Below are 96,865 nucleotides of genomic sequence, written 5' to 3'. Positions count from 1 at the left end.
CTGACGCCGCTGGCTGTGTGCCATTACAGCTGTTGCTTCGTTGAGGCTGATGCCGCTGCTTGCATGCGGGGCCGCTGTCGCTCCGTTGGGGCTGACGCCGCTGGCTGTGTGCCATTACAGCTGTTGCTTCGTTGAGGCTGATGCCGCTGCTTGCATGCGGGGCCGCTGTCGCTCCGTTGGGGCTGACGCCGCTGGCTGTGTGCCATTACAGCTGTTGCCCTGTTGACTGGTCATGCAATACACAGCATAATGTTGAACGTACCCAAAATATCAAAATTCGTTTTGCCCTGTTTTCACTCAAAGACGGTGCGATATCGGATGTACCTGAGATCCGGTTTTAACAACTGGATCTGGTTTTACGAGCTGTAATAACTCTTTGCGCTATTTCATGAGGGGACCCTGCGTTGCAGGCTTTCCGGCCACATATACATATATGAGCCCTGTGCGCATCGAATCTGCTTTTAAAGTACTGACTTTTGCTTTATAAAGCTTTTGGATCCATATAAGTAAATGATGTCAGTAATGAGCATTACACCATGCCCAATCAGGGGATGGCTATGCATGAGCCTGATCTCAGATCTCAAGTCTGATCTCAGAGCTGCAAATAAGCAGATATTTGAGCATGTCCTTACCCGGGGATGGTAAGTCTTTACTTACTGTTATGGCATGCATTCATTATTCACAGGCACATGGTAAGGCTTATCTGTCTTACTGTTGAGTATCTCTTCACAGGATACTTTTGTGCCTGCCTGCAGCTACGTTACAGGGGGATAATGATATCCTCCACCTGCCCAGGTCTTAAGACCAGGCAGCAGGGCCTGCGCGGTTGCCCAACCGTGCCGGTCGGACGGAAAGCAATGATAAATGCTCTTGACGTATCGATAATACGTATCCGTCCGGGTCAGTTAAGGCTTGTCCATGATCTGCACACTCTTTTCAGAATGTTCAGATCTCTATGCTGTTTCATTTTGCAGCATGTATTTTCTCAGCGACAGAAGTGCTGCAATGATATGCCTTATCACGCAAGGCCAAGGTATGTCATTCCACACTGTCCAGAGCCAGGCAGGTTCAACACAGAGAGTCCTGCCAGCTCCAGCAGGCCTTAACTGTCACGGTCAGCTGATACTCTGCTGTTTACAGTAATGGCAGAACAGTCCCGGAACATTATTTTATTATCCGGCCTCAACTTCGAGGCCAGCTGCAGTACCTGCCTGTCAGGACCACTGCAACATGTGCCGTCCTGATTGATTTCAGGACGGCTTTTTGCCTTTATCCCTTCAATTCTTTATCAGCAAGTGGGCAAGATATGAGCTCACTGCCCGCCCTCCCACAGCTGACTGCATTCTGTATTTGCCCGCACCCGACATCTGAATGCATCTTCACCTGACCTTATCTATGTCAACGACACACCGTCATCTCTCGTACTGCCAGCTGCCGCTCCATCTACAGCATCGGCATTGGCATTGGCATCGGCATTGGCATCGGCAACAGTACTTGTGCATTCTTATGCATATCCGTAAGCCTGGGCAGCATTACAGGCATGCGCCCGCTTTTTCAGGTTGAAGCTCTCCCTGCAGTCATTAACTGCGTGTGATGGTACTGGACCGTAATGCATGTCTGCATAGCTGACTTTTGTTAAGTGCTTCAGGGACAAATGATATGCTTTCTAAAGCTGTAAATAGTGAATAAATGGATACAGGCAGCTGGCAGCAGCTGCTCTTTGAGCTGCCTGCCACGCAACCCATTATGATGAAGACGGCTTGAGCATTTGCAGTCTTATGGCGGACATGATGTTGCCGCAGATGCTGACAGAGCCAGGCCAGGATCCTGGACAGTAAGGGATTGGACTGGACTGGACTGGATTGTATTGGCTGGTGGTTATGAGGCAGAAAAGATGATGTGAGTTTAGATGCGAGAGGATGAGGCTGGCAGAGTCTGTATGAGCGCGGACAGCTGCCGGGCAGGGAGCGGGGCTAATATTGACGTTCAGGGCGAAAAAAAAAGGCCTCCGGCACTTGCCGGAGGCCTTCTTTATTATGCAGGTCCTGAATCGATCTCAGGCTGCCTTGTGGGCTGAGCCCCGGCTCCCGGGGCACTGGTGAGCCAGTGCGCCGGGAGCCGGGGCGCCTTATCAGGCGGTGAAGAGCGGAATCAGACCGTAGATGAAAATAGTAATGATGATTACCGGAATGATATAGCGCACGTAGTGGAACCAGGCATTGTAGAGCACGCCCTTGAGCTCATGCTGATTGGTAAGCTCGTTGATGGAGTGCTCCTTTAACTGCCAGCCCACGAAAACAGTGGCACCCAGAGCGGTGATAACAAAGCAGATATTGCCTGAGAAGAAGTCATAAGCGTCGAATATGGACTTGTTTAAAATGGTGATATCAGACAGCGGTCCATTGGACAGGATGCAAGGAATGTTGCCCAGAACAAAAATGCTCAGCAGAGTAATGTTAATGGCACCCTTATAACGGATATGGAACTTCTCGTAGAGGACGGAAATGATTACCTGATAGATAGTCAGTGAGGTGGTCAGTGCAGCAATTACCAGCAGCATGAAGAATACAATGGCAAAGAAATTACCAAAGGCCATATTAGAGAAGGCAATAGGCAGGGTCTTGAACACCAGGGAAGGTCCGGCATCAGGGCTCAGACCGGCACTGAACAGTGAAGGGAAAATCATAAAGCCGGCCAGCACAGCAATGGCGGTATTGATAAGACCGGTAATCACAGCGGTACGGGCCATATTCTCGTGACGGTTCAGGTGTGAAGACAGGGTAATCATGACACCAAAACCAAGAGAAAGAGCAAAGAATACCTGACCTAAAACATCAAGGAGCAGCTTGCCACTGAGCTTGGAGAAATCAGGGGTAAGATAGAATTTTACGCCCTCAAGTGCGCCATCAAGGGTAAGATTACGGCCCACCATGATAATCAGGCAGATAAAGAGCATAGGCATGAGGAACTTAACGGAGCGCTCAATGCCGGCAATAATGCCTTTGCCCAGGATAAACCAGTTGGCCACCACAAAAAGACCGGTACAGACAGTGATGGTCAGAGGGGAGTTTTCAATCTGTTCGGTATAGAAAGCACTGGTCAGCTCTTTGGATACAGGGGCTGACAGATCAAGGCCGCCTGCTACACCCATCATGCCAAGGAAGACATGGTAAATATAGGAAATTACCCAGCCGCCAATAGGCATGTAATAGGACAGAATACCAAAGGATCCCAGCAGACCCATATAGCCAAAGAATTTCCAGGCAGGATTGTGAGTGGCGCCGGCCGGGAAGAAAGCGTCAACACTGTTAGTCTGGGCACGACGGCCAATGACATTCTCTACCAGAATGATAGGAATGCCCACCAGGAGCATAACCAGAATAAACATCAAAACATAAGCGCCGCCGCCATTCTCGCCTACCAGGTAGGGAAAGCGCCAGGTGGCACCAAATCCGATTGTAGCGCCGGCTACTGTCAGAATGTAGGTAAGTCGGCTGCTCCAGGTCTGTCTGGACATTGTAATTCCTCAAAAATTAAAACCGCATTGCTCTCAATGGCTACCAGATCCTGATCTGCATGACCTTGCCTCTGGGGCCTGCAGTGCATGCACACTGCACCTGTGTCCTGCCTGTGGCTGACTGGCTCAGGCAGCTGCATCATGATGCCAGCCTCAGGCGCCAGCCTGATGATCACTGCCTCAGGCAGCCTCAGGCAGCCTCAGGCAGTGCGTGGCCCGGCAATTGAGCTCAGAGTGCAGGGCTGAGCCTGACAGGCATGACTGCATCTGCCGTAACCTGTTGCCAGGCCGGCTCACTGACAGACAGAGCAAAGCCCTGTAAAGGTCTTCCTGTCTGACTCTCATGCACCATTGACATCATGATGTCAGCTGGAGCCGGCATCACCGGCCTTACGTACTGTGTCAGCCTGGCGCCGCTGCCCGGAGATCAAAGTCCTCAGGGAGCTGCACTGTCGGAGCTTATCTGAACGCTCAGCAGAACTGCTGTTGCGCTGGCCACTGGTAATAGCGGACTGGTAATAACGGTGCATGGGCCCCTGGGAAGAGAGCCTTGCGCACTGGGAGCACTGTGCAGCCTTAAGGCATAAAGCAGCGCTTCCAAAAGGCAATGCGTACTGTCTGCACGTCCGAAAAGGGAGCGGGCAAGTAAACTACCAGCCCTGCTGTCCGGACATATGCTGACAGCAATTAACTGTCCTGAACTTCTGAGGAAAAATAGCGCTAACGCTCAGCCCACCATGTGCGGGGCGCTTGCGCTATGTTTCAGCGCAGATCACCCGGGAGACTGTAACTGCAGTGCAGTTTCAGCCCCTGACAATGATCTCAGCAAGTCAGGCAGCATCATAATAAAAACCTGCCCTTACCATGTCCCTGGATCCAGACCACGTCCATCACCAGACCTGATAAACAGGCACGCCGTGCGCCATTGTAAACGATATAACCACTCATTACAAAATTCCCGGAGCACACACCCGCCCCATGCTCCGCTCTGACGCATGGGCATGCATAACAATGCGTTTTTTCAACAGCAACGCTTAACTTCCATGCCCCTGCCACACCTCCATCCACATCACATACCCCTCCCCCAACGGCTGCGCCCCTGCCTTGCTGCAGCTGAGCTGTGATGAACTGCAAATTACCCGGCCAGCCAGCCCCGGCATCATGAGCAGCTCAGCCCTGCAGACAGGGCAATTAAACTGTACTCCGCCATGCCGCAATCACCGCATGCTGCCCCACAGTGGTCACACCTCCGGGAACAGGGGCAGGCTTGAGCTGGTGCCTTGCAGTTTGCAGCTGGTGCGTCACCTGCGCCATACCGGCTTTTTGCTGCCATGCGCGGACCACCGCGTGCAGCCAGCCGTGCGCGGGCTGGCTGGGGGATGCCGCGCTCGGGCAGGCTGGGGGATGCCGCGCCGGTGTCACACATCAAAATACTAACCATGACCAGGCCCACGTACCGGACAGTTGCGTCATACTTGCGATACAGTCAGGACAGACATTCCAGACAGAAAGTACCGACGCGCCCGACAGTAGCGACAGCAGTGCCCAGGCGCCAGGTATGGCCAGGAATATCTGCCATGGCAGGCGGTGCTGGTAAGGCGGCGCCGTTTGCCGGGCTGAATTGTACGTCCTGGCTGCTGCCGGGACTAATTTGGTGATGGTGCTGTACCGTGTTGTGGTGTACTGTGCTGAATTTTGCACAGGCGGGCGTGATTTTTGCCTGTATCCTGTATACTGCCAGGCCCTGCCAGGTTCTTCCATGAGAGCACAGCCACAGCACAAAGCGCTGTGCTTTGGGGCCGGGGCGGCATTTCAGCTATAATGAAAAAGTTATTGTGTATAGGCAAAAGCCCGTTTGGCCGGGAGGGGGACTGTTTCCTCTCTGTTTTTTACGTCCGGGGCGATACATTTGAGATTGAGCAATGTCAAAGCAAATCAAAATAAACCTTGATGATAAAGTCTTTGAAGCGCTGGCTGCCCTGTCGTCACAACAGGGACAGAGCCTGCAGGAACGCCTGAGCAGTGCCTTAAACAGCCTGCTTGATCCGGCAGCACCTGCTCCAGCAGCTGACAGCTCCTCTCAAAATACACCTGGCAACTCCCGCCGCAGCCCGGATAAGGCAGCCGGTCAGGCAGGCGCAGCTCAAAATGCAGCTCGCCCTGCCCCCGGCGCAGCTGATGACGATGCCGCTGCAGCCCCGCCCCCAAGACGCAGAGGACGGCCACCCAAGGCCGCTACTCTGGCCGCACGTGCCGCTGCAGCCATGAATACTGCAGCATCAGCTCACAGTCCAGCCCCAGCCACCCGCGCAGCAGCTCCAGCAGCTGCACCTGCCGCCGCCGCCAGGGCTGCACTGGCTGGTGCTCCTTCAGCGGCCGCCTCAGCAAACGGCGCGCCGGTCAAGCGTGGTCGTGGACGTCCACGCAAGTATCCTCTGCCTGAATCTGCAGATCAGAGAGCATCCGGCGCCCGCGCAGCTCAGAGTGCGGCAGCTGCCGCAAAGGCTGCACGCCCGGCTGCTCCATCAGCTGCCCCGGCAGCGGCTGCAGGTGCTGCGGCTGCAGGTTCTGCTCCTGCTGCTCAGGCCGGCGCAGCGGCACCTGTGCGCAAGTCACGCGCTCCAAGAAATCGCTCTACTCCGGGTTACCGCCGTGGCCCTGAGAGTATTGCTCTTGCCATTGCCAATGGTCACCCTCACCCTTACTGGCGTGAAGGTGCCCAGCCAGGCCAGTACCGTTTTATCGATCTCTTTGCCGGTATTGGCGGTATGCACCTGGCCTTTGAAACTGCCGGTGCCTTCTGCGCCTATGCCAATGAGTGGAACAAGTACAGCCGTACTACCTACTTTGCCAACTTTGGCATGGAACCCCAGGACGATATCACCATGGTCCCGGTAAGCGATATTCCTCAGCATGACATTCTGGTAGCAGGTTTTCCCTGCCAGCCATTTTCCATTGCCGGTGTCTCCAAGAAAAACAGCATGGGCCGCGCAACCGGCTTTGCTGACAAGACCCAGGGCACGCTCTTTTTCGATGTCTGCCGCATCATAGCCGGACACCGTCCCCGTGCTTTTATGCTGGAGAATGTCAAAAATCTCTGCTCCCACGACCGTGGACGCACTTTCAGTATCATTAAGGAAGCCCTGCATGATCTCAATTATGAGGTCTTCTATGCCGTGCTCGATGGCCGCTTTTATGTCCCTCAGCACCGTGAGCGTATTGTTATCGTGGGCTTTGACCGCAAGCGCTATGGTCAGGGAATTGATTTTGCCTTCAACCTGCGTCCAAGCGAGCGCACCCTGGTGGTACGTGACATTCTGGAAAAGCAGGTAGCTGACAAGTACACCCTGTCTGACCGTCTGTGGAGCTTCTTACAGCGCTATGCCGCCAAGCACCGCGCCGCCGGTAACGGCTTTGGCTACGGCCTTGCTCCGCTCGATGGCATTACCCGTACTATCAGCGCCCGCTATTACAAGGACGGCTCGGAAATTCTCATTGCTCAGCCAGGCCGCAATCCACGCCGCCTGACTCCACGCGAGTGCGCCCGTCTGCAGGGCTTCCCTGACAGCTTTACCATCCCGGTATCCGATACCCAGGCCTACCGTCAGTTTGGCAACTCAGTAGTAGTGCCTCTGATGGCAGATGTGGCCCGTCTGGTCATCGAAAAGCTTACCGAGCTCGATGCCATTCCGGCCGCTCAAATTGTACCTGCCATTGATCCGTCTCAGATCAGTGCCGCCTTTACCAGCCACTCCTGTCCGGGCAATGTCTTTGTTTCAGGCGAGGGCAACACCCTTTCAGGCTTTGATGACTTTGACAGCGCAAGCCAGGACATTGAGGACTACGATGCCTCCAGCTACCAGGATTCTGATGAATCATCAGCTGACATGGCATCTGTCGAAACCTCAGAGAACTTCGCTGAGGGTGACGAAAGCAGCTACGACTATGCCGACTATGATGAGTCCGATGCTGACTATGCTGATGCCGATGCCGTCGATGCCAGTGCTGATGTCGACTATGCTGAGGCCGATGCCGTCGATGCCAGTTCTGATGTCGACTATGCTGATGCCGAAGCTGACTATGCTGAGGCTGACGACCAGCAGTGGGAGAGTGATCCTGATTACCAGGAGCAGGTCGACTATGATTATGAAGCTGACTACGACGAAGAGTATGCAGCTCATCAGTCTGACTGCGCAGCTGATGGCGTTGCTGCTGATGAAGCAGAGTCCCAGGAGTACTATGCTGCCGATGATGATGGCTATGCAGTGGCTGATGCAGAGGCTGATGCCTGTGCAGATGATGATGGCTATGCCCAGTCAGATGACGGCTACGATGAGCAGGAAGATTACGACTCTGAGTATGAGGATTATGACTACGCTGATTCAGAGTCTGACAGCCAGGCAGATGACCAGTATGAAGAGGACGCTGACTATGTTGCCTCAGCTGACAACTACAGCCTGCCTGAAGCCCAGCCTGCTGCAAATGCCAGTCTGCCTGCAGTTGCAGTAACCGATGCTCAGGCCGCCGCCAGTGCCGCACTGAGCGACATTGAGGCTCTGAAAAACATGGGAGCCAGTCAGGAGCTTAATGCTGCTCTCAAGAACACTGCAGATGAGCTCAATGCCGCTCTGGCCCGTGCCCGTGAGGCTATTTCCGCCCTTAACAGCGAGACTCAGGCCCTGAGCAAATTTGGCAATACCGTATCTGCTGTTGTGCCAGTCTTTACCGACATGGCTCAGCTCATGCTCACCAGCATTAATGCCATGGAGGGCAAGTCAGCTGCCCAGCCATTAGATGTAACTGCCCAGGAGATCAGGACCGCTCAGGACGACACCCAGGCCCACAGCTCACCTGCCGCCCCGGCTGAAAAGCAGGTCAGAAACGCTGCCCGACCTGCACGCGCCCGAGCTGCTCTCAGCACTGCACCGGGCAAAACCGCAGCTGCCCCGTCAGCCCAGAGCCGATCTGACTCTGTAAGATTCGCCCCGGCAACACACAAGGACAATCAGCAGGCCAGGTCCCCGGCCCCTGCTCAGCCGCATGCTCCGACTAAAGCCCCGGCCCAGGCTAAGTCACAGGCCCCGGCTCAGCCGCATGCTCCGGCTAAAGCCCCGGCTCAGCCACAGGTCAGAGCTCAGAGCAGATCCCCAGCGGCTGCAGCGACTACAGCCAGAGCTAATGCCAAAGCTCCAGCCAGGTCTCAGGCAGCTGCAGAAGCTTCTGCCCAGGCCTCACAGCAGGTCCCGTCCCGCGCCCCATCAGCAGGCAATGCTGCCTCCAGGCCAGCTGCCAGAACTCCAGCACGTGCGGCAGCCCCTGCGCCATCCGCCCCAAAGACCAGAGCAGCCCAGCCTCAGGTTCAGGCAAAGGCTAAGTCTCAGTCCCCTGCAGCTGCGCAGGGCGCTGCAGCCAGACCGGCTGCAAAAGCCTCTGCCAGCACCCGCTCCGAAGCCCGCAGTGGATCCGCAGCCAGTCGTGCAGGCAAAACACAGGCCCAGCCAAAGGCCCGCGCCCGAGGTGAAGATCAGGCCGCCGCCGCCAGCCGCGCAGCTTCAGCCGCTCCGGCAAAGAAACCGGCAGCTGCGGGCACTGCCAAAGCAGCCGCCGCCAAAGCTGTGCCTCAGAGTGCTGCTGCAGGCGCCGCTCCTGCAGTCAGGAGCACCAGGGCACGCCCTGCTGTTAAAGGAAAGGTCAAAAACATTCCGGCTGCAGATACTGTAGACACTGATCCAATGGCAGATATCTTTGAGGAAGATGAAATCTTCAGTCTCGTTCCTCAGGGCATGGACTTTGACGATCAGTAAGCACAGCCGTACTGTCAGTACTTGCCGCCCAGTCTGACTGCAGATACGCTCAAAGCTGTACCTGCAAAGCAGTGAGCAAGGCCATACGACCGGCACAGAGCCCCGCACCTGAGGTAGCGGGGCTCTGCTTTTCTGGCCACTGAAAGTCAGGCGCTTTACAATCAGCCACCATGGGCATACCTTCACCTTCGGCCGCCAGGCGCACACATTCAGCCACCTGGCTGCAACTGCAGCAGCTGTTGCAGACCAAAGGCCATACAGCTCCCAAACCGGCGCCTGCACCGGCTCATATCCAGGCATTAAAACTACACTGTTTTTCTGTCACCTGTACTGCATAAAAAGCCCGCCCGTGCGGGCTTTGCCGCCTTATTGACATATGGCTGTGGAACATAATTTGCTGTGCAATGCCCTTAAGGTCAAATTCTGACCATTATGTATTTTCCGGCTTCTGTACAGTTACCTCGGGACAAAATAAGCCCTTCCAGGCACAGGCCAGGCTTTATGGCTTATGCTCAGATCAGCATGGTCACAGACCTGCAGCTGACAGCTGTCTTACAGCCTGTGCACGCGCACTGTCCGCCTGACTCACTTATAAGGCAGGTCAGCCATAAACAGTCTGCAGCCATCAGGGCTGTGCCTACAGTGCTGTCAGCACTGCGCCGTGGCCGCTGTCCTCTGGGAACGGTACGATGCCATGCCCGGTCGGAAAACGAGTTTAATCGGTACCCTGTTATCTGGTACCTCTGGAGTTTGTATGATTAAGAGCAAGTTCTTTTTACCATTTGCCGTGGCCTGCGCTGCCATGGTGACCGGATGTGTCTCCTCATCCTCCTCTTCAGATCTTTCTGCCACCGGTAACAGCACTGTACCGGAGAAGATCTCCACCCCTGAGGAGTTCATGGATGCCTCCATCAAGGAGCTCTACTCCACCGTCCAGAAGGTCTACCAGACCGAGTACTTTGCACTTGGCATCCCTGATGGCTGGAATGTTGTAACTTTCAACAACGCCCCGCTTGATTCATCCATCTCTGTTGAGAAGGCTGACAAGTCCACCATGGTAACTGTCCGCATCAACAAGGCCGTACGTCCTACCATCAAGGAGACCTGCGATCTTGCTGCCGAGGGCTACCGTGCCAATGGTGTTGAATTCACCTCCAAGCCTGAAGTTGCCTACGGTACCTGCATTATTGAGGGCCGTGAGAGCGAGCAGGACGTAGCTCTGTGGCTGCGCCAGTATGATGATGACAACTCTATCTACACCATCAACTACACCGGCTCTCTGGAAAACGTAGGACAGCTGCTGGGCTACCTTACCGGTAACGAAAAGCTCATGCAGCTGATGGTACGCCCAATTGGCGGCGGTGCTCTCTAAGCACAAAAGGCCACGATGTCCGCCATGCCAGGCCATACCATGTAATGCCCGGCCGTACCATGTAATGCCACGCCATGGCTGAGCCATAAAGCCCCTGCAGCTGTCTGAGCCGGCAAATGCAAGTCTCCGTCCCTGGAACCTGCAGCCCCTGCATTACCTGACCAGGCCTCATATGCCATGCCAGTGCACACATCAGATGTGCTTACAGGAAAGCTCACAGAACATACAGTGAAGCAGAGCTAAAGCTCAGGACGCACAGCAGAGCTTATGGCATAGCAGCATCACAACCACAGTGACCGCAGCTCCGGCAGCGCCGCAGGGCCTGCATGACCGGGCAGCAGCCACTGACCCTCAGGGCAGCAGTATCGACACTCGATCTGCTGCCCTGCTGCTTTTTAAGGCCCTGAAAAACACCTGGACAGTGATTTTGAGGAGATTTGCCGCAATGCGACTCAATCCGGGTGCGCTCATCCTGAGCACACAAAGGCGCCAGACTGCAGGGATATGCCTTGCAGTGCACAGACATGCATATGACCAGCGACCATGCTGCAGCACTTTGAAAAAGCCATCAGCATCACCGTACAGGCAGGCTGGGCCGGGCATGCGGCAGATTCACAGCACAGCCCTTGCAGCGCCGGGCATGCGGCAGATTCACAGGACAGTCCTTGCATCGCCGGATATGCGGCAGATGCACAGGACCGCCCTTGCAGCGTCGGGCAGTGGGCAAATTCACGGGATAGCCATTGCAGCGTCGGGCATGCGGCAGATTCACTGGACAGTCCTTGCGGACCGTGAGTTTCCTGTGAGCAGATGACATGTATGAGAGGGTGGTAGGGGTATCTGAGCAGACAGCAGGGCTCTTAAGCAGGGGATGTGGGGCTTGAGCGGCCTCTCAGTAAGGCATTGGCAGAGCACGCACTGCAATGCCGGGGAGCGACAGTTATCAGAAAAAATTGCATCAGGGCCTGAGGACGTGTCGGGCCGGGGCCTGGTGCTATACAATACAGTCAATGGAAGACAGGGATATCTGTAAGCAACAATACCCTTAAGCTTTCAGCTTCGCCCACCTAATGGAGAATTGCTATGACACAGCCAGCCGAGCAGAAAAAGACCGTACGTGTAGCTGCTGCTCTGATTGTTCAGGATGACCGTTTTCTGATTGCCCGCCGCTCCGAGGGCCGTCATCTGGCCGGGTACTGGGAATTTCCCGGCGGCAAGATTGAGGCTGGCGAAAGCGCCCAGTCTGCCTGCTCCCGTGAGGTCCATGAAGAGCTGGGCTGCGTAATTGCCGTGGACAGCTACTTCCTGACCTGCAACCACGAATACGATGACTTTAACCTCTCAATGGATGTCTACATCTGTCACATGATGCCCGGTGAAAAGGTCACAGCCTCAGAGGCTCACTCCGAGCTGCGCTGGATTACCCCTGATGAAATGGACAGTGTGGAATTTGCCCCTGCAGATATCGCCTTCCTGCCGAATATCCGCAAATTCATGCAGGCTCATACCAGTGTCACCACAGCCAAAGGGCGCTCCATAGCCTCATAGAGCCCAAAGACATAGCGAATGCCTCCTGTCAGGCCCATAGCACTCAGGCCCATACCATGGCTTTTAGCCAGCACCGCCCACCAGGCACGGACGCTACGGGCTGATAGCTGAGGCAGGGCCCTGATAGCAATGCCGCCCTCAGGCCGGCTGCATCTGACTGCCTGAGCCAGGACAGCGGCGGCCCCGGACAGGCCATCTTTGACAAAGCCACACCTCCTCAAGGTGTGGCTTTGCTCTTTTGAGCAGGACCACACGGCCCTCCTGACCATACCGGCCACAGGCTACGGCACGGCAGACCATACCAGTCTCAGGCTAAGGCACAGCTGGCTGCCATACACAGGCTAATGCACAGCATGCTGCCATACACGGCCATAGTCTGTGTCTGACAGTAAGCGCAGGCTGCATTGAGCTGTGCAGCTGCAGGCAGGACGGCACTCATGCAGCAAGGCTCGCTGTCTTTCATGCAGGAAAGCCTCACGCCAAGTGATCGTGTTCCAAAGTCCGGGCAGCACCCGGCAAAGGCCCGTGCTCTGTGACGGGTACTACAGCAAAGAGCTGTGCCCTGTGTCAGGTACTACAGCAAAGAGATGCTGCAAATATCAGCCTGCCAGAGTCTGAGCAGTTTTTCTTTGGCGCTGGTACCCAGCACAAAGCCTCCCGGGTTAAAGCTGCTGCCAGATGGCACCACCATATGGCAGGGTATGAGCAGGAGCACAGGATTGTTCTTCAAAGCCATGGCTACGGCCCTGTGATGTACTGGTACAGTAGTGACGGGCTCGCTCTCAAGGCCGTGAACAGCTCTGTTCCCGGTCACCATATCAAGTCCGGGACTGACTATACAGCCATACTCCTGAGCTTTTGAGTTAACCAGCCGGGCAAGCTCCTTATAGGTAAGGGTTTGCCGGGGACAACAGCGACTGAATCTGACCAGGGCATGCAGGACAGCTGCGCTTGTGGGTGAGACCAGCTTTTCAGGGCATAAAGGCAGCTGCAGAGCATAGAGCTCAGAGGCAAAGCTGCAGGCCGTTCTGGACTTTCTGCCACGTCCCATATCCTCAATGAGACTTACCGCTCCTGCAGCCCTGGCTGCAACAGCCTGAAGTTTCTCTGTATGAACTGCACAGCGCCCGACTCTGCTCCTGGCTGCATATTCAGCCTCACAATCCCTGAGAGACAAAAGAACAGATTCGCCTGGACCTGCCATGTCAGCAAGCTCTTTTACGCTGATCTCTACTGGCTCGTTGCCATGATCAAGTTTGCTTATTCTGGAAGACAGCAAGGCAGCACGCTCAGCCGAGTGCAGCACATGAACTCCCTGCCATGAAAAGATAATGCTCATGGTCCCCAGCACAGTTTCAAAAGTGCACATAAACGATCTGTCTGATAAGTCCTCGTTTTCAGCCATTGACGTCTCACAACTAAAACATTAAAGAGAGTGTTATTTCATACTTCAGCCGCCCTGCACGGTCGCTCATGATACGCAAGGGGGCCTGCCCACATGCCCGCTCCTGACTCAGGCAGTAACACAGTAACTGCATGAAAGTATAAGCTGACTGCAGCAGTATGACAGGTCTTAAAGGTATGAGCTCCAATAAAGGCGTGCACTTGTACCAGCAAACACCGGGGCGCACATAGCAGGATCACATTGTCCATTATCACCTGACCTCCAGACAGTCATGCAGACAGCTCAATGGAACAAGATCACAGCACTGCTGCAAAGCCCCCTCAACTTGCTTGCATATTCTCGATCATCACAACGCCCCTGCCGGAGAAAACAGTAAATACAATGCAGGGACAAAGGCAAGTTCAAAAACAAAAGCAAGGGCGGGGCAGAGGCAAGGGCCGGGGGCAAGAACCAAGGGAATGTAATGCAAGGTCAGAGACAACAGCCATGTCAGCTGCCAGAGAATGGCTGGGATACGGCTACAGGCACAGGATCGATCTAAGGGATGGATTGGCTCTCAGGCATGTTCCATCTTATCAATGGCGGAAAGGGCTCGCAGCCTGAAGAGCTGAAAAGACGGTGAAGATGGCACAGGCAGAGCGATGTTGCTGGCCATAATCATGACAACGGCACATGAACCCGCTGGGACTATGACCAGGGTGGGACCATGGCAAGGCCTGCATGCCATGCAGGATAGCGAGTGTATGGGCAGCTCAGAGATAAGAAGACAGGGCATATGACCATAGCAAGGCCAGCGTAAAGGCCGGCTGTTCTGGGCTATATGGCATGGGTATGGGCAGAGGATGCAGGCGCCGGTGAAAGACCTGGAGGCCTGTAAACTCACAGACATGCCAGTGATGACAGGCAGTGGCTGTAAAGGGAGCTGTGGGGGAGGCGAGGGCGCACCTGGAAAACGCAAAGACAAAAGCTCCGACCTTCATGATTTGTTTGACTGGTAATCATGCAGGTCAGAGTAGCATTCAGAAACTGAATTCTGATAAGAAGGCCTGTAAGCAAGAAGACATTGCCAGGCTTCTGCACCCGTAGTGAATTGTTATCAGCACTGTGGCTGACTGGTGATGTAGAGTTTAAGCTGCCAGAGCATGGAACCCACTTAATTAAGCTCATGCTGGCCTGATAAGAACTGTCAGTGCTTAGGAAAGGCCCCTCACGTTTGGAGAGGCCCAGCGCTACCAGGTAGCTTACCTGACAGCATTAACGTCAACACTAATTGGAGTAAATTCTACCATATGAATTACGCCTAAAATGATATTTTTTGTGAGCAAAATCACGTTATCAGCGCCACTTAGCAGCCCTGTTGATATATGCTTTGTTTGCAATATATCAATGATATATCTAGTAAGGAATCCCTTAAATATGTCGATTTTCATAAATTCCGCATAAAATTAGGGAATGCGTTCAATATATTTAAGCACGTGGCATTGTTCTGAATCAGACAATAATTAAGTCATAAATTCCACGAGCACAAATCTGTATTCTCATATTTGCGGTTTACACATAAAAATTCACGCATGAGCAATAATGTCGATTGAAAAGTGAACATAACAATTGTTTTGCGGCATGGGCTTGAGCACCTGTCCAGGCCCCAGCCCGCGTCCCGCCCACCTGGATATGACCATTTTGAGCTCTGCCCTCCGATAAGATGCACGCCCTCCATGACCAGCCTCAACCACAGTCGCCGCATTTGCCGCAGGCTGGCCTTAACCCGGGCAGTGCTGTGGTGACTCACTCCTGCTCGCATAATGGGTATACATAAAGAAAGAACGCCATCCCGTCTAACCTCACCGGGCAGACAGGTCAGATAAGGCGGCAATACTGACTCCTGCAGGTCAGATTGACAGGCCAGCCCAATATGCCTCAAGGCCCCTTGATTAATCAGACAGCAAGATGCCTGCATGCTGAGAGTGATGATGCAGCACGAGTGCACAACGTCTAATCTCAGAATGGATGTATGGATTAATGGATGAATGGGTGAGGTGCGTCGAGGTGACGTGATGCGATGCTATGCGATGATGTGATAAATGAATGCTGCAAGCACGCATGCATGCATGCACGCCTGCCTGCATACATGCCTGTCCGACTGCATGCATGAAACACATATGTGCCAGTGCCTCCCTTGCAGCTTCAGCTCTTATATGGCTGCTGGCATGCGACTTAGCCCTTTGATGTCCTGCATGCTACTTATCTCCAGTATGCCGTTGTGTCCAAGGTTACTAAAAAGGGTGGCGCTTACGCAGGTGCCAGACAGACGCTGACTGATTACATATGAGATGTGTACGCCGGAAGAAATGATAAGTATTGCTTATGCGGCTGTTTATATCGCAGGCCAAACCGCTCACCGCTGACAAGCTGCCGACCAGGACTGCAAGTAAAGATAATGCTTTACAAAATATTATGACTGACGTAAAGATAAATCAGGGAAAAGAAGACAAAGTAAGAACACAAGGATAAAGTGCAGTTGCAGACCAGGAGCGATACGATGTGCAGGGACGGGAATATGCCAGACAGGGCGCTGTAACGTGGGCGTTAATATGGGCGTAAAAATCGCCCAGATATGGGATTTCAGGCCAGCTGTAGCTGTTACAGAGATAATTTGCCGGTACAGTAAGCCTCAAGGTCCAATGTTACCGGTTGCACCATTGTCGCCGGAGCTTCTCTGCTTGCCTGTAATGACATTGAAGATTTGACGTTCTGCTGCTAATATATGCGGCCTGCAAGCCTGTTGCAGACAATTCACATGCTGGAATAATGAGCCGGAAAACAGCGTTTATATGTACTGCGGTGAATCTTTGCGTTACGCGTCACATTCATAATCACACATACTTGACTGTTTAACTTTTCTTTACACATTATTCCGCACTAAGCTGAACACAAATACCTCAATATGGCAGCTTATCACTGCCCGCTATCTTGTTGCGCATCCCTTTCACATGCCGGGATGAACTGCCGCTGTGCCCGTACACACACCGGGCATCTGAATTTACTGTTTCGCCTGCACTCACACCGGGCATCAGGATTTACTGTTACGCCTGCACTCACACCGGGCTTTCAGGATCTGGATAACTGTTCTTAGGAGAGATTTCATGACCTCTGAGCAAAATAAGGAAAGGAAAGCTTCCTGTACTTTAGCCAGATGGGTTGATGGCTGGAAGGACTGGATGAAGCATGAAGGCTATGACTCCAACACCATCTCCAAGTATGTCCAGTCCATGGACTGCTTCCTTGAGTTCTGCGAATACAAGAACGTATCCCGGGTTTCTTTCAATACTGCGAAGATCGACCTTGAGTTCTTCAATGACTGGCTCAAGTGGCAGCTGGAGCAAAAGGAGCTTTCTGCATCCTCAGTTAATACCCGTCTCAACGGTCTGCGTAACTACTTCAAATTTGTCCGCTACTATCATGAAGAGACGGACTGCTCTCGTCTGTACTTTGATCTGCTCAATGTCAGCACCATCAGACGTCCTCCACCTCCTGATGAGTATCTCAATAATGACCGCATCTCCCTGCTGATGTCTGCTTTCCCTGATACCCGTATTGGTCACAAGAACAGATTTATGGTTCTGTTCATGTACATTACCGGTGTCAGAGCCAATGAGCTCATCAGTCTTAACGTAGGCGATCTGCATCTGGACGGCGACATGCCTTATCTGCATATCCACGGTGAGTTCGATCAGCAAAGAGACATAAGACTGGACAGTGACATGATTAAGCAGATACATATCTTCCTCAAGGAGCAGCACGGCGACGTACTCAATCCCGATGATCCGCTGTTCTTCGTAAACAGAAAAGGAGAGCGTGCCCGCACCGGCTCGGCAGCTGTTTTACAGATCCTCAAGACCTACTCTCACAAGCTGCAAAAAGACCATCCAGACTTCCCGGCAGTCAATACTCTGCTAATCCGCCGCAGCTGTGCTGAGCGCCTTTATGAAGACGGCGTTCCTGTTGAGGCCATTGCTCTGTACATGGGACATAACTCTCTGGTCAGCACTACCCGTGTTATCGACCATAACAGGCTGACTAACGCACGCAGCACCCGCACGCTGATGCGCAGACTAAGCTCACTGATGTCTGACAGTACCAAAGACTCAAAGAACCAGTCCTGACAGCTGCAGAGCTGACCAGGTACGGTCGGCCACACAAATGGCACGACAACGGCAGCCAGCCTCTCAACGGCCAGGGCCACACCATTGGTGTGGCCCTGTGCTTTTGGGGCTGTACAGGTGATGCATACATGCAAAGACGCACGGCATACGACAGACACAGCTGCCGTGCCTGAGCACCACGCAACACAACGACAATGCCAGTCTGTGCACTTCGTACCAGGCCGCCCATCCCGACTGAATCCATGCAAGGCAAAGTCAGGCAGAGGCATGCGGTGTCAGGCAGAGTCATGCGGACTCAGGCATGGCCACGCCGGGCCACTACGCAGAGCAGGACGTAGCAGGTTCTGCCAGTCAGACCAGGGACGACAGGAACTCCTGAGGCTGTATTACGGTGGAATCGGATTGTGAGAGCAACTGATGTCAGTGAAGAGGAAGTAAGGTTTGGATAACTGGATGGACGACAGGATGACAGGGATTTTGTTGTGCGGGCGCTGACAGAGTAAAAGGCATACTGTCCTTATGGCAGGAGTTAAACCCGGGAGCAGGATCTGGATTTAATGATGAGGGAAAAGTGGCTTGCAGGTGATATGAAAAGTCCAGGTTAAAAGCTGATTATCACGCGCCGTGCCCGTGCGTTCGTGCTGCGCACCATAGATATGGAAAAAGCAAAAGTGCTTTTTCAGCCCCATCGAACTTCCATGTTAACGCCATTTTACAGCACTTTTCAAGGCTTATATTTGCTTAATTTACACTCCCGAATATTGAAAAAACGTGCCTGTGTGCTATCATGTAATCACGGTAGCAATACCGGCTAATGGTTTCTAGTATGTTCGCCAGCAAGTTTTGCCCTGAGCCGATAATTACAGATTGGGCCGTCTTCTTGAGCTCCGTTGTGCACGCCTAAACTATTCAGCCAACTGGGTAGTCCCTTGAGAAGCCTTAAGAGCCACAGGTAGCCCACCTTGAACTTCTGGTTCAAGGAGCTGAACACGGCAGCGACATGGCCGGGGCCATTAGTTATATATTCTCCAAGCAAAATTACCAGAGTTTTCTCTGGTTTTTTTGTATCTGAACTTCCTGCCTGCATTACACACTTCTGCCATAACGCAGCCCCTACACAGCTCTTCTTGCTCACTGCCTGTTACGGCGTCCGTCAGCTCCCTCCCAATCCCATACCGACCTCAACAGCTCCAGCCATCCGGCTTCACCATGCCTGCAGCCTGACAAAGAACATACAGCCCTTCAGACCTGCTGCTGACTCCGAACATACTCCTCTTCAGACGTGCTGCTGACGTAGAGCATGCCGCCATCAATGTCTGCTGCCTGACAAAGAGCAAAAGTCTGTTCGTGCCCGGCCACGCTGCAAATTTCAGGGTACAGGGCATAACGTGATCGCATACCTTAAACAAGCCTGCGTCAGCGCCGTGATCTTACAGGTAGAATATACAAAGGCATCTGAACTGAGCTCCGCACTGAGGCACAATAAGCGGGTCATCCTGACCACCCGCACGTGCTTATGCATCAGGACTATGCCTTATGACCCGGACTGATCCTTATGACCCGGCCTATGCCTTATGTCCCTTATGTGTTTTAGCAGGAGAATTTGTTATGACATCGCCAAACGCTGCTGAGCTTACCTTGCCAGGTGAGGGTCTGTTTTTCACTTCTGATACACATTTTGGCCATGCCAATATCATCAAATACTGCAGCCGTCCTTTTAACAGTGCCACGCATATGGATGAGATGCTGATTAGCAACTGGAATGAAACCGTAGGGCCTGAGGACACAGTCTTTCACCTTGGTGACTTCTGCTTTGGCAAGCCGCAAAAGTGGCTTAGTATTCTGGAGCGTCTGAACGGCCGTATCTACCTTATTGTCGGCAACCATGATGACAGGGGACTTAATGATAGGGTGGTATCACGCTTTGCTGCTGTCAGCATGCAGATGCGCATCAGGGTCGATGGCCAGAAAATCTATCTGAACCATTTCCCCTTCCTGTGCTTTGATGGCGGCTACAGCAACGTCTGGCAGCTCTTTGGCCATGTGCACAGCAAGGCCGGCATGACAGGCATGGAGTCCTCAAGGTTAATGCACCTTTACCCTACCCAGTACGACGTTGGAGTAGACAATAACAACTACCGCCCGGTTTCATTTTCCCGTATCTGCTCTGTCATAAACGCCCAGATTAAGGCAACAAATGGTGATCCCCAGTCCGATTAATATCGCCGCTCTGATCTTTACCCTCATCTCTCAGCCACACCTGCAAAAGGCCGCGCTTTCCATAATGCTCTCTAAAAGAATAAAGATAATCAATGACATTGCCCAAAAGTCGGCACTGTCTGTGGTGCTGCCTTTTATTAGGTGGATGCTGCGCATACCTCTATGCAGCTGCAATACAGGACCATGTGCCGCTCAATAGACCACCTCCCTGACCTGAACCTAACGCATACATGCTGCCCCATTTCCTTGCACTGTCACCTCAACAAGCACCTCGGCTTGCACCTGAACATTAACCCCTCCAAACACTCTACATTATGATTTTGTAATGCATGTTAATATGGCAGCTGATGATGCTGTCGAGCTTTTTTGCATTGTTACAGGTTCACCAGAGCAAAGATATTCATTCCATTACGTTTTGTATATTGTTTTTGCATCAGCATTCCTCTAACTGTCATGTCATGTCATGTCATTTTTCCCTGATATGAGCGAATTGCTGTACCTGTACTTACACTTCTTAGTACCATGAATTTGGCGGTGGAGCTGTAAATTACAGTCACAACTTTACAGTTTTATAAAGTATTATTTTCAGTAATTGCACTGCATAAACCCGTGCTTGCCGCATCTCAATGCCTGCTGATGCACTCAGAAGCTTTACAGGGGGAGGCATTTTGCTGTTCGATTGCTGCTCAATGAAATGCATTAGCATTACGCAGGGGGCAGATTGATGTACATTGCACATGCAACTGAGAGAAAAGGGGTGGAGTGAGACGAGATGAAGATGAGACGAGACTGGGTGGGATGGGATTGAAGAGCAGAGGCGGAGAGAATGCAGTTGGATGGGGCTGATGGCTTAGTGCGGCCACTGGGGGTGAGATTTTGAACTTCCGGGTTACGGGCAATAAAAATGGGCCTTGCGGCCCATTGATTGAACAGAAATCTACGGAATTCTGTCGCTAAAGTAGTCTTTTTAGGTATCGAGACTATTTCTTGTTAATAGCGTGGTCAACAGCAACGGCTACGGCTACAGTGGCGCCTACCATTGGGTTGTTGCCCATGCCCAGGAAGCCCATCATCTCAACGTGTGCTGGTACTGAAGAAGAACCGGCAAACTGAGCGTCGGAGTGCATACGGCCCATGGTGTCGGTCATACCGTAAGAGGCTGGACCAGCTGCCATGTTGTCAGGGTGTAAGGTACGACCGGTACCGCCGCCAGAGGCTACGGAGAAGTACTTCTTACCGGTTAACATGCACTCTTTCTTGTAAGTAGCAGCTACTGGGTGCTGGAAGCGGGTTGGGTTGGTGGAGTTACCAGTGATGGAAACGTCTACGCCCTCGTTGTGCATGATGGCAACGCCTTCACGAACATCATCGGCACCAAAGCAGCGAATCTGGGAACGATTGCCCTTGGAGTAGGCAATTTCCTTAACGATGTTTAACTTGCCGGTAGCATAGTCAAACTGGGTCTGTACGTAGGTAAAGCCGTTGATACGGGAAATGATCTGAGCGGCATCCTTACCAAGACCGTTTAAGATAACGCGTAATGGGGTCTGACGGGACTTGTTGGCATTTAAGGCAATACCAATAGCACCTTCAGCGGCAGCAAAGGACTCGTGACCGGCCAGGAAGGCAAATACCTTGGTCTCATCGGTCAGCAGCATGGCGCCAAGACCACCGTGGCCGATACCTACCTGACGGTCCTCAGCTACGGAGCCAGGGATACAGAATGACTGTAAACCGATACCGATAGCGTTGGCAGCCTCAGCAGCAGTCTTTACCTGCTTCTTAACGGCAATGGCAGCACCGGCAACATAGGCCCAGCAGGCATTCTCAAATGCGATAGGCTGAATGGCACGTACCATCTCATATGGATCAAAGCCCAGATCAGTACAGATCTTGCGTGCTTCGTCCAGGGAAGAAATACCGTTCTCGTTTAATGCTGCGTTGACCTTGTCAATACGACGCTCATAACTCTCGAATAAAGCCATCTTTAGTACACCTCATTACTCATGTCTTGGGTCAATGTACTTGGCAGCATCATCAAACTGACCATAGTGACCTTTTACCTTGGCAATTGCTTCTGAACCCTTAAGCTCAGGCTCCTTCTTCAGGAGGTCAATTAACTTGCCCAGGTTTACGAACTCGTAGCCGACGATCTCGTTCTCGTCATTTAAGGCCAGACGGGTTACATAACCCTCAGTCATCTCAAGGTAGCGTGCACCCTTGGCCTTGGTACCGAACATGGTACCAACCTGGCTGCGAAGGTTCTTGCCCAGATCCTCAAGAGAAGCACCGATTGGTAAGCCACCCTCGGAGAAAGCAGTCTGGGAACGGCCGTAAACGATCTGTAAGAACAGCTCGCGCATGGCGGTGTTGATAGCGTCGCATACGAGATCAGTATTTAAGGCCTCGAGCAGGGTCTTGCCTGGGAGAATTTCGGAAGCCATGGCGGCAGAGTGGGTCATACCGGTGCAGCCGATAGTCTCGACTAATGCTTCCTCAATGATGCCGTCCTTAATGTTTAAGGTCAGCTTGCAGGCGCCCTGCTGAGGAGCACACCAGCCCACACCGTGGGTTAAACCGCTGATGTCCTTGATTTCTTTAGCCTGGACCCACTTACCCTCCTCAGGGATTGGAGCAGGACCGTGGTATGCACCCTTCTTGACGGTGCACATTTGCTCTACTTCGTGTGAATAGATCATTTGCGATACCTAATTGACTAAATCCTAACATCGATTCCCCATGACCGTTGCCGACCCTAACTGTCGACCCCAGTTGAGAAAACGATTCAATTATAGCGGTTATTTGATAATTTGGTAGGGACGATTTTCACTAAATGCAGCATGCATGCGTGCCCGGCGCCTGTTTAAGGGATTTTTTCGCTCAAATCTTTTTTCGTATCTAGAAAAAGCTCTGCACCATATGAGAAATCCGATCATATGAAAAATCACTTTCAATTCCGTACAAATCTGATATTCATCGTACTTGTGACGGAATTGTCTGGACAAAATTCCATTTTCAAATGCATGTCCAGATGAACAAAAAAACTCACAGACAGCTGAATATTTCCAACAAAACATGGCATTAGTTCATCATATTTAATTAATAACCCTTGCATGTCACGACTTACTGTGGTTAGCCTGCACTCACTACGCTCAGCCATCATTCCGGTATCATTTTTCCCGCCGATTAAACAACAATTTATGCAAGGGCACCCCGCCTTATCAGCAGCCTCATTAAGCTCTCCGCTATAAACCCGCCAACTGAACCTGCCAGCATCATCAACAAAATACTTTGTAAAGCATCTGCAATATCACATTCATTCCCGGGAAATGACATACACTTTCTAAAACAGGAAACAGATTATAACCCCAGACATGATGTATCCACACTTTTGCCGCCGACGCTGTTAGCCAAATCGCATGCTGCATAGTCCACGCTGCATGCCACATGCTGGTGCCACAGCTGCGTGGCACACACTGCATGCAACCCCTGCGTGCTCCATGCTGCGTGCTCCATGCTGCATCTGTTCCTGACTGAGAGCTCTCACTTGCAATGGTACATTCCAGTTTTGAGACATGGCGCTGCCAGAGCTCATTCAGTTGTCAGCGTGTTTGCATGCTTCTCTGCTGGTTTTAGTAAGCATCTAATACAAAGGGCCACCCCCCTTTGCAGGAGATGACCCTTGGTATGATGGCAGTCAGCGTGACTGTGCAGCCATGCTATGCAGCCGGAACTGATCTGGTTATGAGGCTGAGGATGGAGCCGGAGCCGGGTCAGTATCGGCGCGGCGTACGGCCTCCTTCATGGATTTGACGTACTCACCTACATATGGGGCAGCATCGCGGCCATGCTGCTCAATCAGCTTGATAATTGCTGAGCCCACAATGGCGCCATCAGAGAGCGAGGCCATCTGCCAGGCCTGCTCCGGGGTGCTAATGCCAAAGCCCACAGCACATGGAATGTCTGTGTTTTCGCGCACCAGTCTGACCATTTCACTGATGTCAGAGCTGATTTGCTCCCTGGTTCCGGTTACTCCCAGTGAAGATACCACGTAGACAAAACCACGGGCCTCACGGGCAATTTTGACAATACGCTGATTGGAGGTAGGGGAGATGAGGCTCAGTAACTCAACACCATGACGCAGAGCCACACTTTCAAACTCCTCCTTTTCCTCAAAAGGAACATCAGGAAGAATTACACCCTCTACTCCGTCCTCGCGACAGCGCTCAAAGAAGGCATCAGGACCGTAGGAGAACACTACATTGGCGTAGGTCATGAAAACGAAAGGTACGCTGACTTCATCGCGCATCTTCTTGACGAGATCAAAGACGTCATCGGTAGTAATTCTGTTCTTGAGAGCCCGGATATTGGCTGACTGAATGGCCGGACCCTCGGCTACAGGATCGGAAAAAGGAATACCAAGCTCGATGAGATCAGCACCGGCATCAGCTGCTGCCTTAACTACCTTGATGGTGGTTTCCATATCAGGATCACCACAGGTGATAAAAGGAATAAAGGCCTTTCCACTGGCAAATGCCTGAGAAATCTTACTCATGGATCTCTTCTCCTCTGTAGCGGGCAATGGAGGCTACGTCCTTATCACCGCGTCCTGACAGGTTAACTACAATGATCTTGTCCTTGCCCATCTGTGGAGCCAGCTTAATGGCGTGGGCAACGGCATGTGCTGACTCAATAGCCGGGATAATGCCCTCAGTGCGGGACAGATACTCAAAGGCACTTACTGCCTCCTCATCGGTCACAGGCACATAGCTGGCACGGCCAATATCATGCAGCCAGGCATGCTCAGGGCCTACGCCAGGATAGTCAAGACCAGCAGAAATGCAGTATACAGGGGCAATCTGACCGTACTTGTCCTGACAGAAATAGGACTTCATGCCATGGAAGATACCAAGGCTGCCAACATTAACTGTTGCTGCAGTTTCAGGAGTATCCACACCACGTCCTGCACCCTCACAGCCAATCAAAGCAACTTCTTTGTCATCTATAAAGTGATAGAAAGCACCTATGGCATTGGAACCGCCACCAACACAGGCCAGCACGGCATCAGGCAGACGCCCTTCTTTGGCCAGAATCTGCTCTTTGATTTCTTTGGAGATGACGGACTGGAAATCACGGACAATGGTTGGGAAAGGGTGTGGACCCATTACTGAACCCAGGCAGTAGTGAGTATCAGACATACGGGTGGACCATTCACGCATGGCCTCGGATACAGCGTCCTTTAAGGTGGCAGTACCGCTGTCGACAGGTCGCACCTCAGCGCCCAGCAGCTTCATGCGGTAAACATTGAGAGCCTGACGCTCTGTGTCCTCACGGCCCATAAAGACCACACACTCAAGTCCCATCAGGGCAGCAGCTGTTGCTGTGGCTACACCGTGCTGACCGGCACCGGTCTCTGCAATCAGACGGGTCTTACCCATCTTTTTGGCCAGCAGAGCCTGACCGAGCACATTGTTAATCTTATGAGCGCCGGTGTGATTTAAATCCTCACGCTTGAGGTAAATACGTGCACCACCCAGCTCCTCAGTCATCTTGCGGGCAAAATACAGCAAAGATGGACGATCGGCGTAATCGTTAAACAGTTCCTGAAGCTCAGCCTGAAACTGTGGGTCATTCTTAAAATGCTCGTAGGCCTGTTCAAGTTCCAGAACAGCATTCATCAGGGTCTCTGGAATGTACTGACCACCGTGAACACCAAAACGGCCTTTGGAATTAGTCATGGGAAAATCCTTATATTTACCCGGCGCACGCACTGGCCTGCACCGGGCATTCCCGCATCATACATCTGCCCTGCACCGTGCTGCGCAGCCTGCAACAGCGCCAGGCGCTGGCTGGTGCTGCAGCTGGCACCGCCTCGCCAGGTGTCATCGGCACCATTTGTATGGCTCCTGGGCGCTGGCTGCAGATGGATGGCACCGCGCACTGGCTGCGGATGGATTGCGCAGTGCACTGGCTCATCAGAGCTGATTATTTGCGGGTTACTAAGCCTGCAGTATTACCTGAGGGCCGGCTGCCGGCATACGATACTGTCCCATGAACTTTCATAAAGACAGCTCAGGTGCCGACGACCTTACAGTCTGTGCTGCCCTCTGTGCAATGACGGGCAGCAGCCTGAGCGCTGTAAGGCCGGTCCCTTCAGGCCGACTGTCTGACGCGGCAGACAAAATCCTGCATCTTGGCAAAATCCTTAACACCGTCAGTCTCAATACCCGAGCTGACGTCTACTGCCATGGGGTGGCAGGCAGCCAGAGCCTGTGAAATATTGTCACAGTTGAGTCCTCCGGCCAGAAAAAACGGTCTGTCCATGCTGGCCACGAGGGCCCAGTCAAAGGTTTGCCCCGTGCCTCCCCTTCCGGAGTCAAGGAGCACCCAGTCGCAGTCCAGCTGGCATGCCCGGGCAATATCCTCTTCACAGCTGACAGAGCAGGCCCTGATTACAGGAGTGCCTCCCTGACCGGCTTGTTGCAGAGCCTCTTTGAGATCAGCAAGATAGTGCTGATCCTCACTGCCATGAAGCTGAATAATATCAATGGCGCCACTGGTCACCATATGAACAACGGACAGCACTGGCTCATTTACCAGTACTCCCACTGATCTGATGGTACTCTTAAGCTCACGTCTGAGCTCCAGAGCCTGAGCCGGAGTGACATAGCGGCGGCTGTTCGGCGCAAAGACGAAGCCCACGAAATCCACATCAAGCTCATTTGCCCATTGAATATCTTCCGGACGCCTGAGACCACAGACCTTGATTAATGCTGTGCTCATAGTGCTTTCCAAAATTTAATATAAAGTTATTACCTGCAGACTCAATCTGCAGGAGTTCAGAGGTGCTGCAGCAGTGCAGCACTGCTTATTAAGCTGACAATACCTGCTGAGCCCGGCTCGCGCTGGTGCGGCTGCGCCAGCAGCCTGTTACAGCAGCCTGTGACAGCTCCAGCTGCCCCATGCTGCCGGTGGCAGCAGAGGCTGCCGCCGACTCCAGGTGCAAATGGTCAGGCATTGCGAAATTCTGCGATTTTGGCTGCCTTGTTGTCTGCACGCATCAGGCTTTCACCTACCAGAATAGCGTTGACTCCTGTCTGCTTAAGAGGAGTGACATCAGCAGCACTGTGTACGCCACTTTCAGCAACAAATATTCTGTCCTCAGGAACCAGATCACGCAGGCGGCGTGAGTTGTCAGTATTAACGGTAAAGTCCTTGAGGTTACGGTTGTTCACACCAATCATGCGGGCTCCGGCTCTTACGGCAAGAGCTACCTCATCAGCGTCGTGAGCCTCAACCAGAGCTGACAGGCCCAGGTCCTCACATACTGAGAGCATGCGCACTATTTCCTTTTCCTTAAGCAGCGAACAGATAAGCAAAATGCAGGAAGCTCCCAGCAGGCGGGCCTCGTAGATCTGATAATCATCTACGGTGAAGTCCTTTCTCAGGCATGGTGTCTTTACCTGAGCTGCAATCTGCTCAAGATAGCTGTCAGAGCCCAGAAACCACTGAGGCTCAGTAAGGACACTGATGCCATCGGCTCCTGCTGCCTCATAATCACGGGCTATTTCCAGATAAGGAAAATCAGGGGCAATCAGTCCCCTGGATGGTGAGGCCTTCTTGCACTCACAGATAATGGCCAGCTCACCCTTGCTGTTGCGCTCCTTAAGTGAGTTTTCAAAGGCAAAGCCGGCTGCTGGCGCAGCCAGAGCGCGCTCACGGCAGGCCTCAAGAGGAAGCACTGCAGATGCTGCAGCAACACGCTCACGGGCATGATCTGCAAGCTTGTCCAGAATGGTCATAATCACTGCTCCCTGTTCTTAAGGCGGTTGGAGTGCTCAATGAGACTTTCCAGAGTCTCAACAGCTTTGCCATTATCAATAAGGCTGGCTGCCAGCTCAATGCCCTCGGCAAAGGTCAGGGCGGCACCACCAAGGTAAAGTGAAGCACCTGCATTTAGCAGCACTACATTGCGCTTGTGACCGCTCAGTGATCCGTTGAGAATGGAGCGGGTAATGCCGGCATTAACCTCAGGAGTACCGCCGCGCAAATCATCTTTGGTACAGCGTTCCATACCAAAATCCTCAGGCCTGATGACATAGGTCTTATACCAGCCGTCCTTGAACTCGCACACTGTAGTAGGGGCACTAAGTGAAATCTCGTCAAGACGGTCCTGACCGTAAACCACCATGCCTCTCCTGATACCCAGATCCATGAGCACCTTTGCCAGAGGCTCAACCAGGTACTCGTCATAAACGCCAAGGAGCTGGATTTTAGGACTGGCTGGATTGGTCAGTGGGCCCAGAATGTTAAATACGGTACGAAAGCCCAGTTCCTTGCGAATGGCGCCCACATGCTTCATGGATGAATGGTATTTCTGCGCAAAGAAAAAACACATTCCCACCTTGTCGAGCAGCTCCACACAGTCCTCAGGGCTGAGATCAATATTAACGCCCAGAGCCTCAAGGCAGTCAGCTGTTCCACAAAGGGATGATGCTGCACGATTACCGTGCTTGGCTACTTTCAGGCCGCCAGCCGCAGCAATCAGAGCAGTAGTGGTTGAGATATTGAAAGAGTTGGCATTATCGCCACCGGTACCTACAATCTCAAAGACATCAAAAGGTGTTTCCACCCTGGTGGCATGAGCGCGCATGGCTGCGGCGCAGCCGGCAATTTCCTGAGTGGTTTCAGCTCGGGCACTCTTGGTAGAAAGAGCTGCAAGGAAAGCTGCATTCTGGGTAGGTGAGGTCTGACCTGACATGATTTCATTCATGACTGTGTAGGCCTCATCAAAAGTCAGATCCTGCTTGCTGACGATTTTTACAATAGCTTCTTTAATCATTTTTCTGTCTAATCCTGTCTCCCGTCCCCTGCATCAGTGGCTGTCCACAAAAAGCACTGCCACCACCGCATGACAACTCCGTCAATGGCAGCACCTGCGCCCCATAAGAGCACGCAAGGCACTGAACTGGCGTTAATGCATGGCCAGGACTGGCCTTGCTATGACCGGTCCGGCCTGCACAGTCCGGCCGCCAGGCCGTCAGATCGTCCGGCCGTCAGGTCGTCAGGATGTCAGGTCGTCAAGCCGTCTGAACGCCCGGACGCGGCATGTACTCATACCAGGGCATTGCCAGCCTGCCGGCCAGGCGGGCAGGAAGTGGACGGGTAATTGTTACGCTAGAGCGTTAGGAAATTCTTAAGCATGGTGCTGCCATCAGGAGTCATGATGGATTCAGGATGGAACTGCACACCAAAAACAGGAAGTGAACTGTGGGCAATGGCCATGACCTCACCTGAATCAGTAACAGCTGTCACCTTGAGTTCAGGAGGCAGAGTATCAGGGTCAACTGCCAGCGAATGGTAGCGGGCCACAGGCGCACGCTCCGGCACGTCCTTAAACAGCGGACAGCTGGTGTAGAAGCTGACCTCAGATTGCTTTCCATGCATGAGCTGACGGGCATAGGTCACAGTGGCGCCAAATGCAGCGCAGATTGCCTGATGACCAAGGCATACTCCTAGCACCGGTATCGATGCGCCAAGCGCTTTTGGCACCTGCATAATGATGCCGGCATCCTCAGGACGGCCTGGTCCTGGTGAAATGATGATGCGCTCAGGTCTGAGTTCGGCTATCTGCTCTACAGTAAGCTCGTCGTTACGTATCACTTTGATATCAGGATTAATCTCACCTGTGAGCTGATAGAGGTTGTAGGAGAAGGAGTCGTAATTATCAATAAGCAAAATCATCTAGAGCTCCTCCATGTCCTGAGCCATTTTCAGAGCGTTAACTACGGCCTGAGCCTTGTTGATGCACTCCTGATGCTCTTTTTCTGCCACGGAATCAGCCACAATGCCGGCTCCTGAACGGACAAAGACACGTCCGTTCTTGCGGTAGGCAAGACGTATGGCAATGCAGGTATCCATATTGCCCGAAAAATCGATATAGCCTATGGCGCCGCCGTAAATACCGCGCTGATTGTTCTCAAGCTCACCTATGATCTGACAGGCTCTGATTTTTGGTGCACCAGAAAGAGTACCAGCCGGAAGCACAGACGAAATGGCATCCAGAGCATCGCACTCAGGACGGATCTGACCGCGTACTGTCGAGCCTATATGCATGACATGAGAGTAGCGCTCAATGCTGTGGAGCTTTTCCACCTCCACTGTGCCAAAGCTGCAGATACGTCCAAGATCATTGCGCCCCAGATCTACCAGCATATTGTGCTCGGCAATCTCCTTTTCATCGCTGAGCAGCTCACGCTCCAGCGCCAGATCCTCCTGTTCAGTGGCACCACGTGGACGGGTACCAGCAAGAGGAAAAGTGTGCACCACACCATTATCAAGACGCACCAGAGTCTCAGGCGAAGCGCCGGCTACCTCAACATCGGTGCCGGAAAAATAGAACATGTAAGGCGAAGGATTGGTAGTACGCAACACACGGTAGGTATTGAACAGGGAGCCCTCAAAATCAGCATCCAGTCGATTGGATAACACTACCTGGAAGATATCGCCCTCGTAAATGTACTTGCGGGCTTTTTCCACCATGGAGCAGAACTGCTCCTTATTGAACAGTGCTCTGAAATCACTGAGCAGACGCCCGCCCTCACCATGGCAGCTGGCCGCATCGGCCCCGGCCCTGGCCACAGTCCCTTGTGCGGTATCACCACCAGCAATGCCTCGATCTGTGGAATTGCTCATGGTGGCCTCTGCAATATCATCGGCAATGTTGCGGACCATGCCGCCTCTTCCGGCAGATCCGCTTCCGGCGGCTCCGCTGCCGCAGGCACCGTTGTGGCAGCCATCATTGCTGCGGCCAGCTGCGCTGCTGGCGGCCGGTGCAGGTGGCGGGAACAAACCAAAGGCAGTACCTGCCATGCGGCTGACCGCGCTTAAGCCACTTTCGCTCTGACCGGCACCATGAGCTGCACAGTTACGGGCACCGCCATGGGAGATAGAGCGCAGCATATCTGCCAGCTCTTTGAGTCCTGCGACGGCGCGTGAGTAGCGGGCTGCGACATCGGTCTGTGAGGAGCTCAGAGTAATATTGGCAATGAGCACAATCTTCTGACGGAAGTTGTCAAAGGCAATGACCTTGTCAAAGAGCATGAGGTCAAGGTCATTAAAGCACTCCTCATGATCGACAGCTACGCGTGCGGCCGGCTCGGCGTAGTTGAAATAATCGTAGGCAAAGTAACCTACCAGACCTCCGGTAAAGGCAGGCAGCCAGTCAAAACGCGGGCTTTTGTATTGTGCAAGCAGTTTTCTGATATGGCTGTCAGGGTCGTCGGTAGTAAATTCACTGTCCCCTATGCGCATGACGCCATCGCGCAGTGATATGGCGGCAAGAGGATCAAAGCCCAGGAATGTCCAGCGTCCCCACTTTTCCTTGCCAGCAACAGATTCGAGGATAAAACAGTGAGACGAACGGGCTTTTAAAGTCCTGAGCGCCTCGATGGGGGTACAGATGTCCGAAAGAATCTCGCAGGACAGAGGCAGAGCCTTATACTCACCCTGCTGCGCGATCTTCAGGACTTCGTCCAGATCCGGCAATACTCTCATTTAAACAGACCTTATGAAAGGAAAAGTGAAACAATAATAAATCAGACAAACATGGAACATACCGCCATCACCCTCCGCTTCTGCCAGCATAAAACGGGGGGCATCCGCCATCATGAGGCAGTGCAGCGTTCAGGGCGACCTGATAGCTGCGGACCGCTGTGACATGGCCGCAAAAGGATGGGTAAGGCAGTTTTTCAGAGGTCCGACGGAGAGTCACAGTTAAGGCCAACTCAGCACGTCGGGCAAAGAAAGGAAAATCAAGGACAGCGTACGCAGCTGATCTGCTTTTGCAGACCACAAGCAGCGCAACGGCGGGGCTGATGGACACGCAATCAACGGTCTCAGCTGACAGCTAAACATAGTAGCACGCGCCATCATATGGCACTTGCAAAGTATTTTTCGGCGAAAAATTGCACCATTATCATGCAGTCAAAGCAAAGATGCCTGTTATGGAAAAAATGCCCAATAAAGGGACTGAACATGGTAAAACATGTGCCCACAGGCCATTGTCGCCGCCTGGCATCTCAATTATGCCGGCAGCAGCAGTACCAAAAAGATTCACAGCAATGCACCATTTAAATGCGTTACCTGATGATTTTTAAAAACTGTCTTTCCACTGCCTTGCCCTGAAATATCGCCACAGCATTGCAATTACCGTTTATGCGGTCAAATACGGCAATTTCCTTTGCTAGAATTAAGTACCAATCCCGCAAACATACCAGTGAGGAACTGTAGATGAGCATAAACGAGACCATGGACAAAGCAGAGGCTAAGGAGCCGGATAACATCCAGGCTTTCTACGATCTGCTTGAATGGATAGATCAAATATCTACCGATCCGCGCGATAAGGGCACAAGATTTGAGAATCTGATTCTTGATTACCTGCGCAATGAACCAACCTATAAGGATTTATTCACCGAGGTTCAGACCTGGGCTCAGTGGACCAAAGCTCATCCAGAGTACGATTATGATGCCAATGATATAGGTATTGACCTTGTGGCAACCGATGCTGCTCCCGGCGAGCAGGGTCAGGTAACCTACAGCGCCATCCAGTGTAAGTTCTATGCTGAAGATGCAGTAGTGCCAAAAGCAGAACTGGATTCCTTCCTTGCAGCATCAACTACAGGCTGGTGCAAGTGCCGCTATGTCTTTGCGACCAACAGCAACTGGTCAGCAAACCTGAAAAAAGAGCTGGAAAAACAGTTTATTCCGGTTGAGATTGTAGCTCGTGAGGCTCTGGCTAACTCCGTTATTGACTGGGCTGTTTATCAGAAGACTGGCAAGGTAGTAATCAACAGGCGCACCTTAAGACCATACCAGCAGGATGCTCTCAAAGACGTTATCGAAGGTCTGAAAACAAACGATCGCGGCAAGCTCATCATGGCCTGTGGTACCGGTAAGACCTTTACCTCACTGAAGATCGCTGAAAAGCAGACCGGAGAAAACGGCTTTGTCCTTTTCCTGGTTCCCTCACTGTCCCTCCTTTCCCAGACTCTTTCAGACTGGAAGCAGCAAAGCGCCAGGCCTATGAAGGCTTTTGCCGTGTGCTCTGACAGCACTATAGGCAAGAAGAACAAGGCAGGTGATGTTGATAATCTCACGACCGCCAATGAGCTCAACTATCCAGCCACCACAGATGCTGTCTCCCTGGCAAAACAGATTAACAATGCTCTGAGCAGTCGTACTGAACAGTCTGGTATGACCGTGATCTTTTCCACCTACCAGTCCATTGATGTCATTGCTGTTGCCCAGAACAGTCACGGCATGCAGCCATTTGACCTTGTTATCTGCGACGAGGCTCACCGCACCGCTGGCGGCTATCTGGTTAAGGACGATGCCAAAGAGCGCGCTGCTGCAGCTGCAGCCGAGGCTGCAGAGCTCAGCAGAATTCTTGAGATTATTGAGCAGGGAGATGATTACAGGACTGGCTCAACATCTGAGCCTGTTGCTGCACAGGAGTCAGCTTCGTCCGGTGACAAGCCTGTCAAGAGCAAGTCTCGTAAGTCAAAGCTGGACTTTATTGATGAAGAGGAGGCTGTCTTTACACGTATCCATAATAATGAATACGTGCATGCCAAAAAGCGCCTGTACATGACAGCCACACCAAAGATCTATGGAGATGCCGCCAAAAAGCAGAAGGAGACTGGTGAGGCTGTGCTGTATTCCATGGACGATGTAGATGTCTTTGGACCGGTGTTGCACTCTCTTAACTTTGATAAGGCTGTCAGTCTGGGCTGCCTTGTGGATTACAAAGTAGTAATTCTGGTGGCTGATTCCCGTTTTGCCCGTACAGCAGAAAGCATAAGCCATCTTTCGGACAACAATGCGGCCCGTATTGTTGGTGCATGGAAAGCTCTAAACAAGTACGGCACCTCAGACCAGCTGGTCGGTGACCACCTGCCTATGCGTCGCGCTGTAGGCTTTGCTCAGGTGATCAATCCCGATAAGAAGCTCGACAAGGTCTCATCAAAAGCTTTTACTGACACCTTTGAGACTGTAGTCAACGAATATCGAAATCATGTTATCAAGGAAGGACCAAAGCCTGAGGATCCGGTAGCCAACAGTGAATACAAATACATCATGAGCCATGATCTGCACTGTGACTGCAGACATATTGACGGCTCTATGAATGCTCTGGAGAAAGGTGCACTGCTGCAGTGGCTGCGTGAAGAACCGGAGAATGAGCACTGCAAGATTCTCTTCAATGTACGCTGCCTGAGCGAGGGTGTAGATGTTCCAGCACTTGATGCCGTAATCTTCCTGTCACCAAGAAAGTCTCAGGTAGATGTGGTTCAGACCGTAGGCCGTGTCATGCGTCGTGCTCCGGGCAAGAAGCGCGGTTACGTAATCATTCCTGTTGTGGCCAGCGCAGACGAGGAAATTGACTCCGTTATCAACCGTACAGACCAGTTCGCTGTCGTCTGGCAGGTGCTGCGCGCCCTCAAGGCCATCAACCCTAACCATGTGATCGTAGATGGCAACCTTGAAAAAATCGACGAGCGCATCGAAGTCGTCTGCATTGACGACAAGGCCCTGGCTGCAAAGGCTGAGACAGTTAAATCATCCAGAAACTCATCTAAAAGCAACTCTGAGCCCGATGAACCTGTAACGAAGCCAGGGCTTATTGATCTTATTGAGTATGAGCAGCGTATCAAGTCATCTATTGTCCGCAAGCTCGGTAACCGCCGAGAGTGGGAGGACTGGGCCGATGATGTAGCTGAGATCTGTAAGAAGCAGGTTGAAATCATCAACAACACCCTCAATGACTCGTCCAATGCCGCTGTACGCAAGGAGTTTGAAGACTTCCGTATACACCTGTCGTCATCCATCAATGGCAAGGCTGTCAGTGAGGAAGAGGCTAATGTACTGGATGCTGAAGAGGTCATTGAGATGCTTGCCCAGCACGTGGTCATCAAACCAATTCTGGACAAGCTCTTCCCGGGCTATCCTTTTGCCGATCACAACCCTGTAGCCCGCGCGCTGTCCGATATGCTTATGAAGCTGGACAGCAAGGGACTTCAGGACGCCAGTGTCGAGCTTAAGAACTTCTATGACGGCCTTGAGTTCCGTATGCAGAACGTCAGGACTCTGGCTGAGCGTCAGTCAGTGGTAGTAGACCTCTTTGACCGCTTCTTCAAAGTAGCCTTCCCTAAGCAGCAGGAAAAGCTGGGCATCGTCTATACGCCTGTTGAGGTGGTCGATTTCATCAACCACTCAGTCAATGACATCCTCAAAAAGGAGTTCAATCAGACTCTGGCCAACGACGGCGTACACGTCCTTGATCCGTTCACTGGAACCGGTACCTTCATAACCCGTCTGATGCAGTCCGACGACATTATTCCGCGTAATGCTCTGGCCAACAAGTATTACCATGACCTGCATGCCTTTGAGCTCATGCCGCTGGCCTACTATGTTGCCTCCATCAACATGGAATCAGTCTTCCATGACCTGGTGGAGGGTATGCCATACCAGCCAAACAACATCACCGTACTTACCGACACCTTTGCCCTGCACGACGAGCAGGTAAACCCGCTGATGGCCAGCACCATTGCCCAGAACACAGCCCGTCGCCAGCAGGTAGACAAGCTGCCAATCCGCGTCATCATCGGCAACCCTCCATACTCTATTGGCCAGACCAGCGCCAATGACGACAATCAGAATGAGCGCTACCTTGGTGAAAAAGGCGTAGATACCCGCATTCAGGAGACATACGTAAAAGAAGGTGGTAAAGTCTCAAGCTCCAAGAGCATGTATGACAGCTACATTAAGGCATTCCGCTGGGCCACTGATCGCATAGGAGAACAGGGCATTGTGGCCTTTGTAACCAATGCCGGCTGGATGGATGCATCAGCCGCCAATGGCATGCGCAAGTGCCTGCAGCAGGAGTTCAGCTCCATTTACATTTACCATCTTAAAGGCAATGCCAGAACCGCAGGAGAGCAACGCAGAAAAGAGGGCGATAACATTTTTGCTATTGGCAGCCGTGCCCCTATTGCCATCACTATCCTGGTAAAGAACCCCGCCTTACAAGGCTCAGGTAGAGTTCACTTTGCCTGTGTTGATGACTACATGTCACGTGAGGAAAAGCTGCTGCAGCTGGCCTCAACCAAGTCAGTGGTCAATGCTGAGCTCTCAGAGATTGTTCCGGATGAGCACAACGACTGGTTTAATCAGCGTCGGGATGACTTTGGTAAGTTCATTACTGTTGATGGCAAGAAAAACAGCGGTATTGCTTGTTTCAATATCTTAAGTTTGGGCATCAATACAGCTCGTGCTGCATGGTCCTACAACTCGTCCTGTGATTCATTAAGCGATAGTTTCAACCGCTGTATCAGTTTCTATAATAAGCATCTGGTTGCAAATGGCCCAGCAGAAGCTAAGTACGACGAGGCACAGATAAAATGGAACCGCTCTCTACTTCAAAGGCTTGATAAAAGACAGCGAGTGTCTGATTTTGACTCGGCAAGCATTGTTTCCAGTGTGTACAGGCCTTTCTTCAAACAGTACCTGTATAACTGTAATGAGTGGATTGATCAGCCATATCAAGTACACAGGCTATTCCCATACAACGGGGCTGAAAACCTTTGTATTACAATCTTAACAGCTCAAGGCAAAGCTTTCAGCTGCCTTATGGTCAATGAGATTCCTGATATTAATATTCATAAGTTCGGCTCTCAGGCACTTCCACGCTATGTCTACACCAGGGCACCTGAGGGCGGGCTCATAGACGAGATTGCAGGTCGTGATGCTGATGAGCATGGTTATGTGCGTACTGATGGCATCAATGCTGAGGCTGTGGAGCACTTCAGGGCTGCTTACCCTGAGCATGCCTCTGAGATTGATGCTGATGCCGTGTTCTACTATATCTACGGCATACTTCACAGTGAGGAGTACCGCACTACCTACGCCAATAACCTGATGAAAGAGCTGCCACGTATTCCGCGCGTAGCAACCTATGAGGATTTCTCTGCCTTTGAGCAGGCCGGCCGCAGGCTTGCTGATCTGCACGTCAACTACGAGTCAGTTGAGCCATATAAAGGCTGTGAGCTTACGGGTATTGGCAGTGGGGACTTCAGGGTCAACAAGATGGCCTATGGTAAGGTCAAAGGCAAGACTGGTGATGCGGGCAAGGACCGCAGCATGATCGTCTACAACAACTCCATTAATGTCAGCAACATACCTTTAGAAGCACATGACTATAAGGTGGCTGGAGTCTCTGCGCTAGACTGGGTTGTTGAGCGCTGCTGCGTCAAGGTTGACAAGGACAGCGGCATCATTAACGACTTCAACGATTATGCGGCTTCAACAGGCGATGAGCAGTACATTCTCAAGCTCATTCTGCGTGTAATAACTGTCTCTCTGGAGACAGTAAAGACAGTCAGGGCTCTGCCAAAGCTGGCCATCAACAAGCTCGATCAGTAGCTGCTTTATGGGCTGGAGGCACTCCAGCAGAGAGCAGGCAACTCCGGCCAGGGCAGCGGTCACTGCTATGGCAGTGGCATGGCAGGCCACATGGTCTTGCCATGCCATTTGAATGCGCCACCTGTCTCAAAGCTGTGAGAAATAATATTGAAATGGCAGCATTTACGGTTATGATAGGGCATATGAGCCGCTGCTGCCTGTCATTCCGGGAATTTGCCATTATGAGCCCTGAGCGCTGGCCCGCATCTTAAGGATGCCTTGCCTTTGGGCTGTTTCCCGTGGCTGTGGGTTAAGGGTTTTCCCGAGGCTGTAGGACTCCGGCCTGCAGGTTAGGCCCTTTGGGGGAGTGAGCAGTGAGCGGCCGATGCGGACTGTAATGGTTTAATGCCGGACTGTCTCCCGGCCCCGCCTGTTCAGACAGTAAGGAGGAAACTTGGCCAGCAGAAAAGTTATATTAGAGACGTCCCGTCTTCTTCTGTGTCGCCTCAGACCAGGCGATATGCCCCTGCTTTCCCGAATTGTGCAGGACGACAGCGTAATGTATGCCTATGAAGGTGCCTTAAGCGACCCCATGATGCACGAATGGATGGACCGTCAGATCAGGCATTACGATGAGTGGGGCTTTGGCCAGTGGGGAATGTGGCTCAAAGACAGTAATGAAATGATAGGTCTTTGCGGTATAACCATGCAGGAATATGAAAACTCGGTAGTTCCTGAAATTGGTTATCTGCTGGCTCACAAATGGTGGCATCAGGGCTATGCCTTTGAGGCTGCCCGTGCCTGCAGAGAGTATGGCTTTAAGCTGCTGGGCTTTACCTCCATGTACTCCATTATCCGTGAGGGCAATACCTCATCAGAGCGCCTTGCCGAGCGCAACGGCATGAAACCGGTGGGCACCAAGATAATTCATTACCGTGGTGTCGACATGAACCACACAGTATTCCGCGTCGACTGCGACTTCGAGCTTAAGTAGCCTCCCGGCCCGACAGCGCAGCAATGCCCGATGCCTCCCGGCCTGGCAGCGCAGCGATGCCCTAAGCCTGCTGTGGCCTGGAGAGGATGAAAATTTACCGTTGCTCAAACCAAAATGGCTGCCCTGAGGCAGCCATTTTTTTGTGCCATTTAATGGTCAATGGCACTGAACTGAGGACAGTGTTCACTGAGACAGTATTATCTGAAACAGTGTGTTCTGTCAGTCCCGGCAGCGCCATGCAGCCTTATGGCCAGCATGGCACCCTGCCGGGGAGGTGCAGGATATACCTGCCTCAGATTACTTTAAGTTGATGGAGTAGAAAGAGTTCTTACCGCCATAGTTGGTGGTACCCTCGAGCTCTTCCTCAATACGGATTAACTGATTGTACTTGGCCAGACGGTCAGAACGGGACATGGAACCGGTCTTGATCTGACCTGCATTGGTACCAACGGAGATGTCAGCGATGGTGGCATCCTCGGTCTCACCGGAGCGGTGGGAAACGATGGCGGTGTAGCCGGCACGCTTGGCCATCTCAATGGCCTCGAAGGTCTCGGTTAAGGTACCGATCTGGTTTACCTTGATTAAGATGGCGTTAGCAACACCCTTCTCGATACCCTCCTTGAGGATGGCAGGGTTGGTTACGAACAGGTCGTCACCTACCAGCTGGCACTTCTTGCCCAGACGGTCGGTCAGCTTCTTCCAGCCGTCCCAGTCGCCTTCAGCAGCACCGTCTTCGATGGAGATGAGTGGGTACTTGTCAACCCATGACTCAAGAACGTCGATCCACTGATCGATGGTGTAGGTCTTGCCCTGCTTGGTGAGCTGGTACTCGTTCTTCTCGGCGTTGTAGAACTCGGAAGAAGCGCAGTCCAGACCGATGCAGATGTCCTTGCCTGGCTCGTAGTTGGCAGCCTTGATGGCTTCCATAATGAGCTCAATGGCCTCCTCGTGGGAGTCGATGGAAGGAGCGAAGCCGCCCTCATCACCTACAGCAGTGGTCATGCCCTTGGCATTGATGATCTTGCGCAGAGCGTGGAAGGTCTGAGCACCCATGCGAACGGCCTCAGCCAGAGATGGAGCGCCAACAGGGATGATCATGAACTCCTGGATGTCCAGGTTGTTGTTAGCGTGAGCGCCACCGTTGATGATGTTCATCATTGGAACTGGCATTTCCATCTTGCCAGAGCCGCCCAGGTAGCGGTACAGAGGCAGACCGGCATCCTCAGCAGAGGCCTTGGCAACAGCCATGGAAACAGCCAGGATAGCGTTGGCACCGAGGCGGGCCTTGGTGTCAGTGCCGTCGAGCTTGATCATGGTACGGTCGATTAAAACCTGATCGCTGGCCTCTAAACCTAATAAGGCTTCACGGATTTCAGTGTTGACATTGGCAACGGCCTTTAAGACACCCTTGCCGTCATAACGGGACTTGTCACCGTCACGCAGCTCGATAGCCTCACGGACACCGGTGGAAGCGCCGGATGGAACGCTGGCACGACCAAAAGCGCCGGAGTCTAATAAAACATCACACTCAACGGTTGGGTTGCCACGGCTGTCAATGATTTCACGGGCTTTGATATCAACAATCGCACTCATGTCTTTATTCCTAATGTTTCTCAAATTGAAGCCTTTATACAGGGCCTTTCCCTGGGGAAAGACACTTCAGAAAACGGCAAAGAGAGCCGTCTTCCTGGCAAAAGGCATAAATACAATGGCGCAGGTCTGAGACTGTTCCTGACTGCCACTGCTTAATCTGTATCTGTGTGTCATCACGCAACGGCTGGCATAAATAGCCAGTCATGCACTCCCATTTGCCCACACACACTGACAGGAGCCAGCACCAGGGCGAGAGATTAAATATCATGATGACTGCATGCATGGCCATTAAATAAATGGCCGCATGGGTGCACACCTGTCAGCAGGCGGGAGCGGACGGCATGTCCGGGCACTTACCCTGACCATTCTCCGGCTTATGAGCCGGAACAGGTGCGCAGCAGAAAACTGGTTGTGAGCCTGCCTGTACGGCAGTTGCAGGATTCAGTCACTCTGAAATTCAGCCATCCATGGTATTGAGGAGCAAGTGTTAGGGGTCTTAATCCTCAGGATTATGGCTGACTCTCAGCAGGCCGGTATCGCATGGCCTGTCTGGATTCTGTGCCTGGCGGTGCCAGGTTTGTATCAGCTGACCAAAGTTATCAGAAAACAACTTGAATTGTCCATAACTGACTTTAGTTAGCCAAAGCTCACGACAAACATTATATCGCTAATATCACCTCATGCAAGTACTTTTGGACACTGATTTTCGGCCTGCAACTGGAGGCAAAAAGTCGCGTCAACTGTGCATTCATGCATGAGCGTTTGCTGACAAACATATGTGATCTGCGTCAGAAACATCTTAAAGCATGCCCCGGCCCCCTGTGAGTGCCCAGCTCGTGGCACTTTCTCATATGGGAAATATTTTCGCTTATGTCTTATATGGATTGACCAGTTTTTTCCGGTGTGCACTCCCACCTTTACAGATCGGGCAATACCAAAGGAAAGGGATTTGTTCGTAAACATGCCCCACATAAGCTCCATAATAGCTGACAAAAGAGCCTGGACAAGGCATATAGCACGCTCCCACCTGCAGGATCATGACAGACAGGATAAGTAGCTGCCGGCATACAAAAAGGATGAGAAGTTGCCCCCGTTGGCAGACAGGACAAGAGGCTGTCCGGCTCGCAGACATGACAAGAAGCTGCCGGCAGGCAAACAGGATAAGAAGCTGCCGGCATACAAAAAGGATGAGAAGTTGTCCGGCTGGCAGACATGATGTGAGGAGATCCATGCACTTAGCGCGGCACATGCAAACGCACGAAAGACGCTGGACTTATAATGCGGGGCCGCTGGTGCGCATGCGCGCATGGCGCGCAAATGCGCTGGCAGATGCAGCAAAAGAACCGCTTTACTCCGGATAAAGATAGGGATAAAGACTCAGAAAGTCATGTTGCCTGGCGCCAGAAAGGGGAAAGACGGAGGTGAGTGGGTGGATCTGGCGCAGGCGTGGCGGCCGCCTGACAGGGCGGTCGTACACAGGCAGGAAGTTATCAGCTGTGGCAGGGCAGGGCGGGGACAGGGCAGAGTATCAGGCAGGACGTGCCGGGCTGGAGTCGTTATCGGCCAGGCAGCAGCCCTCCTGAACGCTGCTGTCGGTCTGACCCGAGGCATGCTTATCAGCCAGAGCGCAAGGAGTGCCATCTACAGGTATCTGCACTGGACCATTACGGCTTGACTCATGACGGGCTGCAGCCTCCTGCAGGGAGTTGAACACGATTTTATTGGCGCTGTCATTAAGATTACGGCGCAGTGATGGATCAATACCCAGACAGGCAGCCAGATTCTCAAGATAGCCCAGCTCCAGGAAATGACTGTTATGCAGCATTACGGCTGAGAGCAGGTACATATCCAGGCTTTCTTCAGGATAACGAACACGGGCTGCCAGCAGTGAAGGGTCGAGATCAATGGTCAGCAGACGGTCAATCTCACCTCTGATATTGCTGTAGAGCTGACGTGGAATAACGGTTTGACAGAAGTCAATCAGGGAATTGTACTCGTCTGTTTCAATGCGACCATCTGCACGCATGGCAAAAATCATGGTCTCGATGATCTGCAGCACAGTCTCATAGAGGCTAGACTCATTACACTCCTCAAGCAGACCGTCAGGGCGCAGCACAGCTGATCTTCTTCTCATCCACTGCTTGAACATGCCGTAAGCCATTACTGCAGCAGTCTGAGCATGTCTGTCATGACGGGACATACTCGAGAGGATCTGCTCATCTGAAAGAAAGTAGGAGTTTTCCTTGCGTTCAGAGCGTCTTAATTCGTCACTTACGCCGGTTTGCTCGCCATCAGTAGACATACTGTTAAGGTCATTACGTCCGCTCAGGGCAGGCATGATCTCGCTGTGAGCGTCGCTGCGACCTGCAGGGGCCATGAAGGTTCCTGACATGGTAGCCGGTACGTTTTCCGAGCCGGCACAGCTCTGCCTTATACGATCATGCGGGGCACAGATATGGGCCCCAATGGTAATGTTGCCTGAGGAGGCGTCAGACTGAGATGGCATAGTAGATACTTTCCTGTTCTATGTTCCCTGGCAAAAAGCTGGCAGCTCTGTCTACCAAATCTGCCAATGGCCCAATATAACGCAATAGACAGATTCTTTGGCACTCTGCACCAATATGTGAAAATTAATGATCAATATGCCCAATTTGTGACCTGACCATACAGGCAAATTAGTCTGTCCATGTCACATACCCACTCCCCGGCCCTAAATGAGCCAGACAAAGTTCCAAATGCGACAGGAATGGCATAGAGTTTCATCCTCATCATCATCGCCACCATGAGCACAGAGCCACTGCAAAGCCAGGCATTGCCCATGAACTTAACGCAATAACGCTTTACAAAACAAAGATGCGCTTAGCCAGTAATAATTAAGGCAGCCCATGGCTGCCTTAATTAATAAAAAGTGCTTTGGAGCTAAACCCATCAAGGCTGCACCATGGCCACAGCACGCCACTGGTATGACGGAGCGGCCCGGGCCGCAGCACCGCACTGGTATGACGGTACAGCTCTTGCCGCAGCACGACACTGGTATGACGATGCTGCCCTGGCCACAGCACCGCACTGGTATGACGGTGCAGCCCTTGCCGCAGCACGGCACTGGTATGACGATGCTGCCCTGGCCACAGCATAGCACTGGAATGACGGAGCAGCCCTGGCCGCAGCATGGCACTGGTCTGACGGAGCCGCCCTGGCCGCAGCCTGGCATTGGTCTGACCGTGCTGCATTGGCCTGACGGCGGCGCCGTCTGCTTTATGTACAGATGCCGGTGCGGCAGGCGTTATGAACTTCAGCGATTGCGGGTAAGAGCTCTTCTAACGCGGCTAAGGGCTCTCATATGCGCTGAAGGGGCTTTTACTGAGTTTTTCATAGCGCCATGCCCTGCTCCATTGCGCCCTTGACTCTGTATGTGAACGTGGGCACCGGAGGTATAAACAGACTCTGAAGAGGCAATGGTACGTGAGGAGCATCCCAGAGGCGCGCTTTCGTCCGGACCACGGGTTAATGCCGTAGTCAGTGAAAGTACATCTGAGTTGAGCATACGATCACGCGATAAGCTGTCCATTGCAGCAAATCCCAGCAGGCTCGACAAGGCCGAGCCATGAGCCGCCCTGCCACTTAAGGTCAGAACATTGTCGCTGCTGTCTACAGCTGTGGAGGCATTACCCTGGCTGCCCCCGCACTGCGGGGTATGGCAGGGGGAGAGGCTCTCATACTGGCCAGCCATAAGGTCATGTTCTGCAGTAACAGCAGCTGCATCAGCCACCGCTACTGCTGCTCCTGCAACGGATCGTGTACCTGCAACGGCTTGTGCACCTGCAACTGCCCCGGCATCATGAGCGCATATGCTTTGGGAACCGGCATAATTATCTGTAGCAGAGAAGGTGTTATCAGTTACGCCCTCTGCAGCAGAGTTCTTACGCCCTGATTTCCAGAATGCTCTGAGCAGTCTCTTGCGACGTGAGCCGGTCTTTTGAGAGTCTGCATTAGCAGTGATATCGCCTGACCTTTCACCAGCAGTGACAGCACCTGAACTGTCAGCATCAGTGACAGTAGCTGCCCTTGAGTCATTATCGGCAATGGAATCAACTGCACCGAAGCTGTTATGACTGTAGTTCATGACCTCAGCGTTAAGGGTCGACTCATTGCCTGATGAATGTACAGACTTACCCGCTGTGCCTGCTGTTCCGTCAGTGCCTGCAGCTGCGCTTGCTGAGGCTGAAGTTGACGCTTCAGCATCCCGGGCTGCCTTCTTCTTTCTGCAGCCATATGCTGAGCCCAGCAGGGAAGTAGCGGTACTGCCGCCTGAGCGGACTACTGAAGCCGATACCAGCTCAGACTCACTGTCAGCAGATTTAACTGTATGAGCCTGAACGCCATTTTCAGAGCCTGTGTCATGAGATGACAGCTCATCAGTATGTGACAGATCCATGGCAGAATCAGATGATGTGTGCCCTGATCCTGCATCTGAGCAGTCAGTATGGTCAAGGACTGAATCTACAGTCCTGGCATCTACTGCACATACTTCCTCAACATCGCAGATGCTTTCCATAACACAGTGCTCTGCAGCCAGAGAAGAGCGCTCATTGTCAGCTGAGGTGTTTTGCTTTGCATCATCTGCAGAAACAGCCAGAATATGACGCATCAGACTGCGCAGCCCGTCATCAGAGCCGGCAGCACCAGGACTGTCATCACAATCGCTCAAACTGCCATAAGAACGCACATCATCACGGGCAAAAGGCTCGCTGTATGGCATGGACATTGACTCCATGACAATACGTTCATGCTGCTCGCTCAGCTGTATGTGGGCATCGCGATGAGAAGCTACGCCTCTGTCAAACGAGGTTACTACAGCTGCAGCACGCACTGAAGCTGCATAGTCGTGACCGTCACGACTGCCACGGCTGGTTGATGAGTTACCAGTCAGGGTATCAGAGTGATACCACGGCGATGGCATGGCACCACCACAGAAAGTTGCACGGGCAGCGTCAATACCACGCAGCTCACTGGCAAGACGCACACTGAGATTGCTGTAGTATTCATCAGCGCCATCTTGAGAGGCATCGTGTTCAGAACCTGAAAAGTCAGCAGCGGCCAGCTTCTGATGAAGTCCGGCAGAGTGCTCAAAGGATGAAGATAATGGAGACTTAACCCTGACGCATACCTGATGAGCGCGCGTGGCCCCAGGCGCATTTGCAGCGCCTGCTGCGCCGGCAGCTCCGCACGCACCTGCTGCGCCGTAAGCTGCACCTGCATCACCCTCATGACATGCAGTCACTGCTGTATGACTTTCAGACAGTGAGCTGGCCGCCTGCCTGGTAATAAAGCCATCAGGACGCAGAGAGTGAAATGGAGGCAGGTTCTTGAAAAAGTCAGCAGTTTCCTTGAGACGGCGACGGCTTCCAGAGGATGCCTGAACCGGATTGATGTACTCACGGGAAGCAGCACGAAGCATTCTGCCTTCAGGGCGCTCCTCACTGTTGCATTCCTGGCCCGGGACGACAGCTCCTGCACTGGAGTGCATCCTGCTTGCAGCAGGTAAACAGCTGCTATGTGCACAGACAGCAGAGGACAGAGCATGAGCGGCATACCCGGCATGAGCAGCCGGACCGCCATGAGAAGCACAGCCGGCAGCACCTGCTGTGGCTACATCGCTGCTGACAGTGTTCTTGCCTGTGTGGACATGGTCCCCGTCAACCTCACGGGTTGCTACAGTGCTGTACATGACATCTTCCAGGCTGCCACCTGGAATAACAGCCTGAGCAATGAACGATGAAGTAGAGGCCGGGACATCATAATGCAGGGAGTATGAACCTTCAGCCGCATCTGCCTCGTGATCACGACGCAGATAACGCCAGTCCTGAAGATGGCGTGATTTTTCGTTTATACCTGAAAGTTCCAGCATATGCCTGAGGCGCACCAGGCCTGCGGCAAGAGGAGCGGAGGAAAGAAATTCAGACATGGAGCGGCCGTTGTGGTCGTGATCTGCACCCTGTGCAGAAATGAACGGCTGCTGAATATTATTAGAATCTGCCATAGCAATAACTTCCTGGCATGGCATAAGGTCAGCGCAGAGCGCTGGTTATGCCGCTGTTCCCTCTTTCTCGACTGAATATCCTGAAAACATCAGGACCTGGACTACAGCTGGCGCCAGCCTTTAAAGGCTGGGCAGTGCTGAAAAAGTCATTTCGCCGACCCGGCCGGGCCTGAGACGAAAGGAAAGATTTAAGGACCTGAACTGCCTGTCTGAATAATGGTGCAGGAGCAGCTGTCCTTAAGCAGGGAACAAATTCCTAAAGCAAAAGATCGGAACTGACACAGGGCAGGAGAAAACCCGAAGAAAACTCCTCAGACTGTGTCCTTATGATTGCTGTCAGGTATGTTACCTGACTTAAGTCATGTCCAGGTTCCGTCCCAGGCAGGTATCTGCATCAGATCAGCATAGACCACAGCTGATTCTGCCCTGTATTGAGGCTGCCTCAAGGCAGCATCATTTACCCAATTTCCGCTCTGCCAGAATACTGGCAGAAGCTTTATGTGTACTGAACCTTGATGGTACGCAGTGATTCAGTCGACGCTCAGACAGTTAAGGTCGTATGACAAAGCTCACACGAACTCAGCTGTCGACTGTCAGTTTATATGTACCCATGTTCGACGCAAACTAAACCCCGGTGATTATCTGCAAATAATCGCCTTAAGCCCCCAAAAATCGCTTTTGCAGTAGATATATGCACCATATTAAAGCTGTTTTCAGCCCCCAATGAGCATATTTGGTGACTTGCAAGTTACAACAGTTTGCAGGCCGGGCGGATGGTCAAAACTCAGAAACAAATCAATATTGCGATTATCGCAGTTGCGCCCCACAAACAAATGATAAAAAGATGCATCAGCATGATCAATATACTAAAAGTATATCTGCATCACGTTCTGACAATTTAATAACAGACAACATGTATGTAAACGTAATCTCATGCGGGATTCTGCTCCATACATCGACTGACAACGAACCATAAAACATACAATTTTGAAGAGATCATACAAGCTCCCGACACCCGCCGCGCGTCCAGTCCAAAATGCAAATCATCAGCCCCTGATCTGAAGCTTAAGTACAGCTCAATATAGCCTGGGTATCGGCCCCAAAAACGACTTTTGCAACACCGAACCCTGCCATTGCTTCCCTGCCCCATCTGCACATACCAGCATGCCTTGTGACCGTCGTATCACTCCAGAGACAATTACCATGCACAGCCGTCATCTTAAGACAGCTACATATACATCATCATAATACTTTGTAAAGTATATTTTACAAAGACATGGCTGCTTATAAAGCATACGTAGCTGGAGTATTAAGCGCTCTCCATTTCATACAGACGCTTCAGTGTTCCCGCATGGCACCGTTATCATCTGAAGATTCTTCAGACGTCTGATTAAGCTTCGAAATGTAATTCACAACCTTGTTCCTGGCCATGTCATCATCAAGTCCGGCATCCCTGAACAGGGAAAAATACTCCCAGTCACTGCAAAGGTTCACCTGACAGATAATCGCAGATAAATGTCCACATGCTGTCCTTAAATACAGCGAAGGCAGCTCTAAAGCTGCCTTTGCTTATAAAGTGAGTAAGAAAATGACTTACTACACAACATAATACTTTATAAATCATTTACATGCACATTAAACTGGAGACTCATAGCGTTACCTGCACTCCCTCTTCCATGCGCATCAGCGGCACTGGCCAGGAAGGCAGTGCTTACGGCCGCCTTTTTTGAGGTGACCTGGTGGAATCTTGCCATGCTTATCATACACATGAGCTGGACCGCCCCCACCTGGACGTACATCAGGGCCACTGACTTTTACACCGGCTCCGGCACTTATAGAGCAGCCGGTGAATGCAAAAGCTGAAACTGCGATTACTGCCACAGCTGAAACAACCTTAAGGTGCTTCTTGAGCTTATTGCCTGAAGAACTGGTACTGTCCATGGCAGAATAACGAACCCTTTCACTCATATAAAGCTCCAAACCATCATGAGAACAGACTGATAACCCTGAAGCATAGCGGGCACAAAGCATGATGTACTAAGCAGTATATTGCACTAAACCTGGAACAGGCTCAGGACAGGAGCGCAGCAGTTCCTGCAACACCATGCAATGCCATGCAATGCCATGCAATGCCATGCAGTGCCATAAGCGCCAGGGAGCATCAGCAAGATCAATCCGCTCCATGACTGCTTGAGACGCCTGAACTGGTAAATGCCATCATGACGATCCGCCTGATGCACCTACATAAATTCCGTCCCCAAACACAATCATTCCACCTGCGCTTACAGAGCATCCTGAAACAGTTAGAGCCAGCAGTGCTGCAATTGCAAATGATACAAAATATTTTGTAATGAAACTTAACGTAAAAGAACTGTCATACCGGTGATTCCTGTATGAACGACCACTGCATGATTTGATGACCATTACCCTCCCCCTGTCATTAAACTCTGACTGGACGATTCTCGGACACAGTCATGAGTTATGCCAATATGTATCTGTCTAACGGTTAATACTCATGCTTGTTAAGTTGAACACCCGGCACAAACCTACGCTATTACAGTCATGAAGTTTTACTGACTAAAACAATATACCTTTGAATCACTTTATAAAACAAACAGGATGGTATTTATTCAGGCACTGGTGCAATCTCATACATACGTTGTCATTTCCTAAACTGCTAAGCAGATATCGCCCCAGACTAATTTCAGCTGACTGATACGGCAGGCTCAATTCACTGTTCAAATGCGCAATAAACTGGTTCTTTCTGCCATTTATAGACGCATGCCATAGCATGCAGGGACTTAATAACTTGCAGTGTATTGCCATTACCTGCTCAGGGTTGACCGTGATGTCAGGTACTAAGCAGGCATGCTCTGCGTTGACCGCGATGTCCAGGACTAATCTTGCCTGCTCCGGGCTGACCGCGATGTCCGGGACTAATCTTGCCTGCTCCGGGCTGACCGCGATGTCCAGGACTTAGCTGGCATGCTCCGGGTTGACCGCGATGTCCAGGACTTAGCTGGCATGCTCCGGGTTGACCGCGATGTCCAGGACTTAGCTGGCATGCTCCGGGTTGACCGCGATGTCGGGGACTAACCTTGCCTGCCGGGGGCAGGGCTGAACTGGTACTGACGAGATGGCTCAGGGGCTTATGCGTGGCGATTGCTCTTTTGCAGCGCCCTGATGTGACAGAAGGTCTCTGTCGCAGGACAGAGACCTTCCTCAAGTATATCTGAGCCATGCTCAGATATGGACTGTTCTTCGGGCACCATGATGACATGGTGACCTTGATTAATTCCAGCCAGTGGCCTCACGCAGACCGTCAGCAATGTCAGCTGCAGTAGGAACTACAGTAACGCCGGCATCACGCAGAGCCTGCTGCTTGGCAATGGCAGTTCCCTGAACACCTGAGATCAGGGCACCGGCATGGCCCATGCGCTGGCCTGGAGGGGCAGAGGCACCTGCAATGTAGGAGACCACAGGTTTGGTCATGTTTTCCTTGATCCAGGCAGCGGCTTCCTGCTCTGAAGTACCGCCGATTTCACCGACCAGCACTACAGCCTCAGTCTGAGGATCCTCCTCAAAGAGCTTGAGCATGTCGACAAAGTTGGAACCCTGAACAGGGTCACCGCCAATACCTACACAGGTAGACTGGCCGAAACCGGCATCAGTAGTCTGCTTTACGGCCTCATAGGTGAGAGTACCGGAGCGGGATACGATACCTACCTTGCCCTTGCTGTGAATGGAGCCAGGCATAATGCCTACCTTGCACTCACCAGGAGTTACTACACCAGGGCAATTAGGGCCAATGAGCAGGGAGTTGGACTGACGCAGACGGGCCTTTACACGCAGCATATCGATTACCGGAATACCCTCGGTAATACAGATAATAATCTCCATACCGGCATCAATGGCCTCAAAAATGGAGTCAGCTGCAAATGGAGGTGGCACGAAAATCATGGAGCAGGTGGCATGGGTCACGTCCATGGCTTCACGTACGGTATTGAATACTGGCAGACCTAGATGGCTGGAGCCGCCACGGCCAGGAGTTACGCCGCCTACGAGCTTGGTGCCGCAGTAGGCCAGACACTGCTCAGAGTGAACTGTACCCTGAGAACCGGTAATACCCTGACAGATGATCTTGGTATCTTTATTAATGAGAATACTCATGTCAAAACCTTCTTTTAGCTACGGCAATGGATCAGCATGCAGCCTTCTGTACTGCTGCAAGGGCGGCTTCACGTAATCCGTGAACTGAAGTAATGTTCAGGCCGCTGCCCTGAAGAATGGTTGCACCATCTTCAGCGTGGTTACCCTCAAGACGGACCACTACAGGAACATCAGTTCCTACCTCATGAACGGCGCCGAGAATACCTTCGGCAATCAGGTCACAGCGGACAATACCACCGAAAATGTTGACCAGAATGCACTTTACATTCTTGTCTTCAAGAATGATCTTGAAGGCTTCCATTACTCGCTCTTTAGTGGCGGTACCACCTACATCAAGGAAGTTGGCAGGTTCACCGCCACAGGCCTTGATGATGTCCATGGTACCCATGGCAAGACCGGCACCGTTAACCAGACAGCCGATGGAGCCATTGAGAGGCACGTAGGAGAAGTTGGATGCTACTGCACGTGCAATACGCGGATCTTCCTGAGATGGATCATCAAGATCAAGAAACTCCGGATGACGGTACAGTGAGTAGGAGTCAATATTTATCTTGGCATCCAGACATAACAGAGAACCATCAGTGGTTACAGCCAGCGGATTGATTTCGACCAGGGAAAGATCCTTGTCAAGGAATGCGCGGGCAATACCCATGAAGATTTTGGCAAATTCGTTGACCTGCTTGCCCTTGAGACCCAGCTTGTAGGCAAGAGCACGGCCCTGATAAGGCTGAGGGCCCATCAGCAGATCGATGTTCACACGATGGATGTGAGTGGCATCCTTGGCAGCCATCTCCTCAATAGAGACACCGCCCTCAGCTGCCATAATGGTCAGATTGGAGCTGGTGCGGTCAATGGTGGCACCTACATAAAGCTCACGTACTGACTCAGTGGCACGCTCAATAAGAATACGGGAAACCAGCTTGCCCTCAGGACCAGTCTGGCTGGTGACCAGTCGGGCACCGAGCCACTTGGCGGCAAAAGCCTCTGCTTCAGCCGGGGTGTTCACAACGGCAACGCCGCCAGCTTTACCACGGGCACCGGCATGGACCTGACATTTACATACAAATGGGCCCGGGGCCAGTTCATAGGCAAACTTGCCAATACCAAGGGCTTTGGTGCTGATACGGAAATCAGCAATTGGCAGTCCGTAAGAGCGTAACAGCTCCTTTGATTGATACTCGTGTAAGTTCATATGACACCTTATCCCAGTTTTGCAGAGAAAAACTGCGTTGACTGGATGCTCAGGCAAGAGCCCGGGCACTGGAATTAATATTAGCGGCGGGATGCAGTCACAGCCGTATATTGTTACTACGGCCTTACAGGGTGCATTAACACAGCTTCAAGTGCGTCATGCCATATATGGTTTGCAGGGATACAACTGCAGGTGACTGCAGACCTTATGGTCTGAATAAACCGAAAACCAGCTTCAAAAACAGTAATTGTGCTGCCAGCCTGCCATCAGGTCAGGCTCTGTTCAGCCACAGTCTATAGTCTGTGTGAGCGGCTTTGCTGTGGCCCCATTATAGAGGCTGAAATTTACAAAAATAAGGGCAACAAATCCCCGATTTTCGCCCAAAAGTCCTGGTATAAATGCAGGGGGTGCAAATTAAATGCGATATACAAGCCATTTACTCATGTGGCTCCGCGCGCCGATTTGTCCTGTCAGCAATAAAGTCAAAATATGCTTATTGGAGCAATATGCACTGCATTGATGCATGATATGCATTACCATCCCATCCAAGCACAGATATAGTGCAACACTGCGCATAAAGTATGCAGCAAATACCCAGGATAGCTCCACGCAGTTATTCCACTCACACCAGCCCCAAATCACCTTACACAGAGGTCTGAGCGCTACTGCTTACCAGCAACACCTGGCCGCGTTCTGACACTGCTCCTGCTGCACTGAGCCTTGCCGCTGCTCAGGAGCCACTTCCTGGCTGTCTTTTGCCAGGGACATCACAGTGAGAGCAGGCGGCAGCTGCAAACAAAAGCGGCCGTTGCTGCCAGCAAAAACTGGAAACAACGGCCGCATTTTCAGCCGACAATATGAGCTGCTGAGGCTTCATAAATCCTGGTATGAGGGACTGAGACTATCAGTCACGCTAAGGAGCCAGAGACTTTATCGCTCCCGGCATGAGGCCAGAGGCTTTATCGTTCCCGGCATGAGGCCAGAGGCTTTATCGTTCCCGGCATGAGGCCAGAGGCTTTATCGTTCCCGTCGTGCGGGCCTGAGCCTGTCAGCCCCGGTTCGTGCCTGTGAATTGATTCAAATTGGGCTGAAGTGAAGTGCAGTTTACTTAGAGAATGTTCTTATGCATCTCATGGTATTCAGGCATGGTGCTGATGAAGCTCTTGAGCCGGAGTGCTTCCTCAATGGAGATATTGTCGAGATTGACATGAAGTACCGGCTCTGATGGCAGGCGCAGATAATCTCCATAACAGCTGGTAAGGAAGATATCGCTGTTGGCTGGAGCGCTCAGACGGCGGTTTTCAAAGGTAATCTTGCGTACCGGCAGCACATCATTCATGTCAAAGGCATTGCAGGTAACTGAGCTGTGGCAGAAGCCCAGAGAGAAAAAGAGCACAGGATTGCGACAGGCAGAGTCCGGGCGCAGGTAAGGTACCTTCTTGATGGTAAGGTCCCAGAAGCTCTTGTGATAGGCTTCAATATCCTTTTCCCTGAGCTCCTTATTGCCATTGGCATGCTCACTGGTGACATGACGCAGACGGCGGGTAAAGGCCATTCGCTGAGAAAAGTTGAGGTGGTGATACATGATGTCATAGCAGAAGACATCAACGCAGATATAAGGTATGTCCTTATGCCTGACCTTAATCATGTTCCAGACGCCATTGTCTGACGAGTACAGAGCTGCGCTGATGCCATCAAGAGCACAGCGCTCATTGAATACAGCAATGAAACGCTCATAATCGGCGCGGGCAAGGAAGATATCTATATCATCATCCCATGGGACAAAAAGGCCATTACGGGCAGCTCCTATGAGAGCTCCGCCACAGAGAAAGTACTCAAGACCGGCAAGAGCGCAGACGCGGTCTACCTCCTCCATAATCTTCAGGGAGCCCAGCTGGATATAGCGTAAGTAGCCAGTTGCCTGAACACTGACAGCATCGTGAGATCTCAGGTAGTTGTTAACCGGAGTAATCACATCTCTTACTTTGATAATGTCTTCCATAGCAAACCTGCATCAAAAATCACGTTACAGCGCAAAACACCTGACATCCAGCCCCCTTGCCAGGGTCAGCCCCATTGAAAACCCAATTGCCGGGGCGACGCCTGCATCATTGCCAGCGCCATTGCCAGGGGCATTGCCAGCCTCATTGCCAGCGCAATTGCCAGGGGCATTGCCTGCATCATTGCCAGCACCATTGCAAGCAACATCGATAAGGTCGAGGTCAATGGCAGCGCCCGAAGTACAAGGCCGGCCGTGCCTTTAAAGCTGACATCGCAGAACTGCAGTGGTGTTTTACTTTGTCAGTTTACTTTCTAAAACAAATTATGAATCATACAGCAAAAAACAGCTCTCTCTATCTTTGCCTCTTGCTGCATGACAGGTCAGTGGATTATAGATTAATTCGCGCTGCAAGCCAAAAATCAATCGCGCAGAATCAATATTTACGACTGGCATAGCGCAGTTTACATGCTCAAGTGGTGATCCGCTTTACATTTTGAGGACTAAAACAGTGTGCATTTGTGCACTGTATGGCATTCCTGTATCTGCGCGATTTGATTTGTCGTATGCCTTGTCTACAATATATCCATACTCTTATAAACCTCCCGCCAGCACGCACTGATGCGGACTTTTATGTGTCTGTGCCGACAGAAACCAGTTCGGACTTACATCAATGCATCAGCAATCTGATACTGAACATTCAGGTCAGATACAGGACCTGGCCAGGCAGGCCTGCCGTGGAGGCAAGGTTACTGGCAACTGAGGGCTGCCATATGCTGTACCGGGCCTGTGCGGTATGGCAATACTGGTCGAGAGGGAGTAAGGCATCACTGGTACGCCTGTTTGTGACAGTTACAGCTGCTGCAAAGTGATGTTTTTTAGTTGGCGCTTCGGTGCTTAAGCAAATGATGCTCTGCGCTGTCTGCGGCAATGAACTGTTGGAGATTGAAAAGATGGGAAAAGATTTACCTGATTTATTAAAGCCATTTGAGGGCCGCCTGAATCCGTGCAATGAGCTCACCTTTTCACTGCAGACAGTTAATGCCGAAGCGGTCAAAGGAGCTTTTGCCAGCAAGGGTGAACAGTCTGCATCCGCGTCATCATGCGATTGTGGCGCCGGATCCGGCTCCAGTGGCAGGCGTTGTCTGCCATCAAAGAACCAGGCTCTGATTATTGGAGGAGCTTTTGTCGATACTACTTTCATCCTTGATGAGATGCCTGTCAGAGGCGGCGATTCTTATGCTCGGGTAGAGAAAATCAGAGTAGGGGGATGTGCCTGGAATGTAGCCCATGTGCTGCGTATTCTCGGTCAGCGCCCAGGGGTGCTTATACCTGTTGGTGATGGTCCAAACTCGGAACTGGTGTCAGCACGTGTCCGCAAGGACGGATATGACGAAAGCTCCATGGTAATTGTGCGCGACAGCACCTACGATTGTGCTCAGTGCATGTGCTTTGTAGACAGGGAAGGCGAGCGTACTTTCATTGCCGTACCAGGCATTGAAAATCATATGAAGAGCTCCTGGCTGCAGCGCATCGACTTTACCGGACACAAGGTTATCTACCTGTGCGGTTTTGATTTGTGTGGCGACAATGCCATGGTCTACGCTCAGGAGCTGGCAAATCGCATGGACATGGATGCCCTGCTCTTTATCGATGCCGGAGCCCGCGTCAATCATATAGGCAAAGAAGGCTTTGATATGCTTATGTCCTTAAAGCCAATGCTGCACCTGAATCTCATGGAACTTGAGATGATGAGCGGAACCAAAGACATAGCTGCCGGCCTTGATTACCTGGAAAGCCTGACCTCGCGCCCTGTAGTTCTGACTCTGGACCGCTATGGAGCCATGGCCTCATGGAAGGGCAAGTTCTACTACTTCCCTGTTACCCCGGCCCCTGTGGTTGATGCAACCGGAGCCGGAGACTGCCACAGTGCCGGCATTATCTCCCGACTCATGCACGGAGAGAATCTGGCCAGCGCCATTGTCTTTGGCAATCAGCTGGGCGGACTGAGCATAGGTCAGTACGGTGCCCGACTCCACCTGCCAGATCATTTCGGCATGTAAAAGCCGCACCAGCCTGCCCATGGGGTCATCCACAGTCTCCGCTGCGCCAGCGTTCTCAAGCCCATGAGCATGAACGAATACCAGGGCTGCACAGGACTCAGTTGAGCCAGAGCCAGAATGAAGCGTTCAAAACATAACGCAGCCCCTGTCACCAGACCCCAAAGGGCCATGCCTTAAAGCATGGCCCTTTGACATTGTCAGGCATACGTATTCAGGCCCGATCAGAGCCCAGCCCCAGCGCATAAACTCCATGCATCCAGCCAGGTATGCACTCACCGGGTGGCTGAACAAGCCTTGCTGGCAGCATGCCAGCGGCTGCGTGCCAGCGACTGCATGCCAGCGCTGTGTGCCAGCTCCTGCGTGCAGGACAGATATTGCTCACAGGGTGTGGCTGGCCTCGTGCTCAGATCGTGTACTGAGTATGCATACAATCATGCACATATCGGACAATTCTGGCTGATTAATGCGACTTATTAGCTGTAATTGATACTGCAGAGATGCTCATCTATTGTGATAAGGTCGACAAAACTGAATAATACTGGTGCATAATAGGGCGTTTTCCCCTAAACGCGGTATGCTTTTGGTGCAGATACTGCTATAGGTACCCAATTTGGTTCTATAATGGTGCGTCTATATCTGCGTTTTTGGCCCGGGCTGTTTTTACGGTTTTGAGGCTGTTTCAGCAGATTATCAAAGACACTGTTTACCTGAGACATGTACCTGCGGCCGCCACTGAAAACTTTTGTTTTTCCCCTGTGGAGCAGGCCCGGTCGGGTCGATGGATGCTGATTTACTGGCCACCTGGCAGACGCCTGACGGCCTGAGCGCAGGCAGGGCTGCCATATTGATAATGCCTGCCTGTCTGTCACTGCGGTCCGCTTCTGACTTCCGGACATAAATTGTCCGTACCTGTCCTGCCGACCTTAATTGCTTTACTGCTGCCTTTGCGTGCCTGTGTTTACTCAGACATAGGCATGAGCACTAAACAGGTCACCTGGCCCGTTTACCTGGTCTCGTGCCTGTAATCCGGCCCATGTCTTTGTGACTGTGGCGCCCCGGGTCTGTGTTGCGACGGTGAAGTTAACCTTACCTCAAGCTGCTGTCCTGTGCATTGAGCCTGCAGGGTCCTTTAGCCGTGCGGCAATGCTGCAGGCAGTATGCAGGTCATACCAAACTAATTAACCAGCCTGTACAGAGCTGTTTCAAAGAAGAGCATGTCTGTCTGTAACGGGCCCATCCTGTCAGCCCTCTGGCAATTTCCGGAGATACAGGGTTGGTCACTAACAGATAAGGGCTCATATCGGCCTTGGCTCAGCCTGTCTGTGGAGATGTAATTCATGAGCACTGTAAATGATCAAAGCAAAAAGCGACTGAGAATCGCCATGCAGAAGTCCGGTCGCCTGACCGATATGACTGAGCGCTTATTCAAAAGCTGCGGTATCAAAATTAACGAGAACCGTGATCATCTCCTCGCTCATGCTGAGAACATGCCGATTGATATCCTGCGTGTCCGCGATGATGATATCCCTGGTCTGGTTATGGATCATGTAGTTGACTGGGGTATTGTAGGTCAGAACGTTCTTGAAGAGACTGCCATGCAGCGCAAGATTGACGGCCTGCCAACAGGCTACAGTGAGGTCTGCAAGCTGCGTTTTGGCGACTGCCGTCTGGCTCTGGCCATCCCTGCCGAGCAGGATTGGAACTCTCTTAAGGATCTCGAAGGCAAGAAGATCGCCACCTCCTATCCTCACCTGCTGCGCCGTGCACTGTCCGCCCAAGGCGTTAACTTCAAGAGTGTGCTGCTTACCGGATCTGTTGAGGTAGCTCCACGAGCCGGTCTTGCCGATGCTATCTGCGATCTGGTAGTTACAGGTGCTACTCTTCAGGCCAATGGTCTGCGTGAGGTAGAGACTATTTACGAATCCCAAGCCGTTATTATCGGCCGTGACCAGGAACTCTTCCCTGAAAAGAAGGCCCTGGCTGACAAAATTCTCACCCGTTTAAATGGTGTGCTCACCGCCCGTGACTCCAAGTACATCATGATGAACGCCCCTCGTTCCCGTCTCAAGGAGATTACTGCCCTGCTGCCAGGAGCAGAGAATCCATCCATTATTGAGCTTGAGGGCGATTCTGAGCGCGTAGCCATGCACGTAGTCTCCCGTGAAAAGGTCTTCTGGGAGACCATGGAAAGCCTCAAGGAGCTCGGTGCCACCTCCATTCTGGTAGTACCAATCGAGAAGATGCTCGACTAGCAGACGGCAGCCATGGCACAACCGGCCGTAGGCCGCTGTCGGCCATCCATGCACAGGCCCCTTTAAGCCCCGATGGCACTGGACCTGTGCAGCTGCAAAATAAGAATTTTCAGCCGCATGTGTTAAATGCCCTGACCTGAACCAGCGTAATAGTCAGGGGCCATGGCAAGGCCCATGGCAGTGGCTATAGCCACGAGCACGACCATGGCTGTGACTGCGCCTTTAGGCGTAGCGAGATTGCAGCCGAGGCTGCGCCTGTTGCCTTGTCATGGGCTGTGCCCATGGGCACGGTCTGAGGACGCATGTGGTTTATCTTATGGTGAGAATTATGGATATTATTGAGTGGAGCAGCCTTGATGAGGCTGCCCGAAAGGCCTGCCTTAAGCGCCCGGCTCAGGAGAGCGAGGGATCTGTTCACTCCATTGTCAAAGACATTATCAGCAATATCAGAGCCCGTGGTGATGAGGCTCTGCTTGAGTATTCACGCACTCTGGACAAGTGCCCTGATGGACAGCTGCAGCTTACCGAAGAGGAAATTGCCCTGGCCTGCGAGCGCATTGATCCTGAGCTTAAACAGGCCATTGATGATGCCTGGGAAAACATAACTCTTTTCCACAGTGCCCAGAAGCCAAATCACGTTACTGTTGAGACTGTACCTGGTGTAGTGTGCCAGACTGCCACTCACCCTGTTGAAAAGGTCGGTCTGTACGTGCCTGGCGGTTCAGCTCCTCTGGTTTCCACAGCCCTTATGCTGGGCGTACCTGCTCAGATTGCCGGCTGTGAAGAAGTGGTACTGACCTCTCCATATCCGATGTCTGAGGGCATTATTTACGCTGCTGTCAAATGCGGTATTACCCGAATCTTCAAGATGGGCGGCGCCCATGCTGTTGCTGCTCTTGCCTATGGCACCCAGAGCGTTCCCAAGGTGCACAAGATCTTTGGCCCGGGCAATCAGTTTGTGACCATGGCCAAGCGTCTGGTCAGCGAAGATGCTGAGGGTGCAGCCATTGATATGCCGGCCGGTCCTTCAGAAGTACTGGTAATTGCTGACCAGACAGCCAATGCTGACTTTGTGGCTTCCGATCTGCTCTCTCAGGCTGAGCATGGCCCTGACAGCCAGGTAGTAGTGGTATCAGACAGCCGTGAGCTGCTTGAGCGTACCAGCAAGGCCATTGATGAGCAGCTGGCTGCGCTGCCTCGCCGCGAAATTACTGCTGTTGCTCTGTCAAAGAGCCGCATGATTCTCACCAGCAGCATCGACGAGTGCATTGCCATTTCCAACACCTATGCCCCTGAGCATCTGATTGTTCAGACCGCTGATCCTCACGCTCTGGTGGGCAGACTGCGCAATGCCGGATCCATCTTCCTTGGTGCATGGACCTGCGAGTCCATGGGTGATTATGCCTCTGGCACCAATCACACCCTTCCTACCTATGGCTACGCCAGAACAGCGTCTGCCCTTGGTACCGATGATTTCCGCCGCCGCTATACCATTTCCTGCGCCACTGAGCAGGGACTGCGCAATATCGGCCGTACTGTAGAGATTCTGGCCAATGCCGAGGGACTTGATGCCCACCGCAATGCCGTGACCCTGCGCCTGAACAGAATTGGCCGAAATGAGGGCGAAGTTGCTCCGGCCTGCTGCAGCGCAGCCTCTTCATCAGAAAAATCAGACAGCAGTGCTTCCGTAAGCTCCAGATGCTGCGGCTGTGCACAATAAACAAGGAGAGCAAATGACTGATTTAAACAAGCTTGCCTGCAAGCATGTCCAGGATCTGGTGCCTTATATGTCAGCCCGCCGTATCGGCGGTCACGGCCATACTTTTCTCAATGCCAATGAGTCACCAAAGTCCGAATTCTACATTTTCAACTCCACCACTTTAAACCGCTATCCTGACTGCCAGCCTTTCGAGGTTACTCAGGGCATGGCCGACTATACAGGCCTGACCCGTGATCAGGTTCTGGTCTCCCGTGGTTCTGATGAAGCTATTGGCCTGTTAATCCGCACCTTCTGCGAGGCAGGCGAGGGCGTTGTAATTGCTCCTCCTACCTATGGCATGTACGAAATTGCAGCCAACACCAACAATGCTCTGGTGCACCGCGCCCGTCGTAATGACGATTTCACTTTAAGCGCCGATGCCATTGCTGCTGCCATCAACGAAGCTCCATTTAAAGTCAAGCTGGTCTTTATCGACAGCCCTGCCAACCCTCTGGGCATTCTCTTTGACCGTGATGAGCTGACAAAGCTTATGGGGCAATTCCCTGAGGTGCTTTTTGTCATGGATGAGGCCTACATTGAGTACTGCCCGGAAGCTACCTGTGTGCCTCTGCTAGGCCAGTATGACAACCTGGTTATCACCCGCACCCTGTCCAAGGCTTTTGCCCTTGCCGGCATACGCTGCGGCTTTACCCTTGCTCACAAGGACATCATTGCCCTGATGACCAAGGTTATTGATCCATACCCTGTACCTGATCCTGTTGCTCAGATTGCACGTCAGGCTCTTGCTCATGGCGGCGTAGACCTCATGAAGCAAAGAGTAGCAAAGACTCTGGAGCTGCGCGAAAAGCTGCGTGAGAATCTGCAGGCCCTGCCATCTGTAAAGCGCGTGCATCCAAGTGAGGCCAACTTCCTGCTCGTAGAGTTTGAAAACGGCCCTGCTGTCTTTGAGAGCATGCTCAAGAAAGGCATTATCCTGCGCTCTTTTGAGAGCAAGCCAGGCCTTGAAAATCATATCCGTATTACTGTGGGCACTCCAGAAGAGCTCGATGAGGTCATGCGCGTTCTGACCTCCATGTAAGTCCGGCCCTGACACAGTCCCAATGCCGATCTCCTGGCAGCCGCCTTCACAATATACACAGGCCAGACTGCCAGCAGCAGCGGCTGTGTCAGATGAATACACTATGCTCCGTACAATAGCTGCAGCCCTGGCTGCAGCAGCTGCCCCAGCGCAGCCTGACAGCCCGGCCTGCAAACCCGGCTGCCAAGCCGGGATAAGCTGCACGGCCGGCATCCCCGGCTAAGCTGCACGGATGGCAAGCCCGGCTAAACTGTCAGGCTGGCAAGCCCGGCAGTCGGCGGACTGGCCATCAGAATTGTCCGGAGCCCGGAACACGTTAGAGATTGTCTGTTTTGAAAAAGTATCTGTTTATTGACCGGGATGGCACCATAGTCTGTGAGCCTCATGACTATCAGGTCGATGCTCTGGACAAGGTGGTCTTCTTTCCCCGTGTTATTCCTGCTCTGCTCAAACTTGCTGATATGGGCTATACCATGGTCATGGTTTCCAATCAGAATGGTCTGGGCACTGATGCATTTCCTCTCAATACCTTTACTCCAGCCCACGAGCATATAGTCAACACTCTGGAATCTCAGGGCATAAGCTTTGAGCAGATTCTTATCTGCCCGCACATGCCTGAGGACAACTGCCAGTGCCGTAAACCTGCTCTGGGACTGGTACAGTCATATATGAGCTCAGATGAGTGGGACCGCAATAATTCCTACTTCATTGGCGATCGCGACACTGACCTTGCCATGGCAAAGAACATGGGCATTGTCGGTATTCGTGTGGGCCTTGGTGATGCGGCTCAGGACAATGAGATTTCTTCAGCCGACAGTCCTTTTGCTCAGGTAAAGGCCATGAGCTGGGACGAAATTGTTGCATTCATCGCTGCTCGCGAGAAAGAGGTTGCTGCACGCGGTGCCACCGCATGCTGTGGCGCTCCGACAGCCTGCTGCGCCTGCGCCTCTGCAGCTGCAGCCCATGCAGCCCAGGAGGCCACTGAAAAGAGCTCACCCCACAGCTGTTCTCATGATGACCGTCCGGCCCGTACCGCCCGTATTGAGCGCAATACCCGTGAAACTCAGATCCTCGTTGAGCTTGATCTTGACCACTGCGGTGAGACCTCTATTGATACCGGTATTGGCTTTTTTGACCACATGCTCGATCAGATTGCCACCCATGCAGGTTTCAATCTCAAGCTGACTGCAAAAGGCGATCTGCATATCGACAGCCACCACACCATTGAAGATACAGCCATCACTCTGGGCACAGCCTTAAGACAGGCCCTTGGTGACAAGCGCGGCATTGGCCGTTTTGGCTTTATTGTTCCAATGGATGAGCTTACTGCAACTGTATGCGGTTTCCAGGACTGCGACACCTGCTCATCACAGTGTCCAGCCGCTTCAGGCAACCGTCATCCACGTACCAGTCCAGGCCCAGATGATCGCAGTCTGCGCACTCTGGGCTGCAGCTGCCAGATGGCTGAGGCTGCCGCCGAATGTCAGGCTGACCGTGAAGTAAGTGTGGCTCTTGATATCTCAGGCCGTCCTCACATTGAGTTCTCCTGTGATGCCGAATTTACCCGCGAGCAGATCAATGGCTTTGAGACTCAGATGGTCTCCCACTTCTTTGAGTCGCTTGCTGTTGCCATGGGTCTTACCCTGCACATGAAGGTAACTCCGGGCAATGCTCATCACCAGGTAGAGGCCCTGTTCAAAGCCTTTGGCCGCGCTCTGCGTCCAGCCATTCGCGTGGTCTCATCAGAGCTGCCATCCTCAAAAGGCACTCTCTAAAGCACAAAGTAGACCATTACACCCCACAGTCTGCGCCGCACTTTGCTAAGCATTTTGCGCCGTAGTCTGCTCAGGCGATCTGCGCCGCACTTTGCACAGCAGTGTGCGCAGCCTGTCTCTAAATCAGCATGTGGGGCCACAGGCATGGCACAAGTATGAACGCCAGCAGCCGGCATGTATGCGTGCCCAATGCGTGTCTGCACGCGCAGGCATGACCCATGTATGCCTGCAGGCAGCAGGCATGCGACAGACAGGCAGCAGGCAGCGACAGTCATGCAGCTTACTGACATGGTCTTACTGTCATGCTCACTCCGGCCCGGAGGCTGGAGTCCGATTAAAAACAGAAATGGAGGGCGCCCCCAGCCATAAGCTCACATGAGCCAGATGGCATGAGGCGTCAGATTTGTATGAAAGTCTGTATAGTCGATACCAAAGCGGCCAATTTCAACTCCGTGGTTCAGGCCCTCAGACGACTGGGGGTAGATGCCACCATTACCTCTGATGTCAAAGTGCTGCGTGAAGCTGACCGTCTTATCATGCCTGGTGTAGGCACAGCCTCGGCTGTTATGGCCGGCCTGCTGGGCACCACATCAGATCAGATACCGGCACTGTGTGGCGATGATCGTGAAGCACGTTCCGAGCTTACGGACTTTATTGTCCATTATGAGCGCCCTCTGCTGGGCATCTGTCTTGGAATGCAGGTTCAGGCTGCAGCCTCAGCCGAGGTTCCGCTCAATGAACCAGTCAAATGCATTAATACCCTGGGCATAGTACCTGGCGTGGTACGCCTGATTGATGTCAGCGCTGAAAAGCTTCCGCTGCCACACATGGGATGGAACACTGTCGTGCACAACGATCATCCTCTGTTTAAAGGCATTGAGCAGGAAAGCTCTTTCTATTTTGTGCACTCATTCTGCCTTGGTGTAAGTGACTGCACTATTGCCCGATCCGAGTATGGTCAGGAGTTTTCAGCAGCCATCTGCCGCGACAATTTCATGGGTGTTCAGTTCCACCCTGAAAAGTCCGGAGACAATGGTGCCCGCCTGCTCCAGAATTTTCTTGAACTCTAATCACGCCTGCAGCCCCTGAGGCATGGTTCACGTCCCTGCAGACAGCCTGCCTGCGGCAGGCAAATCACGGGCAGCCCAGCCTGCCTGTGGCAATAGTACTCCTGCCCGCAGCATGAGCGGCCTGGCCCGGCTGTGGCAAGAGTACGACTGCCCGCAGCATGAGCGCACCTTGCGCACCAGCCGGACTGCAACAGCAGCGCACGCCGCGTTGCCCGACAGGACTGTGAGAAGACATCGTTTGCGCTGCTCTGCCGGGCAGCTAGAGCCCCGTGCGACGCTGACTTGTGGACTGTGACAGCGCAGCAGCTGTGATTACCCCTGGAACCAGTTTATGCTTATTCCCGCTTTAGACCTGATTGATGGCCAGATTGTGCGCCTGAAGCAGGGCGACTTTAATGAAAAGACCGTTTTTGATCTTGACCCGGTAGCCCGTGTAACTGAATACGCATCTCAGGGCGCTGCTCTTATCCATATTGTGGATCTGGACGGAGCCAGAGACCCGGCCTGTCGTCAGCTCGAGCTGATAAGTCGCATGGTCAAAGCCACTGAATGCCCTATACAGACAGGCGGTGGCATCCGTACTTATGAGGATGTCAGCAGCCTGCTCAATGCCGGCGTAAAGCGTGTGGTTGTCGGTTCAGCTGCAGTCAAAGACCCTGAGTTTGGTCACAGACTGCTGCGAGACTTTGGTCCTGAGGCTATCTGCCTTGCACTTGATGTGCGCATTATCGACGGCCGACCAGAGGTCGCCATTCACGGCTGGCTTGAGAATTCAGAGCACGGTCTGTACGAGCTGCTTGAAGATTTCTCACGTTCAGGGCTGCGTCATGTTCTGGTCACTGACATTTCCCGCGACGGCATGATGCAAGGAGCCAATAACAGCCTTTATGAACAGCTGGCTGTTCGCTTCCCTGATCTTGATGTAATTGCCTCAGGCGGAATCTCCTCCCTTGATGACATCAAAGCTCTGCGTGCACTGGGTGCACGCTCAGCCGTTCTGGGCCGCTCCCTGCTTAGCGGCGCCTTTACCCTGCCTGAGGCCCTGGCCCTGTGGCCTGAGGACTGACCTGCAGCCCGGCTGCACAGCTGCTGCCTGCAGCTGCGCTGCCATGCCCCTGGCCTGCAGCATGGCTGCCGCAGCGCTTTGCCATGCTGCACAGCAGATGCCGGGCATGACGCAGCCGTGCCTGACTGCAACATGCCCTCATGTGGCCAAACAATCATGAGATTTACCAGATGCTGGCTAAAAGAATTATCCCCTGCCTTGACGTGCGCGATGGCGTGGTCGTCAAGGGAGTTCAGTTTAAGAACCATGAAGTGGTAGGATCTATTGTCGATCTGGCCCGACGTTATGCCGAAGAAGGCGCTGATGAGCTGGTCTTTTATGACATCACCGCCTCAGCCCATGGCAATAAAGTAGACAAGTCATGGGTGGCCCGTATTGCTGAGGTCATCAATATTCCTTTTGCAGTAGCCGGCGGCATCAGAACCATTGAAGATGCCCGTACCATTCTTGAATATGGTGCCGACAAGATTTCCATCAATTCCCCGGCTCTGTCAGACCCGGAACTCATCACTCGTCTTGCTGACCGCTTTGGCGTGCAGTGTGTAGTAGTGGGCATTGACAGCTACTACGATGCCGACAGCGATCAGTATCTGGTCAAGCAGTTTACCGGCGATGAAAAGACCATCACCACTACCGCATGGAAGACTCTTGACTGGGTAGCTGAAGTACAAAAGCGCGGTGCCGGTGAAATCGTGCTCAACATGATGAATCAGGACGGAATGAAAAACGGCTATGACATCAGACAGCTCAAGGCCGTACAGGAAATATGCAATGTGCCTCTGATTGCCTCAGGCGGTGCAGGTGCCATGGAGCACTTCCTTGATGCTTTTGAACAGGCTGATGTTTCAGGCGCACTGGCTGCATCCGTTTTCCACAGGCAGATTATTAACATCGGTGAGCTTAAGGCTTACCTCAAATCCAAAGGAGTAGTTACCCGTGCGTGAGTTTTGCCATGGTTTTGAAAAGCTCGAAGAGCTTGATTTTGCCAAGGGTGATGGCCTCATTCCTGCCATTGTGCAGAATGCCCAGAACGGCCAGGTTTTAATGCTTGGCTACATGAATCAGGAAGCTCTGCAAAAGACTCTGGATACCCGACTTGTTACCTTCTGGTCACGCGACCGCCAGAAGCTGTGGACCAAGGGCGAGGAGAGCAAAAACTATCTGCACCTGCGCTCCATTACCGTTGACTGCGACAAGGACGCCCTGCTCATCATGGCCCGTCCTGAAGGTCCTACCTGCCACAAGGGCACAGTAAGCTGCTTTGATTCCAGCCCTATGGCTGACGCTTCTGTAAAGTATCTTGCTGCCCAACGCGGCCTGCTCTAAGCAAAGATACTTCCTGCTGTCACCGGGCAGTCACTGATGGCTTTGCCCTGTGAAGCTCATACAGCCCAGCGCCGCTCCTGTTTTCCCCGGGAGCGGCGCTGTCGTATCTGCAGACGGCGTTTGAAGCAGCCAGATGAGCGCATATCAGATCCGGTGGCACAGGTCACAGGGCGCAAAAAAATCCCGCCATGCTTTGCATGGCAGGATTTTAGACTAGTGTGAGTTGCCCGGGCTGAAGCCCGTAGCCCTCAAATTGGACGGTCAGAGGGCGGCAACACCTGAAATGGAAATTGTTAGAGGGTGCGCTGATATTCGGTCTCGAATCGGTGAACCATATCATCAAGATTTTGCAGGGTCTTTCTGGCAGCCATCAGGGACTTGTCAGATTCCTGGGCAATAGAGCTGCATTCCTGAGCCAGATCGTTGACGTGAGAGGCGTCGCTTTCGATCTGGGAAGCTACCGATGCCTGGGTGGCAATAGTAGTATTCATGGTATGAGTCATCTCGGTAATGCGGCTGATATGGCTCTTGATTTCATCAAACTTGCGTGCTGAGTCAACAATGGCCTCATGACCGGCATCAGAAAGTGACAGAGAGTCCTGTGAGGCTGAAACAGCCTTCTGGCTGTTCTTGATGAGATCGGTAACGCAGATGTTAATCTCAGCTGTGCATGACTTGGACTTGATAGCCAGAGCACGTACTTCATCAGCCACCACAGCAAAGCCTCGGCCCAGCTCACCGGCACGGGCAGCCTCAATGGAGGCGTTAAGGGCAAGCAGATTGGTGTGATCGGAAATGTCAACAATAGTACGTAACAGCTCGGAAATCTTGTCAGCACTGCTTGCCAGCTGCTGAACTACATCCACCAGATTATTGGCACCATCAGAGATATCACTCAGAGCCTGCTTGTTATTCTGGGTAGCCTGGAAAGTATCCTCTACCTGCTCCTGGGTCTCATAGGCAAACTTGTCAGTGGAGTTAACAGAGTTGCTCAGCTCCTCGAGCATGGAGTTCATAGTGGAAATAGCTTCCATGATGCTCTGCACCATGTCGCTCTGACGGGTAATGTCACCGGCACTCTGATGAGAGAGATCGGCACTGGCATTTGCCTTGTCAACAATAATGTCGATGGCGTCTTCAACGCGATTAATCATGGACATCATGTTGGCATTGTTGGTCAGAATGGCAAGACGCAGACCTGACATGACCTCATCTTCGCGGTCATGGGAGTAGCACAGACGACTTACCGGGTGGTCGTACACTGATGGCAGCAGCTTGATCATATTGTGGATCTTGCGCTGCATAATGTAACGCTGATGGGCTACGCTTAAAAATGGCAACAGCAGAGCTGCACCAAAGCCTGCTACAGGATGCAGGAAAAACAGGCCCAGAGCCACGACAGCTCCGCCAAAGGCAAACTGATAGGACTTTGGAGGATAAGGAATTCTTGGGGTAAGACGCTCACCTTTCATCAGCTTCTTGTAGATAATCTCAGAGCGCTCTACATCACGCTGATCAGGTGGATAACGGACTGACTCATAACCAATGATTTCTCCGTTTTCAAATACAGGGGAAATAAAGGCATTGACCCAGTAGTAATCACCGGTCTTGGCACGGTTCTTTACAACGGCCATGAAAGGCTTGCCCTGCTTGATGGTTGCCCACATCAGAGCAAAAGCTGCAGGTGGCATATCAGGGTGGCGCACGATATTGTGCGGCTGCCCCATCAGTTCTTCCTCAGAATAACCGGAAATATCAGTAAAGGCCTTATTGACCTTGGTGATAATGCCCTTTAAATCGGTGAAGGAAATAATTTTGACGTCTTTGCCAAAATTAATTCTTTTGTTCGTAACAGGAAGATTTATTTTCATCGCCGTCCTCGACACGAAAAAGAGCCAGTACTAAAAAACAGCCGTCTCCGTCAGACCTCAGAACGCCGCCGCCACCTGTGTGGCTGACCGTCCTGTGCTAAAGGCTGCTCCATTAGAAGCATTTGCCGGCTTAATTCCCCTGTTCTTTCAGAATGTTGCAGAGCCTGCACCGTACTGTCCAAAGTCTTTTGGCACGCGCCTGAGCCCCACTGAGAGCACCCTGCAGTGCCCAGGATCTGGGGCATGCCCGTCAGCACCTTGCATCACAACACGCATGGCCGTGCTCTGCTGCTTCCTGAGGTGCCCGGCAAGTCTCCGGAATCACATTCTGAAACTGTACTATTTACCCAAATCCCGGATCACCTGTTAACTGCCATCCTGCAAGGCAGGAGTCAGTAAGAGCTTCTGCATTGCAAAAGTCAGACGCCCACTGTCGCGCATGGAGACAGTCTGAACACCTGCCCTGGCAGGTAACAGCCTGTGCATCAGCTGCAAGGGGCCAGCTGTGACCAGCATGGCCTGACAGGGCCATGGATCTTTCACTGAGGAATTGAGCCTCTGTCCGTACTGATTAGACAGAGCAGTCTGGCAGCATCAGGTTGCTGACAGACTGTTATCAACTGCCCGGACTCTTTTCACCTTACATGAAGACAGTACTGACAAATACAGTAACTGTTGAACTTCATTGGAGAGCGCGGGCCGGGAAGGACATCTGACTGCGATTCACATTTCAGGATACAGAGCCTCCGGCAACAAAGTGCCTGCTGGCTGCTGTTATAAGGGTTCAGTCAGATGTCGTGACAGGTCTCGCCTAAGAAACTGTCACTGACATCCCTCAATGCCGGTTCCACCCGGCATGCTGCAGGAATCCAGAGACTGGAGCTGTCAGCTGATCGTTGATCTCAGAGGAAATAATAATTAATCAATATGCATTGAGTGTGCACATCTGCCCCGTACCTTGGCCCCAGCCCCATGGACTGAGGTAAAACTCCGGATTCCCGGTGCCATTAAACATGACCTGCCGGTCTGTGCATCACTGTTGCTGTTAATCTGGCTGCGAAATAAGAGAAAAACACAGCATTAAAGCGTGGATAACATTATGTGCTGTACGTAGTGAATGACAGTTACTGTCAATCTTTATCGATGTATCATTGGTTAAGGCACAGATTAATTTGTTCCAAATTACCACTGATACAAACAATTTTCAGTGACGTATGTTGTAACTCTGTAAATTGGTCATACAGCTTACGCGGCCGGTATTTCTGTATGATTCAAACAGCACTGGAGATAAATAACAGCCGGAATACTTGTAAACAAGTATGGCTGTTTTCAGCATAATCAATGATTATTGCGGTCTGTGAACTGCAGATCTTGTGCCCTGACGCACGAGTAAATATTCATAAATCTACAAATGCAGATAAAACAAACAGTTATCAGGCGGTCAAAAACAGAGCAATGCTTCTGCAGAGCGCATAACCACGGCCTTACAGGGCAATCATGGATACAGACACATACGCAAACCATTGCGTTCATAATAACCTATATTCGACCGAAATTGACGCACTTTTCTCACTATCATGCTTTATTGAGACAATAAATTTGTGACCAGCCTCTCACCAATTTTCGCATTTTCAGGATATACCCTTAGCTCAGCCGCATACACAGGCCAAAGCTCATCAATAAACAGCCTCCCGCTCTCAACAGAATGAGACCATTTCAGCCTTTCCCAACATAAAAATTTTTTCACTTTCAATCCAGCCGTACGCCACCATCCCCTTGACTCGCGCAGCCACTCCCGGCTTCACATCACCCTGCACTTGCCACGTGCAGCTACTCCCGGCTTCACATCACCCTACACTTGCTACGTGCAGCCGCTCCAGTCTTCACATCACCCTCCACTTGCTAAGTGCAGCCACTCCCGGCTTCACGTCACCCTCCACTTGCTGCGTGCAGCCACTCCCAGATTCACGTCACCCTCCACTTGTTACTTGCAGCTTCGCCCTTGCTGCGCTTAGCCGCTCTATCGCTGGGCCCACCTGCCTATGTCCTTGCTCATGCCCATTTCTTCGGTCATGCACATGCTTCACATAACTCATTGCTACCCACCTGCTCCTTAGATAAGAAATCTACCGCCACTGCTGCACGTCTGATATTTCTCTACAAAAGTTTTGAAAAACTGCCCATGCCATGTGTAAATGCCTCCTTTATCATACTGCCACTGGTAAAAGTACAGCTAAAAGCACAGCCTTATTGGCTTTGGCAGTTTGAGTATCCAGTACTGCCAGACAGCCTGTAAGACCGTGCTGAAAAACATGAGGCAGCCTTAAGGCTGCCTCATTGATTACTAAATTAATATCATAGTTTAATGTGCCAGCGCTGCCTGCACGAAAACACCAGGACGCTCTCCATACTCTTTTAGTTAACCGACTTCAACAGTCAGAACAGCCAGCAGGAGCATTTTCCAGTTGTCCTGTCAGATTTAAGGCTGGTCATTTTACTGCTGGAAACACGGCCAGAACTCTTACTAAATATCGTTGACACGCGTCGGTCGACATGCGTCGCCCTGTATCAGGCAAGTCGACCGGGCATTTGTTCAATCAATATTACTGTCCAGTACCGGGATACTGCCAGGTCCAGGCGTTCATAAATCCCCGTACTACTCAACTACCTCAAGACCAGTAACGCCAGACAGCTCATCAATATCATGCAGAGGCGGAAGCTGGGGCTCGTTTTTGATAATACGATCCAGACTGCTTTCCTCATTCTGCTGAGCGACAAGATACTTATCACCAATCAACCTGCACTCCTCCAGCATAACTTCCTCGTTAATACCAAAGCAGGAAAGTATCAACCCCTGTGATTTAGACAGCTTGCGCAGGCATGTATAACGGCCCTTTTGCACAATGCAGTCAACAGTAATCATGTTAAGCAGCGATATGGCCTCAGACACACAAACAGGCATATTTCCGCGTGAGGTGCTGAGCCTTGTTTTGCCAAGCCCACGGTAGACAGCACATGCGATGATAAGTGCTATAAACATGACAAAACTTTTGCCAGTCAGGCTCTTATCGACGTGTGCGCTAACCTGCCCATCCTCAGTCAGGCTGTTACTGGAGTTGAAAACCTGATCATTGCTGTCACAAGCCTTGTAGAAGGCATAAGCCTGATCAGCGGTCATTTTTTTGGAGGTTATCAGGCAGAAGCATCCGGCAAGTAAAAAGCTCTCTGCAGTAATATCAGCTTTCTCTTTTGCTCCAAGGAAAACTCCTTTGCTGGAGTAGTCAAGCTCAAAATACTCCTGATACTCTTCAGGGAACTCAATGACAGTGTTAAGAGCCTTATCAAATGCCTGTTTCTGGCTCTTAATCAGATCCTCAACAGCGCAAATCTCACTGTCAGCTCTGACAGGACTTTTGAACACATGAACATACCTTTCCCTGCCAAAAAGCTCGTGCTTGAATGTTGCTCCATATAGCGGAGAGTCAGAACTTTTGACTCTGTAAGCTGGATGATACTTGACCTCAGAGCTGTTAATGACAATGTCCCTGACGAAGCGCTTGCAGCCCTTTGCCATGAGAACAAAATCAAAACCTGCCTCATCAAGCTCAACAATGCTGCTCTCAGAGCATACACCCCTGTCCATAACTACAGTAATCTTACTGTATCCGTAAGAGCGCAGTCTGGTCATGAGGTCCTTGATCTCAATGACATCAGGTATGGAACTCTGATACAGCATAAAGTCGACAGGGACCTTATTCTTGCTGTCCATAGCCAGAGCAATGCCAGCAACGGGTGCCCCCGTGTCATTACTGGCATCTACAGACTCCTGAATATCAAGATCGCCAGGCTGTAAATCCTTATTTGAAAGATAAGATGAAATTACGACCTCACAATCAGCATCAGCAACATGTGTCTCATTCCACAATCTCACAAACTCATCAACCTGACAGCGCTCGATCTCGTCATACATATTGGAAATCAGGGCGCTGCGGTATGGCATTTGAGCAGGACCGAAAAGAGGAAACTCTCGTGAGTATTCGTCGAATCGACTGATGGAGCTGTTCTCTTTGATGATGCAGAAAGATGCTGCATCAAGTATTCTGCAGGCTTTCTGCTCTCCAAAGATTTTATTAAGAATATTGATGATACCTTCGCGGCCAGCAACATGTTTCATGACCACATGAGCTCCAACTTTTATGCTGGAGGAAAGCCCTGAATCAGAAGCCGCTTCTTCAAGGCCAAAATGCTCTGCATAGTAGTCACTGGGATTCATGCGAGTGCGATCATTGTTATCAACCAGACGTCCGATAGACTTTCTTACAGGCTTAGGGGTTTTCTTATCAGTATTGCAGCGCTCGAGTCCTACCAGAAGCAGAACATAGGTGTTGTCTTTCTCGCGTTTAAATACAAGCTTGCCCGGAATATCAGGTACTGGTACTACCATATTAGGAATGATCATTTTGCCTCCCGAAAAACTCAGTGTAGTAACAAGCGTAAAGCGTCAGAATAGTACATTTCATAATGGCAAATAAAGAGTTTTCGCTTCAGCATCACAATTTTGGTCAAGTGTGATGCTGCGCAATCAATATCTCACTAAGGAAAGCCAGTTATGAGCTTAAGCTCCTGCATGCATGGCCATCATGGCCGACCTGGCTATTCTTCCTGCCGGGCCATCATGGCCGACCTGGCTGTTACTCCTGCAGGGCCATCATGACCGCCGTACCGCAATGGGCATCACTAAGCTGCAGCATGGGCGTAGACCAGCTAACCGCCATAAAGAATCCTGGTCTCGGAACAGGGCTTTGACAGCAGGCGGCTCATGCCTGTGACGGTTTTGCTTTGCACAAATAAAAAGGCCCAGTCGCGAGACTGAGCCTTTTGGAATAATTTCTCTCTCTTATTTCAATTCTTTGTCAGCTCTCTTCACCGGGAAGAGCACTGAAGTCAAATCTGAACCTTCAGCCAGACTGCATTGCAGTGAGGTCTGATGCGTGGCTGGAGAGAATCTTAAGCCACTAAAGGAATTCTGTACGGACCAGCAAGCTTGCTGTCCTTGACGCTATATCTAAGAGCAAGCCCTGTGCCAACCTTGCTAACCACCTCGAAAAAGCCTGTTTACATGCTGTTTATATGAGGTCTATTCCTGTTTACATTCAGGTTAACGACAGACTGTCCATTATATTTAACCTCAATATGCCTGTATTTTGGCAGCCACTTGCCGTCTGGCCCTGTACCATGGGCGTTTGCAGCACTCAAAAGGACCAATAACACATCGCCATTTCTGACACCATGATGCTAAATATCAACAGAGATCCCGAATTTACCGCATTTTCTTATCCAATTGCGATAAGAGGCCTAAGTGTCGAACTGATGACAGAAGTTGCCGCTCTTGCCGTTTGTGCAGATTCAGTACGTCAAAAGCCCGTACAAAAGTGTGACAGCCCCTCATTGCATAAGGATCACTGCCGAGGCTGACAGTGCCCCTCATTCGTCCCGGCATCTGCACCATCATACTGGACAGTGCGGCCGTGCTGACCGTCACGCTGGCCAGCCGTCATACTGATGCATCATCCCTGGACGCAGGTGGACGCATCTGCTGTGATGCTCCGGCTGACGTACCAGATATGTGGGCTGGTGAACGTACCAGACATGAGAGCTGCTGGACGTACCTGCCACGGGGCGCTGACGGACGCATCTGACCCGGGGACGCAGGCTGACGTTCTGTCCTGGTGCTCCAGATGAATTATCTGCCCGAGGACGCAGGTCGACGTAGCAGCCCCGGGGCGGTGGCAGACGTATATGACTATGGGCTCCAGCTGGCGAAACTGGCCGCTGGCCTGTGCTGATCACAGCTTGCAGATGCAACATGAGCCCAGGTGTGCAAATGAGTATGTCACCTGCTCATTGTGGCCAGCATTCCTGTGACGGAGCACTCATTAAACATATGCACAGAGTGCAGATGACAGATCCGGGCTGAAAATTGTCTTGTGTAATTGTGTGGTTGCCTAAAAATCAGGCACAGGGTCTTACGACCATGTGCCTGAAGGGAAAGTGTCATTACAAGACCGAATAAGTCCGTCGGTGCAAGAGATGTAATCTTAGATGCTGATCGCGAGCAGCGCGGGCATACAGAGTCTTCTAATGAGAATGGTGATACTGAACCTTGAGGGAAAACTGACCTGCTTCAGGATGGTTCTTCATAAAGGTCTTGCGGGCCTTAAGCACCAGAGAGTAGATATCAAAATTGAGCTCAGAAGCGTGAAAGCCCTTAATCTCGAGAGGACGCAGGTCCAGATCAGCCTTTTCTACAGAAACGGTAATGGTGTAGCCGTCAGGGTAACGCAGCCAGGCAAAGGCAGTACCACTGTGCATGCCGCTGCCAAAATCCATTCCCTCGTCATCTGGCAGAGATACCAGAGGAATGCCGGCAACATCCTCGCCGCACCAGCGATGCAGCGCCAGCAGAGTCAGGCCCTCGATAACACGGTCGAAAGGTACGCTCTCATGATTGACCTCGTCGTCATCATGATCACGTCCCATTTCATGATCATGAACAGGCATGTGCGGGGTCAGAGTGCGCTGCTTCTCATACTGACTGTGATCCAGTCTGGCATCACTGCCTACCGATGAATACCCCTCAGCCCAGTCCTGATCCTCGCGGTTAATATAGGCATTCTCAAGGCACTGTCGCTCCTGTATGGACAGCTCCTTAATTGTATCCGGCATTACTATTCCCTGTGAGCTCAGTGCTGCATCATAAGCACCTGAAGGAGCTGGTCCGCTGGAACCGTTTCTCTGAGCGCACTCTACGCAATCTTCACTGCCAGTCATGTCAGCGGATGTCTGATTGCCTGTCATGGCTGAAGCTGCACCTGGCGCAGCCGGGGCCTCAGCCTGGTCCGGGGCATCGGCCTGGGCCGGAGCCGGGGCCGGGGCATCAGGGGCTGATTTTGGAGTACGGCTTACTGCCTCAGGGTCAAAGGCGCCACGGCGGTGCTGCTCACTGGCAGAATCACGGGCATAGTCAGCCGGACTGTCTTTTGAAGCCTGACTGGATGGACCCATGGCACGTCCCGGCTGAACAAAGAAGTTGTACTCCTGACCGCTGTGCATATTTTCAATGCTGCGACGGGTTTCGCTCATCTGGGCATCGTCCCAGTTGAAAACGTTGCTGCCTACGCGGAAGCGGTAAATGGAGTTAGCAGAGCTGACCTCCTCAAAAGTCAGATTAAAGTCCATGGCAATTGCGCGCTTGATGGTGCACAGCTCCTTGTCGCGTGACTTACGGTAAGAGCGCTTTTCTGAGGCACTGAGCTCTATGCCCTTGTGGCTGAACACCTGCGGCGGAGTACGCCAGCTGCCGTAGTGCATGCTGCCGTTGAGCAGCATGGTACCGTCAGCGTAGAACGCCTGAAATGGTCCATGAGCCAGACCGTTTTCAAGACTTACCTGGTAGAGCTTGTTGCCATTTGGCCAGTAACGGGTAGAAATACCGGTAGCAACATCCTTGATATAGTTGCTCTCAAGCATTACTCCGCCTTTAGGGTTGTACTCGGTATAGGCACCGTTGAGCAGATCTGAGCTGTAGTTTTCAGTACAGTACAGAGTGCCGTCAGAGCGATAGAAGGTCCACAGTCCCTCACGGGCACCCCAGAGCCAGCGGCCGGTAGTAACCACACGGCCGGTTACCGAGTCGTACTTGGTCCACTCGCCATCAAGATGATTGTTACGGTAGCTGCCTGAAACCTCGATATTGCCAAACTTGTCTACTGACTGAAAAGGGCCTTCTAGATTGTCATTGCTGTAATTATAAAAGCCCACCATATTGGCGCCCAGGTAGATGTATTCGGTACCCTCACGAAGGCCATCCTCATAGGTTGAAAGAATAAACAGACCATCCTTGAGAGTACGCAGGCGACCGGTAAATGGCCTGCCATCGCTGACATTAACCATGGCATCGGCATGAACATCATATTTGATGTCAGACGGAGCAGCCGCCGGGCAGAACCAGTAAAGATCCACACCGAAAATGCGGTAGGTACCGGCAGCGCCGACCGCGAGGATCAGGATCATGGAAATGGAGCTGATAAATGCCTGCAGACGGTCATACTCAAGGGCATTACGCATCAGGCGCATGGTAAGCCAGGTGCAGTAGCTCATGCCTGTAAGGCCGCCCAGCAGCATGAGCAGGCCCAGCCACATTGGGGTGACATTGTTGGCATGCATTACAACTGAAGGATCATCAGGGGTATAGAGCACATCAATTGTGGTACCTACAGGACGCACATCACTGATGCTGCGGCGCCCGTCAAATAACAGCACCGTACGAAATGGCTTGCCGTCTGGCAGATTGAACTCAATGATTTCCTGGAAGTGATGCTCTACTCGATCAAGATTGCGACTCTCTTTCTGATGTATGTACTGATCTTCGACGCTAACAATGGTTGCCTCGGCAAGCTGACCAATGTCAGTGAGCTTATCGTAACTGATAGCAGACAGTGCGCCCTTGAAAGCCATGATGGCAAAGAGCATGGACAGTACGGTAAAGACGCAGTTAAAGGCCCAGCGCGAAAGAGTGGTTGAGGCATAGCGGTAAATAAAGCGGCTTACCGGATCCTTGCGTTTGCCCTTATAAAATACCGGCTGCACTTCATCATCAGACTCGTCATCATCAAAACCACCGCCAGTAAGGACAGTACCGTCCGATCCCCCACGTCCTCCAGCGCCACCAAAGCTGCTTAAGCCGCTCCAGGCTTTGCCGCTACTGCTGACATATCCAGCATCTCCAGCTGCTGCGCGCTCTGTTGCCTGAGCCGTCATGGCCGCAGCAACAGCCTCAGCATCAACATCACCGGCCTCGACATCATTCTCGCCAGCCTGCGCTACTGACAGATCGTTCCTGTATGAAGTAGCAGGAGCATCATAAGAACGCTCATCAGCAGCCCTGTGGGCTGCACGGGATGCATCCATGGCAGCCTTTTGGGAGACTTCAAGCCCCACAACAGACTGTTCATGCTGACTGATATTGAGCTCTTCGGCGGCATTAATAGCTTCAAGAGACGGGCTTTTGTCATCGCCAGACTGATATCTGCGTGCACTTGAGCGCAGCTGTTGAGCACTTGTGTCAGCACTGACTTCGCATAGTGCAGCACCAGAATCGGCACTTTCAGAACTTACAGCGCACTCATCGGAAGTTGCTGCTGCATGGCCTTGCGAGTGTGCATACGACTGACCTGATACCTGCGCAGCAGATGCCCGTGCAGCATCTGCAGGCGCAGCTGCTGCAGCTGTTGCTGCCGCTGCGGAGAAGTTTTCATGCACTTCAGGGTCAGGGTGGCCGTCAGCACGATGGGCTGCCGCTTCGGCATCACACTCTTTGCGCACAAGGTCCTGACGGGCCTTAAGTTCATCCTGCTCCCTTATTTCGCTGTCAGAAAAGGAGTTTTCATACTCCCGGTAGAAAGATTCATCCTCATCATCAGCACGGCAGTCCCTGAGATAGCGTTCTGCTGTTGAACTGAGGTCATTATCATCATCAGAGGCGACTGGCTTTTCTAACCTGATGTCGCTGTTTTCCGGGGTCGTATTTACAGCCGGGGTGTGGGTGGCCGAACGCAGGTCAGCACCTCCGGCAAAGCTGTCAGGGCCGTAATTGTCTGAAACATCTCCACTGCTTATTTCAGGTGAAGCATAGACATTAATATGAGGGGCGCCGCTGTGGTCTGAGGAATGAGCGTGAAAATAACGCTCCAGAACAGACTTGTCGATTTCTCCCATCCAGGCGCTGTCGATAAAGCGCACCATGATGTCCACATGCATATAGGCCTGATTGAGAATACCCAGATCGCGCCACTGGCTGCTTAAAAAATGCCTGCGCGGGCCTTCAATGTCACGTCGCAGCAGACGCAGTGACTCAAGAAGGTGCTCGAGACCTTCGCGATCAAGAGCAATATTGCAGGATGCAATATTGTTGATGGACTCAAAGGAGGTATTAAGACGTGTGCCTGTGAGCTGAGCACCAATCAGCTCAGCCGTACAAAGGGCCACCTCATCGAGCTCACCCAGGGGATCATTGTCCAGCTCAGGCATGGGGATAGCCTTTTGAAGACAGGCCTGACGGGCAGTTTCCAGCAGCTGGGCAGTGCTGACACTCTGCCCCTTTTCAAGGCTGCACAAAAGCCTGTCCCATGCCCTGAGCATGGCTCCTACTTCAACAGACTGACTGTAGATATAGTGCATGAACTGTTTCCCTCATGACCTGATGAGTACAACTACAACCGGGGACCCGCTGTCATAGCGCTGACGGGTTTTGCCAGGTAAACATGGATAATGACAGGGCGCACAATGTAGCGCAGTGCAACCTGTCCGGACAGAAATATAGCCAGTATGAAGTGTGAAGATTATCTGAATTTGGGCATGTGATATGTTCCGTACAACTGCTTATAACCAGGGCAAGAACGGCCAAACGCCGTCTGACGCAGCCGACCCGACCTTGCAGGACTGCTCGACACAGGCTGCCTGCCACAGAGAGCAGGCTGCTCGATGCAGGGTGCAGGTCACCGGGGTATGGTTCAGGACTGCGGGCGCCAGGGGCAGGCCACCTCAGGCTCAGCGACCAGGCGGCTGTCATGACTTTAAAATGCCAGATCAGGTCCGGCGCGGCCCCGGTCTCAGCCCCAGCCCCAGCACCAGTCTGGGACAGCTGTCAAAGCGGTTGTTCAGGGGTAAAACAAATGAAATGAGCTCCTGCAACGGTACACCAGGTGTTGACTGTCACTAAAGAAATTACGGGAGCGCCTTAACTGATGAGAGCCTCTGGCTCCAGACAGGACGGCATCTCGCCGGGCACAGGAGTGCTTTCAGTAAAATTGCGGACTTATGGTGACCGTTTCATTGTGTAATTTGCCTTATTTGCCTCAGTCAGCAACACAAAGTGCTGACCGTCAGGCCTGCAGGCTACAGGAACTGGGTATAACTCAGGTATTAAGCATACAGAGCACTGCTGGCATGCCTGCAACCGGCACTTTAACGGCTTTTCAGCCTGCAGTTTTGCAGCTTTACATACAGCATTTGACCATGTCCTTGCTGACCTGTACAGCGCCCGGCATACAGACACTTTGATGCTCAACAGGGATGCAACCGCGCTTATCAGCACTCCATGGCGTCAGACAGCGCACCCGGACAGACGCATGGCAGTGTGTTCACGCAGCCTGGCCTTTAACTGCGGCTGCAAATGCGGCCGCCGCTGAGGCTGCGGCTGCTCATATCTTTGGGTACGGGCAGCGTAAGCAAGGGGATGCGGCTGCGTCCGCTACTGTTCATGGTCATGATGATGCCATTTTGAAGCACGCTCAGAGCACTGTTCGTGCAGACAGCGGGACCTTGCCAGTTCATGGTGCACAGGTCAAATATAGATATCAGATAATTTTACCCTGTACCTGCCTGTAATTCAGTAACCTGGCTCACAGCTCAGAACAAATTTTCCCTTTTGTATGCGGTAAAGAACCCTTTTACGCCTGAGTTATTTCAGCCTTACCAGTGATCAAAAGTTCTGTCTGGAAAAGCATTGCTCTGATGGAAAAAAATTATGACAAAACTAAGCTGCAGCTAATTATTTTGCCCGTACAATAATAGATTTTCAGGTTAGCCCTGAAAGGTCCCCGCCATGACTTTCCCACTCATGGAGGATCCCGGCCTGTCAGGAATTGATATTAAAAACTTAAGCCTTAACCCTGTTACCCTGCGCCGTCAGTGCGGGCGTCCCTGTACTTTCCCTGTTTCTTAAGATAACCGCTCTCTTTCTTTCAGCCTCATGTTACGGGCCGTCAGAACTGAGAGTGCAGGATTTTCAGTACGACCTGCCAAAGTGCATCTGCATACGCTGCTGTCTATGCATACACAGCCGTATCAGCACAGGCTGAAGTACCTGCATACGATGCTTAACCAGTATTTTGGTCAACACTGCACGGGCAAACCTCAGTGAGCTCTGTACCTGCATGGCATGAGCTCTCAGCAGCAATGGACTATCCTGCCATCAGCTGTTTTGCCGGCTGCCTCACTGTCTGCAGAGCTCTGGCTTAACCCCAGTCAAAACATAGGAACTGCATGTCACTTAGTTCTTCCCCTGTCGCCGATCCGATGACAGATACCAACATTGGCCTTGAGCCTCAGACCATGATTATCTTCGGCGTGCTGGCCGTCCTGGCCCTGTGCGTTGATATCTGGGCCCACCGCAAGGATGAGCCTATCGCCTTAAGAGCCGCAGTAGCATGGACCCTGTTCTGGATTTTCGTATCCATGTGCTTTGCCGGCTTCCTCTATTTCCACTTCAACAGTCAGGTAGCATCCCTGTTCCTTGCAGGTTATCTTTTCGAGCAGGCCCTGTCCGTTGACAATCTCTTTGTGATGATGGCTATCTTTGCCTGGTTCAAAGTCCCTGAGCAGTATTGCCACCGCGTTCTGTACTGGGGTGTTCTGGGTGCGATTTTCTTCCGTCTGCTCTTTGTGGTCATTGGCTCGAGCCTCTTTGCCCTGGGACCTGTGGTAGAAGTTGTATTTGCTCTGATGGTAGCCGGTTCCGGTGTCATGATGCTGCGCAAGAAGGATGACGATGCCGCCGAACATACTGACTACTCTGGCAACTTTGCCTTCCGTGCCGTACGTCTGTTCTTCCCTGTCTTCCCGCGTCTTGTAGGTCACAATTTCTTCATCAACCAGGCCCATGTCAACGAAGAGCTCAAGAAGCCTGAAAACAAGGACGTTTCTCTGACCCGCACCGGAGCCATTTACGCCACTCCTCTGTTCTTATGTCTGGCCGTAATTGAAACCACTGACGTCATGTTCGCCTTTGACTCAGTACCGGCCGTTATCGCCGTATCCCGTGAACCTCTCATCGTTTACTCAGCCATGATCTTTGCCGTGATGGGTCTGCGTTCCATGTACTTTGTGCTGGACGCCATGAGAAAGTACCTCATTCACCTTGAAAAGGCTGTAACCGTACTGCTGTTCTTCATTGCTTTCAAGCTCGGCGCCAACGCCAGCCTCCACCTGACCGGCTTTGGTATCGACATTGACGTCTACACCTCCTTAATGGTGATTGCCGTCATTCTGGGCATTGGCATCTTTGCCTCCTTTATTTTCCCTGAAAAGAAGAAAGAACAGCCAGCCGCAGCTGCTGCTCCTGCTGACGCCGCCGCCACTGCAGACGCAGTTGCCGCTGACAGCTCCGCCCAGCCTGCTCCAGCCGCAGCTCCAGCTGCCGCTGATGCCGCTGCCGCCGCTCCTGCAGCTGATGCTGCCGCCGCTTCTCAGCCTCAGTCTGAGCAGGCTGCCGGCAACCAGGCTGACAGGTAATCAGCCAGCTGCTTAAAGGGCGGTAAATAGCCGCCCATTGGCAAGCTGCCCATGCAGCGCCACACCACGACAAAAGGGACCGCATTGCGGTCCCTTTTGTCTTTTTAAACAGCTCTGCGCATGGGAATAGCGCATCTTCAGGCTGCGCCCTGCGCGCGGTGTCTGGGGCGGTGAACCAGAGCACGTGCCCGTACTATGCTGCGCCGCGCTGATGTGTGCATTGCAGGCAACATTGAGCAGCTTCCTGAAAAAATGAGGCATAGCCTGCTGGCAATGCATGCTCATGGCTTGCATGGACAGGCACAAGACTCTAAAATTAGGCTGACTGATTTTCAGCCTCCTGATTTTTGTCAGGCCGGAGCCCCTTTTTTTACAGTGGCGGACTCCAATGTGCCCATATTAATGTCCTTAATGTTACTGACCTGCTCAGGTGCTGTGTACAGATACATTGCGTGCATTGGCATCCATGGCAGTGCTTTAGACCTCAGTGGTCAGAACATAACTGCATAACAGACCAGTGGTCTTGTGCAGTGCAGGATGGCATAACATGCCCTGTGGTCCTTATCTTTAAGACCGGACAGGACATGCCCGGCTGTAAGCCGGGCCTGCGAGGCTGAACCGGGGCCTGAAGTGACTGAGCCCTTACAAAGTATTGAAAACAGTGGTAGAAACACACTTGGTTTGAACAGAGCAAAGACCTGATCCTCAGGTACAGCACTGTCTGCGCCGCCTGCGGCTGCGTCAGCCCCGCTGCTGGCCAAGTTTTTACTGTGACAAAGCTGTTTTGAAGTTGCCTTGCCCTGCAGCTTTTGTGCAGGGCAGCTGGCAGTGCCTTCATGGCCCTGCGCAGCTGATACATCAGGCATCTGACCATGGGGTCCCCTGGTTTTCAATACGTGCTCAGCAGGACTGGTGGCCCCTGGATACACCTTAAGGTAGACAAAACATGGCTAAAAAATCCCGTGCTCAAAAAGTACAGGAAGAGCAGGAGCAGGCAGCAGCCGGCTCAGCCACCCCCCGCATGAGCAAGTACGCTCTCAAAAAGCAGGCTCAGCTCAACGGCACCTATATAGACAGGACCATACCTGACAGCTCTGAAAGCGCCAGTGAGGCCCCGAGTTCAGACACTGACAGCGCTGCAGGCGCCGGTGCCTCAGGTTCAAACAGCTCCGGATCGGCAAAAGCCGCATCTGCAGGTTCAGGTGCCCGCAAAAGCGCCTCAGGCAAGAGCTCATCAAGCTCAGGCCGCAAAGGCAGCACCTCAAAATCATCAGGTTCCCGCACATCATCACGCAGCTCCTCTGCCTCAGGCAGGGCCGGGCGCGCAGCCTCACATTCTGACGCCAAAGAGCGCGAGATTCTGCGCCTTAACCGTGCACGCAGCCGTGCAGTTCAGGCTGCCATTGAAGGCGCCTCCGGTATTGAGGACAGTCAGGAGCTCGAGCGCACCTATTCGCGCACCATAACCATCAGACGCAAGGGCCGCACTATTCAGGTGGTACGTCATACCCCTGAAAGCCAGATGCCTGTCAAGATTGTTCAGCAGCGCATAAAACGTGAAAAGCATGCCGAGGCCGTGCGAGAGGCCCGTGCTGAGGCTCTGGCACGCCTTGAAGCTGAGGGCAGGTCCTACACTCCTCCTGATCGCAAGAGCAACAAAATCCCTGACAAGATCGAGTTTAATCGCAAGAGCGTCTATACCTGTGGTATAGAAGTCAAGGATCGTGTGCCTGATCTTACCGATTACGATGAGCGTGTAGCTGCAACCATGCCGCACAACCGCCGTGATCAGTTTCTTTTTGCTCCTATCAAACGCGTCAACAGCCCTGTCAAAGGTACGGACATTGTGGCCCGCTTCCTCGACAGCTGGCAGCGCCGTATGGATCCTGAGGGTCTGCTCACAGGATTTTTCGATCGCGTCAAATACATCAGATCGCACGAGAACGGCATCAGCTGTGTGGGTCTGCCGGCCTTCCTCAAGTTCCTTGAGGGCATACCTAAGCGCCATATCGTCAACAGCTACTCTCTTGATTTCAAGCTCTTCATCAAGCGCCGAGAAATCACCGACTTTATCTCCTCGATGAAAGGACCGGCTCTGGAGTGGATGCAAAAGCGACATCCTCTTGAGTCAAGCTATGCCTTTGTCTACCTGGATACCTTCCCTGCCGGCGTCAAGCTGGGCAAGAAAAAGGTTATTTCCACTCAGACCCTGTATATCCTGGGTGTTACCCTGGATGGCCGCAAGGATCTGCTTGGTGTTGTGCCTGACATGACCTCACGCACAGTATCGCTGGGCTACTGGGAAAGAATTCTCGGTCACTTAAAGGAACTGGGCTGCAATGATATCTGCTATATCGTAGCCTCTTTCAAGTGCCGCTATCTGGAGCGAGCTGCCGCCGCCATTTATCCAGGCGCTACCTTGCACTTCAACCTCATGGAAGTGCTGCAGTTTGACTCCTACTCACTGCCAGAGGACATGCGTGCTGCCTTTATGAGTGAGGCTGCAGACTTATGCGATGCCCCTGATTTCAACACTGCCCGCACCATGCTCGAGCAGATGCGTCAGCGCTGGGAACAGCATATGTCTGACGGTCAGACCGTGCTGCAGGGTAATGTTGAGGCACTGCGTATCCACACTCTGCTGCCGCTTGAAGAGCGCCGCATCTTTACCACCAATAAGATGATAGCTACGGCAGCTGCTCTGATTATGGGCCCTAAGGTCAATGACTTCTTCTCTGACAATGAGGAGATGCTGATCTACATCTTCTACCGCTATCTGCTGATAGCCAAGCGTGAGTGGATTGAGCGTCAGGACCATGCGGTCAACAACCTGTCTTTCTCGCGCATTTTCTCTGCACTGCGCCATGCTCAGGAAAAGGGCTCAAAGCTGCTTGACCGTCTGCTGACCCGTCAGCATCAGGAATTCATGCGCCGCCACTTTGGAGTATTTGGCAGTGGTCCGGTATTCAACCTCAATCCTAACCGCAAGCGTATCTCGCTGGCAGGTCAGATCGAGGCCAATACCAATCTGCTCTCAGACCGCTGGTCAGAGCATGACAATGCCGGCCTGAACACAGCACCGCGAGCCCCTGAGCAGCTGAACCAGTCTGATGACAGCTCTGACAGCGCTGAAAACTCCGAGGCCCTGTCCTCAGCGACACAGGCTCCGGCAGCCGCAACTGCACCTGCAACCTCCACATCGTCAGCAGCATCTGCAGACGCCACAGGACCGGCATCGAATGCAGCTGACCGCAAGGGCGGCAGAAAGGCTGAAAACTCCGGTTCCAGCCGCCGCAAGCACACAGGATCGGCCAGTGTTTCAGGCGGTACTGAGCTCAAAGACAGCAATTCTCCTGAGCTTACTCTCAATGACAGCCTGACTTTAAGCTCAGCCGGACTTATCAATGGCGCTCCAGGTCCTGAGCCGGCTGCAGCACCGGTATGGGCCAATGCCCTGAGCGGCTCCATGGGAGCATCAGCTCAGGCTCTGAGTTCACAGGCCGACAGCTTTAACCTTGATGCGATCAGAACCTTTGAAAACAGGGGTTTTGCCACCTTTGGCACATCTGACATGCCATCTGGTTCACCTGTTCTGTCAGGTGACGCTCAGAGCTCGCTTACTCTTGCTGAGGCAGCTGCTGATTCCTTCATCAGTATCAGCGCCTTTAACAGCTACCAGCTGGGCACAGGCTTTTTCCATGACAGCCTGTTCAGCACAGGTGCGCAGTTAAACTACACCGGCACTGAGAGCCTTGCTGGTGCCCAGGGCAGTACTCAAGCCGACCCGGCTGATGCAGGCAGGGCTGATGCCAGCCATGCTGACACCAGTACCGGCAGTGACAGCACCGCAGGCGGTGCTGACGCAGCCGGTGCTGACGCATCCGACAGCTCAGATAACGGCCATGAGAGCCACAAGGCTGCAGTACCAACAAGACTGGCCCTGGCTCTTGCTCTTGAGTCACCATTCTTCAGACAGAGTCGTATCTTCGTTAACGGTCTTGAGTATGTTCAGACCAGAGCTGCTCTTGGTGATCAGGGCGCCGCCCGTCTGCTGCAGCGTCTTTCAGACGCCCGCAGCGACATCAACGGCATGGACAGTATTGACAGAACCTTTGGCTTCAGAAGCCTGAGCCCTGAAGAGGCCCTGCACGGCATTGCCCCTGAGAGCAAGAACTCTCAGGGCAAGCACAGCCGCCGCCAGCGCCACCATAACCATGGCCACGCCAGTGAAGCATCCAGCGCAACCTCCAGTGCAGCTCCGGCAGCTGCCGGCAATGCAGCAGCCAGCAGCGCTGCCGCCAGCAACGCTGCTGCACCATCAGTTTCAGTGCGCGACGACAGGTCAATGGCTGCAGTGCTGGGCAATGCTCCTTCGATAAGCCTTAACCTGCCTGGCCTGCCAGCATCGCCTCTGGCTGCTGAGTCTGCCCTGTCAGGCACAGCCTCAGCTGTCCTCAGCTCCACTGGAGTTGGGTCACCAGCAGAGCAGGATGCCAGTAAGAAAGCAGACAAGGCAGCCGCACCGTCCGGAGTTCAGGCCGCTGACAGCATTACTGCTCAGACCACTGACGGCAGTGGTGCTCAGGGCGATGCCAGTAAGCAAGCAGACAAGTCAGGCGCACCTTCCATCGCTCAGGCTGCTGACGGCAGCAGTGCTCATGGCAAGGACAAAAAGCACCGACACCATGGTGCAGCCTCTGCAACTGAGGAGAGCGTGAGCGATGCCTCATATGGCCGTCGCATCAAGTACGATGACCAGAGCCTGAAAAAGTATGGTCTTGGCTACAGCTCACTGAGTCAACGCCGCTATGCTGTTGACAGCGTGGCCGGTCTTGAGGGCTTTGACCAGATTGACCCTGCAGCCGAACTCAAAGCCATGCCTGCCCAGTCCTTTACTGAGGGATTGAGCTCGAATATTGGACGGGCCAACACTGTTATGGGCATGATTCGTCCGTCCATCACTCAGGCCCTGTTAAAAGACCGCCAGCACATGAAGGAGATGGAGCGCCAGAACATCTTTGACTGCCTTGGTAAGGACTTTGATTTCACCTGCCTCGACAATGTCATTCATCAGGTAACTCCTGTTTTCAAACAGACCCTGCAGAATGCTATCAAGTGGTCTGAAGCGCAGACAGCTGAGAAAAAGCGCACCGAGCGTGAACGCAGGAAAAAGCGTGCTCATGAGCGCTATCTCAAGCGTCAGGCACTCAAGGCCCAGGCCGCAGGCAGTACCGGCACAGCGCCGGCCGCTCAAGGTGAAGCTGGAACACCGGCAGCCGGAGTACCGGCAGCTGGAGTACCGGCAGCCGGGGCAATTGCCGGCCTGTCATCCCAAAGGATGACCGGTCCGCTGTCAGGAGGATCGGCTCCGGTACTGAGCGCCGATGGTTCAGCAGGCACCAGTGGCATGGACAACAGCCTGATCGAAGCTGTTGCCCGTGACAATGAGGCCGCACTTGCTGACAGCGCTCAGCTTGGTCAGGGCATTATCAGTGCCTCTGATGATGCTTCCCTTGAACTGACCCGCCCATCTGAGGTCAAGGTGACAGTGGTAGCCCCTGAGTTCCGCAGCGAGATTGCGCAGCGCATGGCCAAGATGCCAGGCGTGCATACTCAGAAGCCTGACACCAATATCACCATCAAGAACAAGGACTGACGCCACCTGCCAGCCATGCAGGCCCAGCCCGGCCCGGCCCCTTGCCATGCCTCATGCATGCCAAGGTCCTGGACCATGCCCGGCCGCACTGGCCCAGTCCCTGCTCAAAAGATATGGCGCCCTTTAAGGGCCAAAATGCCCGTGAGCCTGACAGGCCCACGGGCATTTTCTTTTTCAGTCCAGAGCACTCCAGTGCAGGAAAAAGCTGCACTCAGGCGCGCCTGCCGCTCACTGAGCACCGAGGCAGCTGCAGCGCACCGCATAACAATCTGCGCCATCTTTCTGATACAGCTCCGCATGACAATCCCCGCAATCAGACTGAGACTGCGTCCCATGACAATCCCCGCAATCAGACTGATACAGCATCCCATGACAATCCCCGCAATCAGACTGATACAGCGTCGCATGACACCCCCCGCAATAATGCTGGGACAGCGCCCATGATTGGCCCTGCAATGCAGCCCGGTAAGGCTTCGCATGGCCACGAATCAGGCTCGCTATAACCGCATTCAAGCACAGTCAATCTCTCTATGCGACCAGGTAACAGACATCTTGCACTCAATACTTCATTTCACTTTGTCATACCAGAATATAGATATATCTAGATTCAACATCTCACCCCTTACCTTTACAGTTACTTTGCCCTTTTACCATATAAAGTTCTGAGACAAAATCATGGGCATAATCCTGTTACTTATCGCTTCCAATGCCAGATTAGTTCTATATGATATATATCTATATGATTAAGTGATTGCATTTAAGCCATAAAATTGGCCGTATTATACGAAATGGCCTTAACTGGCCCCAAATAAGGACATAATTAAAAAAATTTTTATCAATTTTTTCCCTTATTTATCACTGTCACAGGTATATCTCATAAAACTAAGGCAATTGTCGCATGCCATGCGACCAATGGTCGCGCAATTAAATTTAAGATAAATGCATAATTCCAGGTTTTTTCGGAAGCGACAGGTGACCAATGACTATACTTTTTGTTGACAGTGCGTCACCAGGCATCCAGTCTGATGTCATAGCAGTTTTATGCGAACCGTTAGCATCACAGCCTTGCCCTGCCGTGTCTGAGAAAAAAGCAGACGGCATTGATCATAGTCCCAATTCATGTCATGTTCAGACTGGAACAGTAAGCTGTCTTACTGACATGCGCAGGATTTCAACGAGTTTCATACTGATGTATGCAAGTCCTGCCATGCAAGAGCCTTTTGCCACCACTGACCAGATGGCCGATATCTATCACTCCATATTCAAAAAGACGTTAGAACTTGGATGTCGATCAGTCACCGTGCCCATTATGGTCAGGGATAATGCATCTGACGAACAGGTCGATTCTGCTCTCACTACTGCAGTAAAATGCGCTGATGCCTTTCTTGAGTCCATCGAGGGAAAGGAGCACGCACTTGATATCATTATCAATCTTGATAACTGGCGACTGTCCCGTCGCCGCTTTGAAACAGCCGTACGTACCTGCAACCGCATCTCATCTTTCAATGAGGTGCACAGTGGCATGAACCTGTCCTTTGAGTCACTGGAAAAGCGCCTTGAAGACCTGTCTCCTACATTCTATGAAACCCTGCTCAATCTTGTTGAAGAAAAGGGCATGACTCAGGTTGAGTGCTATAAGAAAGCCAACCTGGACCGGCGCTTCTTCTCCCGCCTGAAAAACCGTGATTCCTACAATCCGACCCGTAACAAGGTTCTGGAAATTGCCGTAGCCATGAACCTGACCATGACTCAGACCCGCAAGCTCCTGAGATCTGCCGGATATGAGCTCACCAGCAACAGGGTGAGTGATGTCATCATTGCCTGGCACATATCCCATGGCATTTATGACCCTGAGATCATCAACTGTGCCCTGAACGAATCCGGCCAGCCTCTGCTCAACATCTAATCCCTCCTCCGCCCGGCTCACTGCAGCCGGCTTCTCCACGCAGTTGACTGCGCCCGCTGCAGTTCCCCTCATACGTTGCATTTAACCTCATACCTGCTGTGATTTGCGCCCACTGCAGTTGACTAAACCCTCTGTATTTACCCGCATCAGCAGCAGTCAGCCGTATGCCCTTTAAACTCATTTCTCCGCCGGGATCAGTCACTTCATGGCCCGATAATCTTCGCGCATCCCCGCCTCTGCGCCTTGCGGCATCCATCAGGTACTATGCAATCTGCTCTGCGCACTGATCTGCCTTTGGTCAGTGCTGTTATCCGTCATACTCCACCGTCTTGCTCTGTGCCAGTAAAGAAGAACAGCCAGTGGTTCACAGGCGCGCATTGAATGACCTTGCCCTTCGCCCATGGCAGCGCCCGACCCTTAACGGCTCCTGCTCCTTCAAACGACCTGACCCGCGATGTGGGTTATTACTGCCAGTCATCAGGGTTGCAGATAGCGACCATGCCTGGCACTCATTAGTGTCATGGTGATTAAAATAAAGCAGAGCATCCCATGTTCCTGCTTATCCTAAGGTCATGCTCCTGCGGAAAGACTCAAGTGCCGTCCAGAACTGTCTGTGCTCGTGCCTGGCTGTCGCGTGTCATGGTATGGCCGCCCCGTACCTGGTATGGCTGTCCCGTACCAGGTATGGCTGCAGGCAGCATATGTTGTTCTGATCGGTCGCTGAAGCTTACCGGCGCGTTTGAGAGGAGATTTGAATGAACTTACAACATCCATCTCTGGCACTGAAATCTGACTTCAATGAAGTGAAGATCAGGGCCGTATGCCCAGCTAATCTCCTGCTTCCATCATGGCCTTATGCCCTGTGCAAGAGCTTTGGACAAGGCCATAATGATATCCCGCCCGGCTCCCCTGAAAGCAGCACACCTGCCAATGCAGGCTCTGACACCGATGACATGGCCAAAACAGGTACAGCAGCTCAAAGGTCCTCCACAGCCAAAGCGTATGCCATGGCAGACGCAACACACTCGGATAAAGGTGAGAAACATGAAGATTATGGTGAGAGGCAAGCAGGTTCGGACTACAGGAAAACGAATTCAGGCCAACATTACACCAGTGAGCAGCCCGATCTTATCCCGTACTCCAGTATGAGCAGTGAAATATGGCTGGAGCTGATTGAGTGTCTGGAGCATGCCCCACGTACTGTTGGACCTGTGGATTATGGCTGCAGCGGTGTGCCCCGTAAACATAGTAATGACTACTCACCGGCAAGTCAGTACATAAGAGGTAAGAGGGACTCAGACTGGTCGCTAAACGAGCTGTCACAGGAAGTCAAATGCGAAGGGCACGCCTTTAGCCGCATGCTTTTTGAGCTGATGCAAAGCCGCAATATCACTCCGAGCAGCTGCTATCGCACTGCCGATGTTGATCGCAGATATTTCTCTCGCCTCAAAAGCGCCACAGCTCATCCCTCACGCACTGTTATTATTCGCTTTGCTCTGGCACTCAGACTCAACCTTGCACAGACCAGACAGCTGCTGGCCACCGAAGGCTATACACTCTCACGCAATATCCCCGAGGACAGAGCACTGTGTTACTTCATAAGGCGCGGTATCTGGTCCCGCTTTATCATCAATGAAGCACTGTTTGCCCTTGGACTTAACACTCTCTAAAACACAAAAGCACTCAAAAGCAAACAAAATACCTGCAGACAATATGTGCTCCGGGCAACTGCCTGCAGTCATGCATGCTCGCTGACAGGCATGCAGGCTGGCAGACATGCATGCATGCAGGTTGGCAGACATGCATGCAAATGTACTTTTGTACTGACTTACTCAAGTGTGCACCTGCCGGCATGCTGGCATGCTGATTGACCTTTGCACCGACCTGATCAAGTCTTCACCTGCAGGCTATCAGATCAGAGGAGGATTAAAGGCAGAACTCAAAATAAGAAAAAGGCCGCTCACTGCACAGGTGAACGGCCTTTTTCTTTATAAAACATTTTAGTGCACAGCAATCATAACCGGCCGGCACTGCTCTGGCCTGCATGAGAGATGATTACTTTTTTTCCTTTTTCCTGCTCTCATCTATTATAGCCAGCATCTTATCAAGGCTGATATTGTTTTTCTTCATTGCTTCATAAAGGATACGGCTGTCAATTTCAGCAACCTTCTCCTTCAGGGAGGCTACTTCGGCAGCCAGCTCATCGGCACGCTTACGGAAGCGCTCTTCCTTTTCCCTGAGCACTTGAATCTTATTGACAATAGACTCTCTGGTCAAAACTCGTGGCATGATAAATCCTGGATATTTCAGCAAACACTTTACAAAATATTTTACAGATAATCTTAAGTGCACTCAACGTGACCGGCAAGCCGCTGATGCCTGACAGGTCAGGCCTGACAGCACAAGCCCGCCTGTGCCCCATGGTCACCTCCGGCCACAACATCAGCTCCGGCCACAGCCCCACTAATGGCGAGCCTGCACAATTATGCAGACTCACCTTTCCACCACGGGCTGTGGTACTGAGCTCATCAAACCTACGGGACACGGGCCTTGCAAGCAGCTGTCTGCTATACGTACAGCGCACAACCACAGACCATCAGTTCGCAGGAAAATGTGGCTGTCGGCTGGTGCCCTCTTCATGTGCCTGAAGCATACAGCCCGGTACACTGACTGGGCAGCGCACCGGACGATACCCTTGCATCAACCATGGCTGCCGCCACAGGTATGGCTCTGAGGGCGGTTTATGGCCTTGAGGTGACGGCCATATGTCCTTAACTGCATTGTTCTGCTTTTTGCTGACTGTACATGAATGCACATATTAAATACATGTTCAGGGCATGATAACAAAAAGACAATATGCATACAATCAAGCTTATAAGGAAAAAATCACTGCTATCAGCCTTTAAGGTTAAGCCAGTAAAAACATAAAACGTGCAAAACAGCCACAATGACTTGCATTAAAAGCACGTCCCTATCGCATCTTGCCCCATATTGAAAGAAAAAATGCTGACTTTTAACACACTTTGATAATAATAAATAGTTCAAAAATAAGCCCCGACATCTTGCCTGCTACCTAAACAGTACTGCATTTTACAGTGCACCTGAAAAAACCTGTGTTGCCTCAATGGCGCTAATGGCCAATGAAAAATACTGTCAATAGCCTCAAGTTGGTACTACCTGCCTTAAATCATGGGGCAGAATATGGCTCTTCGCGCCAGGCCTGCTGGAGCTCAATCCGGGCAGCTGGCGCTCCCTGGCAGCTCTCCGGGCAAAAGGAAGATTACTGGACGGATACGGGCGGACGGGCTGACGGGCTGGCTGCCGATTCCAAATACTTAAGGTCAGTAAAGGAGTATGGATATGGCCAGTTCAGGACATGGCCACCATAACCATGGCACAGCGCCCCCTAATCCGTGCAGGCAGCATGCTTCATATAAGGTCGAAGGCCCACGCAACCACAGGTCTTCAGCCATGAGCATGGCCAACCTCAGATGTTATTTCAGAACATGAGCGCATTACAGTCATGAGTGCAGGGCTGTATGCTGCTGAACGGCATGAGGCCCAAAGGCGCAGTGTATTGGACATGGCCTGACTGACATGGTGTGGTGTGACAGGCAATGGCGTGGAAGTCAGCTCATGGTCCAGGTAGTCCGTACTCCATCACTGCAGATGAATATTTCCCATCGACAATAAAAGTGACAGTCATGAACACACAAACCGCAGTCAAGTGTGCGCAGTTACGCTTAATCTGGTCAGAATGACCGCTTTTTGATCTGAAAGTGCGATGTTTGCAACTTTCCTGAAGATGTTTTATTGAAAGTCCACATGGGCTGACGTAATATCTAATGGATCGATTTTTACCGATTGCTTTTATGGACCTGTAAGTCTGCCTGTCCGTTAATCACTGCATGTCATCCGAATTTATCCCTATGTCTGCACCCAACACTAATCACTCTCAGGCACGCTCAGCAGCATCGTCTGCGGCCGCCAGCAGATCTGCTGCTGACGGCGCCCGCGCTTATGAATGTATTGTTCTTGATGAGACCATGTGCATGCCTGAGGGCACTGCCTCGACAGTGGAGAGTACTTTAAGCCCGGTCAATGCTTTCAAGGGCTGCCTGAGCTCACGCATGGATGATGGCTCTTTTATCAGAGCAGATAATGCCGAGATGCTCAGCTGCATCATAAATGCAGCCGTGATGCTGCATCTGCCGATACTGCTCATCGGCCCCTGCGCTGGCAAGATCATCTCATCGTATGCCTGCAGCTCCGGTCATAAGAGCTACACAAGCCTGATACTGGGCACTGAGTACCATGCAGGTGAAGTTCACAGGGCACTGAGCGCCGACAACAAAATTATCAGGATTCAGAATCTGTTCTCGCCGGGCTACAGCGACAGCCTGCTGACCGCTGTGCAGGAGACAGACTGCACTGTCTTTATGGACTATCCCCTGATTGAAGACATTGTGACCATGCCGCGCAGCCTGTTCAGCTTTGTCCTGCCGGTAATCACCGATCTCTTTATCAACGACCCGCTGGCCCGTACCAACAGCTACCAGTGTCAGGAAGGTGCCGACATCCGTCGTACCAGCCTGAACGTGGAACGTATTGAAGTAGGAGATGTGCTCAGTGACCTGAGCCTGAGCAACAGCGCTCTGTCTGCTCTTTCCAGTCTGGTAAGCACGGCAGCGGCCCTTTATCTCAGGGAATGCTCCCAGGTAATTGACCAGAAAACAGCCAGCCTCAATATCTTTCTGGCCGGCGCTCTCATACCTCTGGCCATATGCTGTGAGCGCCGCGACATGCTGGCTCCCTGCCTTGATGATACCCGCGTAGCCGGCAACATCAGAATTATGCTCGAACGACTGTGTTCTTATGGCTCCTGGCCCTTTGCCCATGCCGTTGCCAGCCGTGCCGACGCGGCTGCAGCCGCAGCTTCAGACGCAGCTGCCACACAGCAAGCAGCAGCGTACACGGCAGATCAATACAGTGCCGATACTGATTCACCAGACTCCAGCTGGTACGGAGCCGGCACGCCACCAGAAAGCATTACTTCACCTGAGGCCATGACCACATCTGCTGCCAGTGCCGGGGGTACCGGCTCAGCCCAATCACATACCTCCACAGCAACGCCATCAGGAGCCGGCGATTACACTGCCACCAATTATGACAGTGCCTCCGATGGGGACGATCGGGAGGCCCGGGCAGAAAAGCATGACGGCATCAGGCGGGTGCGCGGCCTTGCGGGGCTGCTTAAAAACCGCAGAAAATAAAGACCCAACAGCAGCCGACAGCGCAACTGACATCCAGCAGCTCGACTGACAGCCTGCGGCACAACTGAAAGTCGTCAGTTCAGCTTACAGCTGACAGTAAATTCCGGGCTGATATCAGGCTTAAGATTCAATACAGCTCAACGGCATACCTGATCTGCCTTAAGGGTGCCGCAGCATTTCAGACAACATCACAGGATTTCACCCATGCTCACCAGGGTACATATCTGGGACAACGAAAATGGCTACGTGCCCATTACGGCTCAGCAGGCCATGGAGCGCTATAACAGCCGCATCAGCAGCTGCAGCGGACTGCTCAGATGCTCAATCTGCGGCGAGGCTGTTACTCTGACCGTTGAGGGCAAGAAAAGAAGTCATTTCCGTCATGCTCCTGTACATGGCATGACCCCTGAGGCCGTGGAGCAGCTCTGTGAAGAGCGCAGCCGCCGTCAGGACTGTGCTGCCTCCACCTCCAATGGCATCCCGCCTCATACCCTGCCTGTGAAAATCAATCTGCGCAGCTTTGGCTTCACCTTCAGTGCCGGTTTCAATACCTTCGGCCTGCTTGAGGATCTCAGATCCCATGGCTGCGACCTCAATGACAGCTCCATTACCATTACGCCATCTGGTGAGGGCATCAACTACAGCGACAGATATGTCTTCAACCTCAGCCGCCTGAGCGACAACTGTCTTACCTGGCTTCCGGTAAGCCCTCTGCCTTTTCAAAGATGCGCTCTTACCTACAGAAATGTGCACAGTCAGCTGCGCTCCCTGTGGCCTGACCGTATTGACGGCATAGTGGACAGCGACACCGTCTTTGACTATGACAGCGGCCGCCGCATCCCTCAGGGCGCCCGTGTTTCATGGAAAAGGAAATTCATTCTTCTGTCAAACACCAGGTACCCGGAGTACATTGGCAGCCTGACCCTTAAGCCAGTCATCTTTGACCCACACCATGGTAGCTCTGATCAAATAACAGGCAAGTGGTTTGTCTATGAGATGACTGTCCAGAAGCTGGACAGTCAAGCAGGCAAATTATTCAGAAATCTTGGCCTGTGGCTGGTACAGAGCACCTCCGACGTCGAGCAGGTATGGCCGCCGCACCTGAGCATTGGCGATATCTCGGTCAACCCGTCCCGTGAGCTCTTTTTTTACAATCCTGAAAACGATTCAGTAAAGGTGATCCCTGACGGCAATCACATTGAGCAGACCGTATGCCGCAGCGGCACTCTGGTCCGTGTCAACATGATGCACCGCGCCCAGCTGTACATGGTGGGAACTTCAGGCCTCTATGGCTATCGTTTTATCAGACAGGAAAAGCAGCTGGAGCGCTCGGGCAGCCTGCCGGGACTTACCTTCCTCAACAGGTCAGCCCAGCTTGTCACTGAGACCTGTCAGAACCTGCTCGAAGGTACAGTAAATCAGCTGCGCTTTACCGCCCCTGTCAAAGGTCATGTGACCATATCAGAAGGCCGCCGCATCAGGAAAATCATCAAGTTTGACTCCCAAAGCGCGGTCATCATCCATGAAGACAGCATGCGCTCTGGTTGGACCCTTGAGTTTTACCTGGGCTGTGACCTGGTCCAGACCATCAACATTCTCCACAGGGAGCTCCCAAAAAACCAGCAGCTTCCCGTCCAGGACAGCCCTGACACCGCAGACACTGATGAGCAGCCTCAGACTCAGCATGACGGACTTACAGACCCGGCTGCTGCAGCTGCAGCCGCATCACAGCATCCAGAGCAGCTGTTATCAGACTGGACTGTCCTTGACAGCAAGCTGCTCTTAGAGCTGCAGGCGGCAGCAGCCTCTTATCCGGCGCCAGTACGACCTGGGCTTTTGTCAAGACGCAGCCATTCACAGCTGCGCAGCAGCCAGGCCAACAAAACCGGCCGCCGCCTGAGCCGCCAGCTGACTCATGCCCCGCAAAGCCGCGCCTGGCTTGAAAAGTTCATGGCCTCATCCGAGCTGACCTGGCCCATGATCCGGCTCATCAACAGCACCCTGCTCAGGCATCGCCCGTAACCCCGGCCGGCCATGCCGGCCCTGCGGCCCTGCCAGAACAGCCGGCCTGCAGCACAGCACCGCCTCCAGGCCGCACGCCGGCATCCGGCCTGAGCTCTCAGCTGAGCTCTGGCCTCATCCCTTACCATCGTCATTACAACCAGGCCCAAACCATCCCGTGCCACTCACTGCATAAGCCAGTCATGCCTTATGCCTGACACGCATCGTACTTATGACCAGCAGCGTGCATCGACATCCAAAGCCTGATGTAAATCGCCCATAGCAACACAACAAGGAGCCCCCAATGGAGCAATTTCTTGCAGTCTGTGATTCTGAACATGTGAACAAGGTTTGCGAAAAGCTTAAATTGTATGGTGCAGAAAATTTCAGGTTTGTTCCATCAGGCGTTGAATTTATTACGGTAAATACTCATCCTATACCTGGAAATGGAAAAATTGAACTTGGTGATAACTCCTGTGCTTATTTATATTTATTTCTTAATGAAATCAGCATCGAATCTTACGAAACAATTGAAGATGCGTTTAAACAAGACACATTTTTTCGTCATTTCTTTATTGCTTTAGCTGACCAATATAACAATGTGTGTAGATCAGCCTGCGTCCGTATAGTATGTGAAGAACGTTCTCAGTCATGGTGCGATAGCACTGCCAGTACCATAGCCAATGCATTGATCGCCATTTTTGATGAAGATGGATTTCGAGGTTATAAGTACACACAGAATGAAGATACAGCCCCTCCAGTATTCAGGCTCCATATCGAAGATAACAACATGTAGACCGACAATTTGATTAATCTTAGAAAAGATCAATCGATAAAACTATTTATTTAAATGTATGTTAAAAACTTGGAGGGATAAAATAGTGTAGTTTTTTGAGGAGGGATTCTAAGCCCGCTGTACACATGGTATCAGTGGCCAAAGAATATCGATGAGATGCCGTTTTTGTAATGAGAGTTGCCCAT

Annotated in this window: 47 protein-coding genes, 1 other RNA gene and 1 pseudogene; 26 read left to right on the top strand and 23 right to left on the bottom strand. The window is 52.2% G+C overall.

Annotated features, from left to right (window positions below; translation table 11 throughout):
- Positions 1-2,131: 2,131 nt before the first annotated feature.
- Positions 2,132-3,517, bottom strand: a complete 1,386-nt coding sequence (locus MXE39_RS06720) for a sodium-dependent transporter (RefSeq protein ID WP_246977834.1) — start codon at positions 3,515-3,517, stop codon at positions 2,132-2,134.
- A gap of 1,922 nt (positions 3,518-5,439) precedes the next feature.
- On the opposite strand from MXE39_RS06720, the gene dcm reads away from it, so the two are divergent.
- From dcm to MXE39_RS06705, 3 genes are all read left to right on the top strand, one after another.
- Entirely contained in the window at positions 5,440-9,321 is a 3,882-nt protein-coding gene (gene dcm, locus MXE39_RS06715; protein ID WP_246977833.1) for a DNA (cytosine-5-)-methyltransferase, read from the top strand.
- Between the two features lie 754 nt (positions 9,322-10,075).
- The gene (locus MXE39_RS06710) at positions 10,076-10,693 is read left to right on the top strand and encodes a hypothetical protein (RefSeq protein ID WP_246977832.1); all 618 of its coding nucleotides are present in this window, start codon (positions 10,076-10,078) and stop codon (positions 10,691-10,693) included.
- A 1,083-nt stretch (positions 10,694-11,776) separates the two neighbouring features.
- Complete coding sequence (locus MXE39_RS06705) at positions 11,777-12,241, top strand: (deoxy)nucleoside triphosphate pyrophosphohydrolase (RefSeq protein WP_246977831.1); 465 nt, start codon at positions 11,777-11,779, stop codon at positions 12,239-12,241.
- 574 nt (positions 12,242-12,815) lie between these two features.
- Here the strand turns inward: MXE39_RS06705 and MXE39_RS06700 are convergent.
- A complete protein-coding gene (locus MXE39_RS06700; RefSeq protein ID WP_246977830.1) occupies positions 12,816-13,580 on the bottom strand; it encodes an MGMT family protein in 765 nt (254 codons plus the stop codon).
- Positions 13,581-16,789: 3,209 nt separating this feature from the next.
- On the opposite strand from MXE39_RS06700, the gene MXE39_RS06695 reads away from it, so the two are divergent.
- From MXE39_RS06695 to MXE39_RS06685, 3 genes are all read left to right on the top strand, one after another.
- Positions 16,790-17,809: a tyrosine-type recombinase/integrase gene (locus MXE39_RS06695; RefSeq protein ID WP_246977829.1), complete on the top strand. Its 1,020-nt coding sequence runs from the start codon at positions 16,790-16,792 to the stop codon at positions 17,807-17,809.
- Between the two features lie 815 nt (positions 17,810-18,624).
- Positions 18,625-18,824, top strand: a non-coding RNA gene (gene ssrS, locus MXE39_RS06690) — 6S RNA.
- A 593-nt stretch (positions 18,825-19,417) separates the two neighbouring features.
- A complete protein-coding gene (locus tag MXE39_RS06685) occupies positions 19,418-20,029 on the top strand; it encodes a metallophosphoesterase (protein ID WP_246977828.1) in 612 nt (203 codons plus the stop codon).
- Between the two features lie 980 nt (positions 20,030-21,009).
- Here MXE39_RS06685 and MXE39_RS06680 read toward each other — a convergent pair.
- From MXE39_RS06680 to MXE39_RS06640, 9 genes are all read right to left on the bottom strand, one after another.
- Positions 21,010-22,014: a GGGtGRT protein gene (locus MXE39_RS06680; protein ID WP_246977827.1), complete on the bottom strand. Its 1,005-nt coding sequence runs from the start codon at positions 22,012-22,014 to the stop codon at positions 21,010-21,012.
- Positions 22,015-22,029: 15 nt separating this feature from the next.
- The gene (locus tag MXE39_RS06675; protein WP_246977826.1) at positions 22,030-22,728 is read right to left on the bottom strand and encodes a hypothetical protein; all 699 of its coding nucleotides are present in this window, start codon (positions 22,726-22,728) and stop codon (positions 22,030-22,032) included.
- Positions 22,729-23,771: 1,043 nt separating this feature from the next.
- Positions 23,772-24,584, bottom strand: coding sequence for a tryptophan synthase subunit alpha (gene trpA, locus MXE39_RS06670; protein ID WP_246977825.1), 813 nt, complete (start codon positions 24,582-24,584; stop codon positions 23,772-23,774).
- Complete coding sequence (gene trpB, locus MXE39_RS06665) at positions 24,577-25,767, bottom strand: tryptophan synthase subunit beta (RefSeq protein ID WP_246977824.1); 1,191 nt, start codon at positions 25,765-25,767, stop codon at positions 24,577-24,579. The genes trpA and trpB overlap by 8 nt, the downstream gene beginning before the upstream one ends.
- A gap of 415 nt (positions 25,768-26,182) precedes the next feature.
- Positions 26,183-26,812, bottom strand: coding sequence for a phosphoribosylanthranilate isomerase (locus MXE39_RS06660; protein WP_246977823.1), 630 nt, complete (start codon positions 26,810-26,812; stop codon positions 26,183-26,185).
- Between the two features lie 227 nt (positions 26,813-27,039).
- Positions 27,040-27,831, bottom strand: coding sequence for an indole-3-glycerol phosphate synthase TrpC (trpC, locus tag MXE39_RS06655; protein WP_246977822.1), 792 nt, complete (start codon positions 27,829-27,831; stop codon positions 27,040-27,042).
- A gap of 2 nt (positions 27,832-27,833) precedes the next feature.
- Positions 27,834-28,871 carry an anthranilate phosphoribosyltransferase gene (trpD, locus tag MXE39_RS06650; protein WP_246977821.1) on the bottom strand — a complete coding sequence of 346 codons (1,038 nt, stop codon included), beginning with the start codon at positions 28,869-28,871 and terminating at the stop codon, positions 27,834-27,836.
- A gap of 335 nt (positions 28,872-29,206) precedes the next feature.
- Positions 29,207-29,773: an aminodeoxychorismate/anthranilate synthase component II gene (locus MXE39_RS06645; protein WP_246977820.1), complete on the bottom strand. Its 567-nt coding sequence runs from the start codon at positions 29,771-29,773 to the stop codon at positions 29,207-29,209.
- Positions 29,774-31,585 (bottom strand): anthranilate synthase component I family protein, encoded by a 1,812-nt coding sequence (locus MXE39_RS06640; RefSeq protein WP_246977819.1) that lies wholly within the window; start codon positions 31,583-31,585, stop codon positions 29,774-29,776.
- 735 nt (positions 31,586-32,320) lie between these two features.
- Here MXE39_RS06640 and MXE39_RS06635 point away from each other — a divergent pair.
- The gene (locus MXE39_RS06635) at positions 32,321-37,507 is read left to right on the top strand and encodes a type ISP restriction/modification enzyme (RefSeq protein ID WP_246977818.1); all 5,187 of its coding nucleotides are present in this window, start codon (positions 32,321-32,323) and stop codon (positions 37,505-37,507) included.
- Positions 37,508-37,940: 433 nt separating this feature from the next.
- A complete protein-coding gene (locus MXE39_RS06630; protein WP_246977817.1) occupies positions 37,941-38,480 on the top strand; it encodes a GNAT family N-acetyltransferase in 540 nt (179 codons plus the stop codon).
- Positions 38,481-38,777: 297 nt separating this feature from the next.
- Here MXE39_RS06630 and eno read toward each other — a convergent pair whose 3' ends face one another.
- Positions 38,778-40,073 carry a phosphopyruvate hydratase gene (gene eno / locus MXE39_RS06625; RefSeq protein ID WP_246977816.1) on the bottom strand — a complete coding sequence of 432 codons (1,296 nt, stop codon included), beginning with the start codon at positions 40,071-40,073 and terminating at the stop codon, positions 38,778-38,780.
- A 1,528-nt stretch (positions 40,074-41,601) separates the two neighbouring features.
- Positions 41,602-42,579, bottom strand: a complete 978-nt coding sequence (locus MXE39_RS06620; RefSeq protein WP_246977815.1) for a DUF533 domain-containing protein — start codon at positions 42,577-42,579, stop codon at positions 41,602-41,604.
- 435 nt (positions 42,580-43,014) lie between these two features.
- Between MXE39_RS06620 and MXE39_RS06615 the strand changes: the two genes are divergently transcribed.
- A complete protein-coding gene (locus MXE39_RS06615) occupies positions 43,015-43,209 on the top strand; it encodes a hypothetical protein (protein ID WP_246977814.1) in 195 nt (64 codons plus the stop codon).
- Positions 43,210-43,365: 156 nt separating this feature from the next.
- Here the strand turns inward: MXE39_RS06615 and MXE39_RS06610 are convergent, their stop codons facing one another.
- From MXE39_RS06610 to MXE39_RS06585, 6 genes are all read right to left on the bottom strand, one after another.
- Positions 43,366-46,113: a hypothetical protein gene (locus MXE39_RS06610; protein WP_246977813.1), complete on the bottom strand. Its 2,748-nt coding sequence runs from the start codon at positions 46,111-46,113 to the stop codon at positions 43,366-43,368.
- Between the two features lie 1,683 nt (positions 46,114-47,796).
- The gene (locus MXE39_RS06605) at positions 47,797-48,081 is read right to left on the bottom strand and encodes a hypothetical protein (RefSeq protein WP_246977812.1); all 285 of its coding nucleotides are present in this window, start codon (positions 48,079-48,081) and stop codon (positions 47,797-47,799) included.
- 1,323 nt (positions 48,082-49,404) lie between these two features.
- Positions 49,405-50,283 (bottom strand): succinate--CoA ligase subunit alpha, encoded by an 879-nt coding sequence (sucD, locus tag MXE39_RS06600; protein ID WP_246977811.1) that lies wholly within the window; start codon positions 50,281-50,283, stop codon positions 49,405-49,407.
- A 31-nt stretch (positions 50,284-50,314) separates the two neighbouring features.
- Positions 50,315-51,475 (bottom strand): ADP-forming succinate--CoA ligase subunit beta, encoded by a 1,161-nt coding sequence (sucC, locus tag MXE39_RS06595; protein WP_246977810.1) that lies wholly within the window; start codon positions 51,473-51,475, stop codon positions 50,315-50,317.
- Positions 51,476-52,583: 1,108 nt separating this feature from the next.
- The gene (locus MXE39_RS06590; RefSeq protein ID WP_246977809.1) at positions 52,584-53,477 is read right to left on the bottom strand and encodes a LicD family protein; all 894 of its coding nucleotides are present in this window, start codon (positions 53,475-53,477) and stop codon (positions 52,584-52,586) included.
- A gap of 65 nt (positions 53,478-53,542) precedes the next feature.
- Positions 53,543-53,701: a hypothetical protein gene (locus tag MXE39_RS06585; protein WP_246977808.1), complete on the bottom strand. Its 159-nt coding sequence runs from the start codon at positions 53,699-53,701 to the stop codon at positions 53,543-53,545.
- A 726-nt stretch (positions 53,702-54,427) separates the two neighbouring features.
- Between MXE39_RS06585 and MXE39_RS06580 the strand changes: the two genes are divergently transcribed.
- From MXE39_RS06580 to hisI, 9 genes and pseudogenes are all read left to right on the top strand, one after another.
- Positions 54,428-55,537 carry a PfkB family carbohydrate kinase gene (locus tag MXE39_RS06580; protein WP_246977807.1) on the top strand — a complete coding sequence of 370 codons (1,110 nt, stop codon included), beginning with the start codon at positions 54,428-54,430 and terminating at the stop codon, positions 55,535-55,537.
- Positions 55,538-56,874: 1,337 nt separating this feature from the next.
- A complete protein-coding gene (gene hisG / locus MXE39_RS06575) occupies positions 56,875-57,789 on the top strand; it encodes an ATP phosphoribosyltransferase (RefSeq protein ID WP_246977806.1) in 915 nt (304 codons plus the stop codon).
- Positions 57,790-58,117: 328 nt separating this feature from the next.
- Positions 58,118-59,509 carry a histidinol dehydrogenase gene (gene hisD / locus MXE39_RS06570; RefSeq protein ID WP_246977805.1) on the top strand — a complete coding sequence of 464 codons (1,392 nt, stop codon included), beginning with the start codon at positions 58,118-58,120 and terminating at the stop codon, positions 59,507-59,509.
- A 13-nt stretch (positions 59,510-59,522) separates the two neighbouring features.
- Complete coding sequence (gene hisC, locus MXE39_RS06565) at positions 59,523-60,587, top strand: histidinol-phosphate transaminase (RefSeq protein WP_246977804.1); 1,065 nt, start codon at positions 59,523-59,525, stop codon at positions 60,585-60,587.
- A gap of 323 nt (positions 60,588-60,910) precedes the next feature.
- A complete protein-coding gene (gene hisB, locus MXE39_RS06560; protein WP_247073887.1) occupies positions 60,911-62,362 on the top strand; it encodes a histidinol-phosphatase in 1,452 nt (483 codons plus the stop codon).
- A 407-nt stretch (positions 62,363-62,769) separates the two neighbouring features.
- Positions 62,770-63,432 carry an imidazole glycerol phosphate synthase subunit HisH gene (hisH, locus tag MXE39_RS06555; protein ID WP_246977802.1) on the top strand — a complete coding sequence of 221 codons (663 nt, stop codon included), beginning with the start codon at positions 62,770-62,772 and terminating at the stop codon, positions 63,430-63,432.
- Between the two features lie 331 nt (positions 63,433-63,763).
- On the top strand, positions 63,764-64,498 hold the full coding sequence (hisA, locus tag MXE39_RS06550) for a 1-(5-phosphoribosyl)-5-[(5-phosphoribosylamino)methylideneamino]imidazole-4-carboxamide isomerase (RefSeq protein WP_246977801.1): 735 nt from the start codon (positions 63,764-63,766) through the stop codon (positions 64,496-64,498).
- 170 nt (positions 64,499-64,668) lie between these two features.
- Positions 64,669-65,442 carry an imidazole glycerol phosphate synthase subunit HisF gene (gene hisF / locus MXE39_RS06545; RefSeq protein WP_246977800.1) on the top strand — a complete coding sequence of 258 codons (774 nt, stop codon included), beginning with the start codon at positions 64,669-64,671 and terminating at the stop codon, positions 65,440-65,442.
- A pseudogene (gene hisI, locus MXE39_RS06540) lies at positions 65,435-65,776 on the top strand (phosphoribosyl-AMP cyclohydrolase); the annotation flags it as partial. The gene hisF and the pseudogene hisI, both read left to right, overlap by 8 nt.
- Positions 65,777-66,117: 341 nt before the next feature.
- On the opposite strand, the gene MXE39_RS06535 reads toward hisI, so the two are convergent.
- Complete coding sequence (locus MXE39_RS06535; protein ID WP_246977799.1) at positions 66,118-67,695, bottom strand: PAS domain-containing methyl-accepting chemotaxis protein; 1,578 nt, start codon at positions 67,693-67,695, stop codon at positions 66,118-66,120.
- A gap of 1,981 nt (positions 67,696-69,676) precedes the next feature.
- On the opposite strand from MXE39_RS06535, the gene MXE39_RS06530 reads away from it, so the two are divergent.
- The gene (locus MXE39_RS06530; protein ID WP_247073885.1) at positions 69,677-69,991 is read left to right on the top strand and encodes a hypothetical protein; all 315 of its coding nucleotides are present in this window, start codon (positions 69,677-69,679) and stop codon (positions 69,989-69,991) included.
- Positions 69,992-70,351: 360 nt separating this feature from the next.
- Here MXE39_RS06530 and MXE39_RS06525 read toward each other — a convergent pair whose 3' ends face one another.
- Both MXE39_RS06525 and MXE39_RS06520 read right to left on the bottom strand, forming a co-directional pair.
- Positions 70,352-72,154, bottom strand: coding sequence for a hypothetical protein (locus MXE39_RS06525; RefSeq protein WP_246977798.1), 1,803 nt, complete (start codon positions 72,152-72,154; stop codon positions 70,352-70,354).
- 1,679 nt (positions 72,155-73,833) lie between these two features.
- Positions 73,834-77,934 (bottom strand): DUF3592 domain-containing protein, encoded by a 4,101-nt coding sequence (locus MXE39_RS06520; RefSeq protein WP_246977797.1) that lies wholly within the window; start codon positions 77,932-77,934, stop codon positions 73,834-73,836.
- Positions 77,935-79,800: 1,866 nt separating this feature from the next.
- Here MXE39_RS06520 and MXE39_RS06515 point away from each other — a divergent pair.
- From MXE39_RS06515 to MXE39_RS06500, 4 genes are all read left to right on the top strand, one after another.
- Positions 79,801-81,048 (top strand): TerC/Alx family metal homeostasis membrane protein, encoded by a 1,248-nt coding sequence (locus tag MXE39_RS06515; protein ID WP_281503409.1) that lies wholly within the window; start codon positions 79,801-79,803, stop codon positions 81,046-81,048.
- A gap of 946 nt (positions 81,049-81,994) precedes the next feature.
- Positions 81,995-86,704, top strand: coding sequence for a transposase (locus MXE39_RS06510; RefSeq protein ID WP_246977796.1), 4,710 nt, complete (start codon positions 81,995-81,997; stop codon positions 86,702-86,704).
- A 1,309-nt stretch (positions 86,705-88,013) separates the two neighbouring features.
- Positions 88,014-88,610, top strand: a complete 597-nt coding sequence (locus MXE39_RS06505) for a hypothetical protein (RefSeq protein ID WP_247073883.1) — start codon at positions 88,014-88,016, stop codon at positions 88,608-88,610.
- Positions 88,611-89,755: 1,145 nt separating this feature from the next.
- Entirely contained in the window at positions 89,756-90,280 is a 525-nt protein-coding gene (locus tag MXE39_RS06500) for a hypothetical protein (RefSeq protein ID WP_247073881.1), read from the top strand.
- A gap of 385 nt (positions 90,281-90,665) precedes the next feature.
- Here the strand turns inward: MXE39_RS06500 and MXE39_RS06495 are convergent, their stop codons facing one another.
- Positions 90,666-90,899, bottom strand: a complete 234-nt coding sequence (locus tag MXE39_RS06495) for a hypothetical protein (protein WP_246977793.1) — start codon at positions 90,897-90,899, stop codon at positions 90,666-90,668.
- A gap of 1,640 nt (positions 90,900-92,539) precedes the next feature.
- Here MXE39_RS06495 and MXE39_RS06490 point away from each other — a divergent pair.
- The 3 genes from MXE39_RS06490 (at position 92,540) to MXE39_RS06480 (ending at position 96,680) form a co-directional block, all read left to right on the top strand.
- Positions 92,540-93,883, top strand: a complete 1,344-nt coding sequence (locus MXE39_RS06490) for a hypothetical protein (RefSeq protein ID WP_246977792.1) — start codon at positions 92,540-92,542, stop codon at positions 93,881-93,883.
- A 204-nt stretch (positions 93,884-94,087) separates the two neighbouring features.
- The gene (locus MXE39_RS06485) at positions 94,088-95,905 is read left to right on the top strand and encodes a hypothetical protein (RefSeq protein WP_246977791.1); all 1,818 of its coding nucleotides are present in this window, start codon (positions 94,088-94,090) and stop codon (positions 95,903-95,905) included.
- 283 nt (positions 95,906-96,188) lie between these two features.
- Positions 96,189-96,680: a hypothetical protein gene (locus MXE39_RS06480; RefSeq protein ID WP_246977790.1), complete on the top strand. Its 492-nt coding sequence runs from the start codon at positions 96,189-96,191 to the stop codon at positions 96,678-96,680.
- Positions 96,681-96,865 lie beyond the last annotated feature (185 nt).

The organism is Anaerobiospirillum sp. NML120511, from assembly GCF_023050955.1.
Taxonomy (GTDB): domain Bacteria; phylum Pseudomonadota; class Gammaproteobacteria; order Enterobacterales; family Succinivibrionaceae; genus Anaerobiospirillum.
Note: the sequence above shows the minus strand (reverse complement) of the source record. Positions and strands in the feature narration are given on the sequence as shown.

What these genes read in the sequence shown, in the direction of transcription:
- MXE39_RS06500 (WP_247073881.1), top strand. Translation starts at nt 89,756, where the DNA reads ATGAGCAGTGAAATATGGCTGGAGCTGATTGAGTGTCTGGAGCATGCC.
- MXE39_RS06705 (WP_246977831.1), top strand. Translation starts at nt 11,777, where the DNA reads ATGACACAGCCAGCCGAGCAGAAAAAGACCGTACGTGTAGCTGCTGCT.
- MXE39_RS06635 (WP_246977818.1), top strand. Translation starts at nt 32,321, where the DNA reads ATGAGCATAAACGAGACCATGGACAAAGCAGAGGCTAAGGAGCCGGAT.
- MXE39_RS06480 (WP_246977790.1), top strand. Translation starts at nt 96,189, where the DNA reads ATGGAGCAATTTCTTGCAGTCTGTGATTCTGAACATGTGAACAAGGTT.
- MXE39_RS06525 (WP_246977798.1), bottom strand. Translation starts at nt 72,154, where the DNA reads ATGATCATTCCTAATATGGTAGTACCAGTACCTGATATTCCGGGCAAG.
- MXE39_RS06695 (WP_246977829.1), top strand. Translation starts at nt 16,790, where the DNA reads ATGACCTCTGAGCAAAATAAGGAAAGGAAAGCTTCCTGTACTTTAGCC.
- MXE39_RS06605 (WP_246977812.1), bottom strand. Translation starts at nt 48,081, where the DNA reads ATGAGTGAAAGGGTTCGTTATTCTGCCATGGACAGTACCAGTTCTTCA.
- hisF (WP_246977800.1), top strand. Translation starts at nt 64,669, where the DNA reads ATGCTGGCTAAAAGAATTATCCCCTGCCTTGACGTGCGCGATGGCGTG.
- MXE39_RS06515 (WP_281503409.1), top strand. Translation starts at nt 79,801, where the DNA reads ATGTCACTTAGTTCTTCCCCTGTCGCCGATCCGATGACAGATACCAAC.
- hisA (WP_246977801.1), top strand. Translation starts at nt 63,764, where the DNA reads ATGCTTATTCCCGCTTTAGACCTGATTGATGGCCAGATTGTGCGCCTG.
- hisH (WP_246977802.1), top strand. Translation starts at nt 62,770, where the DNA reads ATGAAAGTCTGTATAGTCGATACCAAAGCGGCCAATTTCAACTCCGTG.
- trpD (WP_246977821.1), bottom strand. Translation starts at nt 28,871, where the DNA reads ATGATTAAAGAAGCTATTGTAAAAATCGTCAGCAAGCAGGATCTGACT.
- MXE39_RS06580 (WP_246977807.1), top strand. Translation starts at nt 54,428, where the DNA reads ATGGGAAAAGATTTACCTGATTTATTAAAGCCATTTGAGGGCCGCCTG.
- hisD (WP_246977805.1), top strand. Translation starts at nt 58,118, where the DNA reads ATGGATATTATTGAGTGGAGCAGCCTTGATGAGGCTGCCCGAAAGGCC.
- MXE39_RS06535 (WP_246977799.1), bottom strand. Translation starts at nt 67,695, where the DNA reads ATGAAAATAAATCTTCCTGTTACGAACAAAAGAATTAATTTTGGCAAA.
- eno (WP_246977816.1), bottom strand. Translation starts at nt 40,073, where the DNA reads ATGAGTGCGATTGTTGATATCAAAGCCCGTGAAATCATTGACAGCCGT.
- MXE39_RS06660 (WP_246977823.1), bottom strand. Translation starts at nt 26,812, where the DNA reads ATGAGCACAGCATTAATCAAGGTCTGTGGTCTCAGGCGTCCGGAAGAT.
- MXE39_RS06615 (WP_246977814.1), top strand. Translation starts at nt 43,015, where the DNA reads ATGGCCACAGCACGCCACTGGTATGACGGAGCGGCCCGGGCCGCAGCA.
- MXE39_RS06490 (WP_246977792.1), top strand. Translation starts at nt 92,540, where the DNA reads ATGTCTGCACCCAACACTAATCACTCTCAGGCACGCTCAGCAGCATCG.
- MXE39_RS06675 (WP_246977826.1), bottom strand. Translation starts at nt 22,728, where the DNA reads ATGATCTATTCACACGAAGTAGAGCAAATGTGCACCGTCAAGAAGGGT.
- trpC (WP_246977822.1), bottom strand. Translation starts at nt 27,831, where the DNA reads ATGACCATTCTGGACAAGCTTGCAGATCATGCCCGTGAGCGTGTTGCT.
- MXE39_RS06645 (WP_246977820.1), bottom strand. Translation starts at nt 29,773, where the DNA reads ATGATTTTGCTTATTGATAATTACGACTCCTTCTCCTACAACCTCTAT.
- MXE39_RS06505 (WP_247073883.1), top strand. Translation starts at nt 88,014, where the DNA reads ATGGTCAGGGATAATGCATCTGACGAACAGGTCGATTCTGCTCTCACT.
- hisG (WP_246977806.1), top strand. Translation starts at nt 56,875, where the DNA reads ATGAGCACTGTAAATGATCAAAGCAAAAAGCGACTGAGAATCGCCATG.
- MXE39_RS06620 (WP_246977815.1), bottom strand. Translation starts at nt 42,579, where the DNA reads ATGCCATCTCAGTCTGACGCCTCCTCAGGCAACATTACCATTGGGGCC.
- MXE39_RS06680 (WP_246977827.1), bottom strand. Translation starts at nt 22,014, where the DNA reads ATGGCTTTATTCGAGAGTTATGAGCGTCGTATTGACAAGGTCAACGCA.
- MXE39_RS06520 (WP_246977797.1), bottom strand. Translation starts at nt 77,934, where the DNA reads ATGCACTATATCTACAGTCAGTCTGTTGAAGTAGGAGCCATGCTCAGG.
- MXE39_RS06510 (WP_246977796.1), top strand. Translation starts at nt 81,995, where the DNA reads ATGGCTAAAAAATCCCGTGCTCAAAAAGTACAGGAAGAGCAGGAGCAG.
- MXE39_RS06590 (WP_246977809.1), bottom strand. Translation starts at nt 53,477, where the DNA reads ATGGAAGACATTATCAAAGTAAGAGATGTGATTACTCCGGTTAACAAC.
- trpA (WP_246977825.1), bottom strand. Translation starts at nt 24,584, where the DNA reads ATGAGTAAGATTTCTCAGGCATTTGCCAGTGGAAAGGCCTTTATTCCT.
- MXE39_RS06640 (WP_246977819.1), bottom strand. Translation starts at nt 31,585, where the DNA reads ATGAGAGTATTGCCGGATCTGGACGAAGTCCTGAAGATCGCGCAGCAG.
- MXE39_RS06720 (WP_246977834.1), bottom strand. Translation starts at nt 3,517, where the DNA reads ATGTCCAGACAGACCTGGAGCAGCCGACTTACCTACATTCTGACAGTA.
- MXE39_RS06495 (WP_246977793.1), bottom strand. Translation starts at nt 90,899, where the DNA reads ATGCCACGAGTTTTGACCAGAGAGTCTATTGTCAATAAGATTCAAGTG.
- trpB (WP_246977824.1), bottom strand. Translation starts at nt 25,767, where the DNA reads ATGACTAATTCCAAAGGCCGTTTTGGTGTTCACGGTGGTCAGTACATT.
- sucC (WP_246977810.1), bottom strand. Translation starts at nt 51,475, where the DNA reads ATGAACTTACACGAGTATCAATCAAAGGAGCTGTTACGCTCTTACGGA.
- sucD (WP_246977811.1), bottom strand. Translation starts at nt 50,283, where the DNA reads ATGAGTATTCTCATTAATAAAGATACCAAGATCATCTGTCAGGGTATT.
- dcm (WP_246977833.1), top strand. Translation starts at nt 5,440, where the DNA reads ATGTCAAAGCAAATCAAAATAAACCTTGATGATAAAGTCTTTGAAGCG.
- MXE39_RS06710 (WP_246977832.1), top strand. Translation starts at nt 10,076, where the DNA reads ATGATTAAGAGCAAGTTCTTTTTACCATTTGCCGTGGCCTGCGCTGCC.
- MXE39_RS06610 (WP_246977813.1), bottom strand. Translation starts at nt 46,113, where the DNA reads ATGGCAGATTCTAATAATATTCAGCAGCCGTTCATTTCTGCACAGGGT.
- MXE39_RS06700 (WP_246977830.1), bottom strand. Translation starts at nt 13,580, where the DNA reads ATGAGCATTATCTTTTCATGGCAGGGAGTTCATGTGCTGCACTCGGCT.
- hisC (WP_246977804.1), top strand. Translation starts at nt 59,523, where the DNA reads ATGACTGATTTAAACAAGCTTGCCTGCAAGCATGTCCAGGATCTGGTG.
- MXE39_RS06685 (WP_246977828.1), top strand. Translation starts at nt 19,418, where the DNA reads ATGACATCGCCAAACGCTGCTGAGCTTACCTTGCCAGGTGAGGGTCTG.
- MXE39_RS06485 (WP_246977791.1), top strand. Translation starts at nt 94,088, where the DNA reads ATGCTCACCAGGGTACATATCTGGGACAACGAAAATGGCTACGTGCCC.